At 67.6% G+C, this 97,047-nt stretch carries 96 protein-coding genes and 4 tRNA genes; 43 read left to right on the top strand and 57 right to left on the bottom strand.

What is annotated here, in order from left to right:
• Positions 1–2 precede the first annotated feature (2 nt).
• The 10 genes from LRH25_RS30505 to LRH25_RS30460 form a co-directional block, all read right to left on the bottom strand.
• Positions 3–75 (bottom strand) — tRNA-Gly (locus LRH25_RS30505).
• Between the two features lie 15 nt (positions 76–90).
• Positions 91–164: transfer RNA gene (locus tag LRH25_RS30500), tRNA-Cys, on the bottom strand.
• Positions 165–254: 90 nt separating this feature from the next.
• Positions 255–330: transfer RNA gene (locus LRH25_RS30495), tRNA-Gly, on the bottom strand.
• 285 nt (positions 331–615) lie between these two features.
• A complete protein-coding gene (gene lon / locus LRH25_RS30490) occupies positions 616–3,039 on the bottom strand; it encodes an endopeptidase La (RefSeq protein WP_141285031.1) in 2,424 nt (807 codons plus the stop codon).
• Between the two features lie 97 nt (positions 3,040–3,136).
• Positions 3,137–4,405 carry an ATP-dependent Clp protease ATP-binding subunit ClpX gene (gene clpX, locus LRH25_RS30485; RefSeq protein WP_141285033.1) on the bottom strand — a complete coding sequence of 423 codons (1,269 nt, stop codon included), beginning with the start codon at positions 4,403–4,405 and terminating at the stop codon, positions 3,137–3,139.
• 202 nt (positions 4,406–4,607) lie between these two features.
• On the bottom strand, positions 4,608–5,216 hold the full coding sequence (clpP, locus tag LRH25_RS30480) for an ATP-dependent Clp endopeptidase proteolytic subunit ClpP (RefSeq protein ID WP_141285035.1): 609 nt from the start codon (positions 5,214–5,216) through the stop codon (positions 4,608–4,610).
• A gap of 135 nt (positions 5,217–5,351) precedes the next feature.
• A complete protein-coding gene (tig, locus tag LRH25_RS30475) occupies positions 5,352–6,659 on the bottom strand; it encodes a trigger factor (RefSeq protein ID WP_141285037.1) in 1,308 nt (435 codons plus the stop codon).
• A gap of 43 nt (positions 6,660–6,702) precedes the next feature.
• Positions 6,703–6,789 (bottom strand) — tRNA-Leu (locus LRH25_RS30470).
• 289 nt (positions 6,790–7,078) lie between these two features.
• Positions 7,079–10,222, bottom strand: coding sequence for an efflux RND transporter permease subunit (locus tag LRH25_RS30465; RefSeq protein WP_141285039.1), 3,144 nt, complete (start codon positions 10,220–10,222; stop codon positions 7,079–7,081).
• 25 nt (positions 10,223–10,247) lie between these two features.
• Positions 10,248–11,378: an efflux RND transporter periplasmic adaptor subunit gene (locus LRH25_RS30460; protein WP_141285041.1), complete on the bottom strand. Its 1,131-nt coding sequence runs from the start codon at positions 11,376–11,378 to the stop codon at positions 10,248–10,250.
• Positions 11,379–11,580: 202 nt separating this feature from the next.
• Here LRH25_RS30460 and hpnC point away from each other — a divergent pair, with 202 nt between their 5' ends.
• The 4 genes from hpnC (at position 11,581) to LRH25_RS30440 (ending at position 15,444) form a co-directional block, all read left to right on the top strand.
• A complete protein-coding gene (gene hpnC / locus LRH25_RS30455) occupies positions 11,581–12,423 on the top strand; it encodes a squalene synthase HpnC (RefSeq protein WP_141285043.1) in 843 nt (280 codons plus the stop codon).
• A complete protein-coding gene (hpnD, locus tag LRH25_RS30450; RefSeq protein ID WP_141285045.1) occupies positions 12,420–13,271 on the top strand; it encodes a presqualene diphosphate synthase HpnD in 852 nt (283 codons plus the stop codon). Before hpnC ends, hpnD begins: the two co-directional genes overlap by 4 nt.
• Entirely contained in the window at positions 13,268–14,581 is a 1,314-nt protein-coding gene (gene hpnE / locus LRH25_RS30445; protein ID WP_231013125.1) for a hydroxysqualene dehydroxylase HpnE, read from the top strand. Before hpnD ends, hpnE begins: the two co-directional genes overlap by 4 nt.
• A 92-nt stretch (positions 14,582–14,673) precedes the next feature.
• Positions 14,674–15,444, top strand: a complete 771-nt coding sequence (locus LRH25_RS30440; RefSeq protein WP_141286795.1) for an IclR family transcriptional regulator — start codon at positions 14,674–14,676, stop codon at positions 15,442–15,444.
• A gap of 66 nt (positions 15,445–15,510) precedes the next feature.
• Here the strand turns inward: LRH25_RS30440 and pbpG are convergent, their stop codons facing one another.
• The 7 genes from pbpG to LRH25_RS30405 form a co-directional block, all read right to left on the bottom strand.
• Entirely contained in the window at positions 15,511–16,686 is a 1,176-nt protein-coding gene (gene pbpG, locus LRH25_RS30435) for a D-alanyl-D-alanine endopeptidase (RefSeq protein WP_141286794.1), read from the bottom strand.
• Between the two features lie 161 nt (positions 16,687–16,847).
• Positions 16,848–18,389, bottom strand: a complete 1,542-nt coding sequence (locus tag LRH25_RS30430) for a 2-isopropylmalate synthase (RefSeq protein WP_141286793.1) — start codon at positions 18,387–18,389, stop codon at positions 16,848–16,850.
• On the bottom strand, positions 18,386–20,098 hold the full coding sequence (gene leuA / locus LRH25_RS30425; RefSeq protein WP_141286798.1) for a 2-isopropylmalate synthase: 1,713 nt from the start codon (positions 20,096–20,098) through the stop codon (positions 18,386–18,388). The genes LRH25_RS30430 and leuA overlap by 4 nt, the downstream gene beginning before the upstream one ends.
• Before the next feature lie 216 nt (positions 20,099–20,314).
• Positions 20,315–21,139: a CDP-diacylglycerol--serine O-phosphatidyltransferase gene (gene pssA / locus LRH25_RS30420; RefSeq protein WP_141286792.1), complete on the bottom strand. Its 825-nt coding sequence runs from the start codon at positions 21,137–21,139 to the stop codon at positions 20,315–20,317.
• An 80-nt stretch (positions 21,140–21,219) separates the two neighbouring features.
• A complete protein-coding gene (gene ilvC / locus LRH25_RS30415) occupies positions 21,220–22,236 on the bottom strand; it encodes a ketol-acid reductoisomerase (protein ID WP_141286791.1) in 1,017 nt (338 codons plus the stop codon).
• A gap of 130 nt (positions 22,237–22,366) precedes the next feature.
• Positions 22,367–22,858: an acetolactate synthase small subunit gene (gene ilvN, locus LRH25_RS30410; RefSeq protein ID WP_141286790.1), complete on the bottom strand. Its 492-nt coding sequence runs from the start codon at positions 22,856–22,858 to the stop codon at positions 22,367–22,369.
• A gap of 211 nt (positions 22,859–23,069) precedes the next feature.
• On the bottom strand, positions 23,070–24,905 hold the full coding sequence (locus LRH25_RS30405) for an acetolactate synthase 3 catalytic subunit (RefSeq protein WP_141286789.1): 1,836 nt from the start codon (positions 24,903–24,905) through the stop codon (positions 23,070–23,072).
• A gap of 256 nt (positions 24,906–25,161) precedes the next feature.
• Here LRH25_RS30405 and LRH25_RS30400 point away from each other — a divergent pair, with 256 nt between their 5' ends.
• The 5 genes from LRH25_RS30400 (at position 25,162) to LRH25_RS30380 (ending at position 28,376) form a co-directional block, all read left to right on the top strand.
• On the top strand, positions 25,162–25,728 hold the full coding sequence (locus LRH25_RS30400) for an RNA polymerase sigma factor (RefSeq protein WP_141286788.1): 567 nt from the start codon (positions 25,162–25,164) through the stop codon (positions 25,726–25,728).
• Entirely contained in the window at positions 25,725–26,204 is a 480-nt protein-coding gene (locus tag LRH25_RS30395) for a DUF3619 family protein (RefSeq protein ID WP_231013124.1), read from the top strand. Before LRH25_RS30400 ends, LRH25_RS30395 begins: the two co-directional genes overlap by 4 nt.
• A 126-nt stretch (positions 26,205–26,330) precedes the next feature.
• A complete protein-coding gene (locus LRH25_RS30390; RefSeq protein ID WP_231013123.1) occupies positions 26,331–27,107 on the top strand; it encodes a DUF3106 domain-containing protein in 777 nt (258 codons plus the stop codon).
• A gap of 47 nt (positions 27,108–27,154) precedes the next feature.
• A complete protein-coding gene (locus tag LRH25_RS30385) occupies positions 27,155–27,745 on the top strand; it encodes an RDD family protein (RefSeq protein ID WP_231013122.1) in 591 nt (196 codons plus the stop codon).
• A gap of 31 nt (positions 27,746–27,776) precedes the next feature.
• Entirely contained in the window at positions 27,777–28,376 is a 600-nt protein-coding gene (locus tag LRH25_RS30380) for an LOG family protein (protein ID WP_141285630.1), read from the top strand.
• 33 nt (positions 28,377–28,409) lie between these two features.
• On the opposite strand, the gene LRH25_RS30375 is transcribed toward LRH25_RS30380, so the two are convergent.
• Positions 28,410–28,748, bottom strand: a complete 339-nt coding sequence (locus LRH25_RS30375) for a P-II family nitrogen regulator (protein ID WP_141285632.1) — start codon at positions 28,746–28,748, stop codon at positions 28,410–28,412.
• A gap of 185 nt (positions 28,749–28,933) precedes the next feature.
• Here LRH25_RS30375 and LRH25_RS30370 point away from each other — a divergent pair, with 185 nt between their 5' ends.
• Positions 28,934–30,112, top strand: coding sequence for a GNAT family N-acetyltransferase (locus LRH25_RS30370; protein WP_141285634.1), 1,179 nt, complete (start codon positions 28,934–28,936; stop codon positions 30,110–30,112).
• Here the strand turns inward: LRH25_RS30370 and LRH25_RS30365 are convergent.
• From LRH25_RS30365 to ppa, 4 genes are all read right to left on the bottom strand, one after another.
• A complete protein-coding gene (locus LRH25_RS30365; RefSeq protein WP_141285636.1) occupies positions 30,081–30,509 on the bottom strand; it encodes a low affinity iron permease family protein in 429 nt (142 codons plus the stop codon). The two genes, LRH25_RS30370 and LRH25_RS30365, sit on opposite strands and share 32 nt — an antisense overlap.
• 53 nt (positions 30,510–30,562) lie before the next feature.
• On the bottom strand, positions 30,563–31,894 hold the full coding sequence (locus LRH25_RS30360; protein WP_375140558.1) for a zinc-binding metallopeptidase family protein: 1,332 nt from the start codon (positions 31,892–31,894) through the stop codon (positions 30,563–30,565).
• A gap of 95 nt (positions 31,895–31,989) precedes the next feature.
• The gene (locus LRH25_RS30355) at positions 31,990–34,782 is read right to left on the bottom strand and encodes a M16 family metallopeptidase (RefSeq protein ID WP_141285639.1); all 2,793 of its coding nucleotides are present in this window, start codon (positions 34,780–34,782) and stop codon (positions 31,990–31,992) included.
• A 169-nt stretch (positions 34,783–34,951) separates the two neighbouring features.
• Positions 34,952–35,491, bottom strand: a complete 540-nt coding sequence (gene ppa / locus LRH25_RS30350; RefSeq protein ID WP_141285641.1) for an inorganic diphosphatase — start codon at positions 35,489–35,491, stop codon at positions 34,952–34,954.
• Positions 35,492–35,840: 349 nt separating this feature from the next.
• Here ppa and LRH25_RS30345 point away from each other — a divergent pair, with 349 nt between their 5' ends.
• The 5 genes from LRH25_RS30345 to LRH25_RS30325 all read left to right on the top strand — a co-directional run bounded on the left by LRH25_RS30345 (position 35,841) and on the right by LRH25_RS30325 (position 42,321).
• Positions 35,841–37,886: a sodium-translocating pyrophosphatase gene (locus tag LRH25_RS30345; protein WP_141285643.1), complete on the top strand. Its 2,046-nt coding sequence runs from the start codon at positions 35,841–35,843 to the stop codon at positions 37,884–37,886.
• An 82-nt stretch (positions 37,887–37,968) separates the two neighbouring features.
• The gene (aat, locus tag LRH25_RS30340) at positions 37,969–38,769 is read left to right on the top strand and encodes a leucyl/phenylalanyl-tRNA--protein transferase (protein WP_141285645.1); all 801 of its coding nucleotides are present in this window, start codon (positions 37,969–37,971) and stop codon (positions 38,767–38,769) included.
• Complete coding sequence (locus tag LRH25_RS30335) at positions 38,766–39,506, top strand: arginyltransferase (protein WP_141285647.1); 741 nt, start codon at positions 38,766–38,768, stop codon at positions 39,504–39,506. The genes aat and LRH25_RS30335 overlap by 4 nt, the downstream gene beginning before the upstream one ends.
• Before the next feature lie 202 nt (positions 39,507–39,708).
• Positions 39,709–40,473: a head GIN domain-containing protein gene (locus LRH25_RS30330; protein WP_141285650.1), complete on the top strand. Its 765-nt coding sequence runs from the start codon at positions 39,709–39,711 to the stop codon at positions 40,471–40,473.
• 108 nt (positions 40,474–40,581) lie between these two features.
• Positions 40,582–42,321 carry a DUF885 family protein gene (locus LRH25_RS30325; RefSeq protein ID WP_141285652.1) on the top strand — a complete coding sequence of 580 codons (1,740 nt, stop codon included), beginning with the start codon at positions 40,582–40,584 and terminating at the stop codon, positions 42,319–42,321.
• A gap of 86 nt (positions 42,322–42,407) precedes the next feature.
• Here LRH25_RS30325 and LRH25_RS30320 read toward each other — a convergent pair whose 3' ends face one another.
• The 3 genes from LRH25_RS30320 to LRH25_RS30310 all read right to left on the bottom strand — a co-directional run bounded on the left by LRH25_RS30320 (position 42,408) and on the right by LRH25_RS30310 (position 44,957).
• Positions 42,408–43,952: a methyl-accepting chemotaxis protein gene (locus tag LRH25_RS30320; RefSeq protein ID WP_141285654.1), complete on the bottom strand. Its 1,545-nt coding sequence runs from the start codon at positions 43,950–43,952 to the stop codon at positions 42,408–42,410.
• Positions 43,953–44,175: 223 nt separating this feature from the next.
• On the bottom strand, positions 44,176–44,625 hold the full coding sequence (locus LRH25_RS30315) for a type II toxin-antitoxin system VapC family toxin (RefSeq protein WP_141285656.1): 450 nt from the start codon (positions 44,623–44,625) through the stop codon (positions 44,176–44,178).
• A complete protein-coding gene (locus tag LRH25_RS30310; RefSeq protein WP_141285658.1) occupies positions 44,622–44,957 on the bottom strand; it encodes a type II toxin-antitoxin system Phd/YefM family antitoxin in 336 nt (111 codons plus the stop codon). The genes LRH25_RS30315 and LRH25_RS30310 overlap by 4 nt, the downstream gene beginning before the upstream one ends.
• A gap of 317 nt (positions 44,958–45,274) precedes the next feature.
• Between LRH25_RS30310 and LRH25_RS30305 the strand changes: the two genes are divergently transcribed.
• Entirely contained in the window at positions 45,275–46,336 is a 1,062-nt protein-coding gene (locus tag LRH25_RS30305) for a hypothetical protein (protein ID WP_231013121.1), read from the top strand.
• A 7-nt stretch (positions 46,337–46,343) separates the two neighbouring features.
• On the opposite strand, the gene LRH25_RS30300 is transcribed toward LRH25_RS30305, so the two are convergent.
• Positions 46,344–47,015 carry an HAD-IA family hydrolase gene (locus tag LRH25_RS30300; protein ID WP_231013120.1) on the bottom strand — a complete coding sequence of 224 codons (672 nt, stop codon included), beginning with the start codon at positions 47,013–47,015 and terminating at the stop codon, positions 46,344–46,346.
• An 83-nt stretch (positions 47,016–47,098) separates the two neighbouring features.
• Between LRH25_RS30300 and LRH25_RS30295 the strand changes: the two genes are divergently transcribed.
• Positions 47,099–47,605 (top strand): endonuclease V, encoded by a 507-nt coding sequence (locus LRH25_RS30295; protein ID WP_141289659.1) that lies wholly within the window; start codon positions 47,099–47,101, stop codon positions 47,603–47,605.
• A gap of 23 nt (positions 47,606–47,628) precedes the next feature.
• On the opposite strand, the gene LRH25_RS30290 is transcribed toward LRH25_RS30295, so the two are convergent.
• Positions 47,629–47,949: a hypothetical protein gene (locus LRH25_RS30290; protein ID WP_141289658.1), complete on the bottom strand. Its 321-nt coding sequence runs from the start codon at positions 47,947–47,949 to the stop codon at positions 47,629–47,631.
• Positions 47,950–48,150: 201 nt separating this feature from the next.
• Between LRH25_RS30290 and LRH25_RS30285 the strand changes: the two genes are divergently transcribed.
• Positions 48,151–52,521: a DEAD/DEAH box helicase gene (locus tag LRH25_RS30285; protein WP_375142192.1), complete on the top strand. Its 4,371-nt coding sequence runs from the start codon at positions 48,151–48,153 to the stop codon at positions 52,519–52,521.
• A gap of 12 nt (positions 52,522–52,533) precedes the next feature.
• On the opposite strand, the gene LRH25_RS30280 is transcribed toward LRH25_RS30285, so the two are convergent.
• Genes LRH25_RS30280 through LRH25_RS30260 form a run of 5 tightly spaced genes read right to left on the bottom strand, consistent with a single transcriptional unit; the run spans position 52,534 to position 56,246 of the window.
• Entirely contained in the window at positions 52,534–53,907 is a 1,374-nt protein-coding gene (locus LRH25_RS30280; RefSeq protein WP_231013118.1) for an ATP-binding protein, read from the bottom strand.
• On the bottom strand, positions 53,907–54,578 hold the full coding sequence (locus LRH25_RS30275) for a winged helix-turn-helix domain-containing protein (RefSeq protein WP_141287494.1): 672 nt from the start codon (positions 54,576–54,578) through the stop codon (positions 53,907–53,909). Before LRH25_RS30275 ends, LRH25_RS30280 begins: the two co-directional genes overlap by 1 nt.
• 27 nt (positions 54,579–54,605) lie before the next feature.
• Positions 54,606–55,325, bottom strand: coding sequence for a cytochrome b/b6 domain-containing protein (locus LRH25_RS30270; RefSeq protein WP_141287493.1), 720 nt, complete (start codon positions 55,323–55,325; stop codon positions 54,606–54,608).
• On the bottom strand, positions 55,297–55,791 hold the full coding sequence (locus LRH25_RS30265; protein ID WP_141287492.1) for a diheme cytochrome c: 495 nt from the start codon (positions 55,789–55,791) through the stop codon (positions 55,297–55,299). Before LRH25_RS30265 ends, LRH25_RS30270 begins: the two co-directional genes overlap by 29 nt.
• Positions 55,792–55,829: 38 nt before the next feature.
• Positions 55,830–56,246, bottom strand: a complete 417-nt coding sequence (locus tag LRH25_RS30260; protein WP_141287491.1) for a DUF1924 domain-containing protein — start codon at positions 56,244–56,246, stop codon at positions 55,830–55,832.
• A gap of 179 nt (positions 56,247–56,425) precedes the next feature.
• On the opposite strand from LRH25_RS30260, the gene LRH25_RS30255 reads away from it, so the two are divergent.
• Complete coding sequence (locus tag LRH25_RS30255; RefSeq protein ID WP_141287490.1) at positions 56,426–57,385, top strand: cation diffusion facilitator family transporter; 960 nt, start codon at positions 56,426–56,428, stop codon at positions 57,383–57,385.
• A gap of 112 nt (positions 57,386–57,497) precedes the next feature.
• On the opposite strand, the gene LRH25_RS30250 is transcribed toward LRH25_RS30255, so the two are convergent.
• The 6 genes from LRH25_RS30250 to LRH25_RS30225 all read right to left on the bottom strand — a co-directional run bounded on the left by LRH25_RS30250 (position 57,498) and on the right by LRH25_RS30225 (position 61,079).
• Complete coding sequence (locus LRH25_RS30250) at positions 57,498–57,977, bottom strand: VOC family protein (protein ID WP_141287489.1); 480 nt, start codon at positions 57,975–57,977, stop codon at positions 57,498–57,500.
• Positions 57,978–58,080: 103 nt separating this feature from the next.
• The gene (locus LRH25_RS30245) at positions 58,081–58,491 is read right to left on the bottom strand and encodes a PIN domain-containing protein (RefSeq protein ID WP_231013117.1); all 411 of its coding nucleotides are present in this window, start codon (positions 58,489–58,491) and stop codon (positions 58,081–58,083) included.
• An 8-nt stretch (positions 58,492–58,499) separates the two neighbouring features.
• Complete coding sequence (locus tag LRH25_RS30240; RefSeq protein ID WP_141287487.1) at positions 58,500–58,784, bottom strand: antitoxin; 285 nt, start codon at positions 58,782–58,784, stop codon at positions 58,500–58,502.
• 84 nt (positions 58,785–58,868) lie between these two features.
• Positions 58,869–59,327 (bottom strand): nucleoside deaminase, encoded by a 459-nt coding sequence (locus LRH25_RS30235; RefSeq protein WP_141287486.1) that lies wholly within the window; start codon positions 59,325–59,327, stop codon positions 58,869–58,871.
• Between the two features lie 6 nt (positions 59,328–59,333).
• The gene (locus LRH25_RS30230; RefSeq protein ID WP_141287485.1) at positions 59,334–59,969 is read right to left on the bottom strand and encodes a flavin reductase family protein; all 636 of its coding nucleotides are present in this window, start codon (positions 59,967–59,969) and stop codon (positions 59,334–59,336) included.
• A 21-nt stretch (positions 59,970–59,990) separates the two neighbouring features.
• Positions 59,991–61,079 carry a BMP family ABC transporter substrate-binding protein gene (locus LRH25_RS30225; protein WP_141287484.1) on the bottom strand — a complete coding sequence of 363 codons (1,089 nt, stop codon included), beginning with the start codon at positions 61,077–61,079 and terminating at the stop codon, positions 59,991–59,993.
• A 303-nt stretch (positions 61,080–61,382) separates the two neighbouring features.
• Between LRH25_RS30225 and LRH25_RS30220 the strand changes: the two genes are divergently transcribed.
• A complete protein-coding gene (locus LRH25_RS30220) occupies positions 61,383–62,093 on the top strand; it encodes a GntR family transcriptional regulator (protein WP_141287483.1) in 711 nt (236 codons plus the stop codon).
• 15 nt (positions 62,094–62,108) lie between these two features.
• On the opposite strand, the gene LRH25_RS30215 is transcribed toward LRH25_RS30220, so the two are convergent.
• Positions 62,109–62,993 carry an aldo/keto reductase family oxidoreductase gene (locus LRH25_RS30215; RefSeq protein WP_141287482.1) on the bottom strand — a complete coding sequence of 295 codons (885 nt, stop codon included), beginning with the start codon at positions 62,991–62,993 and terminating at the stop codon, positions 62,109–62,111.
• Between the two features lie 109 nt (positions 62,994–63,102).
• On the opposite strand from LRH25_RS30215, the gene LRH25_RS30210 reads away from it, so the two are divergent.
• Positions 63,103–64,014, top strand: coding sequence for a LysR family transcriptional regulator (locus LRH25_RS30210; RefSeq protein WP_231013116.1), 912 nt, complete (start codon positions 63,103–63,105; stop codon positions 64,012–64,014).
• Positions 64,015–64,017: 3 nt separating this feature from the next.
• Here LRH25_RS30210 and LRH25_RS30205 read toward each other — a convergent pair whose 3' ends face one another.
• From LRH25_RS30205 to LRH25_RS30190, 4 genes are read right to left on the bottom strand one after another with little or no spacing between them, the layout of a single operon-like run.
• Positions 64,018–64,428, bottom strand: a complete 411-nt coding sequence (locus LRH25_RS30205; protein WP_141289325.1) for a hypothetical protein — start codon at positions 64,426–64,428, stop codon at positions 64,018–64,020.
• Between the two features lie 41 nt (positions 64,429–64,469).
• On the bottom strand, positions 64,470–65,177 hold the full coding sequence (locus LRH25_RS30200; RefSeq protein WP_231013115.1) for a tetratricopeptide repeat protein: 708 nt from the start codon (positions 65,175–65,177) through the stop codon (positions 64,470–64,472).
• Positions 65,178–65,181: 4 nt separating this feature from the next.
• Positions 65,182–66,129: a 2-hydroxyacid dehydrogenase gene (locus LRH25_RS30195; RefSeq protein ID WP_141289323.1), complete on the bottom strand. Its 948-nt coding sequence runs from the start codon at positions 66,127–66,129 to the stop codon at positions 65,182–65,184.
• The gene (locus LRH25_RS30190) at positions 66,126–66,542 is read right to left on the bottom strand and encodes a VOC family protein (RefSeq protein WP_141289322.1); all 417 of its coding nucleotides are present in this window, start codon (positions 66,540–66,542) and stop codon (positions 66,126–66,128) included. The genes LRH25_RS30195 and LRH25_RS30190 overlap by 4 nt, the downstream gene beginning before the upstream one ends.
• Positions 66,543–66,683: 141 nt before the next feature.
• Between LRH25_RS30190 and LRH25_RS30185 the strand changes: the two genes are divergently transcribed.
• From LRH25_RS30185 to LRH25_RS30170, 4 genes are all read left to right on the top strand, one after another.
• A complete protein-coding gene (locus LRH25_RS30185) occupies positions 66,684–66,848 on the top strand; it encodes a hypothetical protein (RefSeq protein WP_170200963.1) in 165 nt (54 codons plus the stop codon).
• Positions 66,849–67,018: 170 nt separating this feature from the next.
• A complete protein-coding gene (locus LRH25_RS30180; protein WP_141289321.1) occupies positions 67,019–67,918 on the top strand; it encodes an RNA polymerase sigma-70 factor in 900 nt (299 codons plus the stop codon).
• A gap of 119 nt (positions 67,919–68,037) precedes the next feature.
• Positions 68,038–68,493, top strand: a complete 456-nt coding sequence (locus LRH25_RS30175) for a carboxymuconolactone decarboxylase family protein (RefSeq protein WP_141289320.1) — start codon at positions 68,038–68,040, stop codon at positions 68,491–68,493.
• Between the two features lie 55 nt (positions 68,494–68,548).
• Positions 68,549–69,289, top strand: a complete 741-nt coding sequence (locus LRH25_RS30170; RefSeq protein ID WP_231013114.1) for a DUF72 domain-containing protein — start codon at positions 68,549–68,551, stop codon at positions 69,287–69,289.
• A gap of 28 nt (positions 69,290–69,317) precedes the next feature.
• On the opposite strand, the gene LRH25_RS30165 is transcribed toward LRH25_RS30170, so the two are convergent.
• Positions 69,318–70,328, bottom strand: coding sequence for an SDR family oxidoreductase (locus LRH25_RS30165; RefSeq protein WP_231013113.1), 1,011 nt, complete (start codon positions 70,326–70,328; stop codon positions 69,318–69,320).
• A gap of 113 nt (positions 70,329–70,441) precedes the next feature.
• On the opposite strand from LRH25_RS30165, the gene LRH25_RS30160 reads away from it, so the two are divergent.
• Together LRH25_RS30160 and LRH25_RS30155 are read left to right on the top strand one after the other, a co-directional pair.
• Positions 70,442–71,563: a metallophosphoesterase gene (locus tag LRH25_RS30160; RefSeq protein ID WP_231013112.1), complete on the top strand. Its 1,122-nt coding sequence runs from the start codon at positions 70,442–70,444 to the stop codon at positions 71,561–71,563.
• A gap of 87 nt (positions 71,564–71,650) precedes the next feature.
• Complete coding sequence (locus LRH25_RS30155) at positions 71,651–71,857, top strand: hypothetical protein (protein ID WP_141291998.1); 207 nt, start codon at positions 71,651–71,653, stop codon at positions 71,855–71,857.
• A 10-nt stretch (positions 71,858–71,867) separates the two neighbouring features.
• Here the strand turns inward: LRH25_RS30155 and LRH25_RS30150 are convergent, their stop codons facing one another.
• Positions 71,868–72,362 (bottom strand): DUF1579 domain-containing protein, encoded by a 495-nt coding sequence (locus tag LRH25_RS30150; RefSeq protein ID WP_141291997.1) that lies wholly within the window; start codon positions 72,360–72,362, stop codon positions 71,868–71,870.
• A gap of 18 nt (positions 72,363–72,380) precedes the next feature.
• A complete protein-coding gene (locus LRH25_RS30145; RefSeq protein WP_231013111.1) occupies positions 72,381–73,091 on the bottom strand; it encodes an NIPSNAP family protein in 711 nt (236 codons plus the stop codon).
• 82 nt (positions 73,092–73,173) lie between these two features.
• On the opposite strand from LRH25_RS30145, the gene LRH25_RS30140 reads away from it, so the two are divergent.
• The 4 genes from LRH25_RS30140 (at position 73,174) to LRH25_RS30125 (ending at position 76,263) form a co-directional block, all read left to right on the top strand.
• The gene (locus tag LRH25_RS30140) at positions 73,174–74,151 is read left to right on the top strand and encodes a helix-turn-helix transcriptional regulator (protein ID WP_231013110.1); all 978 of its coding nucleotides are present in this window, start codon (positions 73,174–73,176) and stop codon (positions 74,149–74,151) included.
• A gap of 57 nt (positions 74,152–74,208) precedes the next feature.
• Complete coding sequence (locus tag LRH25_RS30135) at positions 74,209–74,637, top strand: excisionase family DNA-binding protein (protein WP_141291421.1); 429 nt, start codon at positions 74,209–74,211, stop codon at positions 74,635–74,637.
• 6 nt (positions 74,638–74,643) lie between these two features.
• Positions 74,644–75,255, top strand: coding sequence for a PIN domain-containing protein (locus tag LRH25_RS30130; RefSeq protein ID WP_141291419.1), 612 nt, complete (start codon positions 74,644–74,646; stop codon positions 75,253–75,255).
• 78 nt (positions 75,256–75,333) lie between these two features.
• A complete protein-coding gene (locus LRH25_RS30125; protein WP_231013109.1) occupies positions 75,334–76,263 on the top strand; it encodes a LysR family transcriptional regulator in 930 nt (309 codons plus the stop codon).
• Between the two features lie 3 nt (positions 76,264–76,266).
• Here the strand turns inward: LRH25_RS30125 and LRH25_RS30120 are convergent, their stop codons facing one another.
• Positions 76,267–77,385 carry a DUF2855 family protein gene (locus tag LRH25_RS30120; protein WP_141291886.1) on the bottom strand — a complete coding sequence of 373 codons (1,119 nt, stop codon included), beginning with the start codon at positions 77,383–77,385 and terminating at the stop codon, positions 76,267–76,269.
• Positions 77,386–77,588: 203 nt separating this feature from the next.
• Between LRH25_RS30120 and LRH25_RS30115 the strand changes: the two genes are divergently transcribed.
• Complete coding sequence (locus LRH25_RS30115) at positions 77,589–78,713, top strand: phospholipase A (RefSeq protein ID WP_231013108.1); 1,125 nt, start codon at positions 77,589–77,591, stop codon at positions 78,711–78,713.
• On the opposite strand, the gene LRH25_RS30110 is transcribed toward LRH25_RS30115, so the two are convergent.
• Entirely contained in the window at positions 78,694–79,635 is a 942-nt protein-coding gene (locus LRH25_RS30110; protein ID WP_231013107.1) for a LysR family transcriptional regulator, read from the bottom strand. The two genes, LRH25_RS30115 and LRH25_RS30110, sit on opposite strands and share 20 nt — an antisense overlap.
• A 103-nt stretch (positions 79,636–79,738) precedes the next feature.
• Here LRH25_RS30110 and LRH25_RS30105 point away from each other — a divergent pair, with 103 nt between their 5' ends.
• A complete protein-coding gene (locus LRH25_RS30105; RefSeq protein WP_231013106.1) occupies positions 79,739–80,944 on the top strand; it encodes an aspartate aminotransferase family protein in 1,206 nt (401 codons plus the stop codon).
• Between the two features lie 6 nt (positions 80,945–80,950).
• Here LRH25_RS30105 and LRH25_RS30100 read toward each other — a convergent pair whose 3' ends face one another.
• From LRH25_RS30100 to LRH25_RS30090, 3 genes are all read right to left on the bottom strand, one after another.
• Positions 80,951–81,793, bottom strand: coding sequence for a crotonase/enoyl-CoA hydratase family protein (locus LRH25_RS30100; protein WP_231013105.1), 843 nt, complete (start codon positions 81,791–81,793; stop codon positions 80,951–80,953).
• Entirely contained in the window at positions 81,790–82,890 is a 1,101-nt protein-coding gene (locus tag LRH25_RS30095; protein ID WP_141291572.1) for a CaiB/BaiF CoA transferase family protein, read from the bottom strand. Before LRH25_RS30095 ends, LRH25_RS30100 begins: the two co-directional genes overlap by 4 nt.
• Before the next feature lie 88 nt (positions 82,891–82,978).
• Positions 82,979–83,890: a hypothetical protein gene (locus LRH25_RS30090; RefSeq protein WP_231013104.1), complete on the bottom strand. Its 912-nt coding sequence runs from the start codon at positions 83,888–83,890 to the stop codon at positions 82,979–82,981.
• Positions 83,891–84,042: 152 nt separating this feature from the next.
• Here LRH25_RS30090 and LRH25_RS30085 point away from each other — a divergent pair, with 152 nt between their 5' ends.
• Positions 84,043–84,711 (top strand): nitroreductase, encoded by a 669-nt coding sequence (locus LRH25_RS30085; RefSeq protein ID WP_141288034.1) that lies wholly within the window; start codon positions 84,043–84,045, stop codon positions 84,709–84,711.
• 14 nt (positions 84,712–84,725) lie between these two features.
• Here the strand turns inward: LRH25_RS30085 and LRH25_RS30080 are convergent, their stop codons facing one another.
• The 4 genes from LRH25_RS30080 to LRH25_RS30065 form a co-directional block, all read right to left on the bottom strand.
• Positions 84,726–85,238 (bottom strand): class IV adenylate cyclase, encoded by a 513-nt coding sequence (locus tag LRH25_RS30080; protein ID WP_141288033.1) that lies wholly within the window; start codon positions 85,236–85,238, stop codon positions 84,726–84,728.
• The gene (locus tag LRH25_RS30075; protein ID WP_141288032.1) at positions 85,235–85,678 is read right to left on the bottom strand and encodes a GNAT family N-acetyltransferase; all 444 of its coding nucleotides are present in this window, start codon (positions 85,676–85,678) and stop codon (positions 85,235–85,237) included. The genes LRH25_RS30080 and LRH25_RS30075 overlap by 4 nt, the downstream gene beginning before the upstream one ends.
• Before the next feature lie 109 nt (positions 85,679–85,787).
• Positions 85,788–86,498, bottom strand: coding sequence for an alpha/beta fold hydrolase (locus tag LRH25_RS30070; RefSeq protein WP_141288031.1), 711 nt, complete (start codon positions 86,496–86,498; stop codon positions 85,788–85,790).
• Between the two features lie 58 nt (positions 86,499–86,556).
• Complete coding sequence (locus tag LRH25_RS30065) at positions 86,557–87,075, bottom strand: SRPBCC family protein (RefSeq protein WP_141288030.1); 519 nt, start codon at positions 87,073–87,075, stop codon at positions 86,557–86,559.
• Between the two features lie 204 nt (positions 87,076–87,279).
• Between LRH25_RS30065 and LRH25_RS30060 the strand changes: the two genes are divergently transcribed.
• Together LRH25_RS30060 and LRH25_RS30055 are read left to right on the top strand one after the other, a co-directional pair.
• A complete protein-coding gene (locus tag LRH25_RS30060) occupies positions 87,280–87,516 on the top strand; it encodes a hypothetical protein (RefSeq protein WP_231013103.1) in 237 nt (78 codons plus the stop codon).
• Positions 87,513–88,376 carry a transglutaminase-like domain-containing protein gene (locus LRH25_RS30055; RefSeq protein ID WP_141288028.1) on the top strand — a complete coding sequence of 288 codons (864 nt, stop codon included), beginning with the start codon at positions 87,513–87,515 and terminating at the stop codon, positions 88,374–88,376. The genes LRH25_RS30060 and LRH25_RS30055 overlap by 4 nt, the downstream gene beginning before the upstream one ends.
• Here LRH25_RS30055 and LRH25_RS30050 read toward each other — a convergent pair.
• Positions 88,373–88,951: a hypothetical protein gene (locus LRH25_RS30050; protein WP_141288027.1), complete on the bottom strand. Its 579-nt coding sequence runs from the start codon at positions 88,949–88,951 to the stop codon at positions 88,373–88,375. The two genes, LRH25_RS30055 and LRH25_RS30050, sit on opposite strands and share 4 nt — an antisense overlap.
• A gap of 211 nt (positions 88,952–89,162) precedes the next feature.
• Here LRH25_RS30050 and LRH25_RS30045 point away from each other — a divergent pair, with 211 nt between their 5' ends.
• Genes LRH25_RS30045 through LRH25_RS30025 form a run of 5 tightly spaced genes read left to right on the top strand, consistent with a single transcriptional unit; the run spans position 89,163 to position 93,562 of the window.
• A complete protein-coding gene (locus LRH25_RS30045; RefSeq protein ID WP_231013102.1) occupies positions 89,163–89,867 on the top strand; it encodes a fumarylacetoacetate hydrolase family protein in 705 nt (234 codons plus the stop codon).
• 5 nt (positions 89,868–89,872) lie between these two features.
• Positions 89,873–90,778: a helix-turn-helix transcriptional regulator gene (locus LRH25_RS30040; protein ID WP_141288026.1), complete on the top strand. Its 906-nt coding sequence runs from the start codon at positions 89,873–89,875 to the stop codon at positions 90,776–90,778.
• Between the two features lie 36 nt (positions 90,779–90,814).
• Complete coding sequence (locus tag LRH25_RS30035; RefSeq protein ID WP_141288025.1) at positions 90,815–91,579, top strand: SDR family oxidoreductase; 765 nt, start codon at positions 90,815–90,817, stop codon at positions 91,577–91,579.
• 17 nt (positions 91,580–91,596) lie between these two features.
• Positions 91,597–92,550, top strand: coding sequence for a 2-hydroxyacid dehydrogenase (locus LRH25_RS30030; protein ID WP_231013101.1), 954 nt, complete (start codon positions 91,597–91,599; stop codon positions 92,548–92,550).
• A 34-nt stretch (positions 92,551–92,584) separates the two neighbouring features.
• Complete coding sequence (locus LRH25_RS30025) at positions 92,585–93,562, top strand: Bug family tripartite tricarboxylate transporter substrate binding protein (RefSeq protein WP_141290245.1); 978 nt, start codon at positions 92,585–92,587, stop codon at positions 93,560–93,562.
• Between the two features lies 1 nt (position 93,563).
• Here LRH25_RS30025 and LRH25_RS30020 read toward each other — a convergent pair whose 3' ends face one another.
• The gene (locus tag LRH25_RS30020; RefSeq protein ID WP_141290246.1) at positions 93,564–95,135 is read right to left on the bottom strand and encodes a methyl-accepting chemotaxis protein; all 1,572 of its coding nucleotides are present in this window, start codon (positions 95,133–95,135) and stop codon (positions 93,564–93,566) included.
• A gap of 398 nt (positions 95,136–95,533) precedes the next feature.
• Here LRH25_RS30020 and LRH25_RS30015 point away from each other — a divergent pair, with 398 nt between their 5' ends.
• Complete coding sequence (locus LRH25_RS30015) at positions 95,534–96,712, top strand: methyl-accepting chemotaxis protein (protein WP_231013100.1); 1,179 nt, start codon at positions 95,534–95,536, stop codon at positions 96,710–96,712.
• A 48-nt stretch (positions 96,713–96,760) separates the two neighbouring features.
• A partial coding sequence (locus tag LRH25_RS30010) for a response regulator (RefSeq protein WP_231013099.1) occupies positions 96,761–97,047 on the top strand: 287 nt, incomplete at its 3' end.

Here is a 97,047-nt window from a genome sequence, read left to right as displayed (position 1 = left end):
GGAGCGGGAAACGAGACTCGAACTCGCGACCTCAACCTTGGCAAGGTTGCGCTCTACCAACTGAGCTATTCCCGCATTGACTTCCGTGACTGGAGGCGCGATCCAGAGTCGAACTGGACTAGACGGATTTGCAATCCGTTGCATAACCGCTTTGCTATCGCGCCTTCGTTTCACCGAAGGTGAGTGTACTTTCAAGAACCCCGAGACCCGCTGACGAAAAAGGGAAGCCTGGGCTTCCCTTCATCAAGGAAATCTGGAGCGGGAAACGAGACTCGAACTCGCGACCTCAACCTTGGCAAGGTTGCGCTCTACCAACTGAGCTATTCCCGCATGGGCTCCTTTCGGAACACTGCTTCCCTGATTGCCAGCAAGCGGTTGGTGCCGCACTGCTTTTTGCAGCCACTGCGCTGATTTCTCTGCGCCGCGCTCCGTATCAGGGAAGCTCTCATTATAGGAGGATTTTCGCGATTTCGGCAAGCCCCGCAAAATTTTCAGATGGGCTCTGCAGCAGCCATTCAATCGCCTGGAACACCCACAAAAAAGGGCCGAACCTTGCGGTCCAGCCCTCTTGCTCGAACACACGGGTGCCGGGGCAATCCGTGGTTCCGCGCAGCTTCAATGAGGCAGCGTGTCGGTACTCGTCGCTGCGGTGCCGTCCTTGGAAGCCGCGGGCGTCGCCGCCACCGGCTCTTCATCCGGCAAAGGCGTGGGCGCCCTCTCCAACGCCACTTCCAGCACCTTGTCGATCCAGCGGACCGGCACGATCTCGAGATGGCTCTTCACGTTGTCCGGGATGTCCTGCAGGTCCTTGACGTTCTCTTCCGGAATCATCACCAGCTTGATGCCACCACGGTGGGCTGCCAGCAGTTTTTCCTTCAGCCCGCCAATGGCGGTGACCTCGCCGCGCAGTGTGATCTCGCCGGTCATCGCCACGTCAGCGCGCACCGGAATGCCGGTCAGCGCGGAGACGAAAGCCGTCGTCATCGCGGCGCCCGCGCTCGGGCCGTCCTTCGGGGTCGCCCCGTCCGGCACGTGCACGTGCACATCGCGCTTCTCGAACAGCTCGTCCTTGATGCCCAGGCGGCGCGCGCGACTGCGCACCACCGTGCGGGCAGCCTCGACCGATTCCTTCATCACATCGCCCAGCGAACCGGTGCGGATGATGTTGCCCTTGCCCGGCATCGCGGTGGCTTCAATGGTCAGCAGATCGCCGCCCACCTCGGTCCACGCAAGACCCACCACCTGGCCGACCTGGTTGGCCTTCTCGGCGCGACCGAAATCGTACTTGCGGACGCCCAGGAACTCATGCAGGTTCTCATCGGTGACCACCATCTTGTCGCTGTAGGTCTTGAGCTGCATGCCCTTGACCACCTTGCGGCAGATCTTCGAGATCTCGCGTTCCAGCGAGCGCACACCAGCTTCCCGCGTGTAGTAGCGAATGATGCCGCGGATGGCGGACTCGGCGACTTCCATCTCCTCGTCCTTCACGCCGTTGTTCTTGGCCTGCTTGGGCAACAAGTACTTCTGCGCGATGTGCAGCTTCTCGTCTTCGGTGTAACCCGACAGGCGGATCACTTCCATCCGGTCCAGCAGGGCCGGCGGAATGTTCATCGAGTTCGAGGTCGCCACGAACATCACATCCGACAGGTCGAAGTCGACCTCGATGTAATGGTCTCCGAAGGTGTGGTTCTGCTCCGGGTCCAAGACTTCGAGCAGGGCCGACGACGGATCGCCACGGAAGTCCATGCCCAGCTTGTCGATTTCGTCGAGCAGGAACAGCGGATTGCGCGTGCCGACCTTGGACAGGCTTTGCAGCACCTTGCCCGGCATCGAGCCGATGTAGGTGCGGCGATGCCCGCGGATCTCGGCCTCGTCGCGCACGCCGCCCAGCGCCATGCGGACGAACTTGCGCCCAGTGGCACGCGCCACCGACTGCCCCAGCGAGGTCTTGCCGACGCCAGGAGGGCCAACCAGGCACAGGATCGGCGCCTTGACCTTTTCAACCCGTTGCTGGACAGCAAGATACTCAAGGATGCGATCCTTGACTTTCTCCAGGCCGTAGTGGTCCTCGTTCAGCACTTCCTCGGCATTGCCCAGGTCGTGCTTGATCTTGGTCTTCTTGCTCCACGGCAAGCCGATCAGCGTGTCCAGGTAGTTGCGCACCACCGTGGCTTCGGCCGACATCGGCGACATCAGCTTGAGCTTCTTCAGCTCGGCGTCTGCCTTCTTGCGCGCTTCCTTGGGCATGCGCGCAGCGGTGATCTTCTTTTCCAGCTCTTCCAGGTCGGCGCCTTCTTCGCCGTCGCCCAGTTCCTTCTGGATCGCCTTGACCTGCTCGTTCAGGTAGTACTCGCGCTGGCTCTTCTCCATCTGGCGCTTGACGCGGCCACGGATGCGCTTTTCAACCTGCAGGATGTCGACTTCATGCTCGAGCAGCTCCAGCAGCTTTTCCAGCCGCTTGGCCACGTCGAACAGGTCCAGCACCGACTGCTTGGCTTCCAGCTTCAACGGCAGGTGCGCGGCAATCGTGTCGGCCAGGCGGCCCGGATCGTCGATGCCAGCGATCGAGGTGAGGATCTCGGGCGGGATCTTCTTGTTGAGCTTGACGTACTGGTCGAACTGCTGCGTCACCGCGCGGCGCAGGGCCTCGACCTCGGGCGAGGCCTCACCGGCCGGCTCGATCGGCATGACCTCGGCGGAGAAATGATCCTCGCCATCGGTCACTTCGCGGGTGTTGGCGCGCTGCACGCCTTCGACCAGCACCTTCACGGTGCCGTCCGGCAGCTTCAGCATCTGAAGGATGCTGGAAATGCAACCCACATCGAACAGGTCTTCGGCTCGCGGTTCGTCCTTGCCTGCCGCCTTCTGGGCGACCAGCATGATCTGGCGGCCGGCCTCCATCGCGGCTTCCAGGGCCTTAATGGACTTCGGACGGCCAACGAACAGCGGGATGACCATGTGGGGGAACACCACCACGTCGCGCAGCGGGAGCAGCGGCAACGTGATCGGTTCCGAGGGAAGGATGGGATGTCCTGACATGGAATGCCTCACTTTCTCGAACCCACATGGGGCTCGAGGGATTGTTTGCAAGGAGCCGGGCTCATCAGGCGGGGCCCGGCGGTGAGCGGCTGCGCTCTCAGGCGCTGGCCTTGGCCTGTTCGCGGTAGACCAACAGCGGTTTGCCGCCTTCTTCGATGATGTGCTCGTCGACCACCACCTTGGCCACGCCATCCAGCGTGGGCAGGTCGAACATGGTGTCGATCAGCGATTGCTCCATGATGGACCGCAGGCCGCGCGCACCGGTCTTGCGGGCCAGCGCCTTGCGGGCGATGGCAGCGAGCGCGGACGGGCGGATCTCGAGTTCCACGCCATCCATCGAGAACAGCTTCTGGTATTGCTTCAGCAGCGCATTCTTCGGCTCAACCAGGATCTGCATCAGCGCTTCTTCGGTCAGTTCGCCCAGCGTGGCCACCACCGGCAGGCGGCCGACCAGTTCGGGGATCAGGCCGAAGCGCACCAGGTCTTCCGGCTCTGCATCGCGGAACACTTCGGAGACCTTCTTCTCGGTCTTGCTGTGCACCGTGGCACCAAAGCCGATGCCTGACTTCTCGGTGCGGCGCTGGATGACCTTCTCCAGGCCATCGAACGCGCCGCCGCAGATGAACAGGATGTTGGTCGTGTCGATCTGCAGGAAGTCCTGGTTCGGGTGCTTGCGCCCGCCTTGCGGCGGCACCGAGGCCATCGTGCCTTCGACCAGCTTCAGCAGCGCCTGCTGCACGCCTTCGCCGGACACGTCGCGCGTGATCGACGGGTTGTCGGCCTTGCGCGAAATCTTGTCGATCTCATCGATGTAGACGATGCCGCGCTGCGCACGCTCCACGTCGTAATTGCAGTTCTGCAGCAGCTTCTGGATGATGTTCTCGACGTCTTCGCCCACGTAGCCGGCTTCGGTCAGCGTGGTGGCGTCAGCGATCACGAAAGGCACGTTGAGCAGGCGCGCCAGCGTCTGCGCCAGCAGCGTCTTGCCGGAACCCGTCGGGCCGATCAGCAGGATGTTGCTCTTGGAGAGTTCGACCTCGTCCTTCGAGGCACCCATGTGCTTCAGGCGCTTGTAGTGGTTGTAGACCGCTACCGCCAGGATGCGCTTGGCGGCGTCCTGGCCGATCACGTACTGATCAAGGCTGCTCTTGATCTCCATCGGCACCGGCAGGTCCGACTTGGCAGCCTTGCCGGGTGCGGTTTCCGCGGGGACTTCGTCGCGGATGATGTCGTTGCACAGTTCGATGCATTCATCGCAGATGAACACCGAAGGACCGGCGATGAGCTTCTTGACCTCGTGCTGGCTCTTTCCGCAGAAAGAGCAGTAGAGGACCTTTTCGCCGGAGGCGCCTTTCTTGTCGGGCATGGATGTCAGAGCCTGGGCTGTGCTGAAAAAAGCGTAGGGGGATGATAGAACAACTGGCAGAACCCCTTCTGGCCGGAAAAGCACCGGCTTTCGGAGGTTCCTTCAGCGTCAGCGCGGCCTGTTTGGCGAGTGACGGCGCCTGGCGGGTGCCGCGTCGGCCTCGCCGACGGCGGATGCAGCGCTTCCACCGTCCTGGCGAGCATCAGGGCCGCTTGTCCAGCACCTGGTCGATCAGGCCATAGGCCTTGGACTCGTGGGCGCTCATGTAGTAGTCGCGTTCCGTGTCGGTCTGGATCTTTTCCAGCGACTGGCCGGTGCGCTCGGCGAGGATGCGGTTCAACTGCTCGCGGGTCTTCAGGATCTCGCGGGCGTGGATCTCGATGTCAGTCGCCTGGCCTTGCGTGCCACCCAGCGGCTGGTGGATCATGATCTTGCTGTTCGGCAGCGAGAAGCGCTTGCCCTTGGCGCCTGCGGCCATCAGGAAAGCGCCCATGCTGGCCGCCATGCCGATGCACAGCGTCGAGACGTCCGGCTTGATGAACTGCATCGTGTCGAAGATCGACATGCCGGCGCTGACGCTGCCGCCCGGCGAGTTGATGTAGAACGAAATGTCCTTGTCCGGATTTTCGCTTTCCAGGAACAGCAACTGGGCGACGACGACGTTGGCGCTTTGATCATTCACCGGGCCCACCAGGAAAATGATGCGTTCGCGCAGCAGGCGCGAGTAGATGTCGTAGGCGCGTTCGCCGCGACCCGACTGTTCGATGACCATCGGCACCATGCCGAGAGCCTGGGTGTCCAGTGCGCTCATGAGAATCCTTCTGTAGGGCAACAGGGGAAAGATGGGGTCATTATGTCGCCCTGTAAAGCCCCTGATCGGGCAAAAAAAAGCCCGTCCAGGGGTGGTCGGGCTTCGATTGGATCAGGCCCGAAGTGGGCCGAACCCTTAGGCAGTCATCAGTTCGTCGAAAGGCAGCGACTTGTCGGTCACCTTGGCCTGGCCCAGCACGAAGTTGGTGACGTTGTTTTCGATCACAACCGCTTCCACTTCGGCCATGCGCTGGCGATCGGACAGGTACCAGCGCACCACGTCGGCCGGCTTTTCATAGCTTTGCGCCATCTCTTCGATGTGCGCTTGCAGTTGGTCGGGCTTGGCTTGCAGGTTGTTCGAGCGCACCAGCTCCGACACCACCAGGCCCAGGCGCACGCGCTTCTCGGCTTGGGCGGTGAAAATGCCGGCAGGGATGGGCGCAGTGTCCGCGTCCTTCACGCCGCGCTGCTTCAGGTCGGCACGGGCGCCTTCCGTCAGTCGCTCGACTTCGGAGTCGACCAGGGCCTTCGGCAGGTCCAGTTCGGCCACCTTGACCAGTGCGTCCATCACGGCGGCCTTGTTGCGAGCCAGCACGCGGAACTTGACTTCGCGTTCCAGGTTCTTCTTCACATCGGCGCGCAGGCCTTCGACCGTGCCGGCTTCAATGCCCAGCGACTTGGCGAACTCGTCGTTCACTTCGGGCAGGTTCTGCGACTCGATCTTCTTCATGGTGACCATGAAGTCGGCTTCCTTGCCGGCCACGTCCTGGCCGTGGTAGTCGGCCGGGAACTGCAGCGGGAAAGTCTTGGACTCGCCGACCTTCATGCCACGCACGGCTGCGTCGAACTGCTCCAGCATCTGGCCTTCGCCGACCAGGAACTGGAAGGCTTCGGCCTTGCCGCCCTGGAAGGGCTCACCGTCGATCTTGCCTTCGAAGTCGATGGTCACGCGATCACCGGCTTCGGCGTACTGGTCTGCCGGGCGCTGGGCGAAGGTGCGGCGCTGCTTGCGCAGGATGTCCACGGTCTTGTCGATCGCAGCTTCGTCCACGTCGGCGCTGACGCGCTCGACTTCGGCGGCGCTCAGGTCGCCCAGCTTGACTTCCGGATAAACCTCGAAGGTGGCATCGAAGGCCATCGTGCCTTCCGGCGCTTCGTCCTTCTGGGTGATGTTGGGCGTGCCGGCGACGCGCAGCTGGGCTTCGTTCGCGGCTTGCGAGAAGGCCTGACCCAGCTTGTCGTTCATGACTTCGTACTGCACCGAGTAGCCGTAGCGCTGGGCCACGACGGACATCGGCACCTTGCCGGGACGGAAGCCGTCGGCCTTGACCGTGCGGGCCAGCTTCTTCAGGCGCGAATCGACTTCGGTCGCGATCTCGGAGGCCGCCAGCGTCAAAGTGATGCGGCGTTCGAGCTTTTCGAGGGTTTCAACGTTGACTGCCATGATGCGAACTCTGATGTTGCGTGTGCTGTTGCGTAGTCTGGGCTGGTGCGCGGGGCCGGACTCGAACCGGCACGCCCGTGAAGGCGTCAGGACCTAAACCTGGTGCGTCTACCAATTTCGCCACCCGCGCGGCGTGCGCCCGTAGCAAGCGGATGAAGCCTTGACTTCACACCACCCGCGCCGGGCTGCCGGCCTGCCTGACTACTGCGTCGAGACCGGCCGATCCTTGAAGGTTTTTCTGCAGGCGCCGGGAAAAAACCCGACCTGACCTGACGAAGACCCCAGGAACGGCCCGCCTCAGGCGAACCGGTAAACCGCGCATTCTATCGGGCTGCGAAGCGGACTTTGACAGCTCGCCTCAAACTTCGTCGAAAAGCACCCCGGCAGGCGCCGGGGTTTTCCACGATGGAAGGCTTTCTTCAGGCCGCCGCCACCGGCGGCACGTCTTCCTGGCGCACGCGGAACCAGGCCGCGTACATGGCCGGCAGCGCCAGCAGCGTCAGCACCGTCGCGACGATCAAACCGCCCATGATGGCCACCGCCATCGGCCCCCAGAATGGGCTGCGCGACAGCGGGATCATCGCCAGCACCGCCGCTGCGGCGGTCAGCACGATGGGCCGGAAACGCCGCACCGCCGAGTCGACGATGGCGTTCCATGTCGGCACGCCGCGCGCCCTGTCCTGCTCGATCTGGTCGATCAGGATCACCGAATTGCGCATGATCATGCCCACCAGCGCGATGAAACCCAGCAGTGCAACGAAGCCGAACGGCCGGTTCAGCAGCAGCAGCGCCCCGGCCACGCCAGCAATGCCCAGGGGCGCGGTCAGTACCACCAGCATCGCGCGCTGGAAGCTGTGGAGTTGCAGCATCAGCAGCGTGAGCATCAGGAAGGCCATCAGCGGCATTCCGGCCATGATCGAGGAAGAACCTTTGGAACTTTCCGCAACGGCACCAGCGACCTCGATCTGCATGCCAGGCGGCATGCGCGCCTGCAACTTCTGCAGTTCAGGCCAGAGCTGGTTGCTGACCGATGCACCCTGCAAACCCTCGGCCACGTCGCCCTGCACGGTGATGGCGAATTTGCGCCCTTCCCGCCACATCACGCCAGGCTCCCAGCCATAGCTGACCTTGGCGATCTGCGTCAGCGGAATGGACCGGCCCGAACTGGTCGAGACGTAGGCACTGCCCAGATCGGTGACCGCCTGACGCTCTGCCAGCGGCTGGCGCAGCACGATGTCGATCAACCGGTCTTCCTCGCGATACTGGCCGATGGTGGTGCCGGACAGGCGCATGCGCGTGGCCTGGGCAATCGACTGGCTGGTCACGCCCAGCGCGCGGGCCTTGTCCTGGTCCACGTCCAGGCGCAGCGACTTGACGCGCTCGTTCCAGTTGTCGTTCACGCCGCGCATGTTCGGGTTGGCCATCAGCTGCGCCTTGGCCTGGTCGGCCCAGATGCGCACCTGCGCCGCGTCATCCCCCATCACGCGGAACTGCACCGGATACGGCACCGGCGGGCCGTTGGGCAGCAGCTTCACGCGGCCACGCACCTCCGGGAATTCGGCGGCCAGCAGCTCGGGCAGGCGCTTGCGCAGCGCCTCGCGCGTCGCCAGGTCCTTGGGCAACAGGATGAACTGGCTGACATTGGTCTGCGGGAAGACCTGATCCAGCGGCAGGTAGAAGCGCGGCACGCCGCTGCCGATCCAGGCGGTCACGGCTTCCATGCCCGGCTCGGTACGGATGCGTTGCTCGAAGCGCAGCGCCACGCGCTCGCTCTCCATCTGCGTGGCACCTTCAGGCAGCCACAGGTCGACCATGATTTCAGGGCGGCTGGAGTCCGGGAAGAACTGCTGCTGCACCCGCCCCATGCCGACGATGCCCAGCGCGAAGGTCAGCAGCGTCAAGCCGATGGTGATCCAGCGGTGCGCCACGCACCAGTTCACCACCGAGCGGAAGCGCTGGTAGAACGGCGTGTCGAACAGCTCGTGCACCTCGCCGGCCTGGTGGTCCTTGCGCGTCTTCAGCAGCCAGGCGCCCAGGAAGGGCACGAAGTAGACCGAGACGACCCAGGAGATCAGCAGCGCCGCGGCCGTGACTGCGAAGATCGCAAAGGTGTATTCACCCACCGAGGACTTGGCCAGCCCGATGGGCAGGAAGCCAGCCGCGGTGATCAATGTGCCGGTCAGCATCGGCATCGAGGTGGCTTCGTAGGCGAAGGTGGCCGCGTGCATGCGGTCGTAGCCCTCCTCCAGCTTGCGCACCATCATCTCGACGGCAATGATGGCGTCGTCCACCAGCAGGCCCAGCGCGATGATCAGCGAGCCCAGCGAGATCTTGTGCAGGCCCACGCCCCAGTAGTACATCGTCACGAAGGTGATCGCCAGCACCAGCGGGATGGTGATGGCCACCACCATGCCCGGCCAGATGTCCACGCGCAGCGGCCTGAAATGCAGGCCCAGGCTGAGGAAACTGACCAACAGCACAATGACCACGGCCTCGATCAACACATGCACGAACTCGCCCACCGAGCGCGTGACGGCATCCGGCTGATTCTGGATCTGGCTGAGCTCGATGCCCACCGGCAGATTGGCCTTGATTTGCCCGGTGCGCGCGGTGAGCTGCTTGCCCAGCTCGATGATGTCGCCGCCCTTGGTCATCGACACGCCCAGCGCAATGACCTGCTGCCCCTGGTGGCGCACCTTCACGGCCGGCGGGTCCACGTAGTCGCGCCGGATCTCGGCAATGTCGCCCAGGCGCAGCGAGCTGGCCTGCCCGGTCGCCGGGTTGACCGCGCGAATCGGCATCTGCCGCAGCTGTTCGACCGACTGCAGCGCGCCGGCCACGCGCAGTTGCAGACTTTCGCTACGGGCATCGATCAGCCCGGCGCTCTCGACCGCGTTCTGCGCGCCTAGCTGGGCAATGACCTGGTTCAGGTCCAGCCCCAACTGGGCCAGCCGCTGCTGCGGAATTTCGACGAACAGCTTCTCGGCCTGCACGCCAAACAGCTGCACCTTGGCCACATTGGGCACCTGCAGCAATTGGTCGCGCACGGTTTCGGCATGCTGGCGCAGTTCCTCGGGCGAGAAGCCGTCGGCCGACAGCGCGTAGATCGAACCGTAGACGTCGCCGAAGTCGTCGTTGAAGACCGGGCCGATCACGCCCGAAGGCAGCGTCGAGCGCATGTCGCCGACCTTCTTGCGCACCTGGTACCAGGTGTCGGTCACGTCCTTGCCGGGCGTGGAGTCGCGCAGCTGGAAGATGGTGAGCGATTCGCCCGGCTTGGTGTAGCTGCGGATGATGTCGGCGTGCGGCACTTCCTGCAGCGTGCGCTCGACCTTGTCGGTCACCTGCTCGGCCATTTCCTGCGCCGAGGCGCCGGGCCAGAAGGACTGGACCACCATCGCGCGGAAGGTGAACGGCGGGTCCTCGTCCTGCCCGAGCTGGAAATAGGCCACGGCGCCCAGCACCAGCAGCACGATCATCAGGTAGCGCGTCAGCGGCGCATGCTCGAGCGCCCATCGCGAGATGTTGAAGCGCTCGCGGTGTATGCCTTGTTGTTGGCTCATGTCGGCGTGTCCTCGCGGTCCGGGCTCAGTGGGACGCCGCCGGTGCGGGCGTCATCGCGGGCGCGCTGGCAGGAACCGGCTCCGCATAGCGTTTGACCTTCTGGCCGGGATTGAGCACATGCGTGCCGGCAGTGACCACCTCGTCGCCTGCCTTCAGGCCGCCGGTGACGATGACGGTATTGCCATCCGCACCGGACACACTGACCACCTGCTGGCGAACCGTGCCGGCTGCGGCATCAAACAGCCACACGGCGCTCTGGCCCTTCAGCTCGATCAGCGCCGACAGGGGCAGGCGGATCACGCCAGCTTGGTCGGTGCCGTTCACACGGATGGTGGCGGTCTGCCCCAGCCGCAGCGGCGCGTTGCCGATGTCGGCCTTGACCTGGAAGGTGCGTGTCGTGCTGTCCGCCGCCGCAGCCACCTCGTGGATGGTGGCTGGCGCGGACTCGTTGGCACCCCAGGCCTGCAGCGCGACACCACCGGTCTTGCCGATCAGCGCACGGAATTCGCCGATGCGGTCCTCCGGCACAGTGAACACCGCATCGCGCGGGCCGTCATGCGCCAGCCGCACCACAGCCGTACCAGCGGCCAGCACCTGCCCCGGCTCGGCGGACACCGCGGTGATCACGCCCGAAGCTTCGGCCGCCAGGCTGGCGTAGCCGGTCTGGTTGCGCTGCACGCTCATCTGGGCCTTGGCCTGATCCAGTTGCGCCTGGGCGGTCTTCTGGGCCAGGTCATGCTTTTCCAGCTCAGCTTCGCCGATGAAACCCTTGGCGCGCAGCTCCCGGTATCGCTTCAGGTCCGCGTCTGCCTGCGTGAAGCTGCTCTGCGCCGCCATCAGCGCGGCCTGGGCCGAAGCCTGGCCGAGTTGCAGGTCCTGCGGGTCCAGCTGCGCCAGCACCTGGCCGCGGCGCACCGTGTCGCCCAGGTTCACCGGCCGGCTCTGCAGCTTGCCACCCACGCGAAAGCCAAGCTGCGATTCGGTGCGGGCGCGGATCTCGGCGGCGTAGTCGCGGCTGCTGCGCGCGCTGCCATCGTTCACCTTCATCGTGCGCACGGCGCGCACCGGCTCCGGCGGCGCTTCTTGTTTGGAACAGGCGGCCAGCCCCAGCAGGGCCAGGGCTGCCAACATCGCGGCGACTCGTTGTGTTTGCATGGCGGAGCGATCCAGGTGCAACGGGAAACAGGACAAGGCGAGCGGCCCCTCTTCAGGTGACCACACGCCGCTAATGACTGACTGGTCAGTAATGTAGAAGCTCTGCCCGCCAGCGTCAATCGCATGTCGCCACCCGGCGGGCACCGGAGCGTCGCAAGATTTGACGCGGCCGTGCCTCGGCGCGCATGGACAATGCCGCGCTGTGAGCGTCGACCACTACGAAAACTTTCCCGTCGCCTCGTGGCTGTGCCCACCGAAGCTGCGGCCGCCGATCGCGGCCATCTACTGGTTCGCCCGCACCGGCGACGACATTGCCGACGAAGGCGACCTGCCAACCGAAAGCCGGCGCGCTGAACTGCAGGCTTACCGTGCCGAGTTGCAGCGCGTGGCCTGCGGTGAACCGCCGGCCACGCGCTGGGCACACATCTTCGGGCCGCTTCAGCAGGCCATGCAACAGCACGCGCTGCCGCATGCGTTACTCGACGACCTGTTGGCCGCCTTCCTCTGCGACGTGGCCAACCCGGCCTATGCCCACCGCGAGGCCTTGCTCGGCTACTGCCGCCTGTCCGCCAACCCGGTGGGCCGCCTGCTGCTGCACCTGCATCACGTCGACGACGCCGCTGCCCTCGCGCAGTCCGACGCCGTCTGCAGCGCCCTGCAGTTGATCAACTTCTGGCAAGACCTCAGCGTGGACCTGCCACGCGGCCGCTGCTACCTGCCGGCCAGCGATCTGGCACGGCACGGCTTGCAGGCAGATCGACTGCAAGCCGGCCCGGCAGCACAAGCAATGGTGTGCGAGCTGTGCGACTGGGCCCGTGCGCTGATGCTGCAAGGCGCGCCGCTGGTGCACCGGCTTCCGGGCCGCGCAGGCTGGGAATTGCGTCTGGTGGTGCAAGGTGGGCTGCGCATTCTTGAGAAAATCGACGCCATGCATCACCAAACATTGACGCAGCGCCCCAAGCTGCGCCGCTCCGATGCGCTGCCACTGCTGTGGCGCGCGCTGCGCATGCCCCGGCCCCGCCCTTCACTCGCGCTGCCCGCATGACGACGCCTCAGCAATACGTGCAAGAAAAGGCTGCCGCCAGCGGCTCCTCGTTCTATTACGCCTTCCTGTTCCTGCCGCCCGAGCGCCGCGCCGCCATCACCGCGTTCTACGCCTTCTGCCGCGAGGTGGACGACGTGGTCGACGAGGTGCAGGACCCACAAGTCGCTGCAATCAAGCTGGCCTGGTGGCAGCGTGAAGTTGCACAGAGCTTCGCCGGCCAGCCCAGCCACCCCGTGATGCAGGCGCTGATGCCGCTGGCAAAGGCCTACGGCATCGAAGCCCGGCACCTGGACGCGGTGATCGAAGGCTGCCAGATGGACCTGGAGCAAAGCCGCTACCTGGACTACCCCGGCCTGCAGCGCTACTGCCACCTGGTGGCTGGCGTGGTCGGCGAAGTCGCCTGCAGCATCTTCGGCCGCACGCAGGACAGCACCGTGGCCTATGCGCACAAGCTGGGCCTGGCGATGCAGCTGACCAACATCATCCGCGACGTGGGTGACGACGCACGCCGAGGCCGCATCTATCTGCCGATCAGCGAGCTGCAGCAGTTCGACGTGAAAGCGCACGAACTGCTCAAGCGCGACGCGCCCTGGGGCTACAGCGAGCGCTTCACCGCGCTGATGCACTTCCAGGCCGAACGCGCGCACCGCTGCTACGACGAAGCGATGGCGTTGCTGCCCGAGGCCGACCGCGCCGCGCAAAAGCCCGGGCTGATGATGGCCAACATCTACCGCACGCTGCTGCGCGAGATCGAACGCGAGAACTTCCAGGTGCTGCACCAGCGCATTTCGCTGACGCCGGTGCGCAAGCTGTGGATCGCCGCGCGCACGCATCTCCGCGGTCGATGAGCACCCAGGCGGCGCGTGTCGCGGTGATCGGTGCCGGCTGGGCCGGGCTGGCCGCCGCCGTCGAGCTCTGCGCCGCCGGTCGCCAGGTGCTGCTGCTGGACATGGCGCATCAACCCGGCGGCCGGGCTCGTTCGCTGGCGCAGGGCGATTTGCTGCTGGACAACGGCCAGCACATCCTGATTGGCGCCTACCGCGACACGCTGGCACTGATGCGCCGCGTGGGCGCGTCGCCCGAACACCTGCTGCACCGCAGCCCGCTGACGCTGCGCTACCCGGACGGCAGCGGCCTGGTGCTGCCGCCCGGCCCTGCGCTGCTGTCCTTCGCCCGCGGCGTGCTGGGCTGGCGCACAATGCCCTGGCGTGACCGTGTTGCGCTGCTGCTGCAAGCCAGCCGCTGGGGCCTGCAAGGCTTTCGCTGCGACCCCTCTTTGACAGTGCAGGCCTTGTGCCGCGGCCTGCCCGCGAGCGTGATGCAGGCGCTGATCGAGCCACTCTGCGTGGCCGCGCTGAACACGCCTGCCGACCAAGCCAGCGCGCAGGTGCTGCTGACAGTGCTGAAAGACGCCTTGTTCGGCCCACGCGGCAGTGCCGACCTGCTGCTGCCGACAGCGCCGCTGCAAGCCCTGCTGCCAGACCCGGCGCTGGCCTGGCTGCAGCAGCGTGGCACCGAATGGCGGCCTGGCGCACGCGTGCAGCAGCTGCACCGCCTGGCCGAAGGTTGGCAAGTGCGGACCGATGAAGGGCAGGACGATGTGCAAGGCGTGGTGCTGGCCTGCAGCGCCAACGAAGCCGGCCGGCTGCTGGCCCCGCATGCACCCGACTGGGCCGAGACCGCGCAAGCGCTGCGCTACGAACCCATCGTCACGGTCTGGCTGCGAAACCCGGCGCACCGCGCCTGGCCGGAGCCCATGCTGGCCTTGCAGGCCGACGCGCAGGCGCCGGCACAGTTCGGCTTTGACCTGGGCGCGCTGGGCGGGCCGGCAAACACGCTCGCACTGGTCATCAGCGGTGCAGCGCCTTGGGTGGCGCAAGGGCTGCCAACCACGGTCGCCGCGGTTCGGCGCCAGTTGGCGCAGGCATTTGCCGGTCGATCTGAATTCGACTGGGACGATGCGCAGGTCGAGCTGGTGGCCGTGCGCGCCGAGAAACGTGCCACTTTTGCCTGCACGCCCGCGCTGCAGCGACCGTCGGCAGATCCCCTGCCCGGGCTGCGCGTGGCGGGTGACCACGTGGCCGGCCCGTATCCGGCCACGCTGGAAGGCGCAGTGAGGTCCGGCTTGGCGGCGGCACGCGCGCTCATCACCAGCTGAAACATGACGCTCGCGTCACGGCGATTTCGCAGCCATCTTCCCGCCAGGCATTTCGCCATGCAAAAATGGCAGCAGATCCACGCTGCTTCGCCATGACCAAAAAAGATCCCAACACGCCCAGCATCCAGGTGCTGGCACGGGCTTTTTCGCTGCTGGACGTGCTGGCCGCGCACCAGGACCCGGTGCCGCTGAAGGATTTGAGCGAGCGCACGGGACTGCACCCGTCCACCGCGCACCGCATCCTGAACGACTTGGCAGCAGGCCGCCTGGTCGACCGACCCGAAGCCGGCAGCTACCGGCTGGGCATGCGGCTGCTGGAACTGGGCAACCTGGTCAAGGCCCGGCTGGACGTGCGCGACGCGGCGCTCGGCCCGATGCGCGAGTTGCACAAGCTCACCCACCAGCCGGTCAACCTCTCGGTGCGCCAGGGCGACGAGATCGTCTACATCGAGCGGACCTACAGCGAGCGCTCAGGCATGCAGGTCGTGCGCGCCGTCGGCGGCCGGGCGCCGCTGCACCTCACCTCCGTGGGCAAACTCTTCCTGGCCTACGACGACCCGCAGCGTGTGCGCGCCTATGCCACCCGCACCGGCCTGGCCGGCCACACGCGCAACAGCCTGACGGAGATAGGCGCGCTGGAGCGTGAGCTGAACCTGGTGCGCCGGCATGCGCTCGCGCGCGACGACGAGGAACTGGAACTGGGCGTGCGCTGCATGGCCGCCGGCATCTTCGACGACCAGGGCAAGCTGGTGGCGGGCCTGTCCATCTCGGCACCAGCGGACCGGCTGGAAGAATCCTGGCTGGACCGGGTCAAATCCACTGCCGCCACCATTTCCGGGGCACTGGGTCACCGCGTGCCCTGAAACACGCTTGCCGAGCGTGATGAAAAAAGCAGCCCGCGGGCTGCTTTTTTCATGGGAGGAAGCAACTCAGATGGCTGGCTTGGCGGCGTGCACTTCGGTGGTGGCAGGCAGCAGGCTGGCGGCACCGGTCGCCGCGGCAGTGCCGGCTGCGCGAGTCAGCCCTGCGGCTGGCGTGACCGGCACGCTTGCGGTCAGTGGCGCCGGGTTGGCCATCACCCACTTGCGGATGCGCTCGGCGTCGCCGATGCGCGAATACTTGCCGGCCGAATCCAGCAGCACCATGATCAGCTTGCGGCCGGCCATCTGGGCCTGCATCACAAGACATTGGCCCGCCTCGTTGATGTAGCCGGTCTTCTGCACGCCAATGTCCCAATCCGGGTTGCGCACCAGCCGGTTGGTGGTGTGGAACTGCAGTTGACGGTTGCCGATGGCGACCTGATGCTCGGGCGAGGTAGACAGTTCGCGGATCAGCGGCACATGCGAAGCAGCGCTCACCAGCGCTGCCAAATCGCGTGCGCTGGACTGGTTCTGGCTCGACAGGCCGGTGGGCTCGACGTAACGCGTGTCCATCATGCCCAGCAGCTTGGCCTTGGCATTCATCGCGCCGACGAAGGCCGACAGGCCGCCAGGGTAGTGGCGGCCCAGCGAATTCGCAGCCCGGTTTTCCGAGGACATCAGCGCCAGGTGCAGCATTTCGCCGCGAGGCAGCTGAGTGCCGACCTTCAGGCGCGAGGAACTGCCTTTTTCGGTGTCCACATCGTCCTGCGTGATGGTCAGCACTTCGTCCATCGGCAGCTTGGCCTCGGTCACCACCATCGCGGTCATCAGCTTGGTGATGGACGCGATCGGCAGGACGGCCTGGGAATTCTTGTTCAGCAGGACCTCGTTGGTGTCCTGGTCCATCACAAAGGCCACGCCTGACTTCAGCGCCAGCGGATCCTCGGTTTCATGCAGGCCGGCGAGCTGGCCAAACGAGCGGACCGGCGGGGTGACGCTGGCGACCGTCTTGCGCGTGGCGACCACAGCGTGCGTGGGCCGGGCCGCGCGGCCCTTGCTGGCCACCACCTTGCGACTGCTCACCGCGCCGGCTGACGACTTGTTCGCCGCCTTGCTGACTGCGCTGGAGGAAGATGCCTTTTTGGCAGCGGAAGCTGCGGTGGCCTGGGCGGGCACTGCGATGCTGACGGCGAGCGCCAGGCCAAAACCCAGTGCTCGCACCACATTCAGTCGAATCTTGTTCATCGGTGCAGCGTCTAACGCCCTAAAAAGTGGCCCCCGGATTGCTTCTCGCAAGCACGCCGGGGAGCGCCTTACAGATTTTGTCCCGAGTCTATGGGAAAGCAAAAAGACACGCAAGATCAAAAACTTGCATGCCCTTTCTCAAGTGCCCATCGGACCTGGGATCAGCCCTGCGCAGCCACCCTATCACCGCCGGTGTGAAGCTTGTTCAGGGCCGAGAGATACGCCTTGGCAGATGCCACGACGATGTCCGGATCAGCCCCGACACCATTCACCACCCGGCCGCCCAACTGCAGGCGCACCGTGACTTCGCCCTGCGATTCTGTGCTGCCCGAGGTGATGGCATTGACCGAATAAAGCAGCATTTCCGCGCCACTTTCGATCTGGGATTCGATCGCCTTCAGCGTTGCATCGACCGGGCCGTTGCCATGGCTCTCGGCAACGACCTCGCGGTCGCCGATCGTGAAAGCCACCCTGGCGTGCGGGCGCTCGCCGGTTTCCGAGCGCTGCGACAGCGACAGGAAACCGTGGTGCTCGTGAATGCTGGTGACGCTTTCGTCGCCCAGCAGCGCGATGATGTCCTCGTCGAAAATCTCGCTTTTGCGGTCGGCCAGGTCCTTGAAGCGGGCGAACGCCGCATTGATTTCCGTCTCCGACTCCAGCGCCACGCCCAGTTCCTGCAGCCGCTGCTTGAAGGCATTGCGGCCGGACAGCTTGCCCAGCACGATCTTGTTGGCGGCCCAGCCCACATCCTCGGCGCGCATGATCTCGTAGGTGTCACGCGCCTTCAGCACGCCGTCCTGGTGGATGCCCGAAGCATGGGCAAAGGCGTTGGCGCCGACCACGGCCTTATTCGGCTGCACGACAAATCCGGTGGTCTGGCTGACCATGCGTGAGGCCGGCACGATCTGCGTGGTGTCGATGCCCACGTCCAGGCCGAAATAGTCCCGGCGGGTGCGCACCGCCATCACCACTTCTTCCAGCGAACAGTTGCCCGCCCGCTCGCCCAGGCCGTTGATGGTGCATTCAACCTGGCGTGCACCGCCAATCTTCACGCCGGCCAGCGAATTGGCCACCGCCATGCCCAGGTCGTTGTGGCAGTGCACCGACCAGATGGCCTTGTCGGCATTCGGGATGCGCTCGCGCAGTTGGCGGATGAAGTGGCCGTACAGCTCGGGAATCGCGTAGCCGACGGTGTCGGGCAGGTTGATCGTGGTCGCGCCCTCGGCGATCACCGCTTCGATCACGCGGCACAGGAAGTCCGGGTCGGAGCGGTAGCCATCCTCGGGCGAAAACTCGATGTCGCCGCACAGGTTGCGCGCAAAGCGCACCGCCTGCGTCGCCTGCTCCAGCACCTGTTCCGGCGTCATGCGCAGCTTCTTCTCCATGTGCAGCGCACTGGTTGCAATGAAGGTGTGGATGCGGCTGCGCGGCGCCGGCGCCACGGCCTCTGCCGCGCGCGCGATGTCCCGGTCGTTGGCGCGGGCCAGCCCGCAGATCACCGAGTCCTTGATGTGGCTGGCGATGGTGTGCACGGCTTCGAAGTCGCCATGCGACGCCGCCGGGAAGCCGGCCTCGATCACGTCCACCTTCAGCCGCTCCAACTGGCGTGCGATGCGCAGCTTCTCGTCGCGCGTCATCGAGGCGCCGGGCGATTGTTCGCCGTCGCGCAGCGTGGTGTCGAAAATGATCAGTTTGTCAGTCATACAGAGATTTCCTCGACCTTTGTGGCCGTGTCACGCGACTCGCCCAGCGCACGCTGCACGCCACTGAGCACTGCCTTCATCGATGCATTGACCAGGTTGGCGTCCATGCCCACGCCGAACAGTGTGCGCTCTCCGCCCACGCGCAGTTCCAGGTAGGCCACCGCGCGGGCCTCGGCACCGCCGCTCAACGCATGTTCATGGTAATCGAGCACCTCGACCGAAACCCCGGTCGCCGCCTGCACGCCGGCGACAAACGCCGCCAGCGGCCCGTTGCCGCGGCCATGCACCTCGCGCACCTGCCCACCCTGCTGCCACTGGGCGCGCACGCTGACGTCTGCACCCTGCCCGCCCGCGCCCAGTTCCTGCTCCTGGATCTCGACCCGCGCCAGTTGCGCCTGCTCGGGACGGTATTCCTTGGCGAACAATGCCCACAAGTCGTCCGAGCCCAACTCCTTGCCGTCGATGTCCATCACTGCCTGCACCACCTGGCTGAACTCGATCTGCAGCCGGCGCGGCAGTTCCAGCCCGTAATCCGACTCCAGCAAATAGGCAATGCCGCCCTTGCCGGACTGGCTGTTGACGCGGATCACCGCCTCGTAGCTGCGGCCCAGGTCCTTCGGATCCACCGGCAGGTAGGGCATGTCCCAGATCTCGCCGTCCTTGCGGGCGGCAAAGGCCTTCTTGATCGCGTCCTGGTGCGAACCAGAGAACGAGGTGTAGACCAGGTCGCCCACGTACGGATGGCGAGGATGCACCGGCAACTGGTTGCAATGCTCGACCGTGCGGCGGATCGCGTCGATGTCGGAGAAGTCCAGGCCTGGCGACACGCCCTGGGTGTAGAGATTCAGCGCAACGTTGACCAGGTCCAGGTTGCCGGTGCGCTCACCGTTGCCGAACAGGCAGCCTTCGAGGCGGTCGGCGCCAGCCATCAACGCCAACTCGGCGGCCGCCGTCCCGGTGCCGCGGTCATTGTGCGGATGCACCGACAACACGATGGCATCGCGCCGTTCCAGCTGCCGATGCATCCACTCGATCATGTCGGCGAACTGGTTGGGCGTCGAGCATTCGACCGTGGACGGCAGGTTGACGATGCAAGGGCGTGTCGGTGTCGGCGCCCAAGTGGCCGTCACGGCGTCGACGATGCGCTTGCTGAAATGCAGGTCGGTGTTCGAGAACATCTCCGGCGAATACTCGAAGGTCCATTCGGTGCCGGGCTGCCTGGCTGCCATGTCGCGGATCATGGCCGCATGGGTCACGGCCAGGTCGACCACGCCGTCCTCGTCCAGCCCCAGCACCACGCGGCGCATCACTGGCGCCACCGCGTTGTAGAGGTGCACTACCACCTTCTTCGCACCGACAAGCGATTCGAAGGTGCGCGAGATCAGGTGGTCGCGTGCCTGCGTCAGCACCTGGATGGTCACGTCGTCCGGCACCAGGTTCTGCGTGATCAGCAGGCGCACAAAGTCGAAGTCCGCCTGCGAAGCTGACGGGAAGCCCACCTCGATCTGCTTGAAACCGATCTGCACCAGGGTCTGGAACATGCGCAGCTTGCGCGCCGGGTCCATCGGCTCGATCAGCGCCTGGTTGCCGTCCCGCAGGTCCACGCTGCACCACTGGGGCGCCCGCGTCAGCTGGGCATCGGGCCAGCGGCGATCAGGCAGGGCAATGGGGGCGAAAGCGCGGTACTTCTGCTGCGGGTGCTTGAGCATCATGGTGTGCATCCAGGGAGGTGGGCGCAACCAGCAGCACAGAAAACGAGAACGGCCCGCTGCGGTTGCATACGGGCCGTTGGGGTCAGGCGAAACGTGGACGTGACTGGCTGACTAGCGAACCCGTGGTTCCTCTAGGGCTAGTAGCAGTTGGGACATGCCCAGCTGGGCAATGACGTACTCGAAACGCATGGGGCTGGAATCTAACAGGTTTTGCTAGTGATGCAAACCGCGTTCATCCGGCTCGTCGGTGCTGGTGGAGATCACGCTCGCCGGCCGACCCTTCGCCTTTCGCCACGCATAGATCGCATAGCCAGAGAGTCCGTAGATGCAGAAGACACCAAAAAGCACGCGAGCTGGATCGAGCGCCGCCACGCCAATCGCCAGCATGATCGCAACCAGCACGATGAAGGGCACCGAGCGACGCCGGTCGAAGACCTTGAAACTGTAGAAGGGCGCGTTCGTCACCATCGAAAGCCCGGCAAACAGCGTGATGCCATAAGCCGCCCAGCCCACCCAGCTGCCGGGCTGGACCCGCTGGCTGTCGGCGCCGTCCACCACGCTCCAGATCAGGCCGATCACCAGCGCCGCTGCGGCCGGGCTGGGCAGCCCCTGGAAGAAGCGCTTGTCGACCACGCCGATGTTGACGTTGAAGCGTGCCAGGCGAAGTGCAGCGCCAGCGATGTAGACGAAGGCCGGGATCCAGCCCGGCTTGCCCATGTCCTTCAGCGCCCACATGTAGACGATCAGGGCCGGCGCAGCACCAAAGGCCACCATGTCCGACAGGCTGTCCATCTGCTCGCCGAAGGCAGACTGCGTATTGGTCATGCGCGCCACGCGGCCATCGAGGCTGTCGAGAATGGCGGCAGCGAAGATGGCGACGCAGGCGAGCTCGAACCGGCCGGCAATCGCCATGACGATGGCGTAGAAAGCAGAGAACAACGCACCGAGGGTGATGGCGTTGGGCAGGGCATAAATGCCCTTGCGACGAGGGCGGACGTTCAAGCCAGGCTCGTCGTCCTCAAGAGTTTCAGGCGTCATGGCGGGCAGGATAGCTCAGGCCAAAAGAAAGGCCGCATCCAGCGGGATGCGGCCTTGGCTGGCAGGGCCTTGAGGCGCGATCAGTTGCGCGACTTGTCGACCAGCTTGTTGGCCTTGATCCAGGGCATCATCGCGCGCAGCTTGTCGCCGACGACCTCGATCTGGTGCTCCTCGGTCAGGCGGCGGCGCGAGATCAGCGTCGGCGCGCCGGCCTTGTTTTCCAGGATGAAGCTCTTGGCGTATTCGCCGGTCTGGATGTCCTTCAGCACCTGCTTCATGACCTGCTTGGTCTCGGAGGTCACGACGCGCGGGCCGGTGACGTACTCGCCGTATTCGGCGTTGTTCGAGATCGAGTAGTTCATGTTGGCGATGCCGCCTTCATAGATCAGGTCGACGATCAGCTTGAGCTCGTGCAGGCACTCGAAGTAGGCCATTTCCGGCGCGTAGCCGGCTTCCACCAGCGTCTCGAAACCCGCCTTGATCAGCTCGACGGTGCCGCCACACAGCACCGCTTGTTCGCCGAACAGGTCGGTTTCGGTTTCTTCGCGGAAGTTGGTTTCGATGATGCCGGCCTTGCCGCCGCCATTGGCCGCGGCATAGCTCAGTGCCAGGTCGCGCGCCTTGCCGGACTTGTCGGCGTAGATCGCGATCAGGTGCGGCACGCCGCCACCTTGCACGTAGGTCCCACGCACCGTGTGGCCAGGCGCCTTCGGAGCGACCATCCACACGTCCAGGTCGGCGCGCGGCACGACCTGGCCGTAGTGCACGTTGAAGCCATGCGCGAAGACCAGCGAAGCGCCTTCGCGGATGTTCGGCTCGACGTCCTTCTTGTAGACCTCGGCGATCTGCTCGTCCGGCAGCAGGATCATCACCACGTCGGCGCCCTTGACCGCATCGGCGACCTCGGCCACTTTCAGGCCCGCCTTTTCGACCTTGGACCACGACGCGCCACCGCGGCGCAAGCCGACGGTGATCTTGCAGCCGCTGTCGTTCAGGTTCTGGGCGTGCGCATGGCCTTGCGAGCCATAGCCGATGATCGCGACGTTCTTGCCCTTGATCAGCGAGATGTCGGCGTCCTTGTCGTAGTAAACCTTCATGGTCTTCTCCAGAAAAATTCGGTTGTGATTGCGGGGGCTTTACCAAGCGGCTGCCGCGGAACTGGCTTTGCCAGGCCGCCGCAGCGCCCCCTTGAGGGGGAGCGCCGAAGGCGCTCAGGGGTGGTGGGGGTCAAACTCTGAGGATGCGCTCGCCGCGGCCGATGCCGCTGGAGCCAGTGCGAACCGTCTCCAGGATCGCGGTGCGGTCCAGGCCTTCGATGAAGGCATCCAGCTTGCCGGCGTCGCCGGTCAGCTCGATGGTGTAGCTCTTCTCGGTCACGTCGATGATGCGGCCGCGGAAGATGTCGGCCATGCGCTTCATCTCTTCGCGCTCCTTGCCGACGGCACGCACCTTGATCAGCATCAGTTCACGCTCGGTGTACTGGCCTTCGGTGAGGTCGACCACCTTGACCACGTCGACCAGCCGGTTCAGGTGCTTGGTGATCTGCTCGATCACCTCGTCCGAGCCGGTCGTGACGATGGTCATGCGCGACAGCGACGGGTCTTCCGTCGGGGCGACGGTGAGGCTCTCGATGTTGTAGCCGCGGGCGGAGAACAAGGCCACCACGCGCGACAAGGCGCCGGGCTCGTTTTCGAGCAGCACGGCGATGATGTGTTTCATTGCGGATCTCCTGACGCGCTCTTCAGCCAGCCGGCGGTAACCGGAAGGCCTTGGCCACGTCTGTCGAATCGTTGAGAAAAGTTGGTCCGACGAACCTGAAGGGAACGGCCGAACCGGAGGAACCGAGATCAGATCCCGAGGTGTCACCAGCCTTCAGCGGGGCGCGGCGAATGCTGCGGTAACAGCACCCGTCCGGCCCGCCTCGTGCTGGTCACAAGTCCTCGGAGCCCAGCAGCATCTCGGAAATGCCCTTGCCCGTCTGCACCATCGGCCAGACGTTTTCGGTCGGGTCGGTGCGCACGTCCAGGAACACGGTGCGGTCCTTCAGCCGGATCAGCTCCTTCAGCGCCGGCTCCACCTCGGAAGGCTTCTCGATCTTGATGCCGACATGGCCATAGGCCTCAGCCAGCTTCACGAAGTCCGGCAGCGCGTCCATGTAGCTGTGCGAGTAGCGGCCTTCGTAGTCCAGTTCCTGCCACTGCCGCACCATGCCCAGGTAGCGGTTGTTCAGCGAGATCACCTTGACCGGCGTCTTGTACTGCTGGCAGGTCGAGAGTTCCTGGATGTTCATCTGGATCGAGCCTTCACCGGTGATGCAGAACACGTCCGCATTCGGCTTGGCCAGCTTGATGCCCATCGCATACGGCAGGCCCACGCCCATCGTGCCCAGGCCGCCGGAGTTGATCCAGCGGCGCGGCTCGTCGAAGCGGTAGTACTGCGCGGCCCACATCTGGTGCTGGCCGACATCGGAGGTCACGTAGCAGTCGGTGCCGCGGGTCATTTCCCACAGCGCCTCGACCACCTGCTGCGGCTTGATCACATCCGGGCTGCGGCGGTAGGCCAGGCATTCCTTGCGGCGCCATTCATTGATCTGGCTCCACCACTGGGAGATCACCGAGGTATCGGGCTTTTGCTGCGCTTCGCGGATCTGGGCGATCAGCTCCTGCAGCACGTCCTTGACGTCACCGACGATCGGGATGTCGACCTTGACGCGCTTGGAGATCGACGAGGGGTCGATGTCGATGTGGATGATCTTGCGCTCGACCGAGGCGAAGTGCTTCGGGTTGCCGATCACCCGGTCGTCGAAACGCGCGCCCACCGCCAGCAGGACGTCGCAGTTCTGCATCGTCATGTTGGCTTCGTAGGTGCCGTGCATGCCCAGCATGCCGAGGAACTTCGGGTCGGACGCAGAGGTGGCGCCCAGGCCCATCAGCGTGTTGGTGACCGGGTAGCCCAGCAGGTCGCACAGCTGGCGCAACTCGGCCGTGGCCTCGCCCAGGATCACGCCGCCGCCGGTGTAGATGTAAGGGCGGCGCGCCTGCAGCAGCAGTTGCACCGCCTTGCGGATCTGGCCGCCATGGCCCTTCTTGACCGGGTTGTAGGACCGCATTTCCACCTGCTCGGGGTAGTGGAAAGGCGCGGTCTTCAGCGAAACGTCCTTCGGGATGTCCACCACGACCGGGCCGGGACGGCCGGTGCGGGCGATGTGGAATGCCTTTTTGAGCGTCAGCGCCAGGTCGCGCACGTCCTTCACCAGGAAGTTGTGCTTGACGATGGGCCGGGTGATGCCGACGGTGTCGCATTCCTGGAAGGCGTCCAGGCCGATGGCAGGCGTGGGCACCTGTCCGGTGATGATCACCATCGGGATCGAGTCCATGTAGGCGGTGGCGATGCCGGTCACGGCATTCGTCACCCCCGGACCCGAGGTCACCAGCGCCACGCCGACATCGCCAGTGGCGCGGGCATAGCCGTCCGCCGCGTGAATGGCCGCCTGTTCATGGCGCACCAGCACGTGCTGGATGGTGTCTTGCTGGTACAGCGCGTCGTAGATGTAAAGCACTGACCCGCCCGGGTAGCCCCACATGTACTTGACGTTCTCGGCCTGCAGGCAGCGCACGAGGATCTGCGACCCGTTGAGTTCCTTGCCATTGGCGCCATTCGAGGCGGCAGAGGACGGGGCAGCAAAAGAGGAGGAGGGAGAGGAAGAATTCTGGGAGCGACCCTCAGCAGGGGCGCCACGCTTGACTTCCGCGGCAGACACGTTCATTTCGAACCTCTGTGAATTTCTCTGACGAAAAACCTTCGGTGCCCCTCCTCGCATCCTCGTGAGACGGATTTGGGACCTGCGCGATCAACAATTGCTGCACCCGCGGTCGGGGCAGCCTGAGACCAAGTCGCACCAAGTGCGAAGGCGCATTATTGCACTGTTGAAGCGGCGCTCACCCGGCAACCCCGGGGAAGACAAGGTGCAGTGACATAATCCCACGTCCTCAGACGGGTGCCCCAGCACGCCCTCCGCAGCCTTGGCCTCCGACAAAGAACTCTCAGATTTCCTCAAGAGCGTCGAAAAGCGCGCCTTCAAGCGCACGGTCTATACCGTGCGAGATGAAGACGCTGCGTTGGACATCGTGCAGGACGCCATGATCCGGCTGGCGGAGAAATACGCCGACCGTCCGCCCGCCGAATTGCCGCTGGTGTTCCAGCGCATCCTGTCCAACGCCACGATGGACTGGTTCCGCCGCCGCAAGGTGCGCAGTGCGGTGATGACCAACATGTCGGACTTCGAGGGCCACGGCGAAGACGGCGATTTCGACCTGCTCGAAATGCTGGAAACCGTCGAGGGCAGCCTGGGCTCGGAAAGCGCCGCCGACACCGTCGGCAGGGAACAGATCTTGCACCAGATCGAGCTGGAAGTCGCGCAGTTGCCAGGCCGTCAACGAGAGGCCTTCCTGTTGCGTTACTGGGAGGAAATGGACGTCGCGGAAACCGCGAGCGTGATGGGTTGCTCCGAAGGGAGCGTGAAAACCCACTGCTCGCGCGCCGTGCATGCACTGGCCAAATCTTTGAAAGCCAAGGGAATAACGCTGTGAAGACCCCTTCTTCCCGCCCTGCCGAACAGCACCGCGAGAGCGCTGGCATTGAAGCCCGCTTCGGGCTGCGTGTCACCGCGGCGCTCAGCGAGCGTGCACAAGGCACGCCGGCACATGACATCGACACCCGCTTGCGTTTCGCCCGCGAGCAGGCACTGGCGCGCGCCATGGCCAGCCGCAAGCTGCAGACGCAAGCTCAAACGCAAGCCGCCAGCACCACGGTGCTGGTCGGCAAGTCCGCCCGCGGCGGCGCCGGCCTGCTGGGCGGCCACTCGCCCTGGCTGTTCCGCTTTGCGTCCGCCCTGCCGCTGGTGCTGCTGTTGGCGGGCGTGGTGCAGATCGACAGCTGGCATGACCGTGCACAGGTCGTGGCCACGGCCGACCTTGACACCGCCTTGCTGAGCGACGACCTGCCGCCCGACGCCTACAGCGACCCCGGCTTTGCCGAGTTCGTGAAGACCAATCGGCACAACTGACAGCCGGCGCCGTCCGGCTGCCGCGCCTGTGCAGTTGCCGACGGCCTCGGCCCGTGCGCCCAGCCTGCCCTGTCTTTTTCGCCATTTTTTTCGAACCCCGCTGAGCAGTTCCAAGCCGAGATGCCCGTGACCCACCCCGCCTCCCCGAACCGGCCTTTGTGGCGCGCTGCGCTGCTGGCCGCCCTGTTGTGCCTGTCGCCCTGGGTGGTGCAGGCGCAGCCGGACGAGGGCAGCAGCAGTGGCGGCCCGAGCTGGAACAGCCTAAGCAGTTCGCAGCGCAACGTGCTGGCGCCGCTGGGCAAGAACTGGAACCAGCTGCCGGCCGAAAACCGCGCCAAGTGGATGGAAGTCGCCTCGCGCTTCCCGAAGATGTCGCCCCAGCAGCAAGAGCGTATCCAGCAGCGAATGGGCGAATGGTCGAACATGAGCCCGCAGCAGCGCAGTGCCGCGCGACAGAACTACCAGCAATCCAAGCAGATTTCCCCCGGCGACAGGCGTGCCAACTGGGAGGCCTACCAGGCTTTGCCCAGCGAGGAACGCGAAGCGCTGGCTGCACGCCGCTCGGCTGCCGGCAACCCGCCCACCGCGCCCGCCGCCACCGGCGCTCGGTCACTGCGCATGGCCCCGGTGGACGCGCAGGTGCCGAAGTCCAACATCGTCAATGCGCGGCCGGATGGCCCGACGCAGCACCCGATCAGCCCGTCCACCGTGCAGGGCAGCACCGGCGGCGCGACCACTTCGCTGGTCACGCGCAGCCCTGCGCCGCCGGCTCACCAGCAGGTGGGCCAGCCCAAGATCAACACCCGGCCGGACCAGGTCGACCGCGCCACGCTGCTGCCCAAGCGCGGACCCGGTGGGGGCCCACAGCGCGGCCGAAACGGCGGCAACGGCGACGGCCGCTAAACTGAGGCGACCCGCGGCCACCCCTGGCCGCAGCCCAGCCCGCCGCCGTGACCCCTGCTCCCCCCTCCCCCGTTTCCTCGCCGCCCGCGCCCGCTGCCGCCGCAGCAGCCGCCGCGCTGCAGACACCTTCGGTGATGCGCCGGCTGGCCGCCTTCACTTATGAAGGCGTGCTGCTGTTCGGCGTGCTGATGCTGGCGGGCTGGCTGTACTCGACCCTGACGCAGATGAAGGACGCCCGCATCGGCGTCACCGGGCTGCAGTTGTTCCTGCTGGTGGTGTTGGCCATCTACTTCGTCTGGTTCTGGAGCCATGGCGGCCAGACCGTGGCGATGCGGGCCTGGCACGTCCGGCTGGTCGACGGCCAGGGCCGTCCGGTCGGCCAAACCCGGGCGCTGGGACGTTTCGTGCTCGCCTGGTTGTGGTTTGCACCGGCCCTGGCCACGGCGCACTTCGCCGGGCTGCATGGCCCGGCCATCTTCGGCGTGCTGCTGGCCGGCGTGCTGGGCTATGCGGCACTTGCCCGGCTGCATCCGCAGCGCCAGTTCTGGCATGACGCGGTCTGCGGCACGCGGCTCATCACCTGGCGGCCCCAGCGGCCGGTCGCCAAGGCCGAGGCGACATCTTCTTCAACAGCCTGAGCAGCGGCGGCCCTGCGGTACGCTTGAGGCCATGACGACTGTCGCCACCCGCCCGTTTTCAGTTTGCGTCTACTGCGGCTCGCGCCACGGCAGTGACCCGGCGTTCACCGAAGCCGCCCGCACGCTGGGCCGCCTGATCGCCGAACGCGGCTGGCGGCTGGTCTATGGCGGCGGCCGCGTGGGCCTGATGGGCGAAGTGGCGGACGCCGCATTGGCGGCCGGCGGCTCGGTGCTGGGTGTCATCCCGCAGCGGCTGGAGGCGCGCGAGGTGGGCCACACGGGACTGACCGAACTGGTCGTCGTGCCCACCATGCATGCCCGCAAGCAGGCCATGGCAGAAGCGGCAGATGCCTTCATCGCGCTGCCCGGCGGCCTGGGCACGCTGGAAGAGTTGTTCGAAGTCTGGACCTGGCGCCACCTGGGCTACCACGACCAACCCATCGGCCTTTTGAACGTAGGCGGCTTCTACGACCTGCTGCTGGGCTTTCTTCAGCAGACCGAAGCCAGCGGCTTTGTCGATGCTGGCCAGCAGGCGCTGCTGCAGGTACAGGCCGATCCGCAGGCCCTGCTGAGTCAGATCGCCGCAGCCAGTGTCATCAGCACGCGGCGCGAAGACTTCAGCCGCATCTGAAACCTGCGCCAGCGGGGCGCGGCAGGCGCGGTGTCAGACCGCCGATTCGTCGGTCTCGCCGGTGCGGATGCGCACGACCTGCTCGATCGCCGTGACGAAGATCTTGCCGTCGCCGATCTTGCCGGTCTTGGCGGCCTTGACGATGGCCTCGATGCTGCGATCCACATCCACGTCCTTGACCACCACCTCGACCTTGACCTTGGGCAGGAAGTCGACCACGTACTCGGCGCCGCGGTACAGCTCGGTGTGGCCCTTCTGGCGGCCAAAACCCTTTACCTCGGTGACGGTCAGCCCCGACACGCCCACCTCGGCCAAGGCCTCCCGAACCTCTTCGAGCTTGAACGGTTTGATGATGGCGGTGATCTGCTTCATGACCTTCTCCATGGTGCCAACGCCGAATGGCGAATGCTGGGCTTGATTTAAGCATGGAACCCTGCGCGCAAGTCCGGCGGGTGACCCGCAGGGAATAGGACTTACGCCTAAGATCCGGCGCACATGTACTGGTTCTTCCCGCCCCAAGCCAGCCTGCGGAGGCACCCGCCCGAATGAGCGCCCGGATGAATGACTACACGCTGGCGATCCACACCGATCCCGCCGAGCTCGATGCCCCCGCCTGGGACGCCTTGCTGGCCCGCCAGGCCCAGCCCACGCCGTTCATGCGCCATGCCTACCTGGCAGCGCTGCAGCAGTCCGGCAGCGCCACCGAAGCCAGCGGCTGGGCGCCGCTGTGGCTGGGGCTGTCGCGTGGAGGCGAACTGGTCGGTGCCACCATCGCCTTCCTGAAGAGCCATTCGTATGGCGAGTACGTCTTCGACTGGGCCTGGGCCGACGCCTACCAGCGCCACGGGCTGGACTACTACCCCAAGCTGCTGACGGCCGTGCCCTTCACCCCCGTGCCCGGCAGCCGGCTGCTGGCGGCCGACGCACCGGCACGCAAGGCGCTGCTGGCCGCATTGCGCCAGCTGGCCGAAGCGCAGCAGCTGTCCTCCGCCCATTTGCTGTTCCTGGACGCAGACGAACAGGCCGCCGCCCGCGCCGCCGGCTGGATGCTGCGCAGCGGCGTGCAGTTCCACTGGGAAAACCGCGTCGGGCCAGACGGGCCGTTTGCCGACTTCGCCGAATTCCTGGCCAGCCTGCAGCGCGAGAAGCGCAAGAAGATCCAGCAGGAGCGCCGCCGCGTGGCCGAGGCGGGCGTCTCGTTCCGCACGCTGGAAGGCGCGCAGATCACCGAAGCCGACTGGGACTTCTTCTACCGCTGCTACCAGCAGACCTACGCCGAGCACCACTCCACGCCCTACCTGACGCGCGACTTCTTCCGCCGCATGGCCACGACCATGTCGTCGCACTGGCTGCTGTTCATCGCCGAGCGCGAAGGCCAGCCGATTGCCGCGTCGCTGCTGGCCATCGACCGCGCCAGCCGCAGCGCCTGGGGCCGCTACTGGGGCGCGGCGGTGCATGTGCCGCAGCTGCACTTCGAGGCCTGCTACTACCAGCCGCTGCAGTGGTGCATTGCCCAGGGCTTTGCGCGCTTCGAGGGCGGCGCGCAGGGCGAACACAAGATGGCACGCGGCCTGCTGCCGGTGGCCACCGCCTCGGCGCACTGGCTGGCGCACCCTCAATTCTCAGCGGCGGTGGAAGACTTCCTGGCCCGTGAGACCGAAGGCATGGGCGCCTACATGGACGAGTTGCGCGAGCGCGACCCGTTCAAGGCTCCTCGTCCAGTTGCTCCTGAATGATCTCGGCGCTGTCCTTGCCGGCTTGCACGCCGCGGCGCGCCTTCTGCGCCAGCAGGATGTAGGTCTCGCGCAGCCGGTCCAGCTCGGCCTCGTCCAGCTGTTCCAGGTCGATCATCGCGTTGTTGGCCTCCTTGACGGCGCGGATCAGCTCGTCGAGCTTGATCTGCATCGCCTCGCCGTCGCGGTTCTGCGTGTTCTGAATCAGGAACACCATCAGGAAGGTGACGATGGTGGTGCTGGTGTTGATGATCAGCTGCCAGGTGTCGCTGAAGCCGAACATCGGCCCGCACAAGGCCCAAAGCACGATGATCGTGACAGCGCCGACAAAAGTCAGCGGCTGGCCGGCTGCCCGCGAAGTCTTGTTGGCGAAGTGCTGGAAGACGGTGGAGAGGCTCATGGCAATGCATGCGCTGCAAGCAGCGCCCAGGTGAACAACAGGAAGGGGCGGGCTCAGCCTGCAAGTGCTGCTTGCGGCCGCGCCCCGATTGTCGCGGCCGGCACAGCCGCCGCAGGCGCAGGCGCCGGCGGCGGCGGCTCGCCACCCTGCACCACCAGGTGGATGAATTGCAGCTTGGCCACGGCCAGGTGCGGCAGCACGAAGGGGTAGAAGTCGTGCTGGCCCATGCTGCGCGACATCTCGTTGATCACCGCTGTCAGCTCCACCCACGCATTCAGGAAGCCGAGGAAAGCCTCGGCCCCCGGATGCGCTGGCTGCCACAGCGACTCCTGCGTCCACGGGTCGGCTTCCAGCTCGACCTCGTCGGCGTCGATGCCGAAGCTCAAAGCGGTGTCCACCGTGTCCACCATGTGCAGGTAGTGGGCCCAGGTCTCGGCCCAGTCCTCCCACGGATGGGTGCTGGCATAAGCGCTGACAAAGCGCTGCGGCCAGTCCGCCGGCGGACCTTGCTCGTAGTTGGCCTTCAGCGCGGCCGTGTAGTCCAGCCGCTCGTCGCCGAACAGTGCGCGAAAGTGCGGCAGCCAGCCGCTGCCGTCCACCAGCAGGTCCCAGTAGTAATGGCCGATCTCGTGGCGGAAGTGACCCAGCAGCGTGCGGTAAGGCTCGCGCATCTCGGCACGCACCTGCTCGCGCCGCACGTCGTCGGCTTCCTCGATGTTCAGCGTGATCACGCCGTGGTCATGCCCGGTCATCACCGGCGGACCGTCCGGCGCGCGGCCCAGGAAGTCGAAGGCAATGCCGCGGTCCGGATCCTCGGTCTTGGGCACCACCGGCAGGCCAAGCGCGATCAGCTGCGAGACCAGGCGCCGCTTGGCCAGTTCCACATGCGCCCAGCGCCCCTGGTTTTCCGGCTGAGACAGGTCGGGAATCGTGCGGTTCAGCCGGCATGCGGCGCACATCATCGGCGGTGGCACCTGGGGTTCGGCGTCGGCGGATTCGGCTTCGGGATGCGCGACGACAGGCAACGCAGGCGCAAGTTCCTGCGCGGCACCTGGCGACGCTTCGGCCGCAGGCGACGCCTGCATCGGCAGCAACCAGTTGCAGCCCGCGGCCGAGCGGAAGTTGGCGCAGCGCCGGTACAGCGTGGACTGTTCGTCGACGCCAAAGCGGCGCCAGGCGATGCCGTCTTCCGTCAGCGCCAGCGGCAGCACCTGCGCGCAGGCCGGGTCATAGCCCAGCGGGGTGTGGCAGTACAGGCACTCGCTGTTGCGGAAAAAGACCGGCCGGCCGCATTGGCAGCGGTAGGCGCGCCGGGTGGTTGGCCGCTTGAACGGCTTCCAGGCGTTTTTCAGCCTGTCGGTCATGCTGTCGAAATGCGTGGCCATGGTGGTGCTCCTCATCACGAGGATGCTGCCCGCTGCCGGCCACGCGTCTTGTCAGCCGCCGCCGCTTTCTGGCGGCGGCCGACGGCGCCTCGTCCTCACTGGCCCTTGAAGTCCCCGGCCACGCCGAGCAAGAGGCGTTCGGCCTGAACATGGCGGCGCCAGACCTCGCTGACCTGCGCGGCCGTGACGCCGGCAATCGCCTTGTCCAGCGCCTCGGACTGGGCCTGGGTGCGGCCCAGGTAGAGATTGCTGGCCAGGCCGGCTGCCAGTGCGCCATCCTGGGCACGCGCCAGGCGGCGCGCGTTCAGCAGGCCTTGCTGGGCCTGGGCCACCTCGGCGGCGCTGAAGCCCTCGGCCAGCGCGCGGTCGAACTCCTGCTTGAAGGCGGCCTCCACCTTGGCGCGGTTCTGCGGCGCAAAGATCGCAAAGCCGTAGAAGGTCGAGTTGGCGTTCAGCGGGTCCAGCGCCAGACCGCTGCCCACGCTGTAGCTCAGCCCTTCGGCCTCACGGATGTGCTTCCACAGCCGCGAGTTGCCGCCCTGGCCGAAGATGAAGTTGGCCACGCGCAGCGCTGCTTCATCGGCATCGCCGTCCTTGACCGGCAGCGACAGCAAGGCGTAGAGCGAAGCGTTCTGCTTGTCCGGCGTCTCGAAGACCATGCGCTCGCCCTTGCGCGGCACCAGCGGGTCCGGCACGCGCTGGAAGGCCTGCTGCGCCTGCCAGCCGCCCAGCGCCTTCTCCAGCGCCGCCTTCACCGCAACCTCGTCCATCGCGCCGACCGCGGCGAACTCGGCGTTGCCCGCGCCAACGAAACGCTGGTGGAAGGCCTTCACCTGCGCCAGCGTCAGCGCGCGCAGGTCTTCGGCCTGCTCGTCGAAGCTCTCGCTGTAGCGCACGTCGCCCCGCGGATACGGGTTGCCGCGGCGCGACAGCTCGGTGCTGAGGATGGCCTGCGGCTCCTTGCGCTGGGTTTCCAGGCTGGCCAGGCTTTGCTGGCGCAGCTCCTCCAGCGCCGCGGCCGGGAAGGCCGGCTGGCGCAACAGCTCGCCCATCAGCGCGATCACCGCGGGCAGGTTGTCCTTGGGCGAGACGATGCGCGCCTGCAACCGGGTCGGCCCGCCGCTGAAGGCCAGCTCGGCCTTCAGCGCGGTCAGGCGGTCCTGGATCTGCTGGCGGCTCAGCGTGGCGCTGCCCTTGTCCAGCAGCGCGGCCATCATCTCGGCCGCGTCGGACTGGCCCTTCAACGAGGCCTCGTCGCCCAGGTGCAGCGCCAGCGTGGCGTTGACCAGATCACCGCGCGTGCCCTTGGGCAGCAGCGCGAGCTTCAGGCCGGGGGCGATCTGGCTGTAGTGCGTGCGGGCCTCGATGTTGGCCGGCGTGGCGTCAAAGGCCTCGGCCTGCGGCAGCTCGGCCACCGGGTGGTAGTCCTTGAACTGGTCCGCCACGGCAACGGCCTGCGGCGCCGGCGGGCGCTGCGGGTGATCGTCGGGCAGGTAAATGCCCAGCGTCCGGTTGTCGCGCAGCAGGCGCTGGGCGCCCACGCGGTTGATGTCCGCCAGCGTCACCGCCTTGATGCGGTCGCGCTGCAGGAAGAACATGCGCCAATCGCCCAGCGCCACGCTTTCCGACAAGGCCACGCCCACGCTCTCCGGGTTCGCAAAGCGCAGCTCCCAGCTCTTCAGCCAGCGGCCGCGGGCACGCTCCAGTTCTTCTGCGGTGACGGGTTCCGTGCCCACCGATTCCAGCGTCGCCAGCAGCTTGTCACGTGTCGGCTCCCAGGCCTGGCCGGGCGAGAGCTTGGCCTGGAACTCGATGAAGCCCGGGTCGAACAGCTGGGCCATGTCGAACTCCACCGCTGCAGCCAGGCCGGTCGTCACCAGGCGCTGGTGCAGCCGGCCGCCGGGCACGTCGCCCATCACCGAGCCCAGCAGCGTCATGGCCGCGCTGTCCGGGTGCGCGCCGGGCATCACCGGGTAGGCCGCATTCAGAAGCGGCGTGCCGCCCTGGCGGCGCAGCACCACGCTGCGCTCGCCTTCCTGCACCGGGTCCAGCGTATACAGCTTGGGCAGCACCCGCGTCGGCTTGGGCGTCTTGGCAAAAGCCTGCTGTATCCAGGCCAAGGTTTGCTTGGCGTCGAACTTGCCGGCGACGATCAGCGTCGCGTTGTCCGGCTGGTAGTACTGGCGATAGAAGGCCTGCAGGCGGGGAATGTCGACGTTCTCCACGTCCGTCCGGGCGCCAATCGTGCTCTTGCCGTAGTTGTGCCACTCGTACATGGCGGACACCACCTTCTGCTCCAGGATGCTGGACGGATCGTTCTCGCTGCGCTCCATCTCGTTGCGCACCACCGTCATTTCGGTGTCCAGGTCCTTGCGGGCGATGAAGCTGTTGACCATCGCGTCGGCCTGCCAGTCCAGGAACCAGCGCAGCGTGTCGTCATTGGCGGTGAAGCTGGCGAAGTAGTTGGTGCGGTCCAGCCAGGTGCTGCCATTGGCCCGCAGCCCGCGCTTGCTGAACTCGGCCCACACGGCGGGGTGCGTCGGCGTGCCCTTGAACATCAGGTGTTCCAGCAAATGCGCCATGCCGGTCTCGCCGTAGTTCTCCTGGCGCGAGCCGACGTGGTAGGTCAGGTTCACCGTGGTGGTCGGCTTGGCATCGTCGGGTGCCAGCAGCACCTGCAAGCCGTTGGGCAGGCGGAATTCGGTGATGCCTTCGACCTTGGTCACAGGGACCAGTGGCCCGGCGACCGCAGCGGCGACCGCGGCCTTGGGGGCCGGTGCAGGCGCCGCCGCCTGAGCGCCGGTCGCAGCCAGCAAGGTGACACAGGCCCAGGCCAGGGCCGAAGGTGCGAAGGAACGCAGTGAACGCAGGGAAAGGCGACGCGACATCGACAGGAATCTCCAGATGCAGGCAGGGCAGCGCGCTGCGGACACGAAAAAGCCGCCTCGGGGGCGGCTCTGTCTGCTGTGCCCACGCCTGCCTGCCGCGGTTGGCGGCCGACGGGCATGCGCGCCCGAAGCGGGCGACGTTAACTCAGCTTGGTAAAGGCCTCGGGCATCAGGCCTTCTGGCTGTCCGCCCATTGCTTCTGGCCGTGCACGATCTCGGCCTTGGCGGCTTCCGGGCCTTCCCAGCCCTGGACCTTCACCCACTTGTTCGGTTCCAGGTCCTTGTAGTGCTCGAAGAAGTGCTGGATGGCCTTCAGGCGCATCTGGTTGATGTCCTCCGGCTTTTGCCAGTGGGTGTAGATCGGCAGCACCTTGTCGATGGGCACGGCCAGCAGCTTGGCGTCGCCGCCGGCTTCGTCTTCCATCTTCAGCACGCCGATGGGCCGGCAGGTGACGACCACGCCAGGCGTCAGCGGGTACGGGGTGATGACCAGCACGTCCACCGGGTCGCCGTCGTCCGACAGCGTCTGCGGCACATAGCCGTAGTTGCACGGGTAGTGCATCGCGGTGGTCATGAAGCGGTCGACAAAGATCGCGCCGGTTTCCTTGTCCACTTCGTACTTGATCGGGTCGGCATTCATCGGGATCTCGATGATCACGTTGAACTGGTCGGGCGCCTTGGCACCAGCGGTCACTTTCTGCAGGCTCATGATTTGTCTCGAAGGGAGTGGGGAAATTCGGCGGTTGAAGCAGTGCCCAACGCTCGGCGGGATAACCCGTATTCTAAGGAGCCGACTTGCCCGCCCCTGACGGACACCGGCTTTCGCAGGCGCTGGGTACCACCGCAGGTAAACACCATGCCGGCCCGCCGCCCTTCCCCTTAGCATCGCCCGGCGACCCGGGATGTGTCCCGACGCGGGCCTCGGACCCGGGCGCAGATCCTCAATGTTGGTGCGTGCCCCCAGGGCCGGGCTACGCCCAGCCCGCCCCCCGCGGGGGGGGTCAGAAAACTTGGGGCGGCCCGGCGTTTTCTTGGTCTGAGAGCGGAAGGAGACTTGGATGTCCAACACCGTGGCGCTTCACATAGCGCTGGCCTGTGGCCTGCTGGCCGTGATCTACGGGTTTGTCCAGCGAGGCTGGATTCTCAGACAGGACGCCGGCAACCCGCGCATGCAGGAGATCGCCGCCGCGGTGCAGCAAGGTGCTGCCGCCTACCTGGCAAGGCAGTACAAGACGATTGCCGTCGTCGGCGTGGTGCTGGCCATCCTGATCGCCATCTTCCTCGGGCCGCTTACAGCGGGCGGCTTCGTCGTCGGCGCGGTGCTCTCGGGCGCCTGCGGCTTCATCGGCATGAATGTCTCGGTGCGGGCCAACGTGCGCACCGCGCAGGCCGCCACGCTGGGCATCGGCCCGGCCCTCAAAGTCGCCTTCCGCGGCGGCGCCATCACCGGCATGCTGGTGGTCGGCCTGGGGCTGCTGGGCGTGGGCATCTTCCTGATGGTCATCACCGGCAACCTGAGCACCGCCCCGGATGTGCTCAGCGCAACGCTCAAGCCCTTGCTTGGCCTGGCCTTCGGCTCCTCGCTGATCTCCATCTTCGCGCGGCTGGGCGGCGGCATCTTCACCAAGGGCGCGGACGTGGGCGCCGACCTGGTCGGCAAGGTCGAGGCCGGCATCCCGGAGGACGACCCGCGCAACCCGGCGGTGATCGCCGACAACGTGGGTGACAACGTCGGCGACTGCGCCGGCATGGCCGCCGACCTGTTCGAGACCTACGCAGTGACGCTGATCGCCACCATGTCGCTGGGCGCGCTGGTGGTGGCCACGGCCCCGATGGCCGCTGTCGTCTACCCGCTGCTGCTGGGCGGCGTGTCCATCGTTGCCTCCATCATCGGCTGCAGCGTGGTCAAGGCCTCGCCCGGCATGAAGAACGTGATGCCGGCGCTGTACCGCGGGCTGGCCGTGGCCGGCATCCTGTCGCTGGTGGCGTTCTACTTCGTCACCACCATGTTCATGCCGGCCGACGCGCTGGGCGCCAACACCCACATGCGCCTGTTCGGCGCCTGCGCGGTGGGCCTGGTGCTGACCGCCGCGCTGGTCTGGATCACCGAGTTCTACACCGGCACGCAGTACAAGCCGGTACAGCACATCGCGCAAGCCTCCACCACCGGCCACGGCACCAACATCATTGCCGGCCTGGGCGTGTCCATGCGCTCCACCGCCTGGCCGGTATTCTTCGTCTGCCTGGCCATCCTGTTCGCCTACCAGTTGGCGGGGCTGTACGGCATTGCCACCGCCGCAACCTCCATGCTGAGCATGGCCGGCATCGTCGTCGCGCTGGACGCCTACGGCCCGATCACCGACAACGCCGGCGGCATTGCCGAGATGGCCGACATGCCCGAAAGCGTGCGCGCGGTGACCGACCCGCTGGACGCCGTGGGCAACACCACCAAGGCCGTCACCAAGGGCTACGCCATCGGCTCGGCCGGCCTGGCCGCGCTGGTGCTGTTCGCCGACTACACCCACTCGCTGGAAGGCCGCGGCCTGCATGTCAGCTTCGACCTCAGCGACCCGCGGGTCATCGTCGGCCTGTTCATCGGCGGGCTGATTCCCTACCTGTTCGGCGCGATGGCCATGGAAGCCGTGGGCCGCGCAGCGGGTGCGGTGGTCGTCGAGGTGCGGCGGCAGTTCAAGGAGATCAAGGGCATCATGGAAGGCACGGCCAAGCCGGAATACGGCCGCGCGGTGGACATGCTGACCACCGCGGCGATCAAGGAAATGATCGTGCCTTCGCTGCTGCCGGTGGTCGTGCCGGTGGTCGTTGGCATGGCGCTGGGCCCGGCCGCCCTGGGCGGGCTGCTGATGGGCACCATCGTCACCGGCCTGTTCGTCGCCATTTCGATGTGCACCGGCGGCGGCGCCTGGGACAACGCCAAGAAGTACATCGAGGACGGCCACCATGGCGGCAAAGGCAGCGAAGCGCACAAGGCGGCCGTCACCGGCGACACCGTGGGCGACCCGTACAAGGACACCGCCGGCCCGGCCATCAACCCGCTGATCAAGATCATCAACATCGTCGCACTGTTGATCGTCCCGTTACTTTGATCTCCGTGATGAGTGCCTGACATCACGCCAGGCCCGTCCCTGGGCGCGACGCCGGCCCCGGTCGGCGCTATCCTGGGCGCCGATGCAGATCACCTGGCTGACCGACGACATGCCGTTTCCTTCCACCGCGCGAGCGCTGGGGGAAGACAGCGACGCCCCTGGCCTCTTGGCCGCGGGCGGCGGGCTGTCGCCGGAGCGGCTGTGCGAGGCCTACCGTCACGGCATCTTTCCCTGGTATGCCCCCGGCCAGCCGGTGCTGTGGTGGAGCACCAGCCCGCGCATGGTGCTGCCGGCGGCAGAGTTCAAGCTTTCGCGCTCACTGCGCAAGACGCTGCAGCGCTTTGTCACCACGCCGGGTTGCGAAATCCGTTTCGACCATGACTTCCGAGCGGTCATACAGGCCTGCGCGACCACTCCGCGAGACGGCCAGCCCGGCACCTGGATCGTGCCCGAGATGATAGAGGCCTACATCCGGCTGCACCGCCTGGGCGTGGCCCACAGCGTCGAGACCTGGATCGACGGCCGGCTGGTCGGCGGGCTCTACTGCCTGAACCTGGGCCGCATGGTGTACGGCGAATCGATGTTTGCCCACCGCACCGACGCTTCCAAGATCGCGCTGGCCGCGCTGGTCGCCTTCTGCCGCGCCGAGCAGGTTCGCCTGATCGACTGCCAGCAGGACACCAGCCACCTGGCCAGCCTGGGCGCGCGGCCGGTGCCGCGGGCCGAGTTCGAAGCCCATCTCGCCGCCACCGTGGCGGCACCCGAGCCGCCGCGCTGGGCCTATGATCCGCAGCATTGGCGCCTGCTGGGACTGGCCGAACCGTCGGCCAGGGAGCCGTCGCCCCCCTCCGGCCTCGCCGCGCCTGCCTCTCCCGCACCGTGACGCATCCGAAAGAGCTCCCGTTCACGTCGCTGCAGTTCTATGCAACGGCACCTTACGACTGCAGCTACCTGCCCGACCGGCAGGCCCGCTCGCAGGTGGCCACCCCCGGCCACCTGATCCACGCCGAGACCTACTCCGCGCTGGTCGCCAACGGCTTCCGGCGCAGCGGCCTGTTCACCTACCGGCCCTACTGCGACAGTTGCCGCGCCTGCCAGCCCATGCGCGTGCCGGTGGCCAGCTTCGTTCCCACGCGCAGCCAGCGCCGCGCCTGGGCGCGCCACGGCCACCTGCAAAGCCGGGTGCTGCGGCTGGGTTTCGTGGCCGAGCACTACGAGCTGTACCTGCGCTACCAGGCCGGCCGGCACGCCGGTGGCGGCATGGACCAGGACAGCGTGGACCAGTACACCCAGTTCCTGCTGCAGAGCCGCGTCAACTCGCGCATGATCGAATTCCGCGAGCCCAACCTCGACGGCAAGGGCCCCGGCCTGCTGCGCATGGTCTCCATCGTCGACATCCTGTCCGACGGCCTGTCGGCCGTCTACACCTTCTACGATCCGGATGAGAAAGCCAGCTACGGCACCTATGGCGTGATGTGGCAGATCGAGCAGACCAGGCAGCTCAAGCTGCGCCATGTCTACCTGGGCTACTGGATCGCCGAGAGCCCGAAGATGGCCTACAAGGTGCAGTTCAAGCCCTACCAGCTGCTGCAGGACGGCGTCTGGCAGGACGCGGACTGACTCGCACGGGCCGGGCGCCGCAACCGGTGCCGTGCAGGCCGCCGTGCAGTTCGTCATCGCCATGCCACGCTTCGTCCCCCGGCACCGGCGGCCTGTCGCAAGCCGGTCCGGCGCTCGCCGGCGTCACCTAGCATGCCGGGCATCGCAGCGGCACGGCCTGTGCCGCCGCGCACCATCCACGTCTTGATGAAGGGCCCACCCCATGACCTCCCGCCGCTTCCTGCTTTCGCTTTCCGCCGCGACCGCTGCAGGCCTGCCACTGTCGCTGTTGGCACCCGCCACCGCGCACGCCATCGACATCAGCTTCGGCAACAGCACCAAGGTCCAGGGCTCGGGCAAGATGGTCGATGAAGTGCGCAACGTCGGCGGCTTCACCCGGCTGCGGCTGGAAGGCAGCATGAACGTGGTCGCCAAGCCTGGCGCGAGCCAGAAGGTCACCGTGCATGCGGACGACAACATCCTGCCGCTGATCGTCACCTCGGTGGAAGGCGACACGCTGGTCCTGACCTACAAGCCCCACACCAGCATCAGCACCAACGGCGTGACCCGCATCACCGTCGAGTTCACCCAGCTCACCGCTGTGGACTCCCGCGGCAGCGGCGACGTCAGCATCGAAGCCATCAAGGGCGACAAGTTCCAACTCAACCTGGCCGGCTCCGGCGACGTGAAGCTGCGCAATGCCGAGCTCGGCAAGCTGAGCACCAACCTCGCGGGCTCGGGTGACGTTTCACTGCAAGGCCGCGCCGCGGACTTCGACGTCAACATCGCCGGCTCCGGCGACGTCAACGCCCTCGACCTGCAAGCCCGCAACGTCAAGGCCAACATCGCCGGCAGCGGCGACGCCCGCGTCAACGCCAGCGACACGCTGAACGGCCAGATCGTCGGCTCCGGCGACATCAGCTACACCGGCAACCCCAAGGTCAGCCGCAGCGTGGTGGGTTCGGGCGAAGTTCGCCCGGCAAAGTAGGCAATGCCCATGAGACGGCCCCGGGCGCTGGGCTGACTCATCTCGCGGCAGGCGCGGGCGCCGCGGCTTCGGCTATCGTGCGCGGCGCATCTCCACTGTGCTCACGCCATGCCGAACCTTTCCGCGTCCCCTTCCTGGCTGCTCGCTGCAGCGCTTTCCGCTTTCGCGGCTGCCCCGGTCCACGCGAGGCCTGCCGATTCGGCGCCCGCAGCCGCAACGGTAGTCGCCGCGCCGCGCATCAGCAAGATCCAGATCCCCGGCGACCCGCGCTTTGTTGCCGTCGCCCGCGACGTGCTGCTGGTGCAGGCCGCCTACACGCCGGACTTCGCGTCCCAGTCCGGCCTGGTCGACGACGCCTTGCGCCTGCCCTCCTTCGCGCCGCAACACATCGCGGCGCTGACCAAGCGCCTGCGAGCGGACATGGCCCGGCTGCGCGCCCTGCCCTGGCGTCAGTGGCCGGTGGACCAGCAGATCGACCTGCGCTGGGTGTATGCCAATGCCGAGCGCATGGACCGCGAGCTCAACGTCGAGCGCCTGTACCTGCACCGCCCGGGCGCCTGGCTGGAAACCACGGCCAACAGCTACCTGGCCATCCTCACCTACGCACCAGGCCGCAGCGATGCGCTGAGCGCCATCGCCGGGCAAATCCCCGCGCTGGTCCGCGAAATGAGCGCGCTGTGCCGGCCCACGCAGGTGGACGCCGAGGTTGCCCAAGGCCTGCTGGACGGGATGATCGCCATGCTGAAGGCCAGGCCAGTGCCACAGGGCGACGCGGCCATCGCCGCGCTCAGCGCCTACCGCCGCGAACTGGAACGCAGCCACCTCGACCAGCCCTATGCCGTCATTGGGGCCGAGAACTACGCCTGGCGCCTGAAGCACGCCAGCCTGCTGCCCTGGGACCCGGCCGCGCTGCTGGCACTGGCCGAGCAGAAGCTGGCCACGGCCGACGCAGAGATGGCCAAGCTCAAGCCGCAGTTGCCACCGCCCGGGCCGCTGCCGCCCGAGCTGAAGCAGCAGGCCACCGCGCTCAACCAGGCCGCCATCCTGGCGCTGCACGACCAGATCCAGCTGCAGAACCTGGCCGCGATTCAGGCGGCCGGCTTTGTCACCGTGCCGGCGGGCGTGGGCCCCGTGCGCACCCGCGTCACACCTGACGCGATGGTGCCGCTGACCGGCGATGGCGGCAGCATGAACCCGCCGCCGCCCTTCATCGACGACACGGTCGGCTGGTGGAACATCGGCCACTTCAACCCCGCCATGTCGCAGGAAGAGCGCGAGCGCAATGTGCGCGGCCTGGTGCTGTTCAAGGAGACCGGCATGGGGCCGTATGCGGTACACGAAGGCGTGCCCGGCCATCACCTGCAGCTCAGCATCGCCCGGCTGAACCCGAATCCGCTGCGCAACCTGTTCCAGGATGCCGTGCAGAACGAAGGCTGGGCCTTGTATGCCGAGCAGGAAATGTGGGAGCAAGGCGGCCTGGGCAACTCGCTGGCCGCGCAATACAACGTGCTGCGCAGCGACCGCTTCCGCATCCGCCGCGTGGTCTACGACGTCAACATCGAAACCGGCAAATGGCCGCTGCAGCAAGGCGCCGACTGGAAGGACGAAGCCCAGCCCGGCAAGGGCGAGATCGACCCCGAGCTCAAGCGCAGCGTCAACTGGCCAGCGCAGCTGATCTGCTACTTCGCCGGCAAGCAGCAGATCCTGGCGCTAAAGGCCGACTACAAGAAAAAGCTCGGCGCGCAGTACTCCGAGCGCCGTTTCCACGACGAACTGCTGGCCATGGGCTCCATTCCCTACGTCTTCGCCCGCACCAAGATGCTGGGCGAGCCGGTGCCCGGCTTCTGACCGGAAAGCAAAACGGGCCGGGGCAGTTCAACTGCCACCCGGCCCGCTGAGCGCCATGCAACATGCGCTCTGTGGAAACAAGCCGCTCAGCGCAGCTTGAACTGAGCGACCACGCCGGCCAGGCTGCCGGCCTGCTCGCGCAGGCTTTCGGCGGCCGCGGCCGACTGTTCCACCAGCGCCGCGTTCTGCTGCGTCATCTGGTCCAGCTGCGTCACCGAGGTGTTGACCTGGCCAATGCCCTCGCTCTGCTCGCGCGCGGCGGCGGTGATCTCGCCAATGATGTCGGTCACCCGCTTCACGCTGGCGACGATGTCGTTCATCGTGCTGCCCGCGTCCTGCACCAGGCGCGAACCGGCTTCCACCCGGTCCACGCTGCTGCCGATCAAGGCCTTGATCTCGCGCGCCGCCTCGGCCGAGCGCTGCGCCAGCGAACGCACTTCGCTCGCCACCACTGCAAAACCGCGGCCCTGCTCACCGGCACGCGCAGCCTCCACCGCGGCATTCAGCGCCAGGATGTTGGTCTGGAAGGCAATGCCATCGATGGTGCCGATGATGTCGGCAATCTTGCGCGAGCTGTGCTGGATCTCGTCCATGGTGGACACCACCTGCGCCACGACCGCGCCACCGCGCTGGGCCACTTCGGCGGCGGACGTGGCGAGCTGGTTGGCCGTGTAGGCCGACTCGGCCGACTGCTTCACCGTGCCGGTCAGCTGTTCCATCGAGCTGGCCGTCTGCTGCAGGTTGGAAGCCGTCTGCTCGGTGCGCATGCTCAGGTCGGCATTGCCGGTGGCAATCTCGGTCGACGCCGTGCCGATGCTGTCGGTCGACGCCCGCACATTGCCCACCACCCGCGCCAGCTCGCCGTTCATGTGCTGCAGCGCGCGCATCAGTTCACCGAATTCGTCGCCACGGCGGTCATCGATCTGCTGCGTCAGGTCGCCCGCCGCAATCGCCTGAGACACCTCGATGGCGCGCCGCAGCGGCAGCCGGATCGAGCCCACCAGCCGGTGGATCGCAAACAGCGACAGCAGGCCCACCACCAGGGCGCCAATGCTGCCTTCCACGACGATGCGCCGCTGGACGGCATCCGCATCCGCCAGCGCCTGCTCGCCCTTCTTGCGCTGCAGGTCCACGAACTGCTCGATGCTGGCCAGGTAGGTCAGCGTTGCCGGCGCGTACTCGGCCTTGAGCATCGCGGCAACGCCTTCCTTGTCGCCCGCAGCGCCCAGGTCACCGGTCTTCTTGCTTGCCGCCACCAGCGCCTTGCCGTTGGCGCCAATCGTCTTCAGCAAAGCCTGGTCTTCCGGCGTCTGCGCCTGCTTGGCCAGGCCTTCGCGCAGCTTGGCGATGCGCGGTGCGTCATTCGCCAGGTTGTCCTTGAACAGCTCACGCAAGGCCGGGTCACCACTCACCGAAACAGCCATGCCCCGCGCCACCGCTGCCTCGGTCAAGCCCTTCCACAGCACCGACTTGGCGATCATGTCGTGGGTGTCGGCCAGCGCCGCCACGGAAGCCCGCCGCACCTGCTCGGCGCGCCAAAGCGTCAGCCCCGCAATCGACAGCACGGCCACCAGCAGCAGCAGAATCGTCGCCCACAACTTGCGCGACACGGAGACATTGTTCAAGTTCATCGCCTACATCCTTGTTTGGTACCGCACGGCACACAGCCGTCGGCATGCCGGGTATCGACATTGCACCGTGCCGCTGCATGGGTCCAAACCCCGACAAGCGAGGCTAAATCCGCACATCTGCGAAGCCTGGCGCGTCGTGCGACGACCGAGACACGGGGTTCGTCAACAAGGGGACGGAAACGGCTGCTACATCACCTTCACGTGACGCGCATTTCCCGACGGATCAGTTGCTGAACCAGTTCACCCAGCGCAGGCCCGGCACATCGGCGAAGTCCTTGGCGTTGCGGGTGACCAGCGTGCAGCCCTGCGCAATGGCCACAGATGCGATCTGCGCGTCTGCAAACGGCAGCACCCTGCCACGGGCCGCGCTTTCAGCGCGCAGCTGTGCATGGATCATGGCTGCCGCCTCGTCGTACGGCAGCTTGGGCAGCGTGCCGCAGACCCGTTGCAGAAAGGCCAGCAGCCTGGCCTTGCGCGCACCTTCCGGCAAGCGCAGCAAGCCGTAGTTCAGTTCATGCCAGACAGGTGCCGGCAGCGCCAGCTCCGATTGGTGTTGCTGGAACAGTCGCTCGACCTGCGGCTCCGGATGAGACCGGGCCAGTTCCGAGATGACGTTGGCATCGAGCAGCCAAAGAATGGCTGGGGACGGCTCACGGCTCAGCGCCACAGTCATGCGCCTTCGGCCTTGCCCAAGCCCGCGTCAGCCGGCCATTCGAATGGTGCACGGCCACCGTTCTCGTCCGCCTCGCGAAGATTCGCAAACGGGTCGTCCGCATGATCTTGCTGAGCGAGCTCGGCTGCGTGTTCACTGCGCCACGCCTGCAGCGCTGCCCAGGGGCCCGGCGCGACGTCACCAGTGGTCAGCCGGCGGTACTGCGCCACCGACATCAAGACCCCGGCCGGCTCACCCCGCCGCGAGATGTAGATCGGCTCCTCGCGCACCTCCAGCTCACGCAAGGTTTCGGCCAGATGTGCGCGAATTTCGCTGTAGGGAATGCTGTCCATCGGGCGCTCTCCTGAATACGTACAACTCAATTGTACAACTCAAGGCAAAGGCGCTTTCCCGCCCGTGATCCTCACAATCGCGGCGCCAACGCCAAGATGTTCCCTCGCTGTCCTTGGAGCAGGCCGCCCTCGCGCCGCCCGCGGTAGGGGCACCTTGAGAGCTGCGTTCGCCTGGTATGTTGCAGTCCTCCGCCCGTCCACCAGGCCTGGGACGGGCCTACCCGGCCGCTGTCCCTCAGAAGGAGGATTGCCCGCGGGCGACCGGCGGACCACCATCGCCCCGCTGCGCGGCTGTCCCGCGCCGGGAGAACCGCCCCATGTCCACACCATTGACCCACGGCCAGCGCATTGGCCTGGCCAGCCTGATCTACGCCGTGCTGGTGGCCTGCATGATGGCGGTGGTCTGGAAGAGCGGGTTGCAGCCCGGCCAGGCGAAGCCCCGCGTCAACGAGATGCTGTCGTTCGAGCGGCTGCCGTCGCCCTCGTGCGACGAGATCGAGACCGGCAAGCTGGTGCTGAAGGTCGAAGGCATGGACACCGGCCTGCGCGCGGTTGGCTGCCAGGACGGGCCCAAGCCCGTCGCCACCTTCTGGTTCCACCACGGCGACAACAAGCTGCCCGCCGAAGCTGACCAGGCCGTGTGGACCGTGATCCTCGGCCAGCCGCTGAGCGCAGTGAAAGACGGCCGCACGCTGGGCTACGAGCTGGTGCAGACCAACGAGGACGGCAAGACCGCCCACCTCTCGCCCCGCGGCCGGCAATTCAGCTTCGCCATCTTCGCCTGGTGGTCGCCCGTGGCCTTCGCCATCGTGGCCTACGTCTGGGCGCTGCTGATCTACCTTGCCCGCTTCTCCGCCCTGCTGCGGGACGGCGCGGTGCCCAGCACGCCGCTGGCCAGCCGCACCTTCAGCCTGGCCAAGACACAGATGGCCTGGTGGTTCGCCATCGTCTTCGCGTCCTTCGTGTTCCTCTGGCTGGTGACCGGCGAGATGCCGGTGATCAGCGGCCAGGCGCTTTCACTGATGGGCATCTCCAGCGCCACCACGCTGGCCTCGGTCGGCGTCTCGGCCGACCGCAAGGCCGACGCCGGCAACTCCGGCGTGTTCTTCCATGACTTGCTGAGCGACGCCAACGGCCTGACCATCCACCGGCTGCAGATGCTGGTGATGACGGTCGCCCTGGGCCTGATGTTCCTGATCCACGTTGGCACCCGGCTGACCATGCCGGAGCTGGACCCGTCCATCCTCACGCTGATGGGCCTGAGCGCCGGCACCTACGTGGGCCTGAAACTGCCGGAGGCGCAGCAAGGGTCCACTCCGCCGCCGACCGCACCGCCGCCGAGCCCGCCGCCACCCGCGGTGGACGGCCAGCCGGGCTGAGCGCCCGTCAGCCTTGGTTCACGGCCTGCAGCAGCAGCGAGCCGTCCTCGTCCACCGCCACGCTCAGCTGGGTGTAGCCGCCCACCACCGGGTGCGGCGTCTGCATCGGCGTGGCATGCGTGGTGCCAATCACCATCACCGAGGCGCCCGCCGCCTCCGCTGCCGCAATGCCTGCCGGCGCATCTTCCCAGACCAGGCAGTCACTCGCCGCCACGCCCAGCAGCTTTGCCGCCTGCAGGAAACAATCCGGGGCCGGCTTGCCATTGGCCACGTCATCCCCGGTGACGATCACCGCCGGCAGCGGCAGCCCCGCGGCCCGCACCCGGCGCAGCGCCAGCGCCCGCGGCGCCGAAGTCACCAGCGCCCAGCGATCAGGCGGCAATGCGGCCAGGAACGCCTGCGCGCCGGGAATCTCGATCAGCCCAACCACATCGTCCAGTTCCGCCTGCAGGATGGCCTCGGCCTCCAGGTCCACGTCCATGCCCGGCGTCTGCCAGTCCCGCACCGTGTCGATGGCGCGCCGGCCGTGCAGCGTGTGCCCCACTGCCACTGGATCCAGCCCATGCTTCAAGGCCCACTGGCCCCACACGCGGTTGACCACCGCAATGCTGTTGAGCAGCGTGCCGTCCATGTCGAACAGGAAGGCCGCGAACTTGGTTTGCGTCAGTGTCGAAATCACCCAGGGCATCCGGTGAGTGGAAACCCGGCATCTTAGAGGCAGGACAATCCCGGCCAGACCCAGCAGACCCGACAGGCCCTTTCATGAAACTCGCAGTGGATGTTCACCTTGACGGCACCGGTGGCCAGGCCGCGGCCGTGGCGTTTGACGAATGGGGTGCGGCCGAAGCGGAGCGTACCTTCGTGACTCGCGTGGCGGCGCTGGACAAGCCGGCGAAAGGCGAGCCGGACTTGCGCGAGCTGCATGCCATCCTGGAGCTGCTGCGCCAGCATGCGCTGCAGCCCGAGGTGATCCTGATCGACGGCTTTGTGTTCCTGGACGCCCAGGACACGCCTGGCCTGGGCCAGCGGCTTTACCAGGCGCTGGGCGGGCGGGCGGCGGTGGTCGGGCTGTCGAAGACGGCCATGGCCGACACGCCAGCGCAGTTCGAGCTGTACCGCGAGGAAGAGGCCAAGCCGCTGATCATCACCAGCGTGGGGCTGGACCTTGGCTCGGCCAAGGCGCGGGTGCGGGCCATGCACGGCAGGCGCCGCGTGCCCACGCTGATGAAGCTGGTGGCCAGGCTGGCCAAGGGCAGCGCGGAAGCTTGAAGCTGCGCGCCCTCGGCAGGGACTCAGCGCGCGGTGGGTGCGCCGTTGCCCATCTTCCAGTCGTTGCACTGGAAGTAGCCTTTTTCGGTGAAGAAGTCGGCCAGGCTGCCGTCGCCGTGCACCATGGTGCCGCTGGTGCAGACCAGCACCGCCGAGGAGTTGGACTCCTCCTTCAGCCGGTTGCCCGCGTTCATGGAGTCCGCGGTGAACCGGCTCAGCGGGAACAGCAGCGACAGCACGCCCGCAGCCACCGCGAGGATGACGATGGCCCGGCGAAGCTCGCTGCGGGATTCATTGCCGGCATGGGGATGCCGGCGGTCGTAGGTGCGGGTAGAAGATGGCATGGCGTCTGGCAGCGTCTGTTGAAGGGCTGTGAGGCGGCAAAGGACCGATCAAAACTGCAAACCGGCAAGCTGCATCGGATCAGCCCCGCTCATCGGCACAAGGGCGACCGACTGAAGTCCTTTCTGAAGCCCCCGAATGTAAAAAATGGCCTGTCGGCGCTGGCCCACCATTTGCCTTGATTTCGCAGGCCCGGCCCCGACGTGGCAAGCTGCGCCCACGCCTTGCCCACTGGTGCTGTGACCTCTCCTCACGACTTCCACCCCGCCGTCCAGGCCTGGTTCGACCAGACCTTCCCTGCGCCCACGCCCGCGCAGGCGGCCGCATGGCCGGCCATCCAGCGCGGGCAGCACACCCTCGTGGCCGCGCCCACCGGTTCCGGCAAGACGCTCACCGCCTTCCTCGCCGCGCTGGACGATCTGGTGCGCCGGGGTTTGGCCAACCATGGCCTGCCAGACGAATGCGCCGTCGTCTACGTCTCGCCGCTGAAGGCGCTGTCCAACGACATCCGGCTGAACCTCGAAGCGCCGCTGGCCGGCATCCGAAAACAGCTGACAAAGCTCGGCCTGCCGGACGTCAACATCCGCACCGCCGTGCGCACCGGCGACACGCCCGCCACCGAGCGCCAGCAGGCGCTGCGCCGGCCGCCGCATGTCTTCGTCACCACGCCCGAATCGCTCTACGTGCTGATGGGTTCGGCCTCGGGCCGCAAGCTGCTGGGCACGGTGCGCACGGTGATCGTCGACGAGATCCATGCGCTGGCCGCGAGCAAGCGCGGTAGCCACCTGGCGCTGACGCTGGAGCGGCTGCAGGCGCTGTGCAACGCCTCGCTGGTGCGCATCGGCCTGTCGGCCACGCAAAAGCCGATCGACGAGGTCGCCCGCTTTCTCACCGGCGGCAAACCCTGCGAGATCATCGACATCGGCTACACCCGCCAGCGCGACCTGGCGCTGGAACTGCCGCCCACGCCGCTCAGCGTCGTCATGTCCACGGACCAGTGGGACCAGGTCTACGACCGCATCCAGCAACTCGTTGCCACGCACCGCACAACCCTGGTTTTCGTCAACACCCGGCGCATGGCCGAGCGCGCCGCGCGCCACCTGGGCGAGCGGCTTGGCAAGGAAGCGGTGGCCGCGCACCACGGCAGCCTGTCCAAGGAAGCCCGGCTGCTGGCCGAGCAGCGCCTGAAGGCCGGCGAGCTGCAGGTGCTGGTGGCCACGGCCTCGCTGGAACTGGGGCTGGACATTGGCGACGTGGACCTGGTCTGCCAGCTCGGCTCGCCGCGCGCCATCGCCAGCTTCCTGCAGCGGGCAGGCCGCGCCGGCCACCACGTGGGCGGCGTACCCAAGGCCCGGCTGTTCCCGCAGTCGCGCGACGAATTGGTGGAATGCGCCGCGCTGCTGGACGCCGTGAATCGCGGCGAGCTGGATGCCCTGCACGTGCTGCCTGCGCCGCTGGACGTGCTGGCCCAGCAGATCATTGCCGAGGTGGCCTGCCAGGAATGGCATGAAGACGCGCTGTTCGAGCTGGTGCGCCGCGCCTGGCCTTACCGGGACCTCACTCGCGAGCGCTTCAACGAAGTCGTGCGCATGGTCTCCGAAGGCTTCACCACCCGCCAGGGCCCGCGCGCCGGCTATGTGCACCGTGACGCCGTGCACCACCAGCTGCGCGAGCGCAAGGGTGCGCGCATGACGGCCCTCACCTCCGGCGGCACCATCCCCGAGTCCGGCGACTACACCGTGGTGCTGGAACCGCAGGCCGACAAGATCGGCAGCGTCAACGAAGACTTCGCGGTCGAGAGCATTGCCGGCGATGTGTTCCAGCTCGGCAACACCAGCTACCGCATCCTGCGTGTGCAGCCCGGCGTGGTGCGGGTGGAAGACGCGCAGGGCGCCGCGCCCAACATCCCGTTCTGGCTCGGCGAGGCGCCCGGCCGCACAGCCGAACTCTCGTTTGCCGTCTCCCGCCTGCGGGCCGACTTCGAGCGCCAATGGCTGGCCGGCACGCCGGAAGAAGCCGTCACCTGGGCGCGGGACACACTGGCGCTGGACGATGCTGCCGCGCGCCAATTGGTGGACTACCTGGGCCGCAGCCTGGAAGCGCTCGGCGTGCTGCCCACCCAGCAGCGCGTGGTGATGGAGCGCTTCTTCGACGAGAGCGGCGGCATGCAGCTGCTGATCCACTCGCCGCGCGGCAGCCGGCTCAACCGCGCCTGGGGCCTGGCGCTGCGCAAGCGCTTCTGCCGCCAGTTCAACTTCGAGCTGCAGGCCGCGGCGACCGAAGATGCCATCGTGCTGTCCCTCTCCACCAGCCACAGCTTCCCGCTCGAAGAAGTGGCGCGCTACCTGAACAGCAAGACGGCCCTGCATGTGCTCACGCAGGCGCTGCTGGACGCGCCGCTGTTCGGCGTGCGCTGGCGCTGGAACGCCACTACAGCCCTCGCGCTGCCGCGCATGCGCGGTGGCCGCAAGGTCGCGCCGCAGCTGCAGCGCATGAAGTCCGAAGACCTGCTGGCGGCGGTCTTCCCGGACCAGGTCGCCTGCCTGGAAAACATCGTCGGCGAACGCGAGATCCCCGACCATCCCCTCGTCGCCCAGACGCTGGACGACTGCCTGCACGAAGCCATGGACGCCGAAGGCTGGCTGGCCGTGCTGCGCCAGCTCGAAGCCGGCGAGCTGGAAGTCATTGCGCGCGACCTGACCGGCCCTTCGCCGCTGGCCGCCGAAGCGCTGAACGCCAAGCCTTACGCCTTCCTGGACGACGCCCCGCTGGAAGAGCGCCGCACGCAAGCCGTGCAGAACCGCCGCTACAGCGACCCCGAAAGCGCAGACGACCTGGGCCGGCTGTCGCCCGAAGCAATAGAAGCCGTGCGCGACGAGGCCTGGCCCCGCGCCCGCGACGCCGACGAAATGCACGAGGCCCTCAACGCGCTCGGCCTGATCAGCGACAGCGAGGCCGCCGCCAACCCCGGATGGCCAGGCTGGCTCGCCGCACTGGCCCGCGCCAGCCGCGCCACGCGCCTGTCCAACGGCTTGTGGACAGCCGCCGAACGGCTGGCCGAGGCGCAGGCGCTGTACTCCGAAGCCACGCTGCATCCGCCACTGAAAGCGCTACCTGAATACGCCACCACAGGCCCGCGCGAAGACATTCTGCGCGAACTGGCGCGCGCCCGCCTCGGCGGCCTGGGCCCGGTCACGCAGGCCACGCTGGCGGCCAGCCTGCAACTGCAGCCCGGCGAGGTCGAAAACGCGCTGCTGCGGCTGCAAAGCGAAGGCTCGGTGATGCAGGGGAGATTCACGCCTGGCACCTTGGAAGTGGAATGGTGCGAGCGGCACTTGCTGGCCCGAATTCATCGCTACACGCTCAAGCGCCTGCGCCAGGAGATCGAGCCGGTCGAGCCGCGGGACTTCGCGCGCTTCCTGTTCGACTGGCAGCAGGTCGGCCCAGCCCACCAGGTCGAAGGTCCCGAGGCGCTGCCCGCGGTGCTGGCCCAGCTCGAAGGCTATGAAGCGCCGGCCGGCCAATGGGAAGCCGAGATCCTGCCGGCCCGCGTGCGGGACTACAGCAGCACCTGGCTGGACGACCTTTGCACCGCAGGTCGCACCACCTGGACCCGCCTGCGCCCCACCGCGACGAGCGGCGGCAAAGGCGGCAGCGTCAGCGGCTCGCTGCTCAGCACGCCGATCCTGCTGCTGCCGCGCCGCAGCGCAGCGCAATGGGCACGCATCGCCCCGGCGCCCACCGAAGACGCCGCGCTCGGCGCCCGTGCACAGCGCCTGGCCGACCACCTCGCCAGCCACGGCGCGTCGTTCTTCGACGAAATGCAGCAAGGCACCCGCCTGCTGCAAAGCGAGCTGGAAGACGCGCTGGCCGAACTCGTGGTGCGTGGCCGCGCCAGCTGCGACAGCTTCGCCGGCCTGCGCGCGCTGATGGTGCCCCCGTCCAAGCGCCCGTCCGCGCACGCCGGCAGCCGCTCGCGCCACCACGCGCCGCGCCGGCCGCTGTTCGGCATCGAGGACGCCGGCCGCTGGTCGCTGGTGCGCACCCGGTCCGAAGCCGGATCCACGCCATCAACCGAAGACCTGGAACACGTTGTCAAGACCCTGCTGCGCCGCTACGGCGTCATCGCCTGGCGCCTGCTGGAGCGCGAGCCCGCGTGGCTGCCGCCCTGGCGCGACCTGGTGCGCGTCTGCCGCCGGCTGGAGGCGCGCGGCGAGTTGCGCGGCGGCCGTTTCATCGCTGGCGTCTCGGGCGAACAGTTCGCACTGCCAGAAGCCGTGGCCCGCATGCGCGAAGTGCGCCGACAGCCGCCAGGCAACGCATGGATTTGCCTCGCAGCGACCGATCCTGCGAATCTGCTGGGCACGCTGCTGCCCGGGCCCAAGCTGCCGCGCACGGCGGGCAGCCGGGTGCTCTACCGCGATGGTGTGCCGGTCGCCACGCTGGTTGCCGGCGAAGTGGGGCTGTTGGCGGACCTGCCGGCCGAGGAAATGCAGTTCGCCAAGCGCTCCTTGCTGATGGAGCCGGGCACCCGCCACGGGCTGAGCATGGCCCCTGCAGCGGTGCAGGGCTGACGGGCCCGCGCCTCAGGCCAGCGGAAACCGCAGCTCGACCGACAGCCCACCCAGTAAAGCCGAGCGGGACACGCTGAGCTCGGCGGCCAGCACGCTTGCAATGCGTCGGGTGATGGACCAACCCAGGCCGCTGCCGCTCTGGCCGGTACCAACGACCCGGAAGAATCGTTCGCCCAGGTGTGCCATTTCGGCGTCGCTCATGCCCGGCCCGCTGTCGACCACCGTCACGCTGACACTGCCGGCCAGGTTCCGAACCACCACCCTGACGCGGGCGCCCGCCGGGCTGTATCGAATGGCGTTGTCGACGAGGTTGCGCAGCAGCACTGCCAGCAGCGTCGCGTCGGCATTGACCGGGCAAGCCGCCTGGGCTTCGACCTCGATGGTCTGCTGCCTGTCCAAGGCCAGCGCGGCGACATCGGCCACCACCTCGCGCACCACGGCGCAGGCATCCAGCCGGCCCAGCACCGGCGAGCTGCCGGCTTCAAGCCGGGACAGCGTCAGCAGCTGCGTGACCAGTCTCGTGGCGCGGTCGCAGCCCTGCACGGTCGCCTGCAGCGCATGGGTACGTTCCGCGTCGTCCGATGAAGCCAGTGCCACCTGCGCCTGGGCGCGGATCGCCGCGATGGGGGTGCGCAACTCATGGGCGGCATCGGCGGTGAAGCGGCGCTCCGACGCCATCAGCTCGGCAATGCGCTGGAACAGGCTGTTCAAGGCCGCCAGCATCGGGGCCATCTCGGAGGGCGCCCCATCCACCGTGATCGGCGCCAGTGCCTGCGCCTGCCGCCTGGCCAGCATGCGGCTCAGCACCTGCATGGGCGCAACGCCCTGGCGCACCGCCCACCAGGCCGCCAGCGCGAGCAGGGGGAGCGCAAACAGCATGGGCGTGAGCACGCTGCGCAGCACCGCCCGGAGGATGGCGTTGCGCGACTCGACCTGCTCGCCAACGAAGACCTGCGTGTCTCGTTCACGACCGTAGGTGGCAAAGACCCGCCAGGTCGCACCGCCCATCGCAATCGTGCGGAAGCCCTCTTGAGGACGCTCTTCAGCACTGCCGGCGAGGGCCAGCATCGGCGTGGCCGGCGCGTTGGCAGAGCGCAGCGCCAGCCGGCCTTCATGGAAGACCTGAAACGCGACCTTCGGCGCATAGCGGTGCAACGAAGGGGCGTTGATGCCGTGCTCGTCCTCCTCTGTCTCGGCCGCCTGCTGCGCCACCAGCAGCGCCGCGGCCTGTGCCAGATGGCCGTCCAGCAGTTCATCGAGTTCGTGGCGCACGTCCAGCCAGGTCAGCGCAGCCGCCGCGATCCAGATGCCGGCCACCCCGCCGATCACCATCAGCAACAGCCGGCCCTGCAGCGAACGGGGCAAGTGCAAAAGGGGAAACCGCATCAGGGCCTCGGCAGCTCGCGCGTCAGCACATAACCGACACCGCGCACCGTCTGGATCAGCGCGCTGCCGAGCTTGCGCCGCAGGTGGTGAACATGCACCTCGACCGCGTTGCTCTCGACCTCCTGTCCCCAGCTGTAGAGGTGCTGCGCCAACTGCTCACGCGACAGCACGCGCCCGGCGTTGAGCATCAACGCGTGCAGCAGGTCAAACTCGCGCGCCGAGAGCGGCACGCTCAGGCCGGCCTGCACAACAGAGCGCGCAGCAGGGTCCAGCACGACGTCCTGGGCCGTCAGGCATTCCTGCGGCTGGCCATGCGAGCGCCGCACCAGCGCGCGCAGCCGGGCAGCGAGCTCGTTCAGGTCAACCGGCTTGACCACGTAGTCATCGGCTCCCACGTCGAGCCCGCGGATACGGTCTGGCACGGCATCCCGCGCCGTCAGCACCAGCACCGGCAGCGTGAGGCCGGCCTGCCGGATCGCAGCGAGCACCGCCATGCCGTCCTTCAGCGGCAGGCCGAGGTCCAGCACCGTGGCCGCATAGGGCTGCGCGCGCAACTCGCGTTCTGCCGCGCCACCATCGCGCACCCAGTCGACCTGGAAGCCCAGCTGGCGCAAGCCGGCGCGCAGCCCGTCGCCGAGCAACGGATCGTCTTCGGCTAGCAGGATGCGCATGGTCCGGATTGTCCTCGTCCTGATCTTTCAGTCGTCGTCATCATCGTCGCGGTCATGCCCGGCGGTGAAGCCGGAGGCCGCATCCGGGCCGCCTGCCACTGGCGCGCTTTGCCACTGCAAGGCCCAGAAGCCCAGCACAGCCACCAGCATCAGCACCGCCACGCTGCGCCATGTGCTTCGCACGCCATCTTCCGGGCGCCCCGCCTTGCGCCCGGTCACCATGGCGGCGACCAGGCTCTCACGGTGCATCCAGCTGCCAAGCAGCACACCCACGATGTGGACACCCACCAAGGCCAGCATGGCGTTGGCAGCGCCCTCATGGAGCTCTTCCAGCCACTCACCGCCAATGTCGCTGTAGGTGGCCCAGCCCGTTGCCGTCACCAGCGCAGTCAAGCCCAGCAGCGCCACGATGGCGACCGCGCCCGCCGGGTTGTGCCCCACATGATGCTCGGGCTGGCCGTGTACCAGGCCGCGAAGGTAGCGTGCAACGGCCGCCGGGCCGCGCACGAAGCTCGCAAAGCGCGCGTGGCGGCTGCCAACCAGGCCCCACACGAGGCGGAACACCAGCAATCCGGCCATCGTGTAGCCCAGCGTCACGTGCACCAGGCGCCAGCGTTCGCTCTCCGCTGTCAGGTAGGCCCCGGCGAAGCTGAACACCATCAGCCAATGGAAGACGCGAACCGGCGCGTCCCAGACCAGCACCTTTTGGGCGGGCGCCTCAGCGCGGAATTCGGACCCTGTGTTCATTGAAATCTCCTTGATCGGCACCGGTGTGGCAGGCAGCGCAGTTCGATGCGCTCTTGATGGATGGCCGCTTCCAGACGGCTGCGGGCACTTCGTCGTGCTGGCGCACAAACCAGGCTGAGCGGGTGATGCGGTCCTCAGGCGGCGCCTCCTGCGCGCGGCGTCCGGTCGCAGCGTTTGCGCTCAGCCAGGTGGAAAGCGAGCGCACTACCTCGGGGTCGAGCGAGGCATCGGTGCCGAAGTGATTCGGCAGCCGGGTCATCAGGTGCTGCCAGGACGCCGCTGGCAGCATCCCCGGCGGGTAGGCCACGTGGCAGGCGGCGCACTCTGTCTTGTAGCTGGGCAGCATGGGCGGCGCCGGCGCGCGCCGCTCCTCTTCAGCAGCAGCGCGGCCACACAGGCCAAGGGCCAGGGCAGCCGCCAGCGCCCAGGCGGCAACGGGTGGCGGGACAGCAGGATCGCGGGGCATGGTGGACTTTCGATGCGTCGACATTCGGGGCGGCTCGCTCACGGCTTGAGCGTCATCAGCCAGCTCAGCACGTCGGCCTTCTCGGCCGATGTGCATTCGCGCCCGACGACGTCATTGCAATTGCGGCGGAACCACTTTTCGGTCTTCGCTTGATCAGTGAAGCGCTCGGGGTTGAAGGCCGGCGCCAATGCGCCAATCGGTTTGCCGGTACTGGCGTGCTGGCCAGCCTGGACTGGCACCGCGCCGTGGCAAGAGGCGCAACGCCACTCCCGGCCGTGCGTCACATTGAAAAACTGCTGGCCGCGTGCCGGCTGAGGCGCCGTGCCGGCCTGCGCGCTGTAGGCGCTCAGGATCTCGGCGGGGGTGGCGGCCAGGGCATGAGCCCCCGGCCCGGCGAGGGCGGCCAGCGCGGCCAGGGCCTCCGGCAAGAGGCGAACCCAGTACAAGTGCTTCATGGCAACTCCTTTGTTGCGATGATGGCCAGCGCGTCTTAGCGTTGCCTTAAGGTGTCCTCAAGCTGCGTGCCCGATGATGTGGGTCTGCTCAGTGCGCCCGCCGGCCGCCTTGCGTTGCATCAAGCGACGTCGCAAACGCTGGTGTTGAATGGGTCGGCCCCTTGCTGGCCGCTCGTGAAATGAACTTCAAACAAGACTTCGCCGACGATCCCGAAGACCTGCAGCACACGCCAGCCGAGCGCGCCGCCGCAGGCGCGCGCAGCACCTGGGTCAGCGTGGGGGTCAATCTGATGCTCACGGCCACGCAGGTGACCGTTGGCATCCTGGCCAAATCCCAGGGCCTGGTGGCAGACGGCATCCACTCGCTGTCAGACCTGGTGGCCGACTTCGTGGTGCTGCTGGCCGGCCACCATGCCCAGAAGGACGCCGACGAAGACCACCCCTACGGCCACCAGCGCTTCGAGACCGCGGCCTCGCTGGTGCTGGGTGCGCTGCTGCTGGCGGTGGGCGTGGGCATGCTGTGGTCGGCGTTTCGCAAGCTGGAGCAGCCCGAGCTGGTGCAGCAGGTCCATGTCGTCGCACTCTGGGTGGCCGGCGGCGCGCTGGTGGCCAAGGAGCTGCTGTTTCGCTACATGCTGGCGGTGGCCAAGCGGGTGAAATCCAGCATGCTGGTGGCCAATGCCTGGCATGCCCGCTCAGACGCTGCGTCCTCGCTGGTGGTCGGCATCGGCATTGCCGGCAACCTGGCGGGTTACCCGATTCTTGACCCCATCGCCGCGCTCATCGTCGGCTTCATGGTCGCCAAGATGGGCTGGAGCTTCGCCTGGGATGCGTTGCACGACCTGACGGACCGTGCAGTGGACGAGCAGGAAGTCAGCGCGATCCGGCAGACACTGGCAGCCACGCCCGGCGTGAAAAACGTGCACGACATCCGCACCCGCAAGATGGGCGACATGATCGTGGTGGACGCCCACCTGGAAGTGGATGCGACCCTCAGCGTCGAAGCCGGCCACGACATCGCAGTCGTTGCCCGGCAGCGTGTGCTGCAACGCCACCGCGTGCTGAACCTGATGACCCACGTGGACCCCTGGCGCCGCCCCGACCTGGACCACGCCAAGCTGCCGCCCTCTGCACGCTGAGGGCCGACGCGGCCGAAGCCGCGTGCGTCCGGGTCACCGAAGAGGCGCAGGCGATGTGCATGACCATCGCCCGGTGCTCACTGGCCACGCCCACCGCTGAGGCCGCGGCCTCTCAGCCTCGCCGCGCCTTCTCGATCGCCGCGATGTCGATCTTGCCCATTGTCATCATCGCCTCGAAGGCACGCTTGGCCGCGGCCGGGTCCGGGTCGGTGATCGCGTCCATCAGCACCCGCGGCGTGATCTGCCACGACAGGCCCCACTTGTCCTTGCACCAGCCGCATTCGCTTGCCTTGCCGCCGTTGGACATGATCGCGTTCCACAGCCGGTCCGTCTCCGCCTGGTCGTCCGTCGCGATCTGAAACGAAAACGCCTCGCTGTGCTTCATCGCCGGCCCGCCGTTCAGCCCCAGGCAAGGAATGCCCGCCACGGTGAACTCAACAGTCAACACGTTGCCCTGCTTGCCGGCGGGATAGTCACCCGGCGCGCGGTGCACCGCGGTCACCTTGCTGTCCGGAAAAATCTCGGCGTAGAAGGTGGCCGCATCGAACGCGGCATCGTCGTACCAGAGGCAGATGGTGTTCTTGCTGGCCATGTCGGGTGTCTCCTGCAGGGTTGAGGCGAACAGTATGTCGCCCACCACGGCCGGCCAAGCCATCGTCCAGGATGCTGCCAGGGTCCTTGAAACGAAGACCGACTCAAGAAGCCTGGCCCCCACCGTCCCGGAGCCAATTGACCACGGTCAGCCCTGCCACGCGGGCAAAGTGCCGTTCGTTGTCGGTCACGAGCACGGCGCCCATCGCGAGCGCGTGCGCCGCGATCATTTCGTCGAAGTCTCCGATGGGCGTGCCGGCCAGGCGCAGTTGCGCGCGCAGGCGGCCGTGGGCCTCGGCTGCAGCCTGGTCCCAGGGGGCCGTGGTCGTTGCAGCGAAGAACAGTCCGGCGGCTCGCGCCAGCTTGGTGGCCTGCGGCCGCAAGGCCAGGCCGAAGCAGATTTCGGCGTGCGTGATCGCCGATATGCACCAGGCGGAGCGGTCCAGGTCCTGCAGCTTCGCATCCATCGCGGCAGAACCGCGCATGACGGCGCTCACCGCGTTGGTGTCAAGCATGTAGAGCGTCATGCGCCCTCACCGGCCGGCTCGTCGTCCATGCCGGCGAATGGATCCCGAACCTCCCGGCCCTGTGCCCGCTCTGCCTGCGACAGGAAGCCCTCGGGCACCGTGCCGATCTCTGCCCGCGCCGCGATGAACGCCGCGTAGGGCTCGCGCGGCTGATCGGAGAGCACCACGTCACCGTCAGCGTTGCGGCGCACGTAGACCACATCCCCGGCAAACCGGAACTCGGCTGGCAAGCGGATGGCCTGGCTCCCGCCAGTCATGAAAACGCGCGCCCGCTTGACCATGGCCTGCTCCTCATGAGTCGATGTATGTACATGGTATACCTATACCCCATCAAGAACAACCCTGCTGAGAGAACGCCGCCGCCGTCAAGCATGCGGCGCCAAAGCCGCCACAGCCTCTTCCCTCAGCAGCGGGCCAAGGACCTCGACCAGAGGCGAGCCAGACGCCAGCACATCCGCACACCGCGCACCCAACGATGGCCCGCCAAGCGCGGCGCCAATGTCTGGCGTCGTCGCGCCAAACACCACGCGCGTGATGCCGGCCCAGAACATCGCACCCGAGCACATCGCACACGGCTCGCCGCTGGCGTAGACCGTCGCGCCGCGCAGCGCGTCCGGGCCCAGTTGCGCGGCGGCTTCGCGGATCAGCACGACCTCGGCGTGGCCGGTGCAGTCGCTTGTGGTGACCTGGTTGTTCAGCGCGGTGAGCAGCGTCTGGCCGTCTTTCACGAGGACCGCGCCGAAAGGCATGTCGCCGCGGGCACTGGCCTGGCGGGCGGCGGCGATGGCGCTGCGCAGGTGGACTTCGTCTTGTGCGTGGGACATGGCGGGTCAGATCTCGTCGATGGGCGTGCTGCGGGCTTCTTCGTCGGGCTCGGCAATCGCGAAGCGGTCGCGCGAGCGGGTGTAGAAGCTGGCGCCGAAACGGGCCACGGGAAAATAGTCTTGCAGGCGCACGCGCCAGCGTTCGGTGTCGATCAGGCCCTCGCGGGCGTGCAGCGCCAGCACGCGGCCGAAGAAGACGTGACGGCTCTCGTTGGTGAGCTGCTCGTGCAGCACGCACTCGAAGGCCACCGGCGCCTCGACGATGGTGGGCACGCTCACCGCCTGCGAGGGCTGCAGCGTGAAGCCCACGGCGTCCACCTCGCTGTGCTCGGGCGGCAGCGAATCGCCGCAGGCGTGCATCTGCGCAGCAATGCCCTCATCCGGCAGGTGCACGACGAATTCGCCGTGGCGCAGGATGTTGGCCGCTGTGTCCTTCATGCGCCCTTCCCCGTTCAAGCGGTTCACGCTGACCATCACCAGCGGCGGGTCCTCGCCCACCATGTTGAACATGGAAAACGGCGCGGCATTGACCACCCCGGTGAGGCCCAGCGTGGTGACCAGCGCGATCGGCCGCGGCACGATCAGGCTGGCCATCAGCTTGTAGCGCTGGTAGGCCGTGAGCGCGGTGAAGTCGATGTGCATGGCTTGTGATCTTCCAGGTCTTCAGGGCTGCTTGCCGAGGATGCCGTCGACGTACCAGTTCATGGTCCACAACTCCTTCTCGGCCAGGGCCTGGCCGGCGGCCACGCGCTGCTTGCCGCCCTGGTCCACGATGGGGCCGGTGAAGGGCTGGAATTTGCCCGCCAGGATGGCGGCCTTCTTTTCCTCGAACAGCGCCACGGCTTCCCTGGGCACCGAAGGGCCCAGCGGCGCAAGCTGCACGATGCCTTCTTTCATGCCCCACTTGGTGTCCTCGGACTTCCACTGGCCGGCCAGCTTCTGACGCACCTTGTGCACGTAGTAGACGCCCCAGTTCAGCGTGTTGGCGCTGAGGTGCGCGGTGGGGCCGAAGCGGGTCATGTCGGAGTCCTGGCCGAAGGCCCACACGCCCTTGCTTTGCGCCAGCTGCACGATGGCCGCGGAATCTGTGTTCTGGTACATCACGTCCGCCCCTTGGTTCATCAGCGTGAGCGCGGCTTCGCGTTCCTTGGGCGGGTCGTACCAGGCGCTGATCCACACGACCTTGGCGGTGATCTTGGGGTTCACGCTGCGGGCGCCGAGCACAAACGCGTCCAGGTTGCGAATCACCTCGGGAATGGGGAAAGGCGCAACGTATCCGAGGACGCCGGTCTTGCTGCGCTTGGCGGCCAGGATGCCCAGCAGGTAGGCGCCTTCGTAGAAACGCGTCTGGTAGACGCCGAGGTTGGGCGCGGTCTTGTAGCCGGAGCAGTGCTCGAAGGTGATGTCCGGGAAGTCCGCGGCCACGCGTGCGGTCGGGTCCATGAAGCCATAGGACGTGGCGAAGATCATCTTGCAGTCGTCCTGGATCAGCCCACGCATCACGCGCTCGGCGTCCGGCCCTTCCTGCACCTTCTCGACGAAGACGGTCTGCACCTTGTCGCCAAATTCCTTCTCGATCATCTTGCGGCCGAGGTCGTGCTGGTAGGTCCAGCCGATGTCGGCCACCGGGCCCGAGTAGATGAAGCCGATCTTCAGCGGCGGGTTGGCCGCGCGGACGGGGGCAGACGACAGGGAAAGCGCCGGAGCGGCAAGGCCCAGGCCGGCGGCATGGAGGAAATGGCGACGTTGCATGACAGGCTCCAAGGGAACAACAAGGGTTGGCGACCAGGTCCAGGCCGCTTTGGAAGCTTCACGCATGCAAGAAGTATAAATATTGTATACGTGAATTTCAATCGCCGTATGCAATGTGTGTGCCAGCGAATACACACCTTTCGCCCATGGCTCTGCCTCGATCTGGGGATCACGGCCGGGGAAACGCACTCCGCCTCAGTGCGTCCGCACAAGTCTTGTGCACACAAGATCGCGCATGCAGTGCGCCATGGCGGGCGAATCTGGTATACATGAAGTCCTCCAGATTCCCGCTTCAGCGCTGCCGTGAGCCTCTCCAAGAAAGCCGACACCGCCTACCTGGCGATCCGCCGGGCCATCATCGAACACGCGCTGGTCCCGGGCACCAAGCTGCCGGAAGACCCGCTGGCGGAGCAGTTCGCGGTGAGCCGCACGCTGATCCGCGCCGCGCTGGCCCGGCTCGCGTCAGACGGGCTGGTGGAGATCGGCAACAAGCGCACGGCCACCGTCGCCCGGCCCAGCCTGGAAGAGGCGCGCGCGGTGTTCGAGGCGAGGCGCTGCATCGAGGCGGAGATCGTGCGACTGGCCGTTGCGCGCCTGAAGCCCGGCGCCATCCAGATGCTGGAGGCGCATGTGCGCGAGGAAGACGCGGCGGCCGGCGCCAAGCAGGGCACGGCCTCAATCCGCCTGGCCGGCGAGTTCCACATCAAGCTGGCCGAGATGGCCGGCAACCCGGTGCTGGCGCGCTACCTGTCTGAACTGGCCACGCGCTGCTCGCTGATCCTGGCCGTCTACGGTCGCCCGCACTCGTCAGACTGTGCCGTCAACGAGCACCGGGACCTGATTCAGGCGCTGCGCGAGAAGAACACCGAGCACGCTGTCAGCCTGATGGATGCGCACCTGCACGGCATCCAGGACCGGGCGCTGCTGCCCGAGCGCCAGGCTTCGGACGAGGACCTCGGCAGCATCCTGGCGCCCTACGCGAAGGCGGCGGCAGACACGGCCGGCAAGACGTAGCCGGCCAGAGGCACCTCAATGCGCCGGCGCGCTGCCGGCCGCAATCGTCTCCAGCCGCGCCACCGCTTCGGCCGGCAGTTGCAGCTCAGCCGCCGCCAGGTTCTCGTGCAGGTGGGTGATGGACGAAGTGCCCGGGATCAGCAGCAGGTTGGGCGAGCGCTGCAGCAGCCAGGCCAGCGCCACCTGCATCGGCGTGGCGCCCAGCGAAGTGGCCACGTCCGACAGCACGCCGGACTGCAGCGGCGTGAAGCCGCCCAGCGGGAAAAACGGCACATAGGCGGTGCCTTCGGCGGCCAGCTGGTCCAGCAGCGCGTCGTCTGCGCGCTTGGCCAGGTTGTACTGGTTCTGCACGCAGGCGATGGGGCAGATCTTGCGGCCTTCCGCCACTTGCCTGGCCGTCACGTTACTCAACCCGATGTGGCGGATCAGGCCCTTTTGCTGCAGCTCGGCCAGCACGGTGAGCGGTGCCTCCAGCGAGCCTTCGGCCGGGCCGTGCACGTCGAACATGGCGCGCAGGTTGACGACCTCCAGCACGTCCAGGCCGAGGTTGCGCAGGTTGTCGTGCACCGCCTGCTGCAGCGCCTCGGCGGAAAGCGCGGGCATCCACTCGGCGTTCGGGCCGCGCAGTGCGCCCACCTTGGTGACGATGGTCAGGTCGTCCCGGTAAGGGCGCAGCGCCTCCTTGATGATCTGGTTGGTGGCGTGCGGGCCGTAGAAGTCGCTGGTGTCGATGTGGTCAACACAGCTCTCCACCGCGGCGCGCAACACCGCCACGGCGGCTGCGCGGTCCTTGGGCGGCCCGAAGACGCCGGGGCCGGCCAGTTGCATCGCGCCATAGCCCACGCGCTTCACCTGTCGGGTGCCGAGTTGGAAAGTACCGGCTTTGTCGATTGCGTTCATGAGGTTTCCTTTCGAAGTGGGCTCACTGTAGGCAGCCAGGCCGCGTACGATAAGTACCTTCAATGCGCACGGGCCGTGCGCGAAACCGAACAATGCACAAGGAACTTCGATGGCCGAATCACTGGCCGACCTGGCGCTTTTCGTGGCCGTGGCCCGCGCCGGCGGCTTTCGCGAGGCGGCGCGCACCGCCGGCATCAGCGCCTCGGGCCTGAGCGAAGCGGTGCGCCGGCTGGAGGCCAGCCTGGGCGTGCGGCTGCTGCATCGCACCACCCGCAGCGTCGTACCCACCGAGGCCGGCGCGCGCCTGCTGGACCGGCTGGCGCCGGCGCTGGTCGAAGTGGAGGCCGCGCTCGACGTGGTCAACGGCTTCCGCGACCGCCCCGCCGGCACGCTCAGGCTCAACGTGCCGGCCAGCGCCGCACGCCTGGTGCTGCCGGCGCTGGTGCCGCCCTTCCTCGCCGCCTACCCGGACATCCGGCTGGAAGTGACGGTCGACGAAAGCTTTGTCGACGTGCTGGCTGCCGGCTGCGACGCCGGCATCCGCTACGACGAGCGGCTGGAGCAGGACATGATCGCCACGCCCATCGGCCCGCGCCAGCAATGCATGGCCACCGCCGCCTCGCCCACCTACCTCGCAGCGAGAGGCCGCCCCGAGCACCCGCGCGACCTGCTGCAACATGCCTGCCTGCGCGGGCGTTTCGCCAGCGGCGCCATGCCGGGCTGGGAGTTCGAGCGCAACGATGAAGTCATCACGGTGGAGCCCACGGGACCGCTGGTCGTGCGCGTGGGCGGCGCAGGCGTGGACCTCGCTGTCGACGCAGCCATCGCCGGCTGCGGGGTCATCCACCTGTTTGAAGGCTGGCTGCAACCGCACCTGGCCAGCGGCGCGCTGATACCCGTCCTCGAAGACTGGCGCCGCCCCTTCACCGGCCCCTTCCTCTACTACCCCGGCCGCCGCCACCTGCCCGCGCCGCTGCGGGCGTTCGTGGACTTCGTGCAGGCGGCCCAGCGCGAGGCCTGAGCGTCAGAAGAAACCAGCCAGGAAGGCCGTTGCCTCTGGCGACAAACCCACGATCTTGTCGGTCGCCTGCCGGTAGAACTTGAAGTTCAATTCCGTCTCCGGCCGGCCGTCGTTCCAGTCCGAAAACGGCTTCAGTTCCGCGCGGCCCAGGCGACGCTTGGCGAGCCCGGTGCGCGCCACGGTGATGCTGACCCGTGGGGTCTGCCGCTCGACGCCTGGCATGCGCGGCACCGCTGCCGCCGCCGTCACGACACCACGCGCCACCAAGCCCATGCCACCTTCGTTCTCGCTGGCGAACAGGTAGACCACATCACCCACCGCAATCGTCTTGCCGCCGTACATGGTTTTCTGGCGGGGGAAGCGGAAGGTTGAGGCTTGAAGGTCGGGAATCTTGGTCTTGATGGCGAATGACATGATGCCGATTCTTGCGACCCATGGCCCCTCGGCCGCCTCGACTACTTGCTTCGCTGCTGCTCGATGTAGCTCAACTCGTTCAGCGCCACCTTGTTGCCTGGCTCGAATTCCAAGGACTGCTTGAACATTCGCTCGGCGTCATCCCAGCGTTGCAGGTCGATCAGCGCCGACCCCATGCCACGCAACGATGCGCCCTGATACGGCCGCTGTGACTCGTAGCGCTGCGACAACTCAAATGCATGCCGATATTCAGCCAGTCCTTCCTCGGCCCGCCCGAGCCGACCAAGAACGTAGCCTGTTTCAGCGGCAGTGCCAGCGGACACCGGTGCCACGGCTTCGATTGACTTCAACAAGGCCATTGCGGCAGCAAAGTCCTTCTTCTCGACGGCAAGGAAAGCTTGAAACTGCAGGCATTCCTTGTAGCCCCAATCGATCCACTCGAACTTCACATCGGTGGTCTTGCTGAATTCGCCGAACTCGACAGGCGACTGGAAGACGTACTGCTTGAGGCTCGGATCAAACATGGCCTCGAAAGCACGCCGAATGGCCGCAGCTTTCTCTTCGGCCTGCGCCCACCGGGTCGCGCGCACCAATTTTGCAAGTTCCTCGGTTTCCGGCCGTAGTTCGACGCCCTTTGCGGGCATGGCGCGCAATTGCATCTCTGTCGTGACGCCTTGAACCTCGGCCGCTATCGAGGAGAGCGGTCCGAATGCCAAAGCCAGCAGTGAAAGGATCAAGAGACGTTTCATGATTTCAGTACCCACGGCCCAGGTTGATTGCCGGTGGCAATTCACCAGTTTGCCGCCAATTCCCAACATTCCCTGCGACGATCGCCGCCGCCGTCCCCAGGTCCGTCGGCCCCGAACAATGCGGCAGCACCGTCACCCCCGGATGCTTCCATTGCCACTCGCTCGGCGGCAACGGCTCAGTCGCAAACACATCGAGCACCGCATGCGCAATCTGGCCGCTGACCAGCGCCGCCCGCAAGGCCTCGTCATCCACGATCCGCCCGCGCGCGAAGTTGATGAGTTGCGCGCCGCGTGGCAGCCAGGCCAGTCGCTCGGTGTTCAACAGGCCGGTGGTTTGCGGCGTGAGCGGGAGCAGGCAGACGAGGATGTCGCAGGCGGTGAGCATGGGCTGCAGTTCATCGTCGCCGGCAAAGCAGGTCACGCCTTCGATGGCCTTGTGCTTGCGGCTCCAGCCTCGGACCTGGAAATTGGCGGTGAGCAGGCGGCGGGCGGCTGCTTCGCCAAGAGCGCCGAGGCCGAGCAGGCCCACGGTGCGTTGGCGGGCGGGCACGTAGGGCTGAGACTGCCAGATGGCCTCGGCCTGCTGGCGGGCGTAGCGGGGCATGTCGCGGTGCAGGTAGAGCGTCCAGGCGAGCACGGCTTCGGCCATGGTGTCAGCCAGCTGCGGGTCGACCAGGCGGACGATCTTCAGCGGCGTGTCACCCAGCTCTGCCACCAGCCGCTCCACGCCGGCCCAGACGCTGTGCACCCATTGCAGCGCCGGAAGCTGGCGCAGGTCTGCAGGCTCCGGGTTGGCGACCACGGCGACGGTGCAGGTGGCGCGTTCTTCGGCGCTCAATGCGTCGAAGCGCACGACGCGCTCGCCTGGCATGGCTTGCTGCAGCGCCTGCACCCAGGCATCGGTTTCACTGTCGCCAGCGCGGGCGACAAAGGGGATGGCGCCTGCCGTCATGCGGCGTACACCGCATCCAGGTCCGCGAAGCCCTTGACCTCGATCGGGTTGCCCGAAGGGTCCAGGAAGAACATCGTGGCCTGCTCGCCGGGCTCGCCGCGGAAGCGGATGCTGGGTGCCAGCACGAAGTCCACGCCTGCGGCGCCGAGCCGGTCCGCCAGGGCTTGCCAGGCGGGCAGCGCCAGCACCACGCCGAAGTGCGGCATGGGCACCATGTGTTCGCCGACGCGGCCGGTGTTGGCCACAGGAAACGGTTCGCCCAGGTGCAGCGAAAGCTGGTGGCCGAAGAAGTCGAAGTCGACCCAGGTGTCGGTGCTGCGCCCCTCTTCGCAGCCCAGCAGGTTGCCGTAGAACTGCCGGGCCTCGTCCAGGCTGCGGACGTGGATTGCCAGGTGAAACAGTGAGGTGGCCAAGAGGCGCTCCGGTGGGTGAAAAGCAAGCCCCAAGGGTAGCGCGCCCGGCCCGCCCATGCCCCAATGTGCGGTAGCGCACAGACCGGCCGCGCTTCCACGCGTACAAGCCATGTCCTCACAACGCTTCAGAAAGCCTTTTTCATGGCCAACAACATTGCCGCACACAAGCACCGCACCCGCCTCCATGTGCTGCGCGACCGCGTGAAAGCCGCGCTGCGCGACACCAAGCGCGGGCTGGCCGGTGCCAAGGAGCGGCTGGCGATGCACCAAGCCAATCGCGCCGCCTACCGCGCCGCGAACCCCTGAGATCCTGGCCCACTGCGGCCACCTCTCCGGCGCCTGCCGAGCCAGCTCGCAGGCGCCCGCAAACAGTTTGACCCTGGCCCCGCGGGATGCGGCAATCCAAGGTCCACTGCCACTTTGCGAAAAACAGCCTCGCGCTGTCACAAACTACCGGGCCGCTCCGTCTAGGCTTCATGCCGACTGATTCGAGCCAGCCCATGACCACCACCCCTGACGCCTTCGCCGCCACGCGCCCGCGCCTGCACGCCATTGCCTACCGCATGCTGGGCACACGGGCCGACGCCGAGGACGTGCTGCAGGACGCCTGGTTGCGTTGGCAGCAGGCGGACCAGGCGGCGCTGCAGTCGGCCGAGGCCTGGCTGGTGACTGTCGTCACGCGGCTGTCCATCGACAGGCTGCGCGCGGCCAAAGCGGAGCGGGCCGACTACATCGGCTGCTGGCTGCCCGAGCCACTGGTGGAGGTGGAAGAGCGCACGCCGGAAACCATGGCCGAGCTGGCGAGTGACCTTTCGGTCGCCTTCATGTGGGCACTGGAGCGGCTGACGGTGGACGAACGTGCCGCCTTCCTGCTGCGCCAGGCCTTCGACCGCGACTACGACGAGATTGCCGCCATGCTGGGCAAAAGCGAAGCCGCCTGCCGGCAACTGGTGCACCGGGCCACCGAGCGTGTGCGCCAGGGCCAGCGGCGCTTCGAGGTGCCACGCCACACGCACCGCGAGCTGCTGGCGAAGTTCATGCACGCGGCGCAGACCGGCCAGACCCAGGCCATGGAAGCGCTGCTCGCGGCAGATGCCGAGTTCGTGGGCGACGGCGGCGGCAAGATGCCCGCGTCTTCCAAGGTGCTGCAGGGCGGCCACCGCATTGCCAATCTGTACGGCGTGCTGCCAAGCAAGGTCGAAGGCGGCGTGGACTACCGGCTCGCCGAGGTCAACGGCGAGCCGGGCCTGCTGCGCTACTTCGGCGGCCAGCTGGAATCGGCCCAGGCCTTTGTGACGGACGGCGAACGCATCGTGGCGATCTACGTGGTGCGCAACCCGGACAAGCTGCAAGGCATTGCACAGCAGTTGCATTGAGATCGCCGCGAGATTTTTCGGCTTTTTCGGTGAGGCTGTCACAGGCGCCCAAGTCGCCGCGTCTTGATGAGTGAGAGGGCCGCAATCGTGCTGGCCCGGCTTCACGAAAGACAGCAACCATGACCGCCCACGCCCCCCGCGTCGCCTATTCCCAACTCGCCCCGCAGGCCTTCAAGGGCCTCTACCAAGCCTCTGGCGCGCTGCGCAAGGACCGCCTGGGCGCCCGCCTGGTCGAACTTGTGTTCCTGCGCGTCTCGCAGATCAACGGCTGCGCCTACTGCATGGACATGCACTGGCAGGACCTGGTCAAGCTGGACGCCGACCCGCGCCACCTGAACGCCGTCGCCGGCTGGCGCGAGGCGCCGTTTTTCAGCGAACGCGAACGTGCTGCGCTGCGCTGGGCCGAGCTGGTGACCGACATCCCGCACAAGGACGCCAGCGACGAAGAGTTCGCGTTGCTGAAGGCCGTCTTCTCCGACGAGGAGATTGCCGACCTGGCCTTCGCCATCGCCATCATCAACGCCTGGAACCTGATCAGCGTGAGCATGCGCAACCCGCTGCCGCAACAGGCCTGAGCCCCACCGGCACCCGGCTTGCCGAGAGACCGCATCGTCGGTTTCAAGGCATGTCATGCACATCGGCACCGCAGGGTGGTCCATTCCCAAAGAGGTGGCGACGGCATTCTCGGGCGAGGGCCAGCACCTGGCGCGTTATGCGCTGGTGATGAACTGCGCCGAGATCAACACGTCCGCCTACCGCCACCATGCGCCGGAGGTCTACGCCCGCTGGGCGGCCATGACGCCGCCGGACTTCCGCTTTGCCGTGAAGCTGCCGCAGGCCATCACGCACGAGGCGCAGCTGCGCCGGGCGCGCAAGCCGCTGCAGCAATTCCTCAACGAAGCGAGCGGTCTCGGGGACAAGCTGGCGGTGCTGCTGGTGCAGTTGCCACCATCGTTCGCCTTCGAGGCCAGACCGGTGCGCAGCTTCTTCGGTTTGCTCGCAGAGCTGTACGCCGGCGCGGTGGTCTGCGAGCCACGGCACAAGACTTGGTTCACCCCTGCGGCAGACCGCGTGCTTGCCGGCCTGAAGGTGAGCCGCGCTGCGGCAGACCCGGCCAAAGTGCCCGAGGCCGCCCTGCCCGGCGGCTGGCTGGGCCGGCAGGGCGACGGCAGCGGCGCACTGCTCTACCACCGCTGGCATGGCTCGCCCCGCGTCTACTGGTCCCGCTACGAAAACGCATGGTTGCGCCAGCAAGCCCGGGCACTGCGCGCCTGGCCGGCCGGCGCCGATTGCTGGTGCGTGTTCGACAACACCGCCGCTGGCGGCGCGCTGCCGAACGCGCTGGCACTGCAGGGCTTGCTGCAAGCCTGAGCTGCGTCGACGACGAAGTGACAGGCGATCAGGCCAGCCGCCGCGGCCGGGGACGCAGCGCTGCCAGCGCCACCAGCGCCACCAGCGCCACCAGCGCGAGTGCGCCCAGCGCGTAGGCGCCGAGCTTGCGCGCAGCGGCGTGCCGCGCGTCGCGGTAGCCGCCGTCAATCGCGTGGCCTTGCGTCGGCGCGAACAGGTTGCCTGCGCTCACCGCCGCCGGGTCGGCATGGGCCAGCGAACGGTCCATCAGGCCATAGGTGGTGCTGGCGACCAGGTCCGGTGCCAGCGCATGCGCCAGGCGGGCCGGCCAGGCCACGGCGCCGATGCTGACGGTGGGCCGCGGGTTGTGCACCAGGTCCACGAACAGCAGCGCCACCTCGCGCGGGTCCACCAGCGGTGAAGGCGGCTTCAGGTGCTTGCCTGTGTAGTTGGCGCCGTGCGTGAAGCCGGGCGTGTCGACGAAGGTCGGGTAGACGGCACACACGTGCACGTCCGGCAGGTCGCCCAGTTCGGCCCGCAGCGCCTCGGTGAAGCCGCGCAAGCCGAACTTGCTGGCGGTGTAGGCGGTGGCAAATGGCGAAGGCGTCCAGCCACCCAGCGAGATCATGTTGATCAAGGTGCCCTGCTTGCGCGCGCGAAAGTGCGGCACCACAGCGTGCGCGCCATTCATGTGGCCGATCAGGTTGGTCTCGATGATGCGGCGGTGCGCCTGCGCCGGTGTGTCCTCGAAACGACCGACAGCGCCGACACCCACGTTGTTGATCCACACGTCAATGTGGCCAAAACGACCGATGGCCGCCTCGGCCAGCGCCTGCACCATGGTCGCGTCGGTCACATCGGTCGGCACCACCAGCACGTCGGCGCCAAATTGCCGGCATTCGGCCGCAATGCCTTCCAGCCCCTCACGGCCACGCGCCGCCAACACCAGTTGCGCGCCGTCTCGGGCAAAGGCCAGCGCCCCGGCCCGGCCAATGCCGCTGGAGGCGCCTGTGAGCACGATGACCGGTTGCGTGGACGGCAACAATGGGTTGGCGGACATGGGATCTCCCTGTTGGGCGGAATGGGGCGAAATGGGGGCGAAAACCTGGAATGACTCGCCACAAGCGGCAAACCGTGTTCCCGCCGGCTTGAAGCGCCGGGGCCTGTCCCCACATGGGCACGATGCCCATCCTCCTGCTGACTGCGCTGCTCCACCTCTACATCGGCTGGCGCATCGCGCCGCAGTTGCCGGGGCCCTGGGCCAGCGGCCTGCTCGTCGCCGTGCTGGTCGGCTCTGCGCTGCTGATCCCCGCAGCCTTCTTCGGTCGCAAGGCGCGCGAGCGCAGCAGCGCAGACCGCTGGACCTGGGCCGGCATGACGGCGCTGGGCCTGTTCTCGATGCTGTTCGTGCTGACCTTGCTGCGCGAATTCGTGCTGCTGGCGGCCATGCCCTTCGCCTCGCTGCCGCCGCTGGCCGTGCCCAGCGCCGAGGCGGTGCCGCTGCTGGCCCTGGTCGGCGTGCTGCTGGGCTTCATGAATGCCAGGCGCACCGCCCACGTGCGGGACGTGAAGGTGCCGGTGGCCGGGCTGCCGGCTGCGCTGGAAGGCTTCACCATCGCCCAGATCACCGACGTGCACATCGGCCCCACCGTCAAGAAGCCGTATGTGCAGGCCATCGTCGACCGGGTCAACAAGCTGCAGGCCGACGCCGTGGCCATCACGGGTGACCTGGTGGACGGCCGCGTGCAGGACCTGCATGACGACGCCGCGCCTCTGGCCGGCCTGCGCTCGCGCCACGGCACGTTTTTCGTCACCGGCAACCACGAGTACTACAGCGGCGCGCCGGAATGGGTGGCGCTGCTGGGCAAGCTGGGCCTGCGCGTGCTGACCAATGAACACGTGGTGCTGCAACACGGCAGTGCGCAGCTGGTGATGGCCGGCGTGGCCGACTTCAGCGCCGGCCACTTCGAGCCCGAAAACCGCAGCGACCCGCAGCGCGCGATGGCCGGGGCGCCGGCCGGCGCAGGTGCCAAGGTGCTGCTGGCCCACCAGCCGCGCAGCGCACCCGCCGCGGCAGACGCGGGCTTCGACCTGCAGCTTTCCGGCCACACCCACGGCGGCCAGTTCTGGCCCTGGAACCTGTTCGTGCCGCTGCAGCAACCCTTCACCGCCGGCCTGCACAAGCTGCGCAACCTGTGGGTCTACACCAGCCGCGGCACCGGCTACTGGGGCCCGCCGCTGCGCCTGGGCGCGCCATCGGAAATCACCCGGCTGCGGCTGGTTGCCGCGAGCTGAGGCATGATGCAGCGCAGCGCTGCACGCCATCCCCAAACTCTCGGCGAGCCGGCCAGGCCGGCAGCTGTCCGCAACGAGGATTTGACGTTGAACACCCCTGACGAAATGCTCAGCCGTGGCCTGCTCACGGCAGACCAGCACCACCAGATCAGCGCCTGGATTCACCATGCCAAGACGCCCGAGGCCATCATGCAGATGCCCGCCCCGCTGTGGCAGGCGCTGTCGCTGGCCAGCGTGTTGATGAACGTGGACAGCGAGCTGACCCAGCCGCCGAGCTTCGACCTGGGGGCTTGAGCCGCTGCGCTCAGCCGGCCACGCGCTCGATGCGCTCGAAGCGCATGACCCAGTTGACCTCCCAGGTCTGGCCGCCATCGGTCGAGAAGGCCTGCTCCCAGCCGGGCGAGTCGCTGCGGGTGTCGGTCCAGCGGAAACGCACGCGGATGGGCTGGCCGTTGAACCGGTCGTCGGCGTAGAACAGGCCGGTGCCCTGGTCATCGAAGCTGCCCAGCATCGGCGTGTCGAGCTGGTGAGGATGGCGCTGGTCCAGCCACCAGATGGCCCATTGCCGCGTCTCGCTGTTGAACGAGCGAAGCGTCACCGCGCGGTAGCTCCCGGCCGGCAGGTGCAGCAGGTTGTCGTCCACATTGCCGGCGCCGCCCAGCAGCGGCCGCGTCTCGCAGGCGCCGGAAAAGGTTTCCCATTCGTTGCAGCCAGCCAGGCGCTCGCGCAGGCGGCGGTGCTGCACCTGCCAGTGACCGTGGAAGAAGTCGAAGTCGTGGGCGTTGGAAGCGTGGTTCATGGTGTCTCCTTTGAAAACTCAGGCGTGCAGCGCTGAGCGAGGGGTGGGCAGCAGCCGCAGCTGCTGTGTGGGACGGGCAAGCCATGGCGCGAGCGCCGGGCCAAAGCCGGCCCAGGCGTCCAGCGCAGCGAGGTCCGCGAAGATGGCCACGCAGACCAGCACCGACTCGCCTTCGCGCACCGGCAGCGCCGGGAAGTTGTTGGGCGTCGCTTCGGTGACGAACCAGGCCTGCTGGCGGACGCCGGCACTGGCCAGCTGCGGCGCAAGCGTGTGCCGGCAAAGGGCCAGCAGGTCGTCGCTGGCCGGCGCCGCGAGCGGATGGACGTGGACGGCGCAGGTACCGGCGGGCGCCGCAACCCGCGGCGCGGGCGCTGCCAAGCCCGCGCCAGGCCACGCAGGCCGCAACAGCAGCACGTCGTCCGAATCGATCATCGTGGCGTTGGCCGCATCGCGGTGCGCCTGCCAGACCGGGCCGCCATAGAAGGCCCCCAGGCTGGCCGGTCGGCTGGCCATGTCGGCAAAGCCGCGCAGCCAGACGAAGCGGTCGGCATCGTCAAGGTCACAAAACTGGCCCAGGACCGCCAAGCCCGCCGCTTCCTGCGATTCGATGAACTCGCGCTCGAAGAGCCCGATCAGGCGGTCGCGCTGGCCGGGGTGCAGCGTGTACCGGCGCAGCTCGACGACGGCGCAGTCGGGCGGCGCTGTGACCGAGGAAGCAGTGGGTGTCATCGGTGTCTCCATGGCAATGAAGGCGATGATCGGCGGCATAAGATGACACCTTCTGTCATGTTTAGCGCCGTGCGACAAAACCATGAAAGCCAGCCGCCTGCTGTCCATCCTGATGCTGCTGCAGTCCCGCGGGCGGCTCACCGCTGCGGCGCTGGCGGAGGCCCTGGAGGTGTCCGAGCGCACCGTGCTGCGCGACATCGACCAGCTCTCCGCTGCCGGTGTGCCGCTGTGGGGTGAGCGCGGCAGGGCCGGCGGCTTCCAGTTGCGCGAGGGCTGGAGCACCCAGCTGACCGGCATGACCGAGCCCGAGGCCAACGCCTTGCTGCTGGCCGGCCTGCCCGGCCCGGCCACCGAGCTGGGCCTGGGCGCTGCGGCCGCATCCGCCCGCCTGAAACTGCTGGCCAGCCTGCCCACCGGCTGGCGCGAGCAGGCCAACCAGGTCGGCGAGCGCCTGCACATCGACCCGGTGGACTGGTACCGCGCGCAGGACACGCCCAAGTACCTGCGCGAGGTGGCCGACGCCGTCTGGCACGCCAGGCGCCTGAAGGTCCACTACGACAGCTGGCGTGGCGCCGTCGAGCGCGAACTCGAGCCACTGGGCCTGGTGCTGAAGGCCGGCGCCTGGTACCTGATCGCACGCAGCACCGGCCAGCCGGGCGCACGCACCTACCGCCTCGCCAGCCTGCTGGACCTGGCATTCACCGGCACGACCTTCCAGCGCCCCCGCAGCTTCAACCTGGCCGAAACCTGGCGCGCCTCCGCCGCCCGCTTCGAGGCCGAGCTGCGCACGCTGCAGGCCCACGTACGCGTGTCGCCACGCGCCCTCGGCTGGCTGCGCAACAGCCGCCTTCCCGCAGTCCCGCTGCCCGGCGCCACCCCGTCCGCCGACGGTTGGCAGGAAGTGCTGATGCCCATCGAATCCATCGAACACGGCGCACGGCAGTTGCTGGGCTGGGGCGCCGAAGTGGAAGCGCTGGCACCGGCCGAGTTGCGCGCACTGGTGCTGAGCATGGCGCAGGCGGTGGTGGCGCGACTGGAAGCCAGCGGCGCGGCGATCTGACCGGACTGCCGGTTCGCAAATTTCGCGTATTTCGAGCCAGCGGCTAAACTTCTCTGCATGAAGGCTGCATCCAAACCCGGCACCACGGCCTTGACCGTGAACATCGAGATCGATCCGCTGATCGAAGTTGTTCGTCGCCACGTGAAGCTCTCGGCGCAGGCCAGCCGCCTGATCCGGGGCGACCTGGCGAAGCTGTTCCAGCACCCCGAAATCCGCAGCGGCGCCAAACGCGCAGCAGCGAAGCCAACAGCGCCAGCGGATCCCGTGCTGAGCACCCAGGAGGCCGCAGCCCTGGTCGGCATGTCCAGGCCTTACATCGTCGCGCGCATCGAGGCGGGCGACATTCCCCTGCACCAGCGCGTTGGCAATCAGCGCCGGGTGCTGAAGTCGGACGTGCTGGCCTGGCATCAGCGCGAGCAGACGCAGCGCCGGCGGGCCATCGCCCAGCTTGGCGCAGACCTGGACGACGAGATCTTTGCAGGTTGAGCAGCATTGATCCCTGTTGTCGCCGATGCGGACACGCTGTTTGGCGCCACCACGCGGGGCCTGCTGATCCACCTGGACTACCGCGGTGCCATACGCCTGCACTGGAGCCCACTGATCCTCGATGAACTGAGCCGCGCCCTGGTCGACACCGGGCGCAAGCCGGATCTTGCTTCCGCCAGACGCCACGAAGCGCTGATGCGCACGGCGCTGCCCGAAGCCGAGATCGCGACGGCTCAGGTCCAAGCTCAGTTCAGCGCAGTTGCCACTGCCATGCGCTCGGCGAAAGACATTCATGTCGCCGCCTGCGCGCAAGCCGTGCGCATCGGGCTGTCCGGACTCGACGCACCTGTGGTCCACCTCGTCACCCACAACCTGCGCGACTTTGGCATTCGCAAGCTCTCTGCCCTCGGCATCAAGGTCATGCGCCCGGACGTTTTTCTGACTGCGCTGTTCGAACAGTCGCCCCGTGAACTGGCATCGGCCTTTGCGTCCCTGCGCGCCACGCTGCGCTCAGCGCCCACACCCGAGCTGTTGTTGTCACGACTGGCCGCCGACGGACAGTCGCAGGCAGCGGCAGCCTTGCTCAAACGCTGGCAGCAAGACGACTTCGCGCTTTGAGAGATTGGGTTCGTGCAGGCCCTGTTGTCACCTGAGGGTCAGCCAACCGACACCTGGGCGGCGCACACTTCGGTTGCCATGCGCACGCCGCCGTTGATCGCCATCGAGGCCTTGTTGGCTGCCGCCGAAACCGGCAGCTTCAGCTTGGCGGCGGAGCGCTTGGCGATCAGCGCTTCGGCGCTGTCGCGGCGCATCCAGTCACTGGAGAGCGCGCTGGGCCGGCCCTTGTTTGTGCGTGGGCCGGGCAGCGCGCTGGCATTGACTGCCGCGGGCCGGCAGTACCTGCAGGCGGTGCATGGGCCGCTGCGGGCGATTGCCGATGCCGGGCTGGCGCTGCAGGGCCAAACACAGGCGCCGGTGCTCAGGCTGATGGCTTCGCATTCGCTGGCCACCGGCTGGCTGGCGCCTCGGCTGGGCCAACTGGGCGACCTGCTGGGCGGCTGCGAGATCGAGTTGCTGATTGGCCGCACGCCTGCCGAACTGCTGCGCTGCGGCGCGGACCTGGGCTTGCTGGCAGGCCCACTGGAAAACGCTCACGCGACGGAGCTGGCCACGCGCCCGTTGGTGGAACTGACCGCAGTGCCGGTGGCTGCACCGCCGCTGGCGCAGGCCTTCGCGGGCAGCAGCGAAGTCCTGGTACCGCAAGTCCTGGGCTCACGCCGGTTGGCGGTGCGGGAACCCGGTGACCTCTGGCCGCACTGGGCCCGGGCGGCCGGTTGGCGTGGCGAGGTTGCCCCCAGCGCCAGCAGCTTCGCCACGCTGATGCTGCTGTTCGAAGCCTGCGCTGCCGGCAGGGGCCTGGCACTGGGCCTGGCGCTGCATGCCGAGCACCTGCTGCGCGAGGGCCGGCTGCAGCGCCTGCCGCTGCCTGCGGTGGCGCTGGGCCGGCACTACCTGATGGCGCAACCCGCCCAGCTGCCGGCAGCCCGCCGTCCCCATGTGCGCCGCCTGGGCGACTGGCTGGAGGCCGAGGCGGCCCGCAGCGCGGCGGTGTTTGCGGCGAGCTGACCTTCAACTGCCCGGCCGCGCCACGAGCAGGCTGGACGCAGGCCATTCATTGCGCTGCAGCCGCAACCAGCCGGCGGCGATGGCGTCTCTGCCGTCCAAGTGGCGATACTCGAACCACGGGCGCTGGACCTCGGTCCACCAACCCAGCGCTTCCTGCAGCCGCTGGTCAAACTCGCCAGCGCCCCAGTCCGCCACCAGCGCCTGGATCTGGCGCGGGCCCGAAAAGACCTCCGTGGGCACGCGCAGGCCTTGCGCCGCAGCGCCCACCTCGCCGCCATGCGTGCTGCCCACGCACAGCAAGCGCTGGCAGCGCGGTGCTAGCGTCTGCAGCAAGCGCCCGAGCAAAGCCGCGTTGCCAGAGAAGTCGACCACCAGCACCGGGCCGGCCGTGTCCGCAAGCTCGGGCATTGCTTCGTAGCTCACCAGGCGTTCGAACAGCGCCATCTCGCGCAACCAGGCGGTGTTGCGTGCACTGCTCAGGCCCAGCAAGCGGGTGCGGCCGCCCATCAGATGCGCCAGCCCCAGCGCCGTCTTGCTGGCCGCGCTGACGAGGATCACCGAGGTACCTGGGGCCAGCTCCAAGGCCAGCCGCTGCGCCAGCGCGAAGGAGGTGATGAACAGCGGCTGCCAGCAGGCCTGGGCCGCCAGCGCGGCCTCGTCGCCAGTGGGGGCCTCACGGTATTGCTGGTACACAGGGTTCAGCCCCGCACGCGCGGGGCCCACCGCGCGCAGGCCTTGCCGTGCCGGCATCACCTGCAGGCGCAACACCGAGGCCAGCGGCCACAGCCCGAACCAGCGTGAGCCCGGCGCAACGCCAGGCAGGCCGGACGCCAGCACTCGCGCATGCCCCCAGGCCGGCACCTGGGCCCAGCCCGCGGCGGCGTCCGCTTCGTCTGGTGGATAGAGCGACCAGAAGCCCAGCGAGTCGCCCATGGACGCATAGGTCAGCGTGTTGGCACTCAAGGCCAGCCGCTCGACGGCCAGGTGCAGCTCACCGGGCGCAGCCTCCTCCGGCAGAACCACCGGTCGCTGCAAGGTCCGGCCGAAGTCCTGCCTGTCGACCAGCAAGCGCCAGCCGTTGCACGGCTCTTGCGGCGGCACCCTCTGCGCCCTCTGCCCCATGCTCAACCTCCGTCTTCACGACACCGAGCCGCCATGATGGCCAGCCGGGGCCAGCGCTGCCAACGCATTCGATGCAAGCCGGCTTGCGCCAGACGCAAGCACGGCGGCGAGGCCGCGAACCTGTTGTGCTGTAGGCCTCGGCTGACACCACGGCGCGCTGCGGCCAAGGAGAATTCGGCGGTTGTTTTCTGCAAGGTTCCCGCATGCCCTGGCCCCCCGCTCCCTCAGCCACCATCCCCCCGTCCCGCCAACCCGGACGGCGGCTGCTGGCCGGCGCCATCGGGGCCGTCCTGCCCTGGTTCGCCCAGGCGCAGAGCCTGGCCGACTGCGCTGCGCTGACCGATGACGCCAGGCGCCTGGCCTGCTACGACACCTTCGCCCGCGGCAGCGCAGCGCCAGCCGCGCCAGCTGATACCAAGCCCGCACCCGTGCCGCTGCCGGTACGCAACGAGCCCAGCGCGCTGCAGCAAGTGGCCACCGCGCCCAGCGGCCAGGGCCTGGCCGCGGCCGACTACCTCACCAAGTTCTGGGAGTTGGAACCCAGTGCCAAGCGCGGCACCTTCGTCGTGCGCACCTACCAGCCCAATGCGCTGCTGCCGGCGCACTACTCCAACAACATCAACCGATTGCCGGCCAGTCCCACGCACCCCAGCGACGGCGTCCAGCAGCCCTACAAGAGCACCGAGGCTGCGCTGCAGCTTTCGTTGCGGGCCAAGGTGCTGGAAGACGCGCTGCTGCCCAATGCGGACCTGTGGGTCGCCTTCAGCCAGAAGTCGATCTGGCAACTCTGGAACAGCGCCGAATCCTCCCCGTTCCGCAGTTCCGACTACCAGCCCGAGGTCATGTACACCGTGCCCATTTCGGACAAACTGGGCCTGCTGCCATCGGGGTGGCGCTGGCGCATGCTGCAGGCCGGCATTGCGCACGAGTCCAACGGCCAGCCCGACCCGCTCTCGCGCAGCTGGAACCGGGCCTACCTGGGCACCGCCTTCACGCGCGACGACTACGCGCTGCAGGCCGTCTTCAATCACCGGCTGGCCGAGACCGGCACCGACGACAACCCGCACATCACCGACTACATCGGCCACACCGAGTTGAGCGCCTCCTGGTTCCCGGGCGTGAACACCATGCAGCTGGTGGCGCGCACCTCGTTCAAGTCCTGGTCCAAAGGCTCGCTGAAGCTGAGCTGGAGCCACCCGGTGTTCTCGGACAAGCCAGACGGCCTGCGCTGGTACGTGCAGGCCTTCACCGGCTACGGCGAGACGCTGCTGGACTACAACCACCGGCAGACCAGCATCGGCGTGGGCTTCACGCTGTTCCAGCTGTAGGCGACAAGGCGCCCTCGTCGCCGAAGGCCTGCAGCGCAAACTCGATGAAGCCCTTCAGCTTGGGCGAGCGCTGGCGCTCAGGTGCATAGAGCAAATGCATGGGCCGGCTGGGCAGCGCGTGGCCGGTCAGCAGTTGCAGCAGGCGGCCTTCGGCCAGGTCCGCCGCCACCATCACTTCCGGCAGCATCGCAATGCCCAGGCCGGCCAGCGCTGCGCGGCGCAGCGCCTGCGCCTGGTTGACGGCCACCGGCCCGTCGACCGCGACAACGATCTCGCCCCCGCCTTGCGCAGCCGCGAAGCGCCACTGCCGCTCGGTCCAGCGCCATTCGGTGCCGGCCGGGTAGGTGAAGGCCAGGCATTCGTGGCCGGACAGTTCCTGCGGGCGCACCGGCCGGCCACGGCGGGCGACGTAGGCCGGCGCGGCGCACAGCAGCAGGCGGTGATCGCGCAGCGGGCGCGCCACCAGGCGCGGGCTTTCCAGCGTGCCCAGGCGGAACGCGGCGTCGAAGCCTTCGTCCACCAGGTCCACCACGCGGTCAGTCAGCACCACGTCCACCTTCACGGCGGGATGGCGTGCCAGGTATTCGGGCAACAGCGGCATCAAACACTCTGCGCCGAAAGTGGGCGGCGCGGTGACGCGCAGCGTGCCGCCGGGCGTGGCCAGTGCGTCTTCTGCCAGCCGGCCCGCCGCCTCGATCTGGCCCAGGATGTCGGTGCAACGCGCGTGGTACAGCGCGCCGAACTCGGTCAGGCGCTGGCGGCGCGTGGTGCGGTGAAGCAGCAGCGCGCCCAGGCGCTGCTCCAGCGCGCGCAAATGGTTGCCCACCATGGTGGTGGACATCTCCAGGCGCTGCCCGGCGGCGGTGAGGCTGCCTGCGTCCACCACCGCGGTGAACACCTGCATGGCTTGATGAAGGTCCATGCGGGTGATTGTCAACCAAGACTGCAAGGTGATTAAAGATACGGCGCATTGATCTTGATTGGCGTGTTAATGACACTGCAGCTCCCGCCTCAAGGAGACCGCCATGCAGATCATCGAAGCCAAGCCACCCGCCTGGCGCAACCCGCCCGCCGCGCTGATGCAGACCTACGCACCTGCCGACGTCGAATTCGTTGCCGGCCGCGACGCGCGGCTGTGGGACGCGCAGGGCCGCGAGTACCTGGACGCCGTGGCGGGCGTGGGCGTGAGCCTGCTGGGCCATGCCCACCCGGCGCTGGTGGCCGCCATTGCCGACCAGGCCGGCCGCGTGCTGCACCTGTCCAACCTGTACCACGGCGCGTGGGCGCAGCAGCTGGCCGAGCGGCTGGCGGCGGTGTCCGGCATGCAACGCGCGTTTTTCGGCAACTCGGGTGCCGAGGCCAACGAGGCGGCGCTGAAGCTGGCGCGGCTGCATGCACACAAGCGCGGCATTGCGCAGCCGCTGGTCGTGGTCATGACCCAGGCCTTCCACGGGCGCACGCTGGCCACGCTGTCGGCCAGCGCCAGCCCCGTCGTGAGGGAAGGCTACGCGCCCTACGTGGAAGGTTTCCTGCGGCTGCCGTTTGGCGACGCGCAAGCGCTGGCCGACGCGCAGGCCGAGCACGGCGAGCGCATCGTCGCGGTGCTGGTCGAGCCGGTGCAGGGCGAAGGTGGCGTGCAGGTGGCGCCGCCGGGCTACCTCAGCGCGCTGCGCACGCTGTGCACCCGCCACGGCTGGCTGCTGATGCTCGACGAGGTGCAGACCGGCCTGGGCCGCACCGGCCGCTGGTTCGCGTTCCAGCACGAAGGCGTGCTGCCGGACGTGCTGACGCTGGCCAAGGGCCTGGCGGGTGGCGTGCCGATTGGCGCCTGCCTGGCGGCCGGCGAAGCAGCCGAGTTGTTCACGCCCGGCAGCCATGCCAGCACCTTCGGCGGCAACCCGCTGGCCTGCCGCGCGGCCTGCACAGTGCTGGAAGTGATCGAGCAGCAAGGCCTGGTGGCGAATGCCGCTGCACAAGGCGAGGCACTGCTGAGCGGCCTGCGCGAGGCGCTGGCGGACCGGCCACGGGTGCGCGAGTTGCGCGGCATGGGGCTGATGCTGGGCATCGAGCTGGATGCGCCTTGCCGCGAGATCGCGCTGCGGGCGCTGCAGGAGCACCGGCTGCTCGTCAACGTGACACGCGACAACGTGATCCGCCTGCTGCCGCCGCTGGTGCTGCAGCGGCAGGAGGTCCAGGCCATCATCGACGCGCTGGCCGCGCTCACAGCTTGATCGCGTTCACTCGTCCTTGAACAGCGGCGCGCGACCTTCCATGCCGGCGCGCACGGCCTCCTGCTGCTGTGCGCCACCCATCACCTTTTGCTGCTCGCGCGCCTCGGCCAGCAGCACCTCGGCCGGCGTCGTCTGCGGCAGCAGGTTGCACAGGCGCTTGGCGCCACGAATGGCTTGCGGGCTGCGCGTGGCAATGCCGGCCGCGAGGGTGCGCGCTTCGGCCAGCGGGTCGGCGCAGGCGCGCGTGGCCAGGCCCAGCACCACGGCCTCTTCGCCACTCACCACGCGGCCGGTGTAGACCAGTTCACGCAACTGGTCGCCGCGCACCAGGCCGGCCGCCAGCGCCATGCCGGCCATGTCCGGTACCAGGCCCCACTTGATCTCCATCACGCTGAGCTTGGCGTCCGGCGTGACCAGCCGAATATCGGCCCCGAGTGCCACTTGCAGTCCGCCGCCATAGGCCACGCCATGCACCGCGGCAATGACCGGCACCGGCAGCGCATGCCAGCCCCAGGCGACTTGCTGGAAGGCGTTGGCCAAGCCATGGGTGCGGGCGGCCAGGTCGTTCATGTTGCCGGCGTCGTGCGAGCGCTGGGCGCGTTCGCTCTCGCCCATCGCAACGAAGCTCGCCAGGTCCAGCCCGGCGCAGAAGGCCCGGCCTTCGCCGTGCAGCACCACCACGCGCACACGCTTGTCTTCGGCCAGCTGGGCAATCGTGCGGTTGATGGCCTCGAACATCGCCGTGTCCAGCGCGTTCATCTTCTCGGGCCGGTTCAGCGCGACTTCGGCGATGCCGCGTTCGTCGATGCTGAGGCGCACACGGGCGCTGGTTTCGGTGGGGCTTGTCATCGGGTCTCCTGTGAAGCGGGTTCCGGCCGCCAGCGCGCCAACGCCTCGGCCAGGGTGGTTTCGCCGGGCGCCTCGGGCGGGCGGGAAGGCGTGCGCGAGAAGCGTGGGGCCGGCGCGGGCTGCGTCAGGCCGTCGAGGTCGACAAAGGTCTGCCGTGCCTGGTTGTGCCGGTGCTGCGGCGCCTCGTCCCAGTCCAGCACCGGGGCGAAGCAGGCATCGGTTCCTTCGAGCAGCGCACACCATTCATCGCGCGTGCGGGTGGCGAACAGCGCGGCCATTTGGGCTTTCTGCGCGGGCCATTGCGCCACATCGAGCTGCGCGTCGAACACGACATCCGTCATGCCGCAACGCTGGCGCAGCTCGGCGTAGAACTGCGGCTCGATGGCGCCGATGGCCACGAACTTGCCGTCCGCGCAGGCATAGCTGTCATAGAACGGCGCACCGCCGTCCAGCATGTTGCTGCCGCGCTGGTTGCTCCACTCGCCGCGCGCGGTGTAGCTGTACATGAAGGCCGACAGCAGCGCCGCGCCATCGGTCATTGCCGCGTCCACCACCTGGCCGCGGCCGCTTCGCTGCGCCTCGTTCAGCGCGGCCAGCAGGCCCACCGCCAGCAGCATCGCGCCGCCGCCGAAGTCGCCCACGTAGTTCAGCGGCGGCACCGGCTTCTCACCGGCACGGCCAATGGCATGCAGCGCCCCGCTGATGGCGATGTAGTTCAGGTCATGCCCTGCTGCATGCGCCAGCGGCCCGTGCTGGCCCCAGCCGGTCATGCGGCCATAGACCAGGCGAGCATTGCGCGCCAGGCACAGCTCCGGGCCCAGGCCCAGGCGCTCCATCACGCCGGGGCGAAAGCCTTCGATCAGCGCATCGGCCTGGTCGACCAGCGCCAGCGCGGCTTCGATGCCCGGGGCGCTGCGCAGGTCCAGCGCTAGCTGCGCGCGGCTGCGGGTCGTGATGTCGGTCGGCACCACGGGCACGCCCGGCCGGGTGATGCGCAGCACGTCGGCGCCCATGTCGGCCAGCAGCATCGCGCAGAACGGCGCCGGGCCCAGCCCTGCGAATTCCACGACCTTGAGTCCTGACAACGGTCCGGCCATGCGGTGGGTCCTGACTGGCAATGAGGGAGTGCCATCTTGGCCGAGCACGTCGCAGCGAGCCATCGGCGTAAACAATGAAAAGTGCGGCTCAACGCAGCTGCAAGGCCTCCAGCCGCGCCCGCAGCATCGGCGGCAACTCGACCGGCCTCCGGCTCTCCTTGTCGATGCAGACCAGCACCGCGTCCGACACGGCATGGCAGAGCGTGCCGTCGAACAAGGCCGTGCGCATCGGCATCGCGCTGCGGCCGATGGGGCCGGCGCCGCTGGCCAGTTGCCACTCCCGCGGCGGCGGGGCCACGCGCAGGATGCGCAAGCGCACCTGGGCCACCAGCGCGTGCATCTTGCCCGTGGCGGGCAAGCCCTCGGCCTGGCGGTGCAGCAACTGCATGCGGCCGTGTTCGGCGTAGCGGGCCAGCGCCAGCGCATCGGTCTGGCGCTGCGGGTCCAGGTCGCTGAAGCGCGTGGGGAGGCTGCTGTGCATCGCATAGGCCTCGGGGCCGGCGCGCAGCGCCGCCGGGTCGTCACCGCCGGCAGGCGAGCCGGCCAGCACATCGCCGGTGGGCGGTGGCTGGTCATGCAAGGCGGCGGCCAAGGGACCGGCCACATCGGCCGGCAGCGCGCAGGTCTCGCCCTGCTGCCAGGCGCGCATCTCGATGTCCTGCAGGCCGATGCAGCGCCCGGCCTGGAACAGCCCGCTGGCCAGGCGCCAGCACTCGCCGTCCACCGCCAGCAGCCTCAGGCCGGCTTGCAGCGGCTCCGGGTAATGGCCTTCCTCGATGAAGTGGGTGACGAGCTCGGAGGGCCGCAACATCGGCGCTTCTCGGCGCCAGCTCTGCGCGCCGAACAGTGCCATCTGCCACTGCTGGCGCGCCTCGATGTGCAGGCCGATCACGGCGCTGTTGTTCAGGTGGCCCAGCGTGTCCACGTCTGCATGGCGCGGCTGCAGCGTGGTGTGCCAGGCATAGGCGGCAGGGTCAAGTCGCCAGGCGGGGTGTCTCATCGGTGACAGCAGGCTCGCGGTGCAAAGAGGCATCTTAGAGGCGCCGGCCGCCCCGCAGGCCAATCCGGGGAAATGCGAGCCCGGGCCGGCAGGCGGTCCCGGCATCTGCCAACATGCACGCCTCTGTTGAGGCCCTCTTTCAGGATGTCCCGATGCAAGTCCAAGAAGCCATTGCCTCGCGCCGCTCGGTGCGCGATTTCCTGCCCACCCCAGTGCCGGGCGAGACCATCCGCCGGGTGCTGACGCAGGCCCTGCGCGCGCCTTCCGGCGGCAACCTGCAACCCTGGTACCTGCACGTGGTGGGCGGCGAGCGGCTGGACGCGCTGAAGGCACTGATGCGCGAGCGCCTGGCCGCCGGCACCGCAGAGGAAGCCGAGTACGACGTCTACCCGCGCGAACTGCTCTCGCCCTACCGCGACCGGCGCTTCCAGATTGGCGAGGACATGTACGCCACGATGGGCGTGCCCCGCGAGGACAAGCCGGCCCGCCGCCGCTGGTTCGCCCGCAACTACGAATTCTTCGGCGCCCCGCTGGCCCTGTTCTGCACACTGGACAAGCGCCACGGCCCGCCGCAGTGGTCCGACGCCGGGATGCTGCTGCAGTCCATCATGCTGCTGCTGCGCGCCGAGGGCCTGGACAGTTGCCCGCAGGAGTCCTGGGCGAACTACCCACAGACGCTGCGCGAGTTCCTCGGAATCCCGGCCGAACGCATGCTCTTCACCGGCATGGCCATCGGCTACGCCAACCCGGCGCACCCGGTGAACTCGCTGGTGGCGCAGCGTGCGCCGCTGGAAGAGGTGGTGAGTTTCGAGGGGATCTGATCGCCGGTCCGCAATCACCGGCCTGCCAGCAAGTCCAGGTAGGCGCCCTGCATCAGTTGGCCCGGCACCACGCCCAGTTTCGCCATCAACGCATGCGCCTCGGCCACGCCGTCGGCCTCAGATTCTTCGGGCGCCAGCACGACTTCGAGTTCCAGAAAATCGCCCAGCCCTGCCACGCGGTCCAGGTGGATGCGCGTGCGGCCGGCGATGAACAAGGTGCGCTGCTTCTGCACCCGGCCGACGACGCCATGCGCCAGCGTCAACACCTCGCGCAGGCTGTCCGGCGATTCGGTTGGTGAGCGTTGGTAGAAGCTGGTCTTCGGGCCTGCGCTGTCCGCCCGCTGGTAGAAGATCAACTCGCCGCGGCCGTCTGCGAACTGGCGAAGCTTCAGCCGGCCTTGGGCGCACGCGAAGAAGCTGTCGTCCTGCTGGATCAGCGTCGGCCCTTCGTCGGCGACTGACGCGGCGAGCGGCAACAGCGCCTCGACGCTGGCGATGCGGGCCTTGATTTCGATGTTGCGGTTCATCTCTCTGCAGCCTCGGGTTCGAGATTCATCTCATACCTGAACTCGCCACCCTCGGGCTCCCCCACCTTTCGCCAACCTTTGCGTTCGTAAAACCCGCAGGCCCTGGTTGTCACGCCGGTGGTCAGCCACAGCAAGGGCAACTTCACCGACCGCAGCCAGGCCAGCATCTCGTCGTGCAAACGTCCGCCATGGCCAAGGCCCTGCGCGTTCGGGTGCACGAACAGCGCCCAGATATTGCCGGTCTGCACATTGCCGATCGCGAAGGCGACGATGCCGCCTTGCTGCTCCACCACCCAGCCGCGGCCGGTCTGCTCGATGGCCTCGATGACCTCCTCGTCCGAGATGCGGCCGGGGGTCGGGGTGTTTTCGGTGACGGCGTAGCGGACGGACCAGATGCCAGGCAGATCGGTGCGGATGGCTTGGCGCAGGGTGAATGCCATGTGGTCACCCTGGCCGCACAACTGCTGTAAGAAGTCTTGCCATGCCCATCGTCTTGCTCCCTGTCGATCAAGTTGCCGCCGCGCACTTTGCCACGCACCTGGACAGCAGTCATGCCTCAGGCATGGGATCCACCATCAGCGCTGCGGCAAAACTGCAAATGGCCTCAGCAGCTTGGCGGGAATGTGTCTGAAGCAGGAAGTGCGGCGCGTTGAACGACGCCCACTGCAGATCTGCCTTCAACTGGCGAACGCGTTGGCCGGCCGCGGCAGGAACCACCCAATCCTGCGTGGCCTGCAAATACAGCATCGGCACAGCCACCTGCTGCAAAGCGCTGCCGGCATCAACGGCCAGCACGGCTTTCAGCCGCGCACGCAGCGCTTCCACCGAGACAGAAGCCAGCGCTTCGGCCAGGGCTTGCTGCAGCGCGGGGCTGGTCCAGCGTCCCATCAAAAGCCGCCCCAGCCAGGCCGAAGGCACAGCGCGCATCGGCAGCCAGCGCATGACGCTTCGCAGGCCTGAGGCCCAGGGATGCGGATTGCACGCGAAAGTGCAGGACAGCACGACACCACGCAACATTGGCGGACGCTCCGCCGCCAGCAGCAACGCCACCGGCCCCGAAAACGATTCGCCCAACAGCACGTACGGCCGGTCCCGGGGAAGTTGCGCGCGCACGCGGTCGACCAGTGCTTCGTAGCCGGCAGGCAAGGTCGTGGGATAACGTATCACCAACGCTTCGCAAGTTGCGGGCAATGCAGCCAGGAACGGTTCAAGCAAGATCCCGGTGCCGTCCAGCCCAGGCAGCACGACCAGCGTAATCAACCGGCGTCCTCCGCCGGCACCACCAGGCGCATCGGGCGGTTAGGCGCGCTCGCGCTCATCACGCGGCGTGAACAGGCGTTGCCGACGTGTCAAGCGCCAGTCCCGCCAGTACCGCGGCCAGGCGGTCCAGGTTCTGCTCGTTGGCCACCACGACAAAGGCGGCGATGCGGTCGCATTCGGCCTCGGTGTCGAAACGCTGCTGCCAGTGCACCCTGGTCTGTTGCGTGCCGACCGGCTCCAGGCGAAGCGTCATTTCGAAGTGGTGGCCGGAGAGGTGGTCGAACACGATGAGTTCGGGGGCGACGACCTGGGCAAACACGCTTTCGTTCGGGAAGTCGCTGCCGTCCGGCGCGTGCATCACGAAGCGCCAGCGGCCGCCGGGCCGGAAGTCGAACTCGGCGAAGGTGTTGCGAAAGCCTGCCGGGCCCCACCACTGCGCGAGTTGCGTGGGGTCCGCAAAGGCCCGGAACACCCGCTCGGGCGGCGCATCCAGCAGCCGGTGGCTGAGCATGTCGCGGCCATGCTGGCCGATGGCGGGCAGCGCGACCGCAGGCGGGGTGGCGGGTTCGGACTTCATGGCAGAGATGCTACTGCGACCTCGCTGGCGGCAGCGAGCTTGCGGGCCGCCATCCAGTCACCTCGGCTCCGGCATCCACCCCGCGCCGGCCAGGTGCCTGCGGCAGGCTGGTTGTGGCGCCGCGCAAACAACCTTGGGGGTTGCCCCTTGCTGGCGTGCGGGCATCGCCAATTCGGTGTTACGGTGTGCCAACCAGGAAGCTCATTGAAGCCCTCTACACGCTCATCCCAGCCTGCGCCAGTGCGCATCGACCCCTTGCGCAACGCCTTGCTGGCCACGGTGGATGCGCTGCACCGCCGCCGGGCCGACCTGGTGAGCGAATCGCTGATTGAGGCCTACGTGGCCGCGTTCTGGATGGAATGGGCTGGCGGCACGCTCAAGCTCACCGAAACCGGCCAGAACATCTGCAAGCAGCTGCGCGCTGCAGCGAGGGTCGCATGATCCGGCTGCAGATTGCCATCCAGCTCGACTACGAAGTCTCCGCCACCGGCAGCGACTTCGTCTTCAACATCCACGCCGCGCAAACCGCCCGCCAGCATGTGCTGGACGAGCAGCTCACGCTGAGCCAGCCGGTGGCCTACCGCGTGGAGAACGAGCCCAGCAGCGGCAACCGCCTGCTGCGCTTCAGCGCCCCACCCGGCCAGCTGCAGGTCAACTACCGGGCCACGCTGGACGTGCACCACTTCATCGGCTCGCCCGAACTGATTCCGGAAGTGCCGGTGGCCAAGCTGCCGCCCGAGGCGCTGGTCTACATCTACCCCAGCCGCTACTGCCCTTCCGACCGGCTGCACCAGCTCGCCATGCGCGAGTTCGGCAGCCGCTGGCAGGGCTACAGCCGGGTGCAAAGCATTTGCGACTGGGTGCGCGAGCGCACCACCTTCGCCTCCAACACCAGCACCTCGCAAACCTCGGCGCTGGACACGCTGCTGGACCAGACCGGCGTGTGCCGCGACTTTGCGCACCTGATGATCGCGCTGTGCCGCGCGATCAACATCCCGGCCCGCTTCGCCACCGGCATCGACTACGGTGCCGACCCTGCCCTTGGCCCGACCGATTTCCACGCCTACGTCGAGGTCTACCTCGGCGACCGCTGGTACATGTTCGACCCTTCGGGCACTGCCATCCCGATGGGCTTCATGCGCTTTGGCATCGGCCGGGATGCCGCAGACACCGCGTTTGCAACCATTTTCGGCAGCGTCAAGACGCATGCCCCAGTGATCGACATCCAGGCCATTGCCGGGGCCGACGGGCGGCTGCGCCAGCCCTTCCACTGCGGCCGCGCGCTGTCGACAGACGGCTAGCCGCCCAGGCCCTCCGGCCTGCTGGCCGCCGCCTGCGCGGCTTCCTGCTCGCGCTGCTGCGCCACGGCCAGCAGCGTCTGCTCGTAGGCAGTGCCAAACTCGACCCGCGTGAGATCGCGGTAGCGGTAGCTGCGGCCACCCAGCTCCCATTCGGCTTCGGGACTGAGCCGGCGCAGCGCGTAGGCCTCCTCGGTGCTCATGCGCAGCGCGCCGACCTCCACCGCATCCGGATCCACCAGTTCCTCGGTCAGCACCACAACGCCGAACATCGCTTCGGCCGACGCCAGCAGCTCGCGCATCGAGCCCAGTGCCAGCTGCCGCAGCGGCTTGGGGTACTGCTCCTTCAGCGCCAGCGCCCGCTGCAGCATGTCCAGGCGAGAAAAGTCAGTGGCAATGGTCTGCACGTCCTCGCGCCGGAAGGCGATATAGCCGTCCAGGTCAAGCCGGCTGCTGACCTGGTGCAGCACGACGAAATCGTCGCTGTCGGCCACCAGGAAGCCGTGCCAGGGGGTGTCGTCCACGCTGCGCAGCAGCTCGACCAGCGGCAGGTTGCCGATACCAAAAGGAGAGTGCATGGCGATCAGGATTCAGCTTGGCTTCGTTGTAACACGCCCGGCCTGAAAGCCGCGGCGGGCGCACTGCCGCGGTGGGTCGCACGGCCCTCAGGGTTGCCCCTGATCAAGCCCTTGCGCGCGTTGTTCCGTCCGTAAGAACCGCAGTCCTGTCCAAGTCCGCGGCGATACGCTTGCCTATGCTTCCTCAAGCCTTTTGCCTGAGGACCGCTGCGTGAAGAACCCGCCCATTCCTGCCCTGCCGACGGTGCCAGCACCGACGCTGGCCATCGCCAACAGCACCGACCGGTTCCCGATCCGGCGGGTGTTCTGCATTGGCCGGAACTACCCATGGCCGGGCAGCGCCACGCTGGCCGGCACCCCACGCGAAGCGCCGTTCTTCTTCATGAAGCCGGCCGACACCGTGGTGCCAGCCCAGGGCCTCATCGCCTATCCCCCGCTCAGCGAAGATTTCTGCCATGAGATCGAGCTGGTGGTCGCCATCGGCAAGGCCGGCGTGAATGTGCCGCCGGAGGCAGCGCTGGACCACGTGTGGGGCTACGCCGCCGGCCTGGACCTGACGCGACGGGACCTGCAGCTGGAAGCCAAGCAGGCGGGCCGACCATGGGAAGGCGCCAAGGCCTTCGATGCTTCCGCGCCCTGCAGCCCACTGGTACCGGCGCCCATCAGCGGCCATCCGACAAGCGGCACCGTGTGGCTCGCGGTGAACGGCGACCAGCGGCAGCATGCCGACCTGGCCGAGCTGATCTGGCCGGTGCACGAGCTGATCAGCTTCCTGTCCCGCTCGGTGACGCTGCAGCCCGGCGACCTGGTCTTCACCGGCACGCCGGCCGGCGTGGCCGCGCTGCTGCCGGGGGACGTGATCGAAGCCGGCATCGAAGGCGTGGCCGCATTCAGCGTGACCATCGCCCCACGGTGAACGCCATGGCCAAACTCGCCATCGTGCCGACGCTTGCCATGCAGCAGCGCAGCGACAGCCCGGACTTCTACATCCGCGACCGGGACGAGCGGCCAGCCACCACCACGCCGCACCGGCACGACTATTTCCAGATCCAGATCAACCGCGGCGGCGACACGGTGCACCACATCGGCGGCGCGATCCGCCCGTTCCCGCGCCACACCGTGGCCTTCATCCTGCCGCACCGGCTGCACCTCATTCCGCACCCGGCGGATGCCGACTTCGTCGTCATCAACTTCACCCAGGAATTTTTCGTGCAGCACATCCGCTGCGATCCGCTGGACCTGGAAGACATCCCGCTGGCAGAGGCCCCCGAGCTGGCCCCGTTCCGCTTCCAGGAGCACCTGGACTTCACGCTGGACAGCAGCGATTTCGCCGAGCTGGAAACCCTGGTCGCGAAGATGCGCGCCATCGGCGCGACACGCCAGGTCGGCTCCGCACTGATCCTCAAGGGCCACCTGCTGGCGCTCATTGGCCGCATCTGCAACCTGTACCAGAACCAGCTGCTCGCGCTGGCGGCAGACAAGGCCGAGAAGCGCGGCCGGCGCGACGCACTGGAGCGCGTCACCAAGTACATGCGCGAGCAGATCGGCAACCCGGCGCTGTCGCTGAAAGACGCCGCCGCTGCCGCCTTCCTCACGCCCAACTACCTCACCCACCTGCTGCGCAAGGAAACCGGCAGCACCTTCACCGACCTGGTGCTGGACCGCCGCATGCGCCTGGCCCGCACCCACCTGATCAACACCTCCAGCTCGATCAGCCAGATCGCCGAGCACTGCGGCTTCTCGGACGAAGCCTATTTCTCGCGCCGCTTCAAGAAGGCCTACGACCAGTCGCCGAGCAGCTTCAGGCGGCAGCACCAGGGCGGTTGAGACACCGCCCCAAAACCCAAAACCAAGGAGTCACGCATGACCCATCCCTCGCCCCCAAAAGTTGCCCTCGTCACCGGCGCTGGCAGCGGCATCGGCCGCGCCGTTGCGCTGGCGTTGCTCGAAGACGGCTTTGCCGTCGTGCTGGCCGGCCGGCGTGCCGAGCCGCTGCTCGAAATCGCCGAGGCCGCCAGGCAGCAAGGCCAACAGGCGCTGGCCGTGCCGACCGACGTGCGCGACGCGGCCAGCGTCACCGCGCTGTTCAAGGCCATCGAGACCAGTTTCGGCCGGCTTGACGTGCTGTTCAACAACGCCGGCGTCAATGCGCCTGCGGTGACGGTGGACGAACTGCCGCTGGAGGCCTGGCAGAACGTGATCGACACCAACGTGACCGGCGTCTACCTCTGCGCCCGCGCCGCCTTTGGCCTGATGCGCCGGCAGCTGCCGCAGGGCGGCCGCATCATCAACAACGGCTCGATCTCGGCGCACACGCCGCGCCCCCTCAGCTGCCCCTACACGGCCAGCAAACACGCGGTACTGGGCCTCACCAAGGGCCTGGCGCTGGACGGCCGCGAGTTCAACATCGTCTGCAGCCAGGTCGACATCGGCAACGCGCTGACCGAGCTGTCGGCCCGCATGACCAAGGGCGTGCGCCAGGCCAACGGCAGCATCGCCGCCGAGCCCATGGTGGACGTCAGGTACGTGGCAGACGCCGTGCGCTACATCGCCGGCCTGCCGCTGTCGGCCAATGTGCTGAACATGACGGTGATGGCCAGCCACATGCCGTTTGTCGGCCGCGGCTGAGCGAAGGAAGCACGGTCATGAAACCCGACATCCTCCAGCTCAATCCCATCCTGGTCCCGGTCATCAACGACCAGCTGAACGCGCTGTACACGGTGCACCGGCTCTACGAGCAGGCGGCCCCGGACGCCTACCTGCGCGAACACGGCGCGAAGATGCGCGGCGTCATCACCGGTGGCCACACCGGCATCAGCAAGGCAATGATGGAACAGCTGCCGGCGCTGCAGATCGTCGCGGTCAACGGCGTGGGCACCGATGCGGTGGATCTCGCCTACGCCCGTGCGCGCGGCCTGCCGGTGGCGGCCACGCTGGGCGCGCTGACCGAAGACGTCGCGGACCTGGCCATTGGCCTGCTGATCGCCACCTGCCGCGACATCTGCACGGTGGACCGCTTCGTGCGCGGCGGCGAGTGGGTCAGGCGTCCGCAGCCCAGCGCCATCCGCCTGGCGCGGCGCTTCAGCGGCATGCGCGTGGGCATTGTCGGCATGGGCCGCGTGGGCCGCGCCATCGCCATCCGCGCCGCGGGCTTTGGCTGCCCGGTCGCCTACACCGACCTGCGCGCGATGACCGATGTGCCGTGGACCTACATCGCCGACCTGAAGGAACTGGCCCGAAGCAGCGACGCACTCGTGCTGGCTGCCGCCGCGGACAAGGCCGAAGGCATCGTCGACGCCGCGGTGCTGGACGCGCTCGGGCCCGACGGCTTCCTGGTCAACATCGCCCGCGGCCGGCTGGTCAACGAGCCGGACCTGGTCGCTGCCCTCACGTCAGGCCGCATTGCCGGTGCCGGGCTGGACGTGTTTGCCGACGAGCCGCATGTGCCGCCCGCGCTGCTCGCGCTGGACAACGTCGTCTGCCAGGCCCACCGCGCCAGCGCCACGCACGAGACGCGCAAGGCCATGGGCGAGATGGTGCTGGCTGCCATCGCCCAGGCGCTGGCGGGCGAACGGCCTGCCATGAGCCTGACGACCTGAATCGCTTCAACCACAACACCGGAGACAAGACATCATGAAGTTCAAGCAACTCGGCGCCATCGCCATCGCCCTCAGCTCGCTGGCCGCGGCACTCGTCAGCGGCCAGGCCTCAGCGCAGGCCTACCCGAGCCGGCCCATCACCATCATGGTGGGCTCCACGCCAGGCAGCACGACGGACGGACTGGCGCGCGCGCTGGGCGCCGTCATCACCAAGGAAACCGGCCAGCCGGTGATCGTGGACAACCGCGCCGGAGCCTCCGGCGGCATTGCCGCACAGGCCACCGCCCGCGCCGCACCGGACGGCTACACGCTGTTCATCACCACCAACACCACGCAGGCCGCCAACCCGCATCTGTTCAAGAAGCTGGTATACGACCCGATCAAGGACTTCACGCCCATCGGCCAGATGGTGCAGGGCTACATGCTGATGGTGGTGAGCCCGACCTCCAAGGCCAAGACCGTGGGCGAATTCATCGCGCTGGCCAAGCAGTCGCCGGGCAAGCTGAGTTTCGGCGCCGGCAGCTCGTCGGCGCGCATCGGCGTGGAGCTGTTCCAGCACATGAGCGGCACGCAGCTGACCTACGTGCCCTACAAGGGCAACCCGCAGGCGGTCATGGACCTGGTCGGTGGGCAGACCGACGTGATGATCGTCGACCTGACCACCAGCCTGCCGCAGGTCAAGGCCGGCAAGCTGCGCGCGCTGGGCGTGAGCAGCCCCACGCGCTCGCCGTTGGTGCCCGGCGTGCCGACCATTGCGGAATCCGGTCTGCCAGGCTACGTGGCCAACCACTGGAACGCGCTCTATGCGCCAGCCGGCACGCCCACCCCCATCGTGCAGCGCCTGAACGAGCTGATGCGCAAGGCGATGGCGACCGATGCGCTGCGCGAGTTCGCCGAACAGAACGGCATGGAAACCCACCCCACCTCGCCGCAGGAACTAGCCGCCTTCCAGCTCGCCGAGCTGGACCGCTGGGGCAAGATCATCAAGGACGCGGGCATCCAGCCCGAGTGAATCAGGAGGCCGCCAGCTTGAAGGTGGACATGGCACCCACCAGGTGCTCGCTCTGCTCGCGCAGGCTGGAGGCGGCCGCGGCGCTCTCCTCGGCCAGCGCGGCATTCTGCTGAGTCGATTCGTCCAGCTGGGCGACCGCCTGGCCGACCTGCGCCACGCCGCTGCTCTGCTCGGCGGTGGCCAAGGTGATCTCGCCGACGATGTGGCTGACGCGCTGGATCGCACCGACGATCTCGCTCATGGTCTCGCCAGCGCGGTCCACCAGCGCCGAGCCCTGCTCCACCTGCTCCACGCTGGTGGTGATCAGGGTCTTGATCTCCTTGGCAGCCGCTGCGCTGCGCTGCGCCAGGGCCCGCACCTCGCTGGCGACCACCGCGAAGCCGCGGCCCTGCTCACCGGCGCGAGCCGCTTCGACCGCGGCGTTCAGCGCCAGGATGTTGGTCTGGAAGGCAATGCCGTCGATCACCGTGATGATGTCGGCAATCCGCTTGGAGCTGGCATTGATGCCGCGCATCGTGTCCACCACCTGGCCGACCACCGCGCCGCCACGGCCGGCCACGTCGGACGCGCCTTGCGCCAGCACATTGGCCTGCTGCGCATTTTCGGCATTGCTGCGCACGGTCGAGCCGAGCTGGTCCATGGTCGCGGCGGTCTGCTGGATTGCGCTGGCCTGCAGTTCGGTGCGCGCGCTGAGGTCCGCACCGCCATGGGCGATCTGCTCGGTGCCGGTGGCAATGGAATCCGCCGCGCGGCGCACCTCGTTGACGATGCGCGACAGGCTGCCCTGCATCGCACCCAGCGAAGCGAGCACGCTACCCTGCGGTGCCTCGTGTGCGCCATCCAAGTCGGTCAGGTTCCCTTCGGCAACGCGGCTTGCGACCCGGCTCAGGTCAGCCGGCTCGGCGCCCAGCGCCTTGCGAAGGCCGCGCACGATCAGCCAGCCGGCCAGCACCGCGGCGCCAAGGGCCAGCAAGCAGGCCGCGATCAGCAAGATGCGCTGTTGGCCGTACTGGACCTGGGCTTCTTCCTTCAGTTGCGCTGCACGGGATTCGGTGTAGTCGGCATAGTCCGTCGTGGCCTTGGCCAGCGCCTTGATCAGCGGCCGACACTCGGTGTTCATCTTCGCGATGGCGGCATCGTGCTCGCCCTTCAATGCCAGGTCCACGATGGCCAGCGCCACCGGACCGTAGCGCTGCTCCACCTGGTCAATGGCAGCGACGTGCTGGCGGGCAGCCTCGGACACCCCGCTGGTCGCGACCATGGCCTTCAGCTGCGCCAGGCTGCGCTGCACCTCGGCATGCGCTGCCTTCACCTCCTCGTCCTCGGCAGCCAGGTCGGCCGGCGTAGAAACCAGCACCAGGTTGCGAGCCGCAATGGCGCGGCGGTCGACTGCGATGCGCAGGTGCGAGGCCACCGTGGCGCGTGCGCTCACACCGTCAACATGATGGACAAAGCGCGCATTGGCATCGCCAAGGTCCTTGAGTGCCAGGGCAGCCACGACGGCCACAAGGACGGCGAGGATGCCAAAGGCCAACGTGAGCTTGGCGCGAATCGTCAGGGAGCGGTGTGTCATGGCTGTCTCTTCTTGGTGGTGCAAAGGGCCCGCGCGGAAGCAACGCGGCTTGCTTGGTCTACAGAGACTTCGGCCACCCAGTCGACCAACTGAATGATGGCAACTGCGCACGACTCGCCACCTGCGGTGTGCTCGCCGTCACTAATTCACGGTAGCCGCGTTTTCATGCGGCACCCCAAGAGGGCGCAAGCGCCGGGATGACCGCACTTTCGAGCGCCTGGGGGCTCTGCAGTGTTCCGAAATGAGGGCCAAACATGGCACTTTGTCTCGCTTTCCACTGGGTGCTCCGATGGAATAGTCAAGTTCGTGACACCGGGTCTGCACCCGGTCAAGTTCGGGCGTGGCGCCTCAAGTCGAGGACCAGCCCGCCGATGTGAGGCCGTATGCCTGCTTCCACAATGCCTTCTTCGCCCGTCGCTCCCAGCGCCGCCACCACCCTCATCCAGCGGCTCGGCCGCATGCATGGCAGCGGCATGGGCCTGGCCGGCGCGGCCGGCATGTTGCTGACCGGCGGTGTCCAGACCGGGCCGCTGCTGGGCGGCGTCGCGCTGCTGGTCGCAGGCGCCTGGAGCGACTGGCAGCGCGCGCGCCGCCGCTCGTCAGACCACGACAGCGCCGCCGCCTTCGTGGCCGGCACCGATCGGCTGGGGCAGGACGTGCTGCCGGTCTGGAGCGCCCACATCGAAACCTCGCGTGCCCAGATGGAAGATGCCGTGGCCGCGCTGTCGCAGCGTTTTGCCAGCATCGTGGACCGGCTGGACCAGGCGCTGAAAGCCTCGGCCCAGGACGGGGACCAGGGCGTGGGCGCCGTATTCGACCAGAGCAACCGCGACCTGCACGGCGTGCTGGACACCCTGCGCGAAGCCATGACCAGCAACAGCGCCATCCACGCCGAGGTGCAGTCCCTGGGCCACTTCGTCGGTGAACTGCTGGAGATGGCAGCCGAGGTCGCCTCCATCGCCTCGCAGACCAACATGCTGGCGATCAACGCCGCGATCGAGGCCGCGCATGCCGGCGAAAACGGCCGCGGCTTCAGCGTGCTGGCGCAGGAAGTGCGCAAGCTCTCGGTGATGTCGGGGGAGACCGCCCAGCGCATGGCCGAGAAGGTGCAGGTCATCAGCGAAGCCATCAAGACCACGCGCAGCAGCGCCGAAGCTTCATCCCAGCGCGGGCAGGCCTCGGCGGCCGAAGCCGAAACCTCGATCAACGGCGTGCTGGGCCATTTCCGCAGCGTCACCGAAGGGCTGGAAGCGTCTTCCGAAGTGCTCAAGCGCGAAAGCGTGGGCATCCAGGGCGAGATCGTCGAAGCGCTGGTGCAACTCCAGTTCCAGGACCGCGTGAGCCAGCGCATGACCCATGTGCGCCACAACATCGAGCGCCTGCCCACGCTCCTGAGCGCCACCCGCAGCCGCTTCGAGTCGGCCGGTGAGCTGCAGGCGGTCGACAGCGCCGCATTGCTGGCCGAGCTGGAAAGCAGCTACGCGATGGCCGACGAGCGCAACACCCATCAACGCAGCCACACGGGCAGCGCGGTCGCTGCGCCCGCCGCAGCCGAAGAAGAAGTCACCTTCTTCTGATCCGCCCCATTCCGACCTCGTCTCTCAGAACTCAAAGGGAATCCATCCATGGCCAAGACCATCATGATCGTCGACGACTCAGCCTCGCTGCGGCAAGTTGTCGGCATTGCGCTGCGCGGCGCCGGCTACGACGTGATCGAAGGCTGCGACGGCGTTGACGCGCTGAAGAAGCTGACCGGGCAGAAGGTCCACATGATCATCAGCGACGTGAACATGCCCAACATGGACGGCATCAGCCTGGTCAAGGCGGTCAAGCAGCTGCCGGCCTACAAGTTCACGCCCATCGTGATGCTGACCACCGAATCGGCCGGCGGCAAGAAGGCCGAAGGCCAGGC

This window comes from Ideonella azotifigens (genome assembly GCF_021043325.1).
Lineage (GTDB): Bacteria > Pseudomonadota > Gammaproteobacteria > Burkholderiales > Burkholderiaceae_C > Ideonella > Ideonella azotifigens.
The sequence above is the reverse complement of the archived record's forward strand: the minus strand, read 5'-3'. Positions and strand labels throughout refer to the sequence as shown.

What these genes read in the sequence shown, in the direction of transcription:
- LRH25_RS30330 (WP_141285650.1), top strand. Translation starts at nt 39,709, where the DNA reads ATGACCTCCCGCCGCTTCCTGCTTTCGCTTTCCGCCGCGACCGCTGCA.
- hpnE (WP_231013125.1), top strand. Translation starts at nt 13,268, where the DNA reads ATGAGCACCCAGGCGGCGCGTGTCGCGGTGATCGGTGCCGGCTGGGCC.
- LRH25_RS30360 (WP_375140558.1), bottom strand. Translation starts at nt 31,894, where the DNA reads ATGGCCACGCATTTCGACAGCATGACCGACAGGCTGAAAAACGCCTGG.
- LRH25_RS30440 (WP_141286795.1), top strand. Translation starts at nt 14,674, where the DNA reads ATGACCAAAAAAGATCCCAACACGCCCAGCATCCAGGTGCTGGCACGG.
- LRH25_RS30105 (WP_231013106.1), top strand. Translation starts at nt 79,739, where the DNA reads ATGCAGATCATCGAAGCCAAGCCACCCGCCTGGCGCAACCCGCCCGCC.
- LRH25_RS30140 (WP_231013110.1), top strand. Translation starts at nt 73,174, where the DNA reads ATGAAAGCCAGCCGCCTGCTGTCCATCCTGATGCTGCTGCAGTCCCGC.
- LRH25_RS30380 (WP_141285630.1), top strand. Translation starts at nt 27,777, where the DNA reads ATGACGACTGTCGCCACCCGCCCGTTTTCAGTTTGCGTCTACTGCGGC.
- LRH25_RS30325 (WP_141285652.1), top strand. Translation starts at nt 40,582, where the DNA reads ATGCCGAACCTTTCCGCGTCCCCTTCCTGGCTGCTCGCTGCAGCGCTT.
- LRH25_RS30125 (WP_231013109.1), top strand. Translation starts at nt 75,334, where the DNA reads ATGCGCACGCCGCCGTTGATCGCCATCGAGGCCTTGTTGGCTGCCGCC.
- LRH25_RS30050 (WP_141288027.1), bottom strand. Translation starts at nt 88,951, where the DNA reads ATGCACTCTCCTTTTGGTATCGGCAACCTGCCGCTGGTCGAGCTGCTG.
- LRH25_RS30135 (WP_141291421.1), top strand. Translation starts at nt 74,209, where the DNA reads ATGAAGGCTGCATCCAAACCCGGCACCACGGCCTTGACCGTGAACATC.
- LRH25_RS30150 (WP_141291997.1), bottom strand. Translation starts at nt 72,362, where the DNA reads ATGAACCACGCTTCCAACGCCCACGACTTCGACTTCTTCCACGGTCAC.
- LRH25_RS30165 (WP_231013113.1), bottom strand. Translation starts at nt 70,328, where the DNA reads ATGTCCGCCAACCCATTGTTGCCGTCCACGCAACCGGTCATCGTGCTC.
- LRH25_RS30035 (WP_141288025.1), top strand. Translation starts at nt 90,815, where the DNA reads ATGACCCATCCCTCGCCCCCAAAAGTTGCCCTCGTCACCGGCGCTGGC.
- LRH25_RS30100 (WP_231013105.1), bottom strand. Translation starts at nt 81,793, where the DNA reads ATGACAAGCCCCACCGAAACCAGCGCCCGTGTGCGCCTCAGCATCGAC.
- LRH25_RS30270 (WP_141287493.1), bottom strand. Translation starts at nt 55,325, where the DNA reads ATGAACACAGGGTCCGAATTCCGCGCTGAGGCGCCCGCCCAAAAGGTG.
- LRH25_RS30015 (WP_231013100.1), top strand. Translation starts at nt 95,534, where the DNA reads ATGCCTTCTTCGCCCGTCGCTCCCAGCGCCGCCACCACCCTCATCCAG.
- LRH25_RS30260 (WP_141287491.1), bottom strand. Translation starts at nt 56,246, where the DNA reads ATGAAGCACTTGTACTGGGTTCGCCTCTTGCCGGAGGCCCTGGCCGCG.
- LRH25_RS30175 (WP_141289320.1), top strand. Translation starts at nt 68,038, where the DNA reads ATGACCGCCCACGCCCCCCGCGTCGCCTATTCCCAACTCGCCCCGCAG.
- pssA (WP_141286792.1), bottom strand. Translation starts at nt 21,139, where the DNA reads ATGACGCCTGAAACTCTTGAGGACGACGAGCCTGGCTTGAACGTCCGC.
- LRH25_RS30240 (WP_141287487.1), bottom strand. Translation starts at nt 58,784, where the DNA reads ATGGTCAAGCGGGCGCGCGTTTTCATGACTGGCGGGAGCCAGGCCATC.
- LRH25_RS30370 (WP_141285634.1), top strand. Translation starts at nt 28,934, where the DNA reads ATGAATGACTACACGCTGGCGATCCACACCGATCCCGCCGAGCTCGAT.
- aat (WP_141285645.1), top strand. Translation starts at nt 37,969, where the DNA reads ATGCAGATCACCTGGCTGACCGACGACATGCCGTTTCCTTCCACCGCG.
- LRH25_RS30430 (WP_141286793.1), bottom strand. Translation starts at nt 18,389, where the DNA reads ATGACTGACAAACTGATCATTTTCGACACCACGCTGCGCGACGGCGAA.
- LRH25_RS30320 (WP_141285654.1), bottom strand. Translation starts at nt 43,952, where the DNA reads ATGAACTTGAACAATGTCTCCGTGTCGCGCAAGTTGTGGGCGACGATT.
- LRH25_RS30355 (WP_141285639.1), bottom strand. Translation starts at nt 34,782, where the DNA reads ATGTCGCGTCGCCTTTCCCTGCGTTCACTGCGTTCCTTCGCACCTTCG.
- LRH25_RS30305 (WP_231013121.1), top strand. Translation starts at nt 45,275, where the DNA reads ATGTCCACACCATTGACCCACGGCCAGCGCATTGGCCTGGCCAGCCTG.
- LRH25_RS30210 (WP_231013116.1), top strand. Translation starts at nt 63,103, where the DNA reads ATGGCCGAATCACTGGCCGACCTGGCGCTTTTCGTGGCCGTGGCCCGC.
- leuA (WP_141286798.1), bottom strand. Translation starts at nt 20,098, where the DNA reads ATGCTCAAGCACCCGCAGCAGAAGTACCGCGCTTTCGCCCCCATTGCC.
- LRH25_RS30080 (WP_141288033.1), bottom strand. Translation starts at nt 85,238, where the DNA reads ATGAACCGCAACATCGAAATCAAGGCCCGCATCGCCAGCGTCGAGGCG.
- LRH25_RS30180 (WP_141289321.1), top strand. Translation starts at nt 67,019, where the DNA reads ATGCCGACTGATTCGAGCCAGCCCATGACCACCACCCCTGACGCCTTC.
- LRH25_RS30265 (WP_141287492.1), bottom strand. Translation starts at nt 55,791, where the DNA reads ATGCCCCGCGATCCTGCTGTCCCGCCACCCGTTGCCGCCTGGGCGCTG.
- LRH25_RS30055 (WP_141288028.1), top strand. Translation starts at nt 87,513, where the DNA reads ATGATCCGGCTGCAGATTGCCATCCAGCTCGACTACGAAGTCTCCGCC.
- LRH25_RS30185 (WP_170200963.1), top strand. Translation starts at nt 66,684, where the DNA reads ATGGCCAACAACATTGCCGCACACAAGCACCGCACCCGCCTCCATGTG.
- LRH25_RS30225 (WP_141287484.1), bottom strand. Translation starts at nt 61,079, where the DNA reads ATGCAACGTCGCCATTTCCTCCATGCCGCCGGCCTGGGCCTTGCCGCT.
- LRH25_RS30275 (WP_141287494.1), bottom strand. Translation starts at nt 54,578, where the DNA reads ATGCGCATCCTGCTAGCCGAAGACGATCCGTTGCTCGGCGACGGGCTG.
- tig (WP_141285037.1), bottom strand. Translation starts at nt 6,659, where the DNA reads ATGGCAGTCAACGTTGAAACCCTCGAAAAGCTCGAACGCCGCATCACT.
- clpX (WP_141285033.1), bottom strand. Translation starts at nt 4,405, where the DNA reads ATGCCCGACAAGAAAGGCGCCTCCGGCGAAAAGGTCCTCTACTGCTCT.
- LRH25_RS30280 (WP_231013118.1), bottom strand. Translation starts at nt 53,907, where the DNA reads ATGCGGTTTCCCCTTTTGCACTTGCCCCGTTCGCTGCAGGGCCGGCTG.
- LRH25_RS30465 (WP_141285039.1), bottom strand. Translation starts at nt 10,222, where the DNA reads ATGAGCCAACAACAAGGCATACACCGCGAGCGCTTCAACATCTCGCGA.
- LRH25_RS30230 (WP_141287485.1), bottom strand. Translation starts at nt 59,969, where the DNA reads ATGCACATCGACTTCACCGCGCTCACGGCCTACCAGCGCTACAAGCTG.
- LRH25_RS30090 (WP_231013104.1), bottom strand. Translation starts at nt 83,890, where the DNA reads ATGAGACACCCCGCCTGGCGACTTGACCCTGCCGCCTATGCCTGGCAC.
- LRH25_RS30030 (WP_231013101.1), top strand. Translation starts at nt 91,597, where the DNA reads ATGAAACCCGACATCCTCCAGCTCAATCCCATCCTGGTCCCGGTCATC.
- LRH25_RS30075 (WP_141288032.1), bottom strand. Translation starts at nt 85,678, where the DNA reads ATGGCATTCACCCTGCGCCAAGCCATCCGCACCGATCTGCCTGGCATC.
- LRH25_RS30160 (WP_231013112.1), top strand. Translation starts at nt 70,442, where the DNA reads ATGGGCACGATGCCCATCCTCCTGCTGACTGCGCTGCTCCACCTCTAC.
- LRH25_RS30145 (WP_231013111.1), bottom strand. Translation starts at nt 73,091, where the DNA reads ATGACACCCACTGCTTCCTCGGTCACAGCGCCGCCCGACTGCGCCGTC.
- LRH25_RS30460 (WP_141285041.1), bottom strand. Translation starts at nt 11,378, where the DNA reads ATGCAAACACAACGAGTCGCCGCGATGTTGGCAGCCCTGGCCCTGCTG.
- LRH25_RS30365 (WP_141285636.1), bottom strand. Translation starts at nt 30,509, where the DNA reads ATGAGCCTCTCCACCGTCTTCCAGCACTTCGCCAACAAGACTTCGCGG.
- ppa (WP_141285641.1), bottom strand. Translation starts at nt 35,491, where the DNA reads ATGAGCCTGCAGAAAGTGACCGCTGGTGCCAAGGCGCCCGACCAGTTC.
- LRH25_RS30255 (WP_141287490.1), top strand. Translation starts at nt 56,426, where the DNA reads ATGAACTTCAAACAAGACTTCGCCGACGATCCCGAAGACCTGCAGCAC.
- LRH25_RS30375 (WP_141285632.1), bottom strand. Translation starts at nt 28,748, where the DNA reads ATGAAGCAGATCACCGCCATCATCAAACCGTTCAAGCTCGAAGAGGTT.
- LRH25_RS30405 (WP_141286789.1), bottom strand. Translation starts at nt 24,905, where the DNA reads ATGAACGTGTCTGCCGCGGAAGTCAAGCGTGGCGCCCCTGCTGAGGGT.
- ilvC (WP_141286791.1), bottom strand. Translation starts at nt 22,236, where the DNA reads ATGAAGGTTTACTACGACAAGGACGCCGACATCTCGCTGATCAAGGGC.
- LRH25_RS30095 (WP_141291572.1), bottom strand. Translation starts at nt 82,890, where the DNA reads ATGGCCGGACCGTTGTCAGGACTCAAGGTCGTGGAATTCGCAGGGCTG.
- LRH25_RS30195 (WP_141289323.1), bottom strand. Translation starts at nt 66,129, where the DNA reads ATGACGGCAGGCGCCATCCCCTTTGTCGCCCGCGCTGGCGACAGTGAA.
- ilvN (WP_141286790.1), bottom strand. Translation starts at nt 22,858, where the DNA reads ATGAAACACATCATCGCCGTGCTGCTCGAAAACGAGCCCGGCGCCTTG.
- clpP (WP_141285035.1), bottom strand. Translation starts at nt 5,216, where the DNA reads ATGAGCGCACTGGACACCCAGGCTCTCGGCATGGTGCCGATGGTCATC.
- pbpG (WP_141286794.1), bottom strand. Translation starts at nt 16,686, where the DNA reads ATGAACAAGATTCGACTGAATGTGGTGCGAGCACTGGGTTTTGGCCTG.
- LRH25_RS30295 (WP_141289659.1), top strand. Translation starts at nt 47,099, where the DNA reads ATGAAACTCGCAGTGGATGTTCACCTTGACGGCACCGGTGGCCAGGCC.
- hpnD (WP_141285045.1), top strand. Translation starts at nt 12,420, where the DNA reads ATGACGACGCCTCAGCAATACGTGCAAGAAAAGGCTGCCGCCAGCGGC.
- LRH25_RS30290 (WP_141289658.1), bottom strand. Translation starts at nt 47,949, where the DNA reads ATGCCATCTTCTACCCGCACCTACGACCGCCGGCATCCCCATGCCGGC.
- LRH25_RS30120 (WP_141291886.1), bottom strand. Translation starts at nt 77,385, where the DNA reads ATGGGGCAGAGGGCGCAGAGGGTGCCGCCGCAAGAGCCGTGCAACGGC.
- LRH25_RS30200 (WP_231013115.1), bottom strand. Translation starts at nt 65,177, where the DNA reads ATGAAACGTCTCTTGATCCTTTCACTGCTGGCTTTGGCATTCGGACCG.
- lon (WP_141285031.1), bottom strand. Translation starts at nt 3,039, where the DNA reads ATGTCAGGACATCCCATCCTTCCCTCGGAACCGATCACGTTGCCGCTG.
- LRH25_RS30170 (WP_231013114.1), top strand. Translation starts at nt 68,549, where the DNA reads ATGCACATCGGCACCGCAGGGTGGTCCATTCCCAAAGAGGTGGCGACG.
- LRH25_RS30025 (WP_141290245.1), top strand. Translation starts at nt 92,585, where the DNA reads ATGAAGTTCAAGCAACTCGGCGCCATCGCCATCGCCCTCAGCTCGCTG.
- LRH25_RS30115 (WP_231013108.1), top strand. Translation starts at nt 77,589, where the DNA reads ATGCCCTGGCCCCCCGCTCCCTCAGCCACCATCCCCCCGTCCCGCCAA.
- LRH25_RS30110 (WP_231013107.1), bottom strand. Translation starts at nt 79,635, where the DNA reads ATGGACCTTCATCAAGCCATGCAGGTGTTCACCGCGGTGGTGGACGCA.
- LRH25_RS30020 (WP_141290246.1), bottom strand. Translation starts at nt 95,135, where the DNA reads ATGACACACCGCTCCCTGACGATTCGCGCCAAGCTCACGTTGGCCTTT.
- LRH25_RS30215 (WP_141287482.1), bottom strand. Translation starts at nt 62,993, where the DNA reads ATGAACGCAATCGACAAAGCCGGTACTTTCCAACTCGGCACCCGACAG.
- LRH25_RS30065 (WP_141288030.1), bottom strand. Translation starts at nt 87,075, where the DNA reads ATGAAGTCCGAACCCGCCACCCCGCCTGCGGTCGCGCTGCCCGCCATC.
- LRH25_RS30245 (WP_231013117.1), bottom strand. Translation starts at nt 58,491, where the DNA reads ATGCTTGACACCAACGCGGTGAGCGCCGTCATGCGCGGTTCTGCCGCG.
- LRH25_RS30345 (WP_141285643.1), top strand. Translation starts at nt 35,841, where the DNA reads ATGTCCAACACCGTGGCGCTTCACATAGCGCTGGCCTGTGGCCTGCTG.
- LRH25_RS30250 (WP_141287489.1), bottom strand. Translation starts at nt 57,977, where the DNA reads ATGGCCAGCAAGAACACCATCTGCCTCTGGTACGACGATGCCGCGTTC.
- LRH25_RS30315 (WP_141285656.1), bottom strand. Translation starts at nt 44,625, where the DNA reads ATGACTGTGGCGCTGAGCCGTGAGCCGTCCCCAGCCATTCTTTGGCTG.
- LRH25_RS30235 (WP_141287486.1), bottom strand. Translation starts at nt 59,327, where the DNA reads ATGTCCCACGCACAAGACGAAGTCCACCTGCGCAGCGCCATCGCCGCC.
- LRH25_RS30205 (WP_141289325.1), bottom strand. Translation starts at nt 64,428, where the DNA reads ATGTCATTCGCCATCAAGACCAAGATTCCCGACCTTCAAGCCTCAACC.
- LRH25_RS30310 (WP_141285658.1), bottom strand. Translation starts at nt 44,957, where the DNA reads ATGGACAGCATTCCCTACAGCGAAATTCGCGCACATCTGGCCGAAACC.
- LRH25_RS30085 (WP_141288034.1), top strand. Translation starts at nt 84,043, where the DNA reads ATGCAAGTCCAAGAAGCCATTGCCTCGCGCCGCTCGGTGCGCGATTTC.
- LRH25_RS30040 (WP_141288026.1), top strand. Translation starts at nt 89,873, where the DNA reads ATGGCCAAACTCGCCATCGTGCCGACGCTTGCCATGCAGCAGCGCAGC.